The sequence below is a fragment of the Micromonospora sp. NPDC005367 genome, assembly GCF_040606825.1.
Classification (GTDB): Bacteria; Actinomycetota; Actinomycetes; order Mycobacteriales; family Micromonosporaceae; genus Micromonospora.
The window spans coordinates 1-111,979 of the sequence record NZ_JBEXFP010000005.1 but is presented as its reverse complement, the minus strand read 5'-3'; the positions used below and the strand labels follow the sequence as shown (position 1 = coordinate 111,979).

General features: G+C 71.2%; 105 protein-coding genes, 3 tRNA genes and 2 pseudogenes (1 of these 110 cut by a window edge). 40 read left to right on the top strand and 70 right to left on the bottom strand.

The window, feature by feature from the left end; genetic code table 11:
- On the top strand, nucleotides 1–452 hold the 3' portion of the coding sequence (locus ABZS42_RS05785; protein ID WP_355142790.1) for a DUF4192 domain-containing protein. It extends 589 nt beyond the left edge of the window; only the last 452 of its 1,041 coding nucleotides appear in the window; its start codon lies off the left edge, out of view; it ends in the stop codon at nucleotides 450–452.
- 225 nt (nucleotides 453–677) lie between these two features.
- On the top strand, nucleotides 678–1,373 hold the full coding sequence (locus ABZS42_RS05780) for a GAP family protein (protein ID WP_355142789.1): 696 nt from the start codon (nucleotides 678–680) through the stop codon (nucleotides 1,371–1,373).
- A 16-nt stretch (nucleotides 1,374–1,389) separates the two neighbouring features.
- On the opposite strand, the gene fdhD is transcribed toward ABZS42_RS05780, so the two are convergent.
- Entirely contained in the window at nucleotides 1,390–2,244 is an 855-nt protein-coding gene (gene fdhD, locus ABZS42_RS05775) for a formate dehydrogenase accessory sulfurtransferase FdhD (RefSeq protein WP_355142788.1), read from the bottom strand.
- A gap of 51 nt (nucleotides 2,245–2,295) precedes the next feature.
- Here fdhD and ABZS42_RS05770 point away from each other — a divergent pair, with 51 nt between their 5' ends.
- From ABZS42_RS05770 to ABZS42_RS05760, 3 genes are all read left to right on the top strand, one after another.
- The gene (locus tag ABZS42_RS05770; RefSeq protein ID WP_355142787.1) at nucleotides 2,296–2,988 is read left to right on the top strand and encodes an NTP transferase domain-containing protein; all 693 of its coding nucleotides are present in this window, start codon (nucleotides 2,296–2,298) and stop codon (nucleotides 2,986–2,988) included.
- Nucleotides 2,985–3,239: a DUF6457 domain-containing protein gene (locus ABZS42_RS05765; RefSeq protein ID WP_355142786.1), complete on the top strand. Its 255-nt coding sequence runs from the start codon at nucleotides 2,985–2,987 to the stop codon at nucleotides 3,237–3,239. The genes ABZS42_RS05770 and ABZS42_RS05765 overlap by 4 nt, the downstream gene beginning before the upstream one ends.
- A 111-nt stretch (nucleotides 3,240–3,350) precedes the next feature.
- A complete protein-coding gene (locus ABZS42_RS05760; RefSeq protein WP_355142785.1) occupies nucleotides 3,351–4,514 on the top strand; it encodes a hypothetical protein in 1,164 nt (387 codons plus the stop codon).
- Between the two features lie 28 nt (nucleotides 4,515–4,542).
- Here the strand turns inward: ABZS42_RS05760 and ABZS42_RS05755 are convergent, their stop codons facing one another.
- The 3 genes from ABZS42_RS05755 to ABZS42_RS05745 form a co-directional block, all read right to left on the bottom strand.
- Complete coding sequence (locus ABZS42_RS05755; RefSeq protein WP_355142784.1) at nucleotides 4,543–5,499, bottom strand: zinc-binding dehydrogenase; 957 nt, start codon at nucleotides 5,497–5,499, stop codon at nucleotides 4,543–4,545.
- A gap of 173 nt (nucleotides 5,500–5,672) precedes the next feature.
- A complete protein-coding gene (locus tag ABZS42_RS05750) occupies nucleotides 5,673–7,535 on the bottom strand; it encodes a beta-propeller domain-containing protein (protein WP_355142783.1) in 1,863 nt (620 codons plus the stop codon).
- 45 nt (nucleotides 7,536–7,580) lie between these two features.
- A complete protein-coding gene (locus ABZS42_RS05745) occupies nucleotides 7,581–8,039 on the bottom strand; it encodes an Lrp/AsnC family transcriptional regulator (RefSeq protein WP_355142782.1) in 459 nt (152 codons plus the stop codon).
- 59 nt (nucleotides 8,040–8,098) lie between these two features.
- On the opposite strand from ABZS42_RS05745, the gene ddaH reads away from it, so the two are divergent.
- Nucleotides 8,099–8,932: a dimethylargininase gene (gene ddaH / locus ABZS42_RS05740; protein WP_355142781.1), complete on the top strand. Its 834-nt coding sequence runs from the start codon at nucleotides 8,099–8,101 to the stop codon at nucleotides 8,930–8,932.
- Between the two features lie 105 nt (nucleotides 8,933–9,037).
- Here ddaH and ABZS42_RS05735 read toward each other — a convergent pair whose 3' ends face one another.
- Nucleotides 9,038–10,228 carry an ABC transporter substrate-binding protein gene (locus ABZS42_RS05735; RefSeq protein WP_355142780.1) on the bottom strand — a complete coding sequence of 397 codons (1,191 nt, stop codon included), beginning with the start codon at nucleotides 10,226–10,228 and terminating at the stop codon, nucleotides 9,038–9,040.
- A 47-nt stretch (nucleotides 10,229–10,275) separates the two neighbouring features.
- Nucleotides 10,276–11,103, bottom strand: a complete 828-nt coding sequence (locus ABZS42_RS05730; RefSeq protein ID WP_355142779.1) for a prolyl oligopeptidase family serine peptidase — start codon at nucleotides 11,101–11,103, stop codon at nucleotides 10,276–10,278.
- An 83-nt stretch (nucleotides 11,104–11,186) separates the two neighbouring features.
- Between ABZS42_RS05730 and ABZS42_RS05725 the strand changes: the two genes are divergently transcribed.
- Nucleotides 11,187–11,780, top strand: a complete 594-nt coding sequence (locus tag ABZS42_RS05725; protein ID WP_355142778.1) for a bacterial proteasome activator family protein — start codon at nucleotides 11,187–11,189, stop codon at nucleotides 11,778–11,780.
- A 103-nt stretch (nucleotides 11,781–11,883) separates the two neighbouring features.
- Here ABZS42_RS05725 and ABZS42_RS05720 read toward each other — a convergent pair whose 3' ends face one another.
- Both ABZS42_RS05720 and ABZS42_RS05715 read right to left on the bottom strand, forming a co-directional pair.
- A complete protein-coding gene (locus ABZS42_RS05720) occupies nucleotides 11,884–12,696 on the bottom strand; it encodes an HAD family hydrolase (RefSeq protein ID WP_355142777.1) in 813 nt (270 codons plus the stop codon).
- Nucleotides 12,696–13,517 carry an HAD family hydrolase gene (locus ABZS42_RS05715; protein ID WP_355142776.1) on the bottom strand — a complete coding sequence of 274 codons (822 nt, stop codon included), beginning with the start codon at nucleotides 13,515–13,517 and terminating at the stop codon, nucleotides 12,696–12,698. The genes ABZS42_RS05720 and ABZS42_RS05715 overlap by 1 nt, the downstream gene beginning before the upstream one ends.
- A gap of 200 nt (nucleotides 13,518–13,717) precedes the next feature.
- On the opposite strand from ABZS42_RS05715, the gene ABZS42_RS05710 reads away from it, so the two are divergent.
- Nucleotides 13,718–14,236, top strand: a complete 519-nt coding sequence (locus ABZS42_RS05710) for a GNAT family N-acetyltransferase (RefSeq protein ID WP_355142775.1) — start codon at nucleotides 13,718–13,720, stop codon at nucleotides 14,234–14,236.
- A gap of 87 nt (nucleotides 14,237–14,323) precedes the next feature.
- On the opposite strand, the gene ABZS42_RS05705 is transcribed toward ABZS42_RS05710, so the two are convergent.
- Nucleotides 14,324–15,031, bottom strand: coding sequence for a hypothetical protein (locus ABZS42_RS05705; protein WP_355142774.1), 708 nt, complete (start codon nucleotides 15,029–15,031; stop codon nucleotides 14,324–14,326).
- Between the two features lie 128 nt (nucleotides 15,032–15,159).
- On the opposite strand from ABZS42_RS05705, the gene ABZS42_RS05700 reads away from it, so the two are divergent.
- The 3 genes from ABZS42_RS05700 to ABZS42_RS05690 all read left to right on the top strand — a co-directional run bounded on the left by ABZS42_RS05700 (nucleotide 15,160) and on the right by ABZS42_RS05690 (nucleotide 16,911).
- The gene (locus ABZS42_RS05700; protein WP_355142773.1) at nucleotides 15,160–15,591 is read left to right on the top strand and encodes an OsmC family protein; all 432 of its coding nucleotides are present in this window, start codon (nucleotides 15,160–15,162) and stop codon (nucleotides 15,589–15,591) included.
- A gap of 129 nt (nucleotides 15,592–15,720) precedes the next feature.
- Nucleotides 15,721–16,068, top strand: a complete 348-nt coding sequence (locus ABZS42_RS05695; protein WP_355142887.1) for a metallopeptidase family protein — start codon at nucleotides 15,721–15,723, stop codon at nucleotides 16,066–16,068.
- Nucleotides 16,069–16,191: 123 nt separating this feature from the next.
- Nucleotides 16,192–16,911: an AIM24 family protein gene (locus tag ABZS42_RS05690; protein ID WP_355142772.1), complete on the top strand. Its 720-nt coding sequence runs from the start codon at nucleotides 16,192–16,194 to the stop codon at nucleotides 16,909–16,911.
- Nucleotides 16,912–16,977: 66 nt separating this feature from the next.
- Here ABZS42_RS05690 and pheA read toward each other — a convergent pair whose 3' ends face one another.
- The 5 genes from pheA to ABZS42_RS05665 all read right to left on the bottom strand — a co-directional run bounded on the left by pheA (nucleotide 16,978) and on the right by ABZS42_RS05665 (nucleotide 20,551).
- A complete protein-coding gene (gene pheA / locus ABZS42_RS05685; RefSeq protein ID WP_355142771.1) occupies nucleotides 16,978–17,934 on the bottom strand; it encodes a prephenate dehydratase in 957 nt (318 codons plus the stop codon).
- Between the two features lie 10 nt (nucleotides 17,935–17,944).
- Nucleotides 17,945–18,505 (bottom strand): hypothetical protein, encoded by a 561-nt coding sequence (locus ABZS42_RS05680; RefSeq protein WP_355142770.1) that lies wholly within the window; start codon nucleotides 18,503–18,505, stop codon nucleotides 17,945–17,947.
- 222 nt (nucleotides 18,506–18,727) lie between these two features.
- The gene (locus ABZS42_RS05675) at nucleotides 18,728–19,117 is read right to left on the bottom strand and encodes an ACT domain-containing protein (RefSeq protein WP_355142769.1); all 390 of its coding nucleotides are present in this window, start codon (nucleotides 19,115–19,117) and stop codon (nucleotides 18,728–18,730) included.
- 75 nt (nucleotides 19,118–19,192) lie between these two features.
- On the bottom strand, nucleotides 19,193–19,651 hold the full coding sequence (locus tag ABZS42_RS05670; RefSeq protein ID WP_355142768.1) for a hypothetical protein: 459 nt from the start codon (nucleotides 19,649–19,651) through the stop codon (nucleotides 19,193–19,195).
- Nucleotides 19,652–19,813: 162 nt separating this feature from the next.
- Nucleotides 19,814–20,551, bottom strand: coding sequence for a hypothetical protein (locus ABZS42_RS05665; protein ID WP_355142767.1), 738 nt, complete (start codon nucleotides 20,549–20,551; stop codon nucleotides 19,814–19,816).
- Between the two features lie 164 nt (nucleotides 20,552–20,715).
- On the opposite strand from ABZS42_RS05665, the gene ABZS42_RS05660 reads away from it, so the two are divergent.
- Nucleotides 20,716–21,927: an arginine deiminase gene (locus ABZS42_RS05660; protein WP_355142766.1), complete on the top strand. Its 1,212-nt coding sequence runs from the start codon at nucleotides 20,716–20,718 to the stop codon at nucleotides 21,925–21,927.
- 16 nt (nucleotides 21,928–21,943) lie between these two features.
- Here the strand turns inward: ABZS42_RS05660 and ABZS42_RS05655 are convergent, their stop codons facing one another.
- From ABZS42_RS05655 to ABZS42_RS05555, 21 genes and pseudogenes are all read right to left on the bottom strand, one after another.
- On the bottom strand, nucleotides 21,944–22,828 hold the full coding sequence (locus ABZS42_RS05655) for a DUF5926 family protein (protein WP_355142765.1): 885 nt from the start codon (nucleotides 22,826–22,828) through the stop codon (nucleotides 21,944–21,946).
- A 121-nt stretch (nucleotides 22,829–22,949) separates the two neighbouring features.
- On the bottom strand, nucleotides 22,950–23,357 hold the full coding sequence (locus ABZS42_RS05650) for an ATP-binding protein (RefSeq protein WP_355142886.1): 408 nt from the start codon (nucleotides 23,355–23,357) through the stop codon (nucleotides 22,950–22,952).
- Nucleotides 23,358–23,424: 67 nt separating this feature from the next.
- Nucleotides 23,425–24,882, bottom strand: a complete 1,458-nt coding sequence (locus ABZS42_RS05645; RefSeq protein WP_355142764.1) for an ATP-binding protein — start codon at nucleotides 24,880–24,882, stop codon at nucleotides 23,425–23,427.
- A gap of 83 nt (nucleotides 24,883–24,965) precedes the next feature.
- Entirely contained in the window at nucleotides 24,966–25,757 is a 792-nt protein-coding gene (locus ABZS42_RS05640; RefSeq protein WP_355142763.1) for a glycerophosphodiester phosphodiesterase family protein, read from the bottom strand.
- Nucleotides 25,758–25,766: 9 nt separating this feature from the next.
- Nucleotides 25,767–26,102: a rhodanese-like domain-containing protein gene (locus ABZS42_RS05635; protein WP_355142762.1), complete on the bottom strand. Its 336-nt coding sequence runs from the start codon at nucleotides 26,100–26,102 to the stop codon at nucleotides 25,767–25,769.
- A gap of 59 nt (nucleotides 26,103–26,161) precedes the next feature.
- Nucleotides 26,162–27,100: an LCP family protein gene (locus ABZS42_RS05630; protein ID WP_355142761.1), complete on the bottom strand. Its 939-nt coding sequence runs from the start codon at nucleotides 27,098–27,100 to the stop codon at nucleotides 26,162–26,164.
- A 199-nt stretch (nucleotides 27,101–27,299) separates the two neighbouring features.
- Nucleotides 27,300–28,517: an LCP family protein gene (locus tag ABZS42_RS05625; protein WP_355142760.1), complete on the bottom strand. Its 1,218-nt coding sequence runs from the start codon at nucleotides 28,515–28,517 to the stop codon at nucleotides 27,300–27,302.
- 217 nt (nucleotides 28,518–28,734) lie between these two features.
- Nucleotides 28,735–29,985 carry an LCP family protein gene (locus ABZS42_RS05620; protein WP_355142759.1) on the bottom strand — a complete coding sequence of 417 codons (1,251 nt, stop codon included), beginning with the start codon at nucleotides 29,983–29,985 and terminating at the stop codon, nucleotides 28,735–28,737.
- 80 nt (nucleotides 29,986–30,065) lie between these two features.
- Entirely contained in the window at nucleotides 30,066–31,040 is a 975-nt protein-coding gene (locus tag ABZS42_RS05615; RefSeq protein ID WP_355142758.1) for an NAD-dependent epimerase/dehydratase family protein, read from the bottom strand.
- A gap of 159 nt (nucleotides 31,041–31,199) precedes the next feature.
- Nucleotides 31,200–32,873 carry a cation acetate symporter gene (locus tag ABZS42_RS05610; protein ID WP_355142757.1) on the bottom strand — a complete coding sequence of 558 codons (1,674 nt, stop codon included), beginning with the start codon at nucleotides 32,871–32,873 and terminating at the stop codon, nucleotides 31,200–31,202.
- A complete protein-coding gene (locus ABZS42_RS05605; RefSeq protein ID WP_355142756.1) occupies nucleotides 32,851–33,213 on the bottom strand; it encodes a DUF485 domain-containing protein in 363 nt (120 codons plus the stop codon). The genes ABZS42_RS05610 and ABZS42_RS05605 overlap by 23 nt, the downstream gene beginning before the upstream one ends.
- Nucleotides 33,214–33,375: 162 nt before the next feature.
- A pseudogene (locus ABZS42_RS05600) lies at nucleotides 33,376–33,906 on the bottom strand (flavin reductase family protein); the annotation flags it as partial.
- Between the two features lie 63 nt (nucleotides 33,907–33,969).
- Nucleotides 33,970–35,664, bottom strand: coding sequence for an ABC transporter permease (locus tag ABZS42_RS05595; protein ID WP_355142755.1), 1,695 nt, complete (start codon nucleotides 35,662–35,664; stop codon nucleotides 33,970–33,972).
- Nucleotides 35,649–36,413 (bottom strand): ABC transporter ATP-binding protein, encoded by a 765-nt coding sequence (locus tag ABZS42_RS05590; RefSeq protein ID WP_355142754.1) that lies wholly within the window; start codon nucleotides 36,411–36,413, stop codon nucleotides 35,649–35,651. The genes ABZS42_RS05595 and ABZS42_RS05590 overlap by 16 nt, the downstream gene beginning before the upstream one ends.
- A gap of 180 nt (nucleotides 36,414–36,593) precedes the next feature.
- Complete coding sequence (locus ABZS42_RS05585; protein ID WP_355142753.1) at nucleotides 36,594–38,234, bottom strand: cation acetate symporter; 1,641 nt, start codon at nucleotides 38,232–38,234, stop codon at nucleotides 36,594–36,596.
- A gap of 1 nt (nucleotide 38,235) precedes the next feature.
- Nucleotides 38,236–38,634: a hypothetical protein gene (locus ABZS42_RS05580; protein WP_355142752.1), complete on the bottom strand. Its 399-nt coding sequence runs from the start codon at nucleotides 38,632–38,634 to the stop codon at nucleotides 38,236–38,238.
- 327 nt (nucleotides 38,635–38,961) lie between these two features.
- On the bottom strand, nucleotides 38,962–39,624 hold the full coding sequence (locus tag ABZS42_RS05575; RefSeq protein WP_355142751.1) for a DUF5701 family protein: 663 nt from the start codon (nucleotides 39,622–39,624) through the stop codon (nucleotides 38,962–38,964).
- Between the two features lie 246 nt (nucleotides 39,625–39,870).
- Nucleotides 39,871–40,632, bottom strand: coding sequence for a LytTR family DNA-binding domain-containing protein (locus tag ABZS42_RS05570; RefSeq protein WP_076473892.1), 762 nt, complete (start codon nucleotides 40,630–40,632; stop codon nucleotides 39,871–39,873).
- Between the two features lie 35 nt (nucleotides 40,633–40,667).
- On the bottom strand, nucleotides 40,668–41,894 hold the full coding sequence (locus ABZS42_RS05565; protein WP_355142750.1) for a histidine kinase: 1,227 nt from the start codon (nucleotides 41,892–41,894) through the stop codon (nucleotides 40,668–40,670).
- Nucleotides 41,895–42,337: 443 nt separating this feature from the next.
- A complete protein-coding gene (locus ABZS42_RS05560) occupies nucleotides 42,338–43,909 on the bottom strand; it encodes a sugar transferase (RefSeq protein ID WP_355142885.1) in 1,572 nt (523 codons plus the stop codon).
- 265 nt (nucleotides 43,910–44,174) lie between these two features.
- Nucleotides 44,175–45,035 carry a DNA-formamidopyrimidine glycosylase family protein gene (locus ABZS42_RS05555; RefSeq protein ID WP_355142749.1) on the bottom strand — a complete coding sequence of 287 codons (861 nt, stop codon included), beginning with the start codon at nucleotides 45,033–45,035 and terminating at the stop codon, nucleotides 44,175–44,177.
- Nucleotides 45,036–45,169: 134 nt separating this feature from the next.
- Here ABZS42_RS05555 and ABZS42_RS05550 point away from each other — a divergent pair, with 134 nt between their 5' ends.
- Nucleotides 45,170–46,471, top strand: a complete 1,302-nt coding sequence (locus tag ABZS42_RS05550; protein WP_355142748.1) for a glycosyltransferase family 4 protein — start codon at nucleotides 45,170–45,172, stop codon at nucleotides 46,469–46,471.
- A 135-nt stretch (nucleotides 46,472–46,606) separates the two neighbouring features.
- Here the strand turns inward: ABZS42_RS05550 and ABZS42_RS05545 are convergent, their stop codons facing one another.
- The 5 genes from ABZS42_RS05545 to ABZS42_RS05525 form a co-directional block, all read right to left on the bottom strand.
- The gene (locus tag ABZS42_RS05545; RefSeq protein WP_355142747.1) at nucleotides 46,607–47,332 is read right to left on the bottom strand and encodes a CDP-alcohol phosphatidyltransferase family protein; all 726 of its coding nucleotides are present in this window, start codon (nucleotides 47,330–47,332) and stop codon (nucleotides 46,607–46,609) included.
- The gene (locus ABZS42_RS05540) at nucleotides 47,307–48,374 is read right to left on the bottom strand and encodes an iron-containing alcohol dehydrogenase family protein (protein WP_355142746.1); all 1,068 of its coding nucleotides are present in this window, start codon (nucleotides 48,372–48,374) and stop codon (nucleotides 47,307–47,309) included. The genes ABZS42_RS05545 and ABZS42_RS05540 overlap by 26 nt, the downstream gene beginning before the upstream one ends.
- Nucleotides 48,362–49,093, bottom strand: a complete 732-nt coding sequence (locus ABZS42_RS05535) for a phosphocholine cytidylyltransferase family protein (RefSeq protein WP_355142745.1) — start codon at nucleotides 49,091–49,093, stop codon at nucleotides 48,362–48,364. The genes ABZS42_RS05540 and ABZS42_RS05535 overlap by 13 nt, the downstream gene beginning before the upstream one ends.
- Nucleotides 49,094–49,238: 145 nt before the next feature.
- Nucleotides 49,239–50,006 carry a hypothetical protein gene (locus ABZS42_RS05530; RefSeq protein WP_355142744.1) on the bottom strand — a complete coding sequence of 256 codons (768 nt, stop codon included), beginning with the start codon at nucleotides 50,004–50,006 and terminating at the stop codon, nucleotides 49,239–49,241.
- Entirely contained in the window at nucleotides 50,003–50,452 is a 450-nt protein-coding gene (locus ABZS42_RS05525) for an NUDIX domain-containing protein (protein WP_355142743.1), read from the bottom strand. Before ABZS42_RS05525 ends, ABZS42_RS05530 begins: the two co-directional genes overlap by 4 nt.
- Nucleotides 50,453–50,569: 117 nt before the next feature.
- On the opposite strand from ABZS42_RS05525, the gene ABZS42_RS05520 reads away from it, so the two are divergent.
- The 3 genes from ABZS42_RS05520 to corA all read left to right on the top strand — a co-directional run bounded on the left by ABZS42_RS05520 (nucleotide 50,570) and on the right by corA (nucleotide 53,839).
- On the top strand, nucleotides 50,570–50,962 hold the full coding sequence (locus ABZS42_RS05520) for a CBS domain-containing protein (RefSeq protein ID WP_355142742.1): 393 nt from the start codon (nucleotides 50,570–50,572) through the stop codon (nucleotides 50,960–50,962).
- A gap of 183 nt (nucleotides 50,963–51,145) precedes the next feature.
- Complete coding sequence (locus ABZS42_RS05515; RefSeq protein WP_355142741.1) at nucleotides 51,146–52,240, top strand: PLP-dependent aminotransferase family protein; 1,095 nt, start codon at nucleotides 51,146–51,148, stop codon at nucleotides 52,238–52,240.
- Nucleotides 52,241–52,693: 453 nt separating this feature from the next.
- Nucleotides 52,694–53,839, top strand: coding sequence for a magnesium/cobalt transporter CorA (gene corA, locus ABZS42_RS05510; RefSeq protein ID WP_355142740.1), 1,146 nt, complete (start codon nucleotides 52,694–52,696; stop codon nucleotides 53,837–53,839).
- A gap of 215 nt (nucleotides 53,840–54,054) precedes the next feature.
- Here the strand turns inward: corA and ABZS42_RS05505 are convergent, their stop codons facing one another.
- Nucleotides 54,055–54,849: a hypothetical protein gene (locus ABZS42_RS05505; protein WP_355142739.1), complete on the bottom strand. Its 795-nt coding sequence runs from the start codon at nucleotides 54,847–54,849 to the stop codon at nucleotides 54,055–54,057.
- An 84-nt stretch (nucleotides 54,850–54,933) separates the two neighbouring features.
- Between ABZS42_RS05505 and ABZS42_RS05500 the strand changes: the two genes are divergently transcribed.
- Nucleotides 54,934–55,464 (top strand): peptidylprolyl isomerase, encoded by a 531-nt coding sequence (locus tag ABZS42_RS05500; RefSeq protein ID WP_355142738.1) that lies wholly within the window; start codon nucleotides 54,934–54,936, stop codon nucleotides 55,462–55,464.
- Between the two features lie 55 nt (nucleotides 55,465–55,519).
- Nucleotides 55,520–56,434: a rhomboid family intramembrane serine protease gene (locus ABZS42_RS05495; protein ID WP_355142737.1), complete on the top strand. Its 915-nt coding sequence runs from the start codon at nucleotides 55,520–55,522 to the stop codon at nucleotides 56,432–56,434.
- Between the two features lie 52 nt (nucleotides 56,435–56,486).
- Here the strand turns inward: ABZS42_RS05495 and ABZS42_RS05490 are convergent, their stop codons facing one another.
- A complete protein-coding gene (locus ABZS42_RS05490) occupies nucleotides 56,487–56,948 on the bottom strand; it encodes a PH domain-containing protein (protein WP_355142736.1) in 462 nt (153 codons plus the stop codon).
- Between the two features lie 156 nt (nucleotides 56,949–57,104).
- Between ABZS42_RS05490 and ABZS42_RS05485 the strand changes: the two genes are divergently transcribed.
- The 3 genes from ABZS42_RS05485 (at nucleotide 57,105) to ABZS42_RS05475 (ending at nucleotide 60,723) form a co-directional block, all read left to right on the top strand.
- On the top strand, nucleotides 57,105–58,277 hold the full coding sequence (locus ABZS42_RS05485) for an acetyl-CoA C-acyltransferase (RefSeq protein WP_355142735.1): 1,173 nt from the start codon (nucleotides 57,105–57,107) through the stop codon (nucleotides 58,275–58,277).
- Between the two features lie 226 nt (nucleotides 58,278–58,503).
- A complete protein-coding gene (locus ABZS42_RS05480; protein ID WP_355142734.1) occupies nucleotides 58,504–60,060 on the top strand; it encodes a glycoside hydrolase domain-containing protein in 1,557 nt (518 codons plus the stop codon).
- Between the two features lie 150 nt (nucleotides 60,061–60,210).
- On the top strand, nucleotides 60,211–60,723 hold the full coding sequence (locus ABZS42_RS05475; RefSeq protein WP_355142733.1) for a hypothetical protein: 513 nt from the start codon (nucleotides 60,211–60,213) through the stop codon (nucleotides 60,721–60,723).
- 54 nt (nucleotides 60,724–60,777) lie between these two features.
- Here ABZS42_RS05475 and ABZS42_RS05470 read toward each other — a convergent pair whose 3' ends face one another.
- Together ABZS42_RS05470 and ABZS42_RS05465 are read right to left on the bottom strand one after the other, a co-directional pair.
- Nucleotides 60,778–62,373: a ricin-type beta-trefoil lectin domain protein gene (locus ABZS42_RS05470; RefSeq protein ID WP_355142732.1), complete on the bottom strand. Its 1,596-nt coding sequence runs from the start codon at nucleotides 62,371–62,373 to the stop codon at nucleotides 60,778–60,780.
- A 245-nt stretch (nucleotides 62,374–62,618) separates the two neighbouring features.
- A complete protein-coding gene (locus ABZS42_RS05465) occupies nucleotides 62,619–64,808 on the bottom strand; it encodes a hypothetical protein (RefSeq protein WP_355142731.1) in 2,190 nt (729 codons plus the stop codon).
- A gap of 123 nt (nucleotides 64,809–64,931) precedes the next feature.
- On the opposite strand from ABZS42_RS05465, the gene ABZS42_RS05460 reads away from it, so the two are divergent.
- Complete coding sequence (locus tag ABZS42_RS05460; RefSeq protein ID WP_355142730.1) at nucleotides 64,932–65,636, top strand: glycosyltransferase family 2 protein; 705 nt, start codon at nucleotides 64,932–64,934, stop codon at nucleotides 65,634–65,636.
- 110 nt (nucleotides 65,637–65,746) lie between these two features.
- Nucleotides 65,747–66,181 (top strand): annotated as a pseudogene (gene soxR, locus ABZS42_RS05455) (redox-sensitive transcriptional activator SoxR); the annotation flags it as partial.
- Nucleotides 66,182–66,266: 85 nt separating this feature from the next.
- Here the strand turns inward: soxR and ABZS42_RS05450 are convergent.
- Nucleotides 66,267–67,244 carry an NAD(P)H-quinone oxidoreductase gene (locus ABZS42_RS05450; protein ID WP_355142729.1) on the bottom strand — a complete coding sequence of 326 codons (978 nt, stop codon included), beginning with the start codon at nucleotides 67,242–67,244 and terminating at the stop codon, nucleotides 66,267–66,269.
- A gap of 135 nt (nucleotides 67,245–67,379) precedes the next feature.
- Between ABZS42_RS05450 and ABZS42_RS05445 the strand changes: the two genes are divergently transcribed.
- Nucleotides 67,380–67,466 (top strand) — tRNA-Ser (locus ABZS42_RS05445).
- Between the two features lie 28 nt (nucleotides 67,467–67,494).
- Here the strand turns inward: ABZS42_RS05445 and ABZS42_RS05440 are convergent.
- Nucleotides 67,495–67,653, bottom strand: coding sequence for a hypothetical protein (locus tag ABZS42_RS05440; RefSeq protein WP_355142728.1), 159 nt, complete (start codon nucleotides 67,651–67,653; stop codon nucleotides 67,495–67,497).
- 145 nt (nucleotides 67,654–67,798) lie between these two features.
- Here ABZS42_RS05440 and ABZS42_RS05435 point away from each other — a divergent pair, with 145 nt between their 5' ends.
- Nucleotides 67,799–68,335 carry a YbhB/YbcL family Raf kinase inhibitor-like protein gene (locus ABZS42_RS05435; RefSeq protein WP_355142727.1) on the top strand — a complete coding sequence of 179 codons (537 nt, stop codon included), beginning with the start codon at nucleotides 67,799–67,801 and terminating at the stop codon, nucleotides 68,333–68,335.
- Between the two features lie 88 nt (nucleotides 68,336–68,423).
- Here the strand turns inward: ABZS42_RS05435 and ABZS42_RS05430 are convergent, their stop codons facing one another.
- A complete protein-coding gene (locus ABZS42_RS05430; protein ID WP_355142726.1) occupies nucleotides 68,424–69,134 on the bottom strand; it encodes a class I SAM-dependent methyltransferase in 711 nt (236 codons plus the stop codon).
- 210 nt (nucleotides 69,135–69,344) lie between these two features.
- On the opposite strand from ABZS42_RS05430, the gene ABZS42_RS05425 reads away from it, so the two are divergent.
- Nucleotides 69,345–71,168: a hypothetical protein gene (locus tag ABZS42_RS05425; RefSeq protein WP_355142725.1), complete on the top strand. Its 1,824-nt coding sequence runs from the start codon at nucleotides 69,345–69,347 to the stop codon at nucleotides 71,166–71,168.
- 62 nt (nucleotides 71,169–71,230) lie between these two features.
- Here the strand turns inward: ABZS42_RS05425 and ABZS42_RS05420 are convergent, their stop codons facing one another.
- The gene (locus tag ABZS42_RS05420) at nucleotides 71,231–72,013 is read right to left on the bottom strand and encodes a hypothetical protein (protein ID WP_355142884.1); all 783 of its coding nucleotides are present in this window, start codon (nucleotides 72,011–72,013) and stop codon (nucleotides 71,231–71,233) included.
- A 331-nt stretch (nucleotides 72,014–72,344) separates the two neighbouring features.
- Here ABZS42_RS05420 and ABZS42_RS05415 point away from each other — a divergent pair, with 331 nt between their 5' ends.
- A complete protein-coding gene (locus ABZS42_RS05415) occupies nucleotides 72,345–73,868 on the top strand; it encodes a peptide deformylase (RefSeq protein WP_355142724.1) in 1,524 nt (507 codons plus the stop codon).
- A gap of 96 nt (nucleotides 73,869–73,964) precedes the next feature.
- Here ABZS42_RS05415 and ABZS42_RS05410 read toward each other — a convergent pair whose 3' ends face one another.
- Nucleotides 73,965–75,080, bottom strand: coding sequence for a globin domain-containing protein (locus ABZS42_RS05410; RefSeq protein ID WP_355142723.1), 1,116 nt, complete (start codon nucleotides 75,078–75,080; stop codon nucleotides 73,965–73,967).
- 144 nt (nucleotides 75,081–75,224) lie between these two features.
- Here ABZS42_RS05410 and ABZS42_RS05405 point away from each other — a divergent pair, with 144 nt between their 5' ends.
- Nucleotides 75,225–75,995 carry a type II CAAX endopeptidase family protein gene (locus ABZS42_RS05405; protein WP_355142722.1) on the top strand — a complete coding sequence of 257 codons (771 nt, stop codon included), beginning with the start codon at nucleotides 75,225–75,227 and terminating at the stop codon, nucleotides 75,993–75,995.
- A gap of 25 nt (nucleotides 75,996–76,020) precedes the next feature.
- Here ABZS42_RS05405 and ABZS42_RS05400 read toward each other — a convergent pair whose 3' ends face one another.
- The gene (locus ABZS42_RS05400) at nucleotides 76,021–76,635 is read right to left on the bottom strand and encodes a hypothetical protein (protein WP_355142721.1); all 615 of its coding nucleotides are present in this window, start codon (nucleotides 76,633–76,635) and stop codon (nucleotides 76,021–76,023) included.
- Here ABZS42_RS05400 and ABZS42_RS05395 point away from each other — a divergent pair.
- From ABZS42_RS05395 to ABZS42_RS05385, 3 genes are all read left to right on the top strand, one after another.
- A complete protein-coding gene (locus ABZS42_RS05395; RefSeq protein WP_355142720.1) occupies nucleotides 76,628–77,197 on the top strand; it encodes a hypothetical protein in 570 nt (189 codons plus the stop codon). The genes ABZS42_RS05400 and ABZS42_RS05395 overlap by 8 nt on opposite strands.
- Before the next feature lie 553 nt (nucleotides 77,198–77,750).
- Nucleotides 77,751–77,841, top strand: a tRNA-Ser gene (locus tag ABZS42_RS05390).
- 35 nt (nucleotides 77,842–77,876) lie between these two features.
- Nucleotides 77,877–77,949: transfer RNA gene (locus ABZS42_RS05385), tRNA-Arg, on the top strand.
- Between the two features lie 113 nt (nucleotides 77,950–78,062).
- Here ABZS42_RS05385 and ABZS42_RS05380 read toward each other — a convergent pair.
- Nucleotides 78,063–78,482, bottom strand: coding sequence for a site-specific integrase (locus tag ABZS42_RS05380; protein ID WP_355142719.1), 420 nt, complete (start codon nucleotides 78,480–78,482; stop codon nucleotides 78,063–78,065).
- Between the two features lie 553 nt (nucleotides 78,483–79,035).
- Between ABZS42_RS05380 and ABZS42_RS05375 the strand changes: the two genes are divergently transcribed.
- Both ABZS42_RS05375 and ABZS42_RS05370 read left to right on the top strand, forming a co-directional pair.
- Nucleotides 79,036–79,968, top strand: a complete 933-nt coding sequence (locus ABZS42_RS05375; protein ID WP_355142718.1) for a GNAT family N-acetyltransferase — start codon at nucleotides 79,036–79,038, stop codon at nucleotides 79,966–79,968.
- A 577-nt stretch (nucleotides 79,969–80,545) separates the two neighbouring features.
- Complete coding sequence (locus tag ABZS42_RS05370) at nucleotides 80,546–81,013, top strand: nuclear transport factor 2 family protein (RefSeq protein WP_355142717.1); 468 nt, start codon at nucleotides 80,546–80,548, stop codon at nucleotides 81,011–81,013.
- A 119-nt stretch (nucleotides 81,014–81,132) separates the two neighbouring features.
- Here the strand turns inward: ABZS42_RS05370 and ABZS42_RS05365 are convergent, their stop codons facing one another.
- The gene (locus ABZS42_RS05365; RefSeq protein ID WP_355142716.1) at nucleotides 81,133–82,209 is read right to left on the bottom strand and encodes an esterase-like activity of phytase family protein; all 1,077 of its coding nucleotides are present in this window, start codon (nucleotides 82,207–82,209) and stop codon (nucleotides 81,133–81,135) included.
- Between the two features lie 623 nt (nucleotides 82,210–82,832).
- Between ABZS42_RS05365 and ABZS42_RS05360 the strand changes: the two genes are divergently transcribed.
- Entirely contained in the window at nucleotides 82,833–83,459 is a 627-nt protein-coding gene (locus tag ABZS42_RS05360) for a hemerythrin domain-containing protein (protein WP_355142715.1), read from the top strand.
- 107 nt (nucleotides 83,460–83,566) lie between these two features.
- On the opposite strand, the gene ABZS42_RS05355 is transcribed toward ABZS42_RS05360, so the two are convergent.
- The gene (locus tag ABZS42_RS05355; protein WP_355142714.1) at nucleotides 83,567–83,941 is read right to left on the bottom strand and encodes a VOC family protein; all 375 of its coding nucleotides are present in this window, start codon (nucleotides 83,939–83,941) and stop codon (nucleotides 83,567–83,569) included.
- A 159-nt stretch (nucleotides 83,942–84,100) separates the two neighbouring features.
- Complete coding sequence (locus ABZS42_RS05350) at nucleotides 84,101–84,619, bottom strand: pyridoxamine 5'-phosphate oxidase family protein (RefSeq protein ID WP_355142713.1); 519 nt, start codon at nucleotides 84,617–84,619, stop codon at nucleotides 84,101–84,103.
- 126 nt (nucleotides 84,620–84,745) lie between these two features.
- Between ABZS42_RS05350 and ABZS42_RS05345 the strand changes: the two genes are divergently transcribed.
- Entirely contained in the window at nucleotides 84,746–85,678 is a 933-nt protein-coding gene (locus ABZS42_RS05345; protein WP_355142712.1) for a hypothetical protein, read from the top strand.
- A 163-nt stretch (nucleotides 85,679–85,841) separates the two neighbouring features.
- The gene (locus ABZS42_RS05340) at nucleotides 85,842–87,293 is read left to right on the top strand and encodes a neutral zinc metallopeptidase (RefSeq protein ID WP_355142711.1); all 1,452 of its coding nucleotides are present in this window, start codon (nucleotides 85,842–85,844) and stop codon (nucleotides 87,291–87,293) included.
- Between the two features lie 82 nt (nucleotides 87,294–87,375).
- On the opposite strand, the gene ABZS42_RS05335 is transcribed toward ABZS42_RS05340, so the two are convergent.
- From ABZS42_RS05335 to ABZS42_RS05300, 8 genes are all read right to left on the bottom strand, one after another.
- Nucleotides 87,376–88,101, bottom strand: coding sequence for a zf-HC2 domain-containing protein (locus ABZS42_RS05335; protein WP_355142710.1), 726 nt, complete (start codon nucleotides 88,099–88,101; stop codon nucleotides 87,376–87,378).
- Nucleotides 88,098–88,646, bottom strand: a complete 549-nt coding sequence (locus tag ABZS42_RS05330) for a sigma-70 family RNA polymerase sigma factor (RefSeq protein WP_355142709.1) — start codon at nucleotides 88,644–88,646, stop codon at nucleotides 88,098–88,100. The genes ABZS42_RS05335 and ABZS42_RS05330 overlap by 4 nt, the downstream gene beginning before the upstream one ends.
- A gap of 130 nt (nucleotides 88,647–88,776) precedes the next feature.
- Nucleotides 88,777–89,370, bottom strand: coding sequence for a hypothetical protein (locus tag ABZS42_RS05325; RefSeq protein WP_355142708.1), 594 nt, complete (start codon nucleotides 89,368–89,370; stop codon nucleotides 88,777–88,779).
- 43 nt (nucleotides 89,371–89,413) lie between these two features.
- Nucleotides 89,414–90,802, bottom strand: a complete 1,389-nt coding sequence (locus ABZS42_RS05320; protein WP_355142707.1) for a hypothetical protein — start codon at nucleotides 90,800–90,802, stop codon at nucleotides 89,414–89,416.
- Between the two features lie 241 nt (nucleotides 90,803–91,043).
- Nucleotides 91,044–91,592 (bottom strand): type VII secretion system-associated protein, encoded by a 549-nt coding sequence (locus ABZS42_RS05315; RefSeq protein WP_355142706.1) that lies wholly within the window; start codon nucleotides 91,590–91,592, stop codon nucleotides 91,044–91,046.
- 91 nt (nucleotides 91,593–91,683) lie between these two features.
- Nucleotides 91,684–96,402, bottom strand: a complete 4,719-nt coding sequence (locus tag ABZS42_RS05310) for a DUF6531 domain-containing protein (protein ID WP_355142705.1) — start codon at nucleotides 96,400–96,402, stop codon at nucleotides 91,684–91,686.
- 168 nt (nucleotides 96,403–96,570) lie between these two features.
- On the bottom strand, nucleotides 96,571–97,116 hold the full coding sequence (locus tag ABZS42_RS05305) for a type VII secretion system-associated protein (protein WP_355142704.1): 546 nt from the start codon (nucleotides 97,114–97,116) through the stop codon (nucleotides 96,571–96,573).
- A gap of 164 nt (nucleotides 97,117–97,280) precedes the next feature.
- Entirely contained in the window at nucleotides 97,281–99,167 is a 1,887-nt protein-coding gene (locus ABZS42_RS05300) for a putative T7SS-secreted protein (protein ID WP_355142703.1), read from the bottom strand.
- A 278-nt stretch (nucleotides 99,168–99,445) separates the two neighbouring features.
- Between ABZS42_RS05300 and ABZS42_RS05295 the strand changes: the two genes are divergently transcribed.
- Together ABZS42_RS05295 and ABZS42_RS05290 are read left to right on the top strand one after the other, a co-directional pair.
- Nucleotides 99,446–99,748: a hypothetical protein gene (locus ABZS42_RS05295; protein ID WP_355142702.1), complete on the top strand. Its 303-nt coding sequence runs from the start codon at nucleotides 99,446–99,448 to the stop codon at nucleotides 99,746–99,748.
- A 20-nt stretch (nucleotides 99,749–99,768) separates the two neighbouring features.
- On the top strand, nucleotides 99,769–100,428 hold the full coding sequence (locus tag ABZS42_RS05290) for a hypothetical protein (protein WP_355142701.1): 660 nt from the start codon (nucleotides 99,769–99,771) through the stop codon (nucleotides 100,426–100,428).
- A 125-nt stretch (nucleotides 100,429–100,553) separates the two neighbouring features.
- On the opposite strand, the gene ABZS42_RS05285 is transcribed toward ABZS42_RS05290, so the two are convergent.
- Both ABZS42_RS05285 and ABZS42_RS05280 read right to left on the bottom strand, forming a co-directional pair.
- Entirely contained in the window at nucleotides 100,554–104,945 is a 4,392-nt protein-coding gene (locus ABZS42_RS05285; protein WP_355142700.1) for an FtsK/SpoIIIE domain-containing protein, read from the bottom strand.
- A gap of 90 nt (nucleotides 104,946–105,035) precedes the next feature.
- Nucleotides 105,036–105,332: a WXG100 family type VII secretion target gene (locus tag ABZS42_RS05280; RefSeq protein ID WP_132350682.1), complete on the bottom strand. Its 297-nt coding sequence runs from the start codon at nucleotides 105,330–105,332 to the stop codon at nucleotides 105,036–105,038.
- Nucleotides 105,333–105,570: 238 nt separating this feature from the next.
- Between ABZS42_RS05280 and ABZS42_RS05275 the strand changes: the two genes are divergently transcribed.
- On the top strand, nucleotides 105,571–106,272 hold the full coding sequence (locus ABZS42_RS05275; protein WP_355142699.1) for a hypothetical protein: 702 nt from the start codon (nucleotides 105,571–105,573) through the stop codon (nucleotides 106,270–106,272).
- A 17-nt stretch (nucleotides 106,273–106,289) separates the two neighbouring features.
- A complete protein-coding gene (locus tag ABZS42_RS05270; protein WP_355142698.1) occupies nucleotides 106,290–106,742 on the top strand; it encodes a DUF4333 domain-containing protein in 453 nt (150 codons plus the stop codon).
- Between the two features lie 105 nt (nucleotides 106,743–106,847).
- Here the strand turns inward: ABZS42_RS05270 and ABZS42_RS05265 are convergent, their stop codons facing one another.
- The 6 genes from ABZS42_RS05265 to ABZS42_RS05240 form a co-directional block, all read right to left on the bottom strand.
- Nucleotides 106,848–107,879, bottom strand: a complete 1,032-nt coding sequence (locus ABZS42_RS05265; RefSeq protein ID WP_355142697.1) for a DUF1996 domain-containing protein — start codon at nucleotides 107,877–107,879, stop codon at nucleotides 106,848–106,850.
- A gap of 200 nt (nucleotides 107,880–108,079) precedes the next feature.
- A complete protein-coding gene (locus tag ABZS42_RS05260; RefSeq protein WP_355142696.1) occupies nucleotides 108,080–108,472 on the bottom strand; it encodes a hypothetical protein in 393 nt (130 codons plus the stop codon).
- A complete protein-coding gene (locus tag ABZS42_RS05255) occupies nucleotides 108,469–108,936 on the bottom strand; it encodes a hypothetical protein (protein WP_355142695.1) in 468 nt (155 codons plus the stop codon). The genes ABZS42_RS05260 and ABZS42_RS05255 overlap by 4 nt, the downstream gene beginning before the upstream one ends.
- Nucleotides 108,937–109,260: 324 nt before the next feature.
- Entirely contained in the window at nucleotides 109,261–109,443 is a 183-nt protein-coding gene (locus ABZS42_RS05250; protein ID WP_355142694.1) for a hypothetical protein, read from the bottom strand.
- 101 nt (nucleotides 109,444–109,544) lie between these two features.
- A complete protein-coding gene (gene trpS, locus ABZS42_RS05245) occupies nucleotides 109,545–110,603 on the bottom strand; it encodes a tryptophan--tRNA ligase (protein ID WP_355142693.1) in 1,059 nt (352 codons plus the stop codon).
- A 91-nt stretch (nucleotides 110,604–110,694) separates the two neighbouring features.
- The gene (locus tag ABZS42_RS05240) at nucleotides 110,695–110,868 is read right to left on the bottom strand and encodes a hypothetical protein (protein ID WP_355142692.1); all 174 of its coding nucleotides are present in this window, start codon (nucleotides 110,866–110,868) and stop codon (nucleotides 110,695–110,697) included.
- Nucleotides 110,869–111,979: the final 1,111 nt, after the last annotated feature.

Below are 111,979 nucleotides of genomic sequence, written 5' to 3'. Positions count from 1 at the left end.
TGGACGAAGGCCGGGCGGGTACGGCCGGGGTGGCCGCCGTACGGGAGGCGATGCGTCGGCAGCGCCGGGGTGAGCGGCTCAGCGACGACGAGGTGGCCTGGCTCAGCCTGCTCCTCACCCGGATCCAGGTACGCGACCATGCCTGGGAACGCACCGACGGGCGGGATCGGGACATCGCGCTCTGGACCGACGTGCTGCGCCGCGCCGAGCCGGATCTGATCGCCGCTCCGGCGAGCCTGCTGGCCTTCGCCGCCTGGCGGGCGGGCCAGGGAGCCCTGGCGGCGGTTGCCCTGGAACGGGCGCTCGCCGAGCACCCCGACTACTCGCTGGCGCTGCTCCTCGACGATCTGCTCCGCCGGGGCGTACCACCCTCGGAGTTGGACGGCTGGCCGCTGGTCGGGCCACCGGGTGTGGTCCGCAGCCGGAAGCGGCGGCGTCGCCCGGCCCGTTGAGACGCTGTCACCCGCCCGGCCCGTTGAGACGCTGTCACCCGCCCGGAAGAGACACTGTCACCGGCCGGTGGCGACTTCACGGGACGCACCGGCAACGGCAGGAGTTCCCGCGAGCGGGCACGCCGTCCGTCGAACGATGTACCCGACGGTCGTTCCCCGGGCCGACTCGAACGACGCGGGCACGCCCGAGAATCGACGCATGGCCAACTTCCCCTCGGTGCGACCATGAGCGTCGGCCTGCTGTCGGCGCTCGCCGGATTGGCGCTCATCGACAGCACCAGCATCGGCACGCTCTTCATCCCGGTCTGGCTGCTGCTCACCCCGGGTCGGGTCAACGTCCGGCGCATCCTGACGTACCTCGCGACGATCGCCGGTTTCTACCTGTTGGTCGGGCTGCTGCTGGTCTGGGGCGGCACCCGGCTGGCCGAGACGCTGAGCGGTGCGCTGGACCAGCGGCCGGTGCTCTGGGCGCAGCTCGCACTCGGGGTCGGGCTGTTCGCGATCAGCTTCCGCTACGACGGCAAGCGCCGCCGCCGGTCCGGCGGGGTGCTGCGCTGGCGGGACCGGGCCACCTCCAGCGACTCGTCCGCCCGGTGGCTGGTCGGGCTGGCGCTGCTCGCCGCGCTGGCCGAGGTGGCGACCATGCTGCCGTACCTCGGCGCGGTGAGCCTGCTGGCCACGGCTGACGTGAGCGGTCCCGCCCTGGTGGCCGTGCTGGCCGGCTACTGCCTGGTCATGGTGTTGCCCGCGGTGTTGCTGCTCGGCACCCGGATGGCGTTCCCGGCGCGGGTCGAGCCGCTGCTCGCCAAGCTCAACACGTGGATCACCGAGAAGTCGGGCAGCATGTTGGGCTGGGTCCTCGGCATCGCCGGCTTCCTGCTCGCGCGCGACGCCGCCGCCCGGCTCGACCTGATCGGCTGACCACGGTCCCCGAGCGTCAACCCACGGTGACCCGTTGTGGGCCGGCGTAGACGTTCATGGTCCGGCCGCGGAGGAAGCCGACCAGGGTCAGCCCGGCCTCCTCCGCGAGGTCGACCGCGAGGGTGCTGGGCGCGGACACCGCGGCCAGCAGCGGCACGCCCGCCATCCACGCCTTCTGGGTCAGCTCGAAGCTGGCCCGGCCGGAGACGAGCAGCAGGTGGTTGGCGAGCGGCAGCCTTCGTTCGCGTACCGCCCAACCGATCACCTTGTCCACGGCGTTGTGCCGGCCCACGTCCTCGCGGAGGACGACCAGCTTTCCGTCCGGCGTGAACAGGCCCGCGGCGTGCAGCCCGCCGGTCCGCTCGAAGCCACGCTGCGACGCGCGCAGCACGTCCGGCAGGTCGGCCAGCACCGCGGCCGGCACCGTCAGCGGATCGTCGCGGACGGGAAAGAGCGACCTGGTCCGGACCGCCTCGATGCTGGCCTTGCCGCACACGCCGCACGAACTGGTGGTGTAGAAGTTCCGGGCCGGATCCGTCGCCGGTTCCGGCACGCCGGGCGCGAGCACCACATCCACCACGTTGTACGTGTTGGGCGTCTCCGCCCCGGCGCAGAGCTGGGCGGTCTGCACGTCGTCGGTCGACCTGATCAAGCCCTCGGTCAGCAGAAAGCCGATCGCCAGGTCGAGGTCGTCCCCGGGCGTACGCATGGTCACCGCGAGTGGTCGGCGTCGACCCGGCCCGGCCGCGCCCACCCGGATCTCGAGCGGTTCCTCGGCCGCGATGGTGTCCGGTCGCCGGACCGAGGTACGCCCCTCCACCGCGTCGAGGTCGATCCGGATTACGCCACGTCGGTCAGCTGCCCGTCCCACCCCGACATCCTGCACCCAGTGCCGAGGCGTCCGCACGGCTACCGTGGCCGAATGAGTTCTTTCCGACCTACCCCCGCCGCCCATCGGGCCGCGAGCCCGAACGCGGTGGGCGCGCACCGCGCGGTGCAGGTCGAAGAGAGATCCTCGGGACGGTACGCGGCGGTGGTGCTCGCCGGCGGGGAGGCGCGGCGGATGGGCGGCGTCGACAAACCGGCGCTGCCGGTCGCCGGCCGGTCGATGCGGGAGCGCGTGCTGGCCGCGGTCGCCGACGCCGCTCCGCGGATCCTGGTCGGGCCGGCCGACCCGGCGCCGCCGGACGTACGGGTAACCCGCGAACAACCACCCGGTGGTGGTCCGGTCGCGGCCGCGGCGGCCGGTCTCGCCCTGCTCGACGCCGACGCCACCACTGTCGCCCTGCTCGCGGCGGACCTGCCTCTGCTCACCCGGGAGGCGGTCGCCGTCCTGCTGGGCGCGCTCGCCCCTGCGGGCGCCGACGGTGCCTGCTACGTGGACGCCGAGGGGCGGCGGCAGACGCTCTGCGGGGTGTGGCGGGTTTCCGCGCTTCGGGGCGCGCTGGCCCGACTCGCGAGTGGTCGGGGCGGCGGACTCGTCGGCACCCCGGTACGCGCCCTGCTGGACGGACTGACCGTGCGGGAGGTGGGCTGGGCCGGTGCCGGCCCGCCACCGTGGTTCGACTGCGACACTGACCAGGACGTACGCCGGGCGGAGGAGTGGGCTCGATGACGGTGATGGACGACTGGGTCACGGCTGCCTGTGCCGAGTTGGGTCTCGATCCGGCTCAGGTGCCGGTGCCGGCCGTGCTCGGCCTCGCGAAGGACGTGGCCCACCAGGTGCTCCGGCCGGGCGCGCCGGTCTCCGCGTACCTTCTCGGGCTGGCCGTGGGGCGCGGCGCCGACCCGGCCGACGCGGCTGTACGGCTCAGCGCTCTCGCCGCGTCCTGGCCGGTCGAGCTCGGCGCGGACCCCACCTCCTGAGGCTGGACCCCACCCCCTGAGCCGTCTCGCACGGGTTTGTCCGATCACGGTCGGGGCTGACTCGTCCGCGCGTCCCCGTGAGTAGGGTGACCTTGACGGACGGAGGCGATCATGACGGCAGACCACCCCTCGGCGCCGCCCGGTGAACCGCCCGGCGCTGCCTCGGCCCCGCAGCCGGCGGCCATCCCGGCGCACTCATCCGGCGCCACGTCGGGGCAGCCGGAGCACCATGAGTCGGTCCTGCTCGACGAGCCGAGCACCGCGGATCTGCGGGCCAAGGTGACCCAGGCATGGCAGGAGTTCGCCCGGGCGCTCGCCGAACTGCTGCCCGCGCTCCCGGCGGGCACGCACGTCGAGTTGACCATCGACCCGACCGCCTCCGGCACCGGCGACGCGGTCTACTCCATCGGGATCGACGTGGGCGAAGAGGGCCGGCTCTCCGCGCGGGCCGTCGGAAACGCCGCGCTGCCGGACGGCTACCGGCTGGATCGGGCGGCCGTGGCCGACATGATCGCGTTGGGCTGGTCTCCGCCGGGCGTCCTCGAGGGGTCCGCTGGGTACTTCGGCCTGGACGCGACCACGACCCAGCCGGGTCGCGTCGCCGCCCTGCTCTCCCGCACCCTGCGCGACGTCTACGGCGCACCACATCCCGCGTTCCTCGTCTACCTGATTCACGACGCCGAGGGGGAGCCGCTGCCGGAGGTGCCGCTGGGCACCGCCCGGAGCGAGTTCGGTCCGGGGCGCGTCGTCGAGGAGGACCTGGACGAGGCGCTGGTCGAGGCCGTGGCCGCGCAGAACGAGGAGAACGACGTGCTGGCGCTGGAGGAGCGCGTACGGACCGTCGTCTCCACCATGCTCAAGTCCGACTCCGAGCGGTTGCAGGTGGACTCGGACGGGGACATCAACATCCGGGCCGGATCGGCGATGGTCTTCGTCCGGGTTCGGGACAATCCGCCGTTGGTCGACGTCTTCTCCCCGGTGCTCACCGAGGTCGAGCCGACCGAGCGGCTCTACGTCAAGCTCTCCGAGCTGACCAACCGGATGCCGATCGGCCGCCTCTACTGCACCGACGACACGGTGTGGGCGTCCATCCCCGTCTTCGGCCGCAACTTCCAGCCCACCCACCTCATGCTGGCCGTGCAGGTGATGACCGGGCTCGCCGACGAGCTGGACGACCGGTTGCACGGCGAGTTCGGCGGCAAGCGGTTCTTCGGTGACGGCGACAAGGCGCCGCGCCGCGCCGACGGCGAGCACCGGACGGGCATGTACCTCTGAGGACGCGCGGCGGCGACGAGAGCTCGGGTCAGCGGACGTCGAGCAGCGTCTTCCCCACCGTCGCCCGGGAGCCGATCGCCGCGTGCGCATCGGACGCCCGCTCCAGCGGGAACCGCTGGCCGATCACCGGGTGCAACCGGCCGGCCAGCGCCTCCGCCAGCGCCTTCTCGGTGTACGCGCGCAGCCGCGCGGGCGTCACGTCCGGCCGGAGCAGCGTCACGCCCCGGGCGGCGGCGTCCTCGGCCGGCACGGCGGCCCACTCGCCGCCGGCCAGCCCGAAGCTGATCATCCGGCCGTCCGGTTCGAGCAGCCTGAACGCCGCCCGACCGACCTCGCCCCCGACGCCGTCGAACACCACATCCACCCCGCCGGTGGCGGCCCGGATCTGCTCGGTCCAGTTCGGGCGCAGGTAGTCCACCGCCACCTCCGCGCCGAGTTCCGGCAGCAGGGACACCTTGCCTGGGCCGCCGGCCACCCCGACCACCCGCGCGCCCGCTGCGGCGGCGAGTTGCACCAGCAGGCTTCCCACGCCACCGGCGGCCGCCTCGACCAGGACCCGCTCGCCCGGCCGGAGGCCGACCGTGTCGACGAGCATGGTTGCCGTACGACCGTCGGCGAGCAGCGCCACCGCCACGTCGAGCGGCAACCCTTCGGGCACCTCGAACGGCATCGTCGCGTCGACCGCGACCTTCTCGGCGTACCCGCCCGAGCCGCCGGTGCCGCTCACCACCCGCCGGCCGATCAGTGCCGGATCGACGTCCGCGCCCACCGCCGCGATCACGCCGCCCACGCCGTTGCCGGGGATCAACGGTGGGTTGCCGCCGAACTGTCCGGACCAGCCGGCTCGGAACTGGGTCTCCACGAAGGTGATGTTGGCGTGTGCCACGTCGATCAGCACCTGGCCCGGTCCCGGCACGGGATCGGGTGCGCGGCCCGCCGCGAGCAGTTCCGGTCCGCCGAACTCACGCAACCACACTGCCCTCATGAATGCCCCTGTCTGGTCGGCCCCGGCGACCTCAAGTCGACACCTTGAACCGGACTTCAGGTCAAGGCGGGTGAGCTGAAGCGTCCGGCCGCGAGTGTCAGGGCGGCTGCGGTGCCGGGCGGGTGGGGCCCGGAAGCCCCGTTTACCGGGCCCCACCCGCTGGGGAGGGAGATTCAGGTCGAGGGGAGCCAGGCGAGGCTCCGTCCGCTGTCCGGGTCGCTGGCCCGCAGCCCGGCGGGGGAGACGGTCCAGAGCGTGCCGTCGACCAGCAACGACCGGTCGAGCGACTTCCCGTCGGCACCCGGATGGGTCACCTGCCCGATCTCGCCGATCCCGGTGGCGGACACCCGCAGGAGCCGAATGCCCTGGTCGACCGGTAGCGCGACCAGGCCGGTCTCCGGCTGGTACAGGAACGCGTGCGCGTCGAACTCCACGACCGACCGGCCGCCGGGCACGTGGTACTGGTCCAGCCGGACCGGCCGGGCCGGGTCCCGGACGTCGAAGAGCGAGACCTGCAGGCCCTGCGTACGACCGCGTCGGTCGGCCTCCTGCCCGACGCCGAGCAGCCGCCCGTCCGGCAGCGGGTGCAGGTACGCGGAGTACCCGGTGATCTTCAGTTCGCCGGTGACCCGGGGCGCGGCCGGATCGGTGAGGTCCAGTGTGTAGAGCGGATCCGTCTGCCGGAACGTCACCACGTGCGCGGTGCCGCCGAGGAAGCGCACCGAGCGGATGCGCTCGCCACGGCCCAGGCCGGCGACGACGCCGACCTGCTCCAACGTGCCACCCTGCCGGCGCAGCACGTACACGGCCGACTCGGACGTCGGCCGCCCGGGGACGCTGTCGACGGTGGTCGCGACGCGCAGGTCGCCCTGCCACTCCGACAGCGCGTACTGGTTGATGAGCCAGCCGGGGACGTTGCCGCTGGCCAGGTATCGGGGCCGGCCGGGGCCTGTGGTGTCGAACTGGTGGAGCACTGTGCTCGCCCCCGATCGCCCACCCCACCAGGTCGGGCGGGCTCGCTCGTCGGCCCCGCGCCAGCCGGCGAGCCAGAGGTTGTTCGCGGTGCCGTAGAGCGTGGTGGCGTCGGCGGCGACGCTCACCGGGTCACCGTCGCCGAGTTGCTCGGCGGCGAGGTCGAAGCTGAGCACGGTCACCACCGAATTGCCGGTGGTGTCGGCCGGCCGGCTCAGCCGGTCGCACCCGACCCGGCCACCGTGCCGCTGCTGGCCGGCGGTCCACCGGTACGCGGGCAGCCAGGCGTCGATTCCGGCTGCCGCGATCACCGCCCGGTTCGCGGTGATGCGTTCGGCGTCGCCGGCTCTCGGGTCGGGACGGAAGTCGAGTCGGGGAGCGGAGCGGATCGCCACCCGGGCCGTGGCACCGGTCTGTCGGGCGTCGATCAGGGTGCCGTCGATCGAGTAGGAGCCGAGCACGGTGGGGGTCGTGGTGAGGTCCACGAGGGTCAGCCGGCTGGCCCTGCTTCTGGCCTGCTGCTCGGCTGTGCGGAACACCGCCCCGGCCGGACTGCTGAGCACCAGCGCCCGGTCGCCGTGCAGCAGCAGGTTGCGCTCCCAGTGCCGGTCCGGTGTCGAGTTGTCGGCGAGGTCGAGGCGGCCGGTGGTCTGCCGGGTCGCCGGGTCGGTCACCCGGAGCACGCCCCGGCTGACCGTCACGATCCGCCGGCCGTCGGTTTTGACCAGGTCCGGTTCGTCCACCCCGACCTCGTGGACGTTGGTGCTGGAGTGCTCGGGGGTGGGCGCCGCGTCGAGTCGGGCTGCGCCGGCGCTCGCCAGGGTGACCCAGGCGGTGGTGTCACCGGCGGGGAGGCCCCACGGCCCGACGGCGTTGGTGGCGGCGGTTCGTAGCCCGGCCAGCGCCTCGCCGCACGACTCGTACGCCACCAGCCGGGTGTCGGGTCCGGCGGGTGGGGTCGGTTCGTCGGGAACGGTGGGGACGGTGGGCGGCAGCCCACTACCGGCCAGCAGAGCCAGCGTGGCCAGTGCGCCGGCGGCGGCGAGATGGGTTCCCCGTGTCATGGCCGTTCGACGGGCCGTCGCCCCTATTGGTTCCCACCCGGCGGGTCAGCCGGCGGACGGCCCGACGCCGGGCGACTCGACCAGCCGGGACAGCACGATCGTGCTGCGGGTGGAGGTCACGAACGACTCGGCGCGCAGCCTTTCCAGCGCGGCCTCCAGATGAGCGATGTCGGCGGCGCGCAGATGCACCAGTGCGTCGGCCTCACCCGAGACGGTGTACGCGCCGACCACCTCGGGGTGCCGACGGGCCGCCGCGCCGATCTGCGCGGGGGTGGTCCGCCCGGCGCAGAAGAGCTCCACGAACGCCTCGGTGGTCCAGCCCACGGCGGCCGGGTCGACGACCGCGGTGAATCCCCGGATCACCCCGCTGGCACGTAGCCGATCGACCCGTCGCTTCACGGCAGGGGCGGAGAGTGACACCCGGATCCCGATGTCGGCGTACGACGCTCGGGCGTCTGCCACAAGCAGCGCAATGATCCGCTGGTCTACGGCGTCTATCTGCAACGTTCTGCCCCTGGGAAGCAATGGTTGTGGCTGTTACCAAAGTTCTACGATACCTACTCTTGGTGACCGTGAACCACCAGCGAGTGCCGCGAAAGCGGACATACCTCATGTGCTCTCCGGAGCACTTCGCGGTCGAGTACGCGATCAACCCGTGGATGGACGTGACCGCCCCGGTCGACACCGAGCTGACCGTGAAGCAGTGGGACCGGCTGCGGGAAACGCTGGTGCAGCTCGGCCATGAGGTGCACCTGCTGACGCCCGAGCGCGGCCTGCCGGACATGGTCTACGCCGCCAACGGCGCCTTCGTGGTGGACGGCGCCGTCTACGGTGCCCAGTTCAAGCACGAGCAGCGGGCCGCCGAGGCTGCGGCCCACCGGGCCTTCTACGAGTCGCAGGGCTGGCGGTTCATCGCACCGAGCGAAACCAATGAGGGCGAGGGCGACTTCGCGTACGTCCCGGAGGCGCACGGCGGGCTCATCCTCGCCGGGCACGGGTTCCGTACGGAGCTTCCGGCGCACGCCGAGGCGCAGGAGGCGCTCGGCCGCCCGGTGGTCTCGCTTCGCCTGGTCGACCCGCGCTTCTACCACCTGGACGTGGCTCTCGCCGCCATCGACGACGCCAACATCGTCTACTTCCCGGGCGCGTTCTCGGCGGCGAGCCAGAAGGTGCTGGCACAGCTCTTCCCGGACGCGGTGATCGCGGACGACGCCGACGTCATGGCCTTCGGGCTCAACCTGGTCAGTGACGGGCTGAACGTGGTCCTCAACAGCGAGGCTGCCGGGCTCGCCGAGAAGCTGGAGGCCGTCGGCTACCACCCGGTGCCGGTGAAGCTGTCCGAGCTGAAGAAGGGCGGCGGCAGCGTCAAGTGCTGCATCGCCGAGCTGCGGCACTGAGCGGCACGCGCGACGCGCCCGGCTCCGGGAGCGCCGGCCGCCTCGGCGTACGGAACAGGGCCGTTCTCCGCACGGAGATCGGCCCTGTTCTCGGAACGCAGGGGTTCAGCCGAGCGTGGCCAGTTCGCTGATGAGGACGTTCGACAGCACCTGGCCGTCGCGCTGCACCTGGCGCAGGTACCACTTCTGCTGCGGCGTACGCGGCTGGTTGAACTGCCAGATGCCGCGCGGGCTGTCGATCTGCCCGAGCTTGCCGAGGGCCAGGTTGACCTCTTGCGGGTTCGGGTTCGCGCCGGCCAGCTGGATCGCCTGGTGCAGCACCTGGGCGGCGTCGTACGAGGCCATCGCGTAGGTGGTCGGGGAGCTGTTCAGCTTCTTCCGGTACTCGGAGGCGAACACCTGGTTGGCCGTGTTGCTGAGGTCGGCCGAGTAGTTCAGCGCGGTCTGGATGTTGAGCGCGTCGTTCTTCATGCTCTCCAACGCCGTGCCCTCGGTGAGGAAGCCCGGGGCGTACACGGGACCCTTGTAGCCCGCCGCGCGCAGCTGCTTGATGAACTCGACGCCGGCCTCGCCGGTGAAGAAGCAGAGGATGGCGTCCGGATGCTTCTGAAGCGCCTTGTGGATGTCCTGGCTGAACGCGGTCTTCCCGGGGTTGTCCGCGGCGGTGGTCCAGACGACCGGGCCGGCCAGGCGCGGGTCGGAGGAGCCGAACTCCTCCCGGAAGCCGCGCTCGACATCCTCGCCGCCGACGCTGTCCGGCATGATGATCCCCAACCGGGAGCCCGGCTTGAGCCGCTCCTTCAGGTAGCCGCCGAGCGCTCGTCCCGCCTCGTCCAGCACGTACGAGGTCCGCCAGATGTAGACGACGCTCTGCAGGGTGCTCGGTGAGGCGTTCGAGCCGATGAGCGGCACCCGGGCCTTCTCGACGGTGTCCCGGATGCCGAGCATGACGGCGGAGTTGACCACGCCGGTCAGCGCGAGCACACCCTGGCTCAGCAGTTCGTCGACGGCGGCCTTGCCGGACTTGACGTCGTTGCCCTCGTTGGCGGTGATCAGCGTGACGGGGTGCCCGCCGAGCTGCTGTTCGTTCAGGTCGAGGAAGAGCTGGAAGCCGTTGACGATCTCGTCGCCGATCGCCTTGAGGCCGCCGGCCTGAGGGGCGATCAGCCCGATCTTGATCGGGCTGCCGGTGCTGCCCGATGCGTCGTCAGTGTCGTTGCCGCACGCCGCTACGAGACCGGTCGTGCCGAGCGCGGCCAGGAGTTGGAGCGCCCGTCTGCGGTTCATCTGCGACACCGAGTCCTTCCAGCAGGGGTTCGAGGGCGGGTCGCCCCTCCGGCGTTCTACCTGGTCGGCGACGCTGCGTCAATTGGCCGCTGATCTTCGTGCAGGGATCGCAACGCGGCGACCACCACGGGCCAGGCAGCAGATTCTGGGTCGATTAGGCCGTAATGTTCGCAGTCGGGAAGCTCAAAGTGGGTGATATCGCTACCCGCTGTCCGGGTGGCGGCCACGAAGTCGCGGCTCATCGTCACCGGCACCTGTTGATCCATCTCACCATGGACAACTACGGTGCGTGATCGCACGGGTACCAATCTCCGTGGATCGGCGGCTCGATACCGATCCGGGACCTCCCTCGGCCCGCCGCCGAGCAGCTCGGCCACCGCGCCACCGTCCAGGTCGAGCCGGTACGCCTCGGCGAGGTCGGCGACCGGGGCGAGCGCCAGCACGCCCCCGACCGCCTCCGGCGCCCGGGCGGCGACGTAGAGCGCCAGCTGGCCGCCCGCGGAGTGGCCGACGAGGATCGGCGCGGTGGCGCGTACCCGGCCCGGCATCGCGGCGGCGGCCAGCCGGGGCAGCTCCGTCACGCCGGCCAGCACGTCGGAGAGCGTGTTCGGCCAGCCGCCGCCCGGCTGCCCGGTGCGCCGGTATTCGAGCTGCGCCACCGGATGGCCCAGCCCGGCCAGGGCGGCGGCCAGCGGGCCGGTGTGCCTCCGGTCGTACTCGGCCCGCCAGAAGCCGCCGTGCACCACCACGACCAACGGCCGGGCGGACCCGCCGACCGCCGGTTCCCGGAGGTCCGCGATCTGGTCCGGATGGTCCCCGTACGCCACCGTGTGATCGGGATCCGGGGCGGGGCGGCTCAGAACGGCACGGGGGTCGGCAGGCATGGCGCGACGGTAACGCGCCCCGCGAGTGATCCGTGTCGGAGGAGTCGGTCCCGGCGAGCGTGAACCCGGCACGCTGGGCCAAGATGGATCACATGACCGAAGCGAGCACCGCTGGACAGAACGACGAGCCGTCCAACGAGGGCACCGGCCACTCCGGCACGGTGGTGGTGGTCGGCCCGGACGGCCAGCCCGTCGGCACCATGCAGACCGGCGACGGGCAGGGGGAGGACCCCACCCGCCTGGTCGAACAGCCTGCCAAGGTGATGCGGATCGGCAGCATGATCAAGCAGCTGTTGGAGGAGGTGAAGGCCGCCCCGCTCGACGACGCCAGCCGGCACCGGCTGCGGGAGATCCACGAACGGTCGATCGTCGAGCTCAAGGAGGGTCTCGCCCCGGAGCTGCGTGACGAGTTGGAGCGGATCTCACTGCCCTTCACCGAGGAGGGCGCACCGAGCGAGAGCGAGCTCCGGGTCGCACACGCGCAGCTGGTCGGCTGGCTGGAAGGTCTCTTCCACGGCATCCAGGCCGCGCTGGTCGCCCAGCAGGTGGCAGCCCGGGTGCAGCTGGAGCAGATGCGGTCCGGCCGGGCACTGCCGAGCGGTCCCGGCGCGATGGCGCCCGGGATGCCGGGCATGGGTCAGGGCGGCGAGGGGCACAGCACCGGCCAGTACCTCTGAGTCGACGGGCCACCACCGGCGCGGCGACACTGCCGCACGTAGCGGTGCCGGGAGGGCCGAGGCCGGTCCGCGACCCGGGTGGAAGCGGCCCGGCCCGGCCCGCTCAGCCCACGTCGAAGAGCTTCTCCAGGTACGCCGCGACGCCGTCCTCGGAGTTGGCGGCGGCGACCTCGTGCGCGATCCGCAGCACGGCCGGGTGCGCGTTGGCGACCGCCACCGCCCGACCGGCCCAGGTGAGCATCGGTACGTCGTTCGGCATGTCCCCGAACGCCACCACGTCCCGGGCGTCGACGCCGAGCCGGGCGCAGTACCACGCCAGGCCCGCCGCCTTCGTCACACCGGCCGCGGAGATCTCCACCAGCCCCGAGTACGACGAGTGGGTGGCCTCGGCCAGCCCCTGCAGGGCCGCCGCCACCAGCTCGACGAACGCATCCGGATCCTGCTCACCGGCCCGGGCGAGCAGCTTCACCGCCGGGGCCGAAAGCAGTTCCTCGGGAGACTGCACTGCGCGGATCGCGTCGTGGTCGGCGTCCCAGCGCAGCGGGTAGTGCGCCTCGTGTCGCATCTGCCGGCTGTCGGTGACCTCCACGGCGAACGTCACCCCGGGCACCTCGGCGCGCAGCCGCCGGGCCACCTCGGCCAGCAGCTCCGGCGCCAGCGGGTCGGCACGCAGCACCTCGTCGCCGGCCGGGTCGTACACCACCGCGCCGTTCGCGCAGATCGCCGGCAGCGGCTCGGCCAACTGGTCGTACACCAGCTTGAGCCAGCGGATCGGGCGGCCGGTGACCAGCACGACCGGCGTGCCCGAGGCGGCGATCCGGGCCAGCACCGACGCGGTGCGCGGGCTCAGCGTGCGGTCGTCCCGGAGTAGGGTGCCGTCGATGTCGGTGGCGACGAGCCGAGGTGTCTCTCCCATCACCGGGAGAGTAGTCGGTCCAGATAGACGGCCACCCCGTCGTCGTCGTTGCGCAGCGTGACCTCGTCGGCGGCGGCTCGAACCGCCGGGTGGGCGTTGGAGACAGCCACCCGGGCCCAGCCGGCCCACTCGAACATGGGCAGGTCGTTGGGCTGGTCGCCGAAGACCAGGACGTCGCCGGGGTCGACGCCGAGGGTCTGCGCCACCACGGCCAGCCCGGTGGCCTTGTCCGCGCCGGGCGGGCAGATCTCCACGAAATCGAGGCCGGCCTGGGTGAGCGTGGCCACCTCCGCCGGGACGATCCGGCGGGCGACGTCGAGCAGCTCGTCCACCTGGTGATCGGCGGTGCGGGCGAACGCCTTGATCACGTCGGTGGAGAGGCACTCCGCGCGGGTACGCGCCTCGAACCGGTCCGGGTAGGGCCAGCTCGGGTGATAGTCGCCCCAGAGGGGCGCGTCGTGCTCGTCGGACGCCTCGACCATCACGGTCAACGGGCCGACCGCGGCCTCCAGATCGGCCAGGATCCGGGCCAGCACCTCGGCCGGCAGCCGCTCGTCGCGCAGCACCACCGGGCCCGCCGGGTCGCTCTGATCGACCACGCGACCACCGCCGGCCATCACCAGGAAGTCGGCCGCGCGGATGTCGTTGCGGGTCAGTTCGGTCAGCCGCGGGCCGCGGCCGGTCGCGCCGACCACCGGGATCCCGGCGGCGCGCACCCGGTCCAGCACCCCGTGGGTGTACGCGGAGACGGTGTTGTCGCTGCGGACGAGCGTGCCGTCGAGATCGGTGGCGATCAGCTTGGGCAGTCCGGGGCGGGTCATCGTTCCTCCTTCGCCCGCCGCCGCCGCAACCAGCCGTTTCAGTGGTCGATCATCGACCCGGAGTGACGGCGGGCAGCAACCGTACCTCGCGGAACGGGGCGCAACCATGGCTTCCAGGCGAATCGGAAGCCAACCGGTGGCGCACCCCGGGTGGCGACCGCCCGCCTTCGGCGGAATCCGTCCGGACGTACGGTTGGCGGGTGGTACGCGACTGGCCCGCGGCGCAGCTGATCGAGACCGAGCGCCTGGTGCTTGAACCGCTGCGGATCTCACACGCCGCGGAGATGGCCCCGCTCCTGCACGACGAACGGCTGCACGAGTTCATCGGTGGTGAGCCGGCCAGCGAGGAGCAGTTGCGTGCCCGGTACACGCGCCAGGTGGCCGGGCGCTCCCCGGACGGCAGCCAGGGCTGGCTGAACTGGATCGTCCGGCACCGGGCCACCGGCGACGCCGTGGGTACGGTGCAGGCCACCGTCCGGCTGGACGGCGACCGTGAGGTCGCCGAGCTGGCCTGGGTCGTCGCCGCCCCGCGGCAGGGCCGCGGGTACGCCGGCGAGGCGGCCCTCGGCATGGTCGGCTGGCTCGACCGGCAGGGGATCAACGCGCTGATCGCACACGTGCACCCCGACCATCTCGCCTCGGCGCGGATCGCCGAACGTCTCGGTCTGCGCGCCACGGACGTCGTGGTCGACGGCGAGTGGCGATGGGCCAGCCGCTGAGCGACGAGGCGTGGCCCCCCGGCCGCCGGCTCCGCACCTGACGGCCCTGCCCGGGCGGGCGCGGACCCGGCCGAACCCGTCAACTGTTCAGATCTGCGATTCCGGGCGGGCGAACGGGACGGCCGGCTGCACGGTCAGATCGGCCGGCGGAGGCGGTACGTCGTCCGGTTCGTCCCGCGCGGACCGGCGGCGTCGCCGGAACACCGCACCGGCCGGGGCGTCCTCGTCGAGCGGCGCGGCGTTCACCGCCAGCTGCGACGCCGCGCCGAGCAGCGCGCAGGCGACGAAGGCCATGGCGAGGCCGCGGCCGTACTCGATCCGGAAGCCCGCCTCCGGGCTGTAGAAGAGCCGCCGCGTCGAGTCGTCGAGCTCGGCCGCGGTGACGGCCAGCAGGACCAGCAGCGCCCCGGCCAGGACGAGCCCCAGCACCCGGGCGTTCGGTCGGACGGTCGGGGTGCCGCGCAGCGCGAGCGCCACCGTGCAGACCAGGCCGAGCAGGCCCACCAGGTAGCCGACCCCGAAACCGTTGACGTCGGCCACCCCGGCGGGCACTTCGAGGGAACCCTCACGCCCGCCGTCGGGCAGGGTCATCACGACCCACTCGCCGACCAGCGAGGCGACTCCGGCCAGCGCGCCCAGCCCGGCCAGCAGAGGCGGTATCCGGCGGTCCCGCCCCAGCCCGGCGAGCGTGCGTCTGGGCCGCTCCGGCGTGTCGGGCTCGGCCGTGCCCCACTCGATGACGGCCATGTCGTCGGACCGGTCGTCCTTTCGTTGGATGGGAAGCTCCCTGGACATCCGCCATCCTTTCGCCGGTCGCACGACTGGTCGAATCATGGCACAGGGGACGACCGGTGACAGGGATCGCACGCTGGGCGTCGGCGGAGCCCGTCGCAGGGAGATCCGCTTTCCGATAGCGTCGGACCATGCCTATCCGTACCGCTTCCGCACGTTGGCAGGGCAACCTCACCGAGGGGTCCGGCACGGTCCGCACCGGCAAGGGCGGCCTCCAGGGGAACTATTCGTTCAAGTCGCGCTTCGAGGAGGGGGAGGGCACCAACCCCGAGGAGCTGATCGGCGCCGCGCACGCCGGCTGCTTCTCAATGGCCTTCTCGAAGGCGCTCGCCGACGCCGGCTCGACGGCCACCTCGATCGAGACCACGGCCAAGGTGCACCTGGACAAGACCGACGCCGGGTTCAGCGTGACCCGCATCGAGCTGGAGACCGTGGGCGAGGTGCCCGGCATCGACGAGGCCGAGTTCCAGAAGCTGGCCGAGGCCGCCAAGGCGAACTGCCCGATCTCCCGTCTGCTCTCGCCGGGCGCCGAGATCACCCTCACCGCCCGACTCTCCTCCTGACACCCCGTTGACCGCACGTTCACGGAAAGAGTCCCCAGCCGGGGTTCGGCAGGCCACTCTTTCCGTGAACGTGCATGGATCTCGGCAGGCCGGAGGCGGCGAGGCGTCGGGCAGAATGGCAGGGTGCCGGTGGAGATGAGCCGCGAGCGCTTCGAGGAACTGGTCGGCGACGCGCTCGACGAGGTGCCCGAGGAGCTGCTCGGCCTGATGAGCAACGTGGTCATCCTCGTCGAGGACGACCCGCCGCCGGGTGAGGAGGACCTGCTCGGCCTCTACGAGGGACACGCGCTCACCGAGCGCGGCTGGGACTACGGCGGTGTGCTGCCGGACCGCATCTTCATCTACCGCCACCCGATCCTGCGCATCTGCGAGGACGAGGAGGACGTCGTCGACGAGGTGGCGGTCACCGTGGTCCACGAGATCGCCCACCACTTCGGCATCGACGACGAGCGACTGCACTCTCTCGGCTGGGCCTGACCCGGCCGTTCACGCCTCCGCAGCGCGGCCGAGCCGCCGGTCACAGGCACAGCTGCCCGATGGCCCGTCGTTGCGACGGTCACCTACCGTCTTGACAGGCATCGCGACATCAGGAGGCACGTCATGCGCAGCTCGCTGTTCTCTGCCGAGAACCTGGAGCAGGAGTCCGCGCAGCCAGGCATGCGGCTGCAGAACTCCAAGATGTTGAAGATCGAGCTCAACGGGGAGGCGATGGCCCGGGTGGGGTCGATGGTCGCCTACCAGGGGCAGGTGCAGTTCCAGGCGCTCGGCTCCGGCGGGCTGGGCAAGTTCCTCAAGCAGAAGCTCACCGGCGAGGGTGTGCCGCTCATGAAGGTCAGTGGCCAGGGTGACGTCTTCCTGGCCGAGTTGGCCAAGGACGTGCACATCATCGACCTGGAGCCGGGCGACTCGCTCTCCATAAACGGCTCCAGAGTGCTGGCCTTCGACTCCACCCTCCAGTACGACATCCGGATGGTCGGCGGCACCGGGATGGCGGCCTCCGGCCTGTTCAACTGCGTGTTCAGCGGCTACGGCCGGATCGCGATCACCACCGAGGGCACGCCGGTGGTCCTCAACGTCGATCAGCCCACCTACGTCGACCCGCAGGCCGCGGTCTGCTGGTCGGCCAGCCTCCAGACCGGCTACCACCGGGCCGAGCAGCTCGGTCTCGGCACGCTCATCGGGCGGCGTACGGGTGAGGCGTTCACGATGAGCTTCGCCGGGCAGGGCTTCGTCGTGGTGCAGCCCTCCGAGGAGCGCCCCGTGACGGGCAGCGGTGCGCAGGAGCAGCAGGGCGGGCTGCTCGGCGGTCTGCTCAGCTGACCGGCACGACAGTCGACGACTAGCGCGCCGGCTGCGCGAGCGACCGCGGCAGCGTTGCGCGCCGGCTCAGCTCAGCTCGCCGGCGCGCAACCGCGCCAGCCAGGCGGTCGCGTCGGCGTAGTCGGCGTCCGAGAGACCGGGCGGCGGTGGGATCGGCCGATCGCCGCCCGTCTCCGCCCAGCGATGGCGAGGGTACGAGCCGAGGAAGTGCACGGCGGCGCAGACCCGACGCAGGCCCTGCAACGCCTCGCCCAGCCGGACGTCCGCCACGTGCCCGGTGCAGTCGAGGAAGAACAGGTAGCGGCCGAGCGCCTCGCCGGTCGGCCGGGACTCGATGCGGGTCAGGTTGACCCCGCGTACGGCCAGCTCCATCAGCACCGACAGCAGCGCGCCCACCCGGTCGTGTGCGATGTAGACCGCCAGCGACGTGACGTCGTCCCCGGTCGGTGGTGGGGGCGGGCCGGGCCGGGCCACCAGCGCGAAGCGGGTCACCGCGTCCGGATGGTCGGCGATCTTGTCAGCCAGTACGGCCAGCCGGTGGCGACGTGCGCCGATCGGCGCGCAGATGGCCGCGTCGTACTCGCCGGTGGCGGCACCCGCGGCGGCGGCTCCGTTGGAGAGCACGTCGATCACGACCGCGTCGGGCAGGTTGGTGCGCAGCCAGTTCCGGCACTGGGTGGACGCCTGCGGATGGGCCGCCACCGTGCCGATCGCGCCCAGCTCGGTGCCGGAACGTGCGCCGAGCACGAACTCCACCGGCAGGACGACCTCGCGGGTGATCACCAGGGGTTCCCCCTCGGCCAGCTCGTCGAGGGTCACCCCGACGGCCCCGCCGATCGAGTTCTCCAACGGCACCAGCGCCGCGTCGGCCTCCCCGGCCCGTACGTTCTCCAGCGCCTCGCCGACGCTGCGGGCGGGCGTACGGCTGCCCCGCTCGGCGGCGGGGATGGTGCGCAACGCCTGCTCGGCGAAGGTGCCCTCGGGCCCGAGGTAGACGAAACGGGTCGGCGGAGTTCCCGGCATGCCGACCAGCCTACGCACCCGGTACGCCCACCGTGCCGCCGTCGCAGGCCAAGGTCCGAATTCCGGGCGGAGCGATGACGCGTACCTCGGCGTTGCACACGTCCGTGCCGGCGGTCACCAGCTGCGGTGCCTCCGGCCGGCCCCGGGTGACGACCCGGAGCTCCTCGTACCCGGTCACCTTGAGCACCGTGTACTGCCAGTCCGCGGCGCAGAGGGGTCCGGTGGCGACCTGGACCCGGACGCCGTCGGAGAGCACCGCGGCCCGGCCCCGTAGCAGTTGGATGACCCGTTGACCGGTCGGTCCGCTCGGGCACGACGTCGCCACCAGTCCGGCATCGGCGGTCGGCGAAGACAGGCTCGGCACGGTCGTGGGCAGGCCGGTGGCCGGCGGAACCGGTGGGGTGGGGATCGAGGTCGGCGCCGACGCGGTGGCCGGCGCGCTGGGCGAGGTCGACTGACGGAGGTCGGGCGGTACGCCGCACCCGGCCAATACCAGGGCGGTCAGGACGGCCGACACCGCACGTACCCGCCGGTTGGACGCGGTCGAACGGGTGCGGAGGCGGGGAACCACGAGGTGCCCACCCGATCGTCCGGCGGGTGCGGGCGCGCGCGTACCGGCCCGGTCCGGGCGGACGGCAGGCGGGGCCGGTCTGCCGCCCGGCGTCGGGTCGACGAGCGACAGCGCGGTATGGAGGGGCGGGGTGGGCGGCACGGGCCGATCCTGAGGGGCTGCGGGGACGTTACGGCCGGGGTGGCCGAGCCCATCGTAGGAGCATCCGTAGCGATGTTGAAGTCAATCGTGCAGGCGGTGTCCGGCGCGCTCCAGCGCGGCGGTCGCCTCGCCGAGGCGTACCGCCGGCACCAGCACGTAGTCGGTGTCGAAGGTGGAGAATGCCACCGCGCTCACCCGCGCGCCCGCGAGCGGGTCGACCAGATCGGCGAGGGTGCCGCCGACGGCCACGTCATCCGGCGTGCCGACGCGCAGGCAGCGCCAGGCGGTCTCCACCACGGCCTGCGCGGGCGCCCGGTCCATCGGGCAGATCACCGAGATGCCGTCAGCGGTCCAGCTCACCGTCACCACGTCCGTGGCGCCGAGCCCGCTCGACAGCGCCGGAGGCAGGGCGGAGCCGGCGGCCATCTGGCACACGGCGTACTCCCCCGGCAGCAGCGCGATATCGAGCATGAGGGCACCTTACGGCCTCGACCGGCGGCGGGTCCGGCTTTGCCACGTGCGCCGGGCGCCACCCATTGTCGCAGGTCAGACTGGTGAGAAGAAGGTCAGTGAGCCGGCCACCGCATCGTCGGTGAACACCGCGGTGGAGATCGCGTCCACCGTGCAGACGGGGGCCTTCGGTGTCGCCGCCTGTACCCGCAGCAGGCCCCGCGCGAGCCGACCGGAGGAGAGCGCCAGCAGCGGCGGGATCTTGTCGATCTCCTGTTGGGTCAGGGCGTTGCGGTTCGCCGTGAAGTCGAGCAGGCGCAGCCCGCCGGAGAGCAGCGGCAGCCCGATCACGGCGTCCGGCTCGCCGAGGCTGAGCAGTCGGCAGGTGGCGGTGGAGATCGCCACCACGTTCGCGTCGGCGTCGATCAACAAGCACGGCTCGTCGGCGTTGGTGACCGTCGATGACCAGCGGTCGAAGTTGTCGCACTCGGGCTCTGTCGGTGCCTGTGCCGCCGGCACGAACACTTCGGAGAGCGAGAGTTCGACGTGAGCCACCGCGCCTCCTATGTACACCGACGGACTGTCCACGCTAGCCGGTCGGCGACCGCACCGCGGCCACCGGCCGTAGTCGCTGCGGAAGCAGCGCAGGCGACCAGTGGTCGCGGCGCGGACCCGCGGCACCGGTGAAGGCCGGCCCACGAGACGTCGCCGAAGACGTTACCGGCGGTTCGCCGGCTTGTCAGCGGCCGTTCGGCCGTCCTCGTACCACCGGTAGTCGGCCGCCGGGCGGTAGGTGCCGTTCAGCCAGGTGCTCGGGTGCTGCGCCACCCGGGAAAGCTTCTCGGCGGTGACCGGACTGATCCGGTTGCCACCCGCGACGAGCAGCCGATCCAGCTCGCGGTGGGTGGCCATGAGGCAGTCCTTGGGCAGGCCGTAGACGCTGATGACCCCGGAGCCGACGAAGGTCAGCACCGGGGTGACCGGGATCTGCAGGCCCACCGCGTCCGAGAGTGCCTTGCTCGCCCGCCTGGCGTCCCGCCGGGCCTCGGCCACGTACGGCGGGCGCTTGCCGTTGATCTGGACCACATCGCCGGCGACCAGCACCCGGGCCCGGCCGTGGTCGGCGACGGTGACCGCGAAGAGACCGCTCGGGCCGATGGCGAGGAAACCGGCGCGATCGTCCTGCGAACCGTCGAGCAGGATGTCGGCGGCGTCGGTGCGGGGCCACTCGACGACGTGCCAGGCCGGCCCGAGGTGGTCGAGTTGCCCAACGGCACGGGCTCCCGCCGCCTCCAGGCGTCGAGCGCCACGCTCCGCTCGCCGCCGGCGGGCCCACTCGAACGGCTTGGGGCGGACCGGGTCGAGAATCCCCGGCGACTCCGCGCGGGGGTGTGGCACCGTGCCAGGCAGCGCCCGGGTGGTGGGTGCGGCCCGGCGAGCGGGAAAGACAGTCATCGCGACCTCCGGCAAAAGGTCCCTCGAAGTTATGTCCCCACTACCCTACGTTTACGACCCCCCGGCTCGGCAAGGTGGAGCGCCGGAGTGACTGTGGATGAATGCCATATTCATCCGCTCTTCTTTTCCCGGATACCGCCAAACCCTGCCCTACGCTGCCAAGGGTGACCCACTATGTGGACAGCGAGGTCGGACGGCTCGGCACCGTGCTTCTGCACCGTCCCGGCCCGGAACTCGCCCGCCTAACACCCCGCAACAACGACTCGCTCCTGTTCGACGCGATCCCGTGGGTGGGGCGCGCCCAGGAGGAGCACGACGCCTTCGCGGCGGCGCTGCGCGAGCGCGGGGTGGAGGTGCTCTACCTCGCGAACCTGCTCACCGAGACGCTGGCGGTGGCCGATGCCCGGGCCGAACTCACCGAGCAGGTGCTGAGCTCGCCCCGGCTGGGCGACACGCTGCGCGCCCGCGTCGCCGACCACCTGGCGTACCTGGACCCCGCGGCGCTCGCCGACGTGCTGATCGCCGGCCTCGCCCACGAGGAACTACGGATCAGCCCGGAGCGGCCGGGAGGCATCGTCTACACGCTGATGGACCGGCACGATTTCGTGATCGAACCGTTGCCGAACCTGCTCTTCACCCGGGACTCCTCGCTCTGGATCAAGAACCGGGTCGGGGTGACCAGCCTCGCGATGCGGGCGCGTCGCCGGGAGAGCACCCTGACGAACGCCATCTACCGCCACCACCCGCGCTTCGTGGGCACGGAGTTCGTCTACCAACCCGGCCTCGAGCACCTGGAAGGCGGAGACGTGCTGCTGCTGGCGCCGGGGGTGATCGCCGTCGGAGTGGGCGAACGAACCACGCCGGCCGGCGCCGAACGGCTCGGGCGGCAGGTCTTCGCCGCCGGGCTGGCGCACACCATCCTGGTGGTGCCGGTCGCGCAGAAGCGCGCCACCATGCACCTGGACACGGTCTGCACGATGGTCGACGTCGACGCCGTGCTGATGTACCCGAACGTCGCCGACGCGCTGTCCGCGTACACCGTGATCGCCGGCGCGGACGGCGACGACCCGCGGGTGGACGGCCCCGCACCGTTCCTGCGGGCCGCAGCGGACGCCATGGACATCGACCAGCTCCGGGTCATCGACACCGGGCTGGACCCGGTCACCGCCGAGCGCGAACAGTGGGACGACGGCAACAACACCCTCGCCCTGGCACCGAGGCTCTGCGTCGGGTACGAGCGCAACGTGGAGACCAACGCCCAGCTGGAGCGGGCCGGCATCGAGCTGATCCCGATCGCCGGCTCGGAGTTGGGGTCGGGCCGCGGCGGACCCCGCTGCATGTCCTGCCCGATGGTGCGGGAGCCGTTGCGGCGCTGACCGGCCCGCTACCAGGTCAGCGCAGGGTGAGCTGCCGGCCGAGCAGGCCCTGGCGGGCCCGGCGTCCGGCCGCGTCCAGCGCAGTGGTGTCGGCGAGCGCGTCGGCGTACCGCTTGGCGAACTGCGCCACCGGCTCCTCCCACTCCGCGGCGGGCGTCCGCTCGGGCAGGTCCCAGACCGGCACCAGCCGGCCGTGCGCGCGGAACATGCCGGCGAACCTGGTGTCGTCGCCCAGCGGCAGCGTGCCGGCGGCGCCGAGCCGAGCCAGCGCGTCCAGCGCCGCGTCCTCGTCCTCCGGCAGCACCCAGCGCACGTGCGCCTTCTCCGGCACCTGGCACCAGTACGCCGCCTTCGCGGCGCTCAGCCGCACCGTCGGGTAGATGGCCGCGTTGGCCCGCTCCAGGGACGCCTGCACGTTCGGGTCCTCCGTCGCACCCGGGTCCAGCCAGAAATCGAAACCGTCGTGCATGCTGATCTCCAGCGGCCCGTCCACCAGGATGTCCTGCAACCGCGCGCCCGGCCCGGGCAGCGGCGGTACCGACACGGGGGCGCCCGGCTCCGTACGCAGCGCGCAGAGCAGCGCCTCGGCGAGGTCGCGGGAGACGTCGCCGGACTGGATGTGACGCTGTAGCCCGATGAGCACCTGCCCGTCCGGCTTCGTCGTGGCGGGAGCGGCCAGCGGCAGGACGGTGGCCAGGGTCACCTGCCGCTCACCGAACTCCTCGACCAGCTTGGGAGCGAGCCGCAGCGGCGCGGACGCGGCCGGTACCAGCTCGCGCAGTGCGATCCACTCGGGCTCGTCGACGAGCCCCTCGAACGGGCGCGGCACGAAGATGTCGCGCACCTTCTCGCGCTTCGGGGTGGTCTCGGCGGCCCGCTGGCTCTTTCGACGCTTGCTCACGGCGAGACAGCCTAGAGGTCCGGCGGGACCGCTGCGGGGACGACCCGCCCCGGGAGGCGGACGACCGTGGGGCGCGCGGTCACCGGTGGCCGGGACCGGACGGCTGGGCGAAGGCTGCGACTCAGCCGGTGACGAGGAGATCGGCGCCGGTGGGTTCGAACTCGGCCCAGACACACTGCCCGAGGCCGTCCAGCTCGACTCCCCACCGGCTGGCGAGGCCGGAGACGATGTGCAGTCCGCGGCCGTCGGCGGCGTCCGCACTCGCCGCCCGCATCCGGGGCCCCTCGCCGGCTCCGCCGTCGGTGACCCGCAGCTGGATCTGAGGGGCGTCGGCCGGCCCGCGCAGCCGCCAGGCGACCCGCACCACCCCGCCGGGCAGCGGGCGAGCGTGCCGGACCGCGTTACCCACCAACTCGGCCAGCACCGCGACCAGGTCTGCCAGGAGCGCCGGTGGCACCAGACCGGCCAGCTCGTCGGCGAGCCGGTGCCGAGCCAGCCGCGCCCCACTGGCGTGATGGGGAACCACCACGCACCAGGCCCGTTCGCCCTTTCCCGTCGCCACCGTCGCCCCTTCACGCCCCCCGTGCCGTCGCCGGTCACCCGCGCGGCAGCCGCACCTCTGCGACCGTACCGCCACCGGCCCTTGGTCTGAGGGATACCCATCCGTTCTGCTGTTCAACGATCCGGCGGACGAGATAGAGACCGAGCCCGGCCCCCGGATAGCCGCGACGGTCCCCGGACTCGCCCTGCCAGAACCGGTCGAAGGCCCGCTCGACATGTTCCGGCCGGATGCCTATGCCCCGGTCGTTGACCCGGAAGGAGACCATCTGACCGTCCGGCCGGGCGCTGATCTCGATGGGCGAGCCCGGTGCGGAGTACTTGCCGGCGTTGGTGGCCAGCTCGGTCAGCACGGTGGCGAGGCTCGGCCGGTGGCCGAGCGCCTTGGGCAGGTCGGCCGGCAGGTCGAGGGTGATTCGGTGGCGCAGCTCGGCGGGAAGGTCGCCGGCCGCGGCCCGCAGGGCGTCCCCGAGGTCGAACGGGGTGGGCGGCTCGTCGCCGGGCCCCGCCTCGGCGGCGGAGGAGAGCAGCCGGTCGAGCAGCCGTGCCAGCTCGTTCGACCGCTGGCCGATCACCCGGGCGGCCTGGCGTCGGTCGGCGTCGGTCAGCGACTCCCAGTGGTCGGTCAGGGTGTCCGCGTACCCCTTGATCACGGTGACCGGGGTGCGCAGCTCGTGGCTGGTCACCGCCACGAAGAGGTCGCGCTCGTGGTCGCGGCGCTGCTGGTCGGTGATGTCGCGGAACGTGACCACCCGCAGGGCGCCGAGACCCGGCACATCGCCGGAGGTGATCCGTAGCCAGCGACCGTCCGGCAGGCGGTGGTCGAGCACCTGGCCGGACGGGGGGATGGGGAACGGCAGAGGTCGGCTGAGCGCCTGGTCGGCGGCCTGGCCGGTCACCTGAGCCGCCGCCGGGTTCCAGAGCCGTACGCGCCCGTCGCGGTCAACCACGGCGAGCCCGTCGGCGAGGGCCGCGACGACCGGGCCGTCGCCGTGCACCGGCAGACCGGTCTGGTCGCCGTACATGTGGGCGATGCAGGAGGCGAGGTACGCGATCACCGCGTGGTGATCGTCGTCCGGCTCGTCGGAGTCGTCCGCGTAGACGACGTGCAGGCTGCCGACCGTGTGCCCGCCGATCTCCGCCCGGGAGACGACCATCCGGCGCAGGCCCCGGTCGGCGAGTTCGCCGGGGAAGGTACCGGCGAGCTGGTCCGTCCGGACCTGCTGCACCCGGGGGCCGGAGAGCAGGCAGACGGTGGCCGGGTCGTTGGCGGGCAGTGGCCGGCCCACGGTCCATTCGGCGGCGCCCGTCGCGGAGATGACCCGCCCGCCGGTCGGCCCGAACTCGACGAATGCCGTGGCGGCCGCGCCGAGCGCCGGTTGGGCCACCCGCAGGAGCTGGGTGAGGACGGGAAGTCCGGCGTCACCAGAGTTGATCATTTCGATCACGACGGTGTGGCCGGCGATGAGAGCGGCGAAATCGATGCGCTCCGGCATGTCCCGAGTGTGCCCCGTCGGCCTGATTTTGGGCACCCCCGGGCAGATCCCTCGGGTCGGTTCGCGTCCGCCCGTTCGTCCGGTCAGCGGCCGAGACGAGCCAGGGTCTGTGCGGGCCGATCGGTGATGATGCCGTCCACCCCGGCGGTGAGCACGAGGTCGAGGTCCTCGGGCTCGTTCACCGTCCAGACGTACACCTGGTTGCCGGCCGCGCGCAGCGCCGGCAGCAACTGCGGGCGGGCCCGCACCAGCGCGATGCCCGGCCCGGCGACGCGGGTGCCGAACGGCAGGCGGCCGAGCCGCAGCCAGCGCGGCAGCACCTCGAGCAGGAGCACGGTGGGCAGGGCGGGGGCGAGGTCCCGGATCCGGCGTACGGCCAGCGGCGCGAACGACATCACGGTGACCTGGACCGGGTCGTCCGGCTTCGGCTCGGTCAGCCCGTAGCGGCGCAGCAGCGCGACCAGTCGCCGTTCCACGTCGCGGCCGTAGCGGGACGGGTGCTTCGTCTCGATCAGCAGCCGGACCGGCCGACCGGCGGCCAGCACCGCGTCGAGCAGCCGCTCCAGGGTGAGCAGCCGGGTGTGCGTGTCGTCCGGCTCGTCCCCCTCGCCCGGTACGCACCCGGGGTGCCAGGAACCGAAGTCGAGCTCCTCCAACTGGGCGAGGGTGCGGGCGCTGACCAGACCATGGCCGTTGCTGGTGCGATCCAACCGCCGGTCGTGTACGCAGACCAGGTGCCCGTCGCGGGTCAGCCGTACGTCGCACTCCAGCCCGTCGGCACCCTCGGCCAGCGCGCGCAGGTAGGCCGCGAGGGTGTGTTCGGGCAGGTCGTACGAGGCACCGCGGTGCGCGAAGACCAGAGGTTGGTCGCCCATCCCGGCCGCCTAGAGCACCCGGCCGGGCTGCCCGTCCTCGCCGATCACCGGGCGCCCGGCGTCGGCCCACTCGCCCATGCCGCCGGCCACGTTGCGCACCTGGTCCCAGCCGTTGCGCGCGAGGTACGCGACGACCTGGGCGGAGCGTCCGCCGGAGCGGCAGATGACGGCCACGTCCCGGTCGTCGGGCACCTCGGACAGCCGGGCCGGCAGCTCCATCATCGGCAGGTGGTGGGCGCCGGGCGCGTGGCCGGCGGCCCACTCGTCGTCCTCGCGGACGTCGAGCAGGTAGGTGTCGTCGGTGATCTCGCCGACGGTCATCGTGGGTACCTGGGATCCGAACACGGCTACCAAGCCTAGATCCTCGTCGAGGGAGATTGGCGGGGTCCGGGTCGTCGGCGCGGTCACAGCCGGACCACCCAGCGCGGATTGGCCCGGGTCCAGTCCGGCATGCGGGTGCCGCGTACGGCGTCGAACAGGCCGTTGCCTTTGTTCTCCAGCACCACGTACGACACCTCGTTGATGATCTCCGAGTGCGACGGCACCTGTACGCCCCGCAGCGCGTCCGGGGGTAGCCCGCGGAGGGCGAGGAGCAGGTCCTCCAGGGCCACCCCGTTGGTGTCCACGGTGAGTGAGCTGCCGACGGCACGGATCACCTGGTCGAGCTTGATCGGGTTGCTGCGCAGCCGGGTCTCGCCGGCCCGGTCCAGCATCGCCCGGAGCAGCTGCTGCTGGTGGCGCTGCCGGTCGTAGTCGCCGGCCGGCAGGTCGTAGCGCTGCCGGACGTAGTCCAGTGCCTCAGCACCGTTCATCTGGCGACAGCCGGGACTGAACACCCGGTTCGTGTGGATCGAGCGGACCTCGCGTTCCACGCACATCCGCACGCCGCCGAGCAGGTCCACCACCTGCCGGATGCCGGCGAAGTCGACCAGGGCGGCGCCGTCGAAGCGGACCCCGGTCAGCCGGGTCAGCGTGGCCGACAGGAGTTGGGCGCCCGCTTCCCCGCCGCGACCGTGCTCGAACGCGGCGTTGATCTTGTCGTCGCCCCCGGCGTAGCCGTTGCCCGCGGGTATCGCGACGAGCAGGTCGCGGGGGATGGAGACCAGGTACGCCTCCCGCAGCCCGGTCGGCACGTGCACGATGAGGATGGTGTCGGCGCGCTGCTCGGTGGTGTTGTCCCCCGGCCGACGGTCGGTGCCGATCAGCAGGTAGTTCAGTGGGCCGTCGAGGTCGGGGCGTTCGTTGCGGGCGCTGGCGTCGAGCAGATGCTCCTTGAGTACGGTGCGGTCGTACCGGTCGGTGAGCTGGTGGAGTCCGAACATGGTGAGCCCGGCCAGCACCACGAGGGTCAGACCGATCCCCAGCAGGACGCGGGGCCAGCGGGCGCGGCGTGTCCGGGCGGCCGCGCCGCCCGCCTCGGTCCGCTCGCCGTCGTCCCGGCCCGAACTGGACGTGGCCCCTCCCCGTTGCCGACGTGAGTCCTGCTCACGATCAGGCTACGGGTGGGGCCACGCCAATTGGTCCGTTTTGCCGATTCCGCCGTCACTTCCGGTTCGAGATGACCTCGGGGTGGTAGAAGACGTACTGGGCGAGCCGGTCCTCCTTGACCGCCTTGAACATCTCCAGCGAGTCCTCGCTCAGCACCTCCCGGCCATTGCTGTTGCCGTTGAAGGTGCCGGCGTTCGTCTTGAGCATGATCAGCTCGTTTCCGGTCACGCCGCGCATGGTCAAGGCGAGTTCCTCGATCTTGGCGCCGCCGGTGTCCAGCACGAGCGCCTTGCCGGCCGCCTTGACGATCTGCTGGAGCTTGAGCGGGTTGGTCAGCATGCCCTTGTCGGTGGCCTTGCGGGCCATCGCCTTGATCAGCTGCTGCTGGTTGGCCTGCCGGTCGTAGTCGCCGTTCGTGAGGGTCTTGCGCTGCCGGGCGTAGTCCAGTGCCGCCCAGCCCTCCATCTCCCGGCAGCCCTTCTTGTGCACCACCGGCTTCATCGGCTTACCGGTCTTCTTGGCGTCCGCGTTCCACATCGGCTTGCCGTCCACGTACGACATGTGGATCGACTGGACCTCCTGCTTGACACAGATCCGCACCGTGCCGAGCGTGTCGATCACGTTCTTGAAGCCGCCGAAGTTGATGATCGCGCCGCCGTCGAAGCTCACCCCGGTGAGCTCCTTGATGGTCTTCGCCATCCACTGGGCGCCGCCCTCCCAGCCGCCGCCGTTGCGGGCGCCGATCTGGAAGGCCGCGTTGATTTTCTCGGTGCCGCCGTTCCAGTCGGCCTTCTTCAACGCGGGGATGTGCGCCTCGGTGTCCCGCGGGATGGAGATCAGGTAGGCCTGGTCGTGCGTGGCGGGGATGTGCAGGACGATGATCGAGTCCGACCGGACGTTGTCCGCATCCCACCGCTCCCGCGCGTCCACGCCGAGCAGCAGCATGTCGATCGGGCCGTCCAGGCTCGCACCGCCCTCGGCGTCGGTTTTGCCGGCGTCGCCGAGCAGGTTGCGTTGCGCGATCCCGCCAGTCGCCTGGCTGATCAGTGCCTTGCTGCCGACGATCGCGGCGCCGCTGGTCAGCATCAGCACCGCGCCGAACACGACGGTGAGTCGGGCCCAGAGTGGGTCCTTTCGCCGGGTGCGCTTCTTCCTGGGCGCGATCGGGTCGGCGCCGCGGGTACGGGCCTGGGAGGGGATGGCCGCGGAACCGCCGGCGGACGGACGAGAGCGATCCAGCGACGGGGGGCGACGGCTGGTTTGAACCGGCATGCGTGCTCCAGCTCGCGTTGTCGGGGGGCGGGACCACTGTACGGATACTTTGCGGTCATGGCGAGTTCGCCAAGGCGCAAATTCCGCAACACCCGGCGGGACGTCAGGCGTACTGACTGATCAGCCAGATCGATCGCGACCGATCAGCGACTGACTTTCGGCAACTGGAAACCTTCTCATCGACGCCGGGCCGTCAACCCCCTGGGCGAACGGCTGATCAGCCGCCGTCGCTCTTCTTCTCCTGGTTGGCCTTCACCCAGTCGGCCATCGTGTCGGCCGAGATGGCCCGGTACATCGCGAGCGCCTTCTCCCGGTCGGAAACCACCACCGATTCTCCGTCGATCATGTCGCTGCCGGAGTTCGGGCTGGTCACGAAGGTCAGGTTCTCACCTCGCAGGTTGCGGAACTGCAATCCCATGTCGACCAACGAGAAGCCCTGGTCGACGGTGACGGCGTCGGTCACCGACTGGAGGAAGGCGTTCAGCTTCCGCGGGCTGCTCAACGTGCCGCTGCTCGCCGCCTTGTCCATCAGGGCGCGCAGGAACTCCTGCTGGTGCCGCATCCGGGCGAAGTCCCCGTCCGGGAATTGCTTGCGCTGCCGGATCCAGTCCAGCGCCTCGGTGCCGTCCATGTGGTTCATGCCCTTGGTGAACGTCCGGTACGGCTTGTGGATCGAGGTGACGGTGCGCTCGACGTTCAGGTCGACCCCGCCGAGCGCGTCGGTGACCTGCTTGAAGCCGGCGAAGTCGATCGCCATGACGTGATCGATCCGGACATCGGTGAAGCACTCGACGGTGCGTACCGCGAGCGGCAGACCGCCGAACGCGAAGGCCGCGTTGATCTTCGCTCGCCGTCCGGAGCCGCAGTCGGCGCCGGCGCTCTCCGGAACCGGCACGTACAGGTCACGCGGAATGGAGACCAGGTAGGCCTCCTGGTGATCGGCCGGGATGTGCATCACGATGATCGTGTCGGCCCGCCACTTGCCGGCCTGGTCGACCGGCGCGTCCGGGTCCCGCGAGTCACTGCCGACCAGCAGGATGTTGAGCGCACCCTCCACCGTCTTGGCCGGCCGTCCCTCGGTGATCTCCGAGAACGGGTCCGTCCGGGCCAGATCGTTGTCGAGATTGCGTACGTAGAGCCAGGCGCCGACGCCGCCGATCAACGCGAGCACCAGGACGGCGATGCCGACCACGAGCGCGATCCGCCCCCACCGCGGCCGCGGCCCACGCCGGCCCGGTCGACCGCCCCCGGGGCCGGGAGGACCCCCCGGCCCGCCCGGGCCGCCGGGCCCGCCACCCTGCGGCACCTCGTCGTACGACGACCGGTACCCGTCGGACGCCCGGACCCGCCCGGTGGTCCCACGAGCAGTACCGGGGACCGGTGCGCGCCCGGAGCCGGGCGCCGGTGCGCGCCCGGAGCTGCGGTGCAGGTGGGGGCGCGGGCCGGCGGCGGACGAGATGGCTGACATGTAAGTCAGGGTACGTACGATCGGCCAGCGCCGCCCTCAGGCGACACTCAGGTTCCGTCCGGCGAGCTGCCTGCTCAGGCTCAGGACAGGCGGCTGCGGAAGTGCTCGATCGTGCGCCGCAGGCCGTCCTCGGGTGTCACGGTCGGCTCGTAACCGAGCAGCGTCCGGGCGAGGGTCAGGTCGGGCCGGCGCATCTCCGGGTCGTCTGCGCTGCGCGTGATGTAGGTCACCTCGGAGCTGCTGCCGCTGAGCGAAATGATGGTCTCGGCGAGCTGGCGCATGCTCATCTCGTGCTCGGTCCCGCAGTTGATCGGGCCGGTTTCGGTGGAGTCGAGCAGCAGCAGGATGCCCCGGACGAGGTCCTCCACGTAGCAGATCGACCGGGTCTGGTCGCCGGTCCCGTGCACTGTGATCGGCTCACCGCGCAGGGCCTGGGAGATGAAGGTGGGGATGGCCCGGCCGTCGTCCGGCCGCATCCGCGGACCGTACGTGTTGAAGATCCGTACGATCGCGGTGTCCAGCCCCCGGCTGCGGTGGTACGCCATGGTCGCCGCTTCCGAGAAGCGCTTGGCCTCGTCGTAGACGCTGCGCAGACCGATCGGGTTGACGTTGCCCCAGTACGACTCGCGCTGCGGGTGCTCCTTCGGGTCCCCGTACGCCTCGGAGGTGGAGGCCATCAGGAACCGGGCGCCGTCGGTGACCGCTCGATCGAGCAGGTGCAGGGTTGCCACCGAGCCGACCCGGAGGATCTCCACCGGCAGCTTCTCGAAGTCGGTCGGGCTGGCGGGGGAAGCCATGTGCAGGATCGCGTCGAACCGCTCGGCCAGGGCCGGATGCGCCGGCAGCCCGTCGGAGATGTCCGCCTCGACCATCGTGAACGCCGGCGTGTCCAGCAGGTGGGCGACGTTCTCCTTCGACCCGGTGACGAAGTTGTCCAGTGCGACCACCGTGCAACCGCGTGCTATCAGGGCGTCCACCAGGTGCGACGGCACGAAGCCGGCACCGCCGGTGACGAGGATTCGGTGACCGGAGCCGAAGCGGGGTGCGACCTTCATGGCCGTCAGCTTACTTAGCGTCGCCGGTTCTTCAGCCCCCGGCAGGTGAGTCGCGACGACCCGATGGCCGCCCGGCAGCCGGCACCGTCCGCTCCCGTGCGTGATCAGGCAGCGAGAAGGGCACCCCCCGTTGCGGTGGGTGCCCTTCTCGGTGGTCGGTCAGTGCGCGCCGGCGCCGGTCAGGGACCGCACCTCCAGTTCCGCGTACTTCTCCTCGTCACGCTCCTTGGAGACGAGTGTGCCGATCCACCCGCAGAGGAACCCGATCGGGATGGAGATGAGACCCGGGTTGGAGAGCGGGAACCACTGCCAGTCGTGGTCGGGGAACATCGCGGTCGGTGCTCCGGAGACCACCGGTGAGAAGAACACCAGCACCACCGCGGCGAGCAGGCCGCCGTAGATGGCCCAGACCGCGCCCGAGGTGTTGAACCGCTTCCAGAACAGGCTGTAGAGGATCGCCGGCAGGTTGCCGGAGGCGGCCACCGCGAAGGCGAGCGCCACCAGGAACGCCACGTTCAGGTTCTGCGCGAAGATGGAGAGCGCGATCGAGACCGCACCGATCACCAGCGCGGAGATCCGGGCGACGTTCACCTCCTGCCGCTCCGACGCCTGCCCGTTCTTGACCACGTTGGCGTAGAAGTCGTGCGCGAGGCTCGACGAGGAGGCCAGGGTCAGCCCGGCCACCACGGCGAGGATGGTGGCGAACGCTACCGCGGCGATGATCGCGAGCAGGGTGGCCCCGCCCAGTTCGCCGCCGAGGAAGTCCACTCCGAGCACCTGGGCGAGCTGTGGTGCCGCCGTGTTGCCGGCCCGGTCCTGCGCGGTGATCGCCTCGCCACCGACCAGGGCCGCCGCGCCGAAGCCGAGGGCCAGGGTGAGCAGGTAGAAGGTGCCGATGATGCCGATCGCCCAGAGCACGCTCTTGCGGGCGGCCTTCGCGGTCGGCACGGTATAGAAGCGAATCAGGATGTGCGGCAGGCCGGCGGTGCCGAGCACCAGGGCGATGCCGAGCGAGAGCAGGTCCATCTTGTTGTAGAAGGTCTGCGTCGCGTTGCCGGCGACCTCGACGCCGTAGCGCAGGCCGGGTTCCAGGAATGCGCTGCCCTTGCCCGAGGAGGACGCGGCGTCACCGAGCAGCGACGACAGGTTGAACTTGTACTTGGCGAGCACCAGCAGCGTCATGACCACTGCGCCGGTCATGAGCAGGAACGCCTTGACGATCTGTACGTAGGTGGTGCCCTTCATGCCACCCACCGTGACGTAGATGATCATCAAGGCGCCGACCATGATGATGGTGGCGATCTTGGCGGCGTCCGCGTCCATGCCGAGGAACGTGGTGCCCGGCTTGATGCCGAGCAGCAACGCGACCAGCGCGCCGGCGCCCACCATCTGCGCCAGCAGATAGAAGATCGACACAGTGATGGTGGAGACCGCGGCGGCGGTACGCACCGGACGCTGGCGCATCCGGAAGGCCAGCACGTCGGCCATCGTGTACCGGCCGGAGTTGCGCAGCAGTTCCGCGACGAGCAGCAGCGCCACCAGCCAGGCGACCAGGAACCCGATCGAGTAGAGGAAACCGTCGTACCCGTAGAGGGCGATGAGGCCGGCGATGCCGAGGAACGAGGCGGCCGACATGTAGTCGCCGCCGATCGCCATGCCGTTCTGGAAGCCGGAGAAGGAACGGCCGCCGGCGTAGAAGTCGGTGGCGGTCTTGGTCTGCCGGCTGGCCCAGATCGTGATCGCCAGGGTCACCGCTACGAAGATCAGGAAGAGCGTGATGGTCAGGTTGCGGGCGGTGGTGCCGCCCGCCTCAGCCGCGAATGCCGGACTCATGGGTCACCTCCCCGATCTCGTCGCGGATCCGGTCGGCGACCGGATCGATCTTCCGATCGGCGTGCCGGGAGTAGAGCCAGGCGATCAGGAACGTGGACACGAACTGGAGCAGGCCGAAGACCAGCGCGACGTTGATGTTGCCGATCAGCTTCGTGCCCATGAAGCCCCGCGCGTACGCGGAGAGGATCACGTAGAGCGCGTACCACAGGAAGAACGCGACGGTCATCGGAAAGACGAAGCCGCGCAGGGCGCGACGCAGGCCGGCGAACTCGTCCGACCGTTGTACGGCGAGATACCGGTCGGGCGCGGACGCGGCCGGCGTGGGTGTGTCCGTGGACATTTTGTGGATCACCACCTTCACAGGCGTCGGGGGTTTCGCGCACGTTAGAAAGCGCGCTCCCCGGCGGGGAAGGCCGAGATCGCCGTCGGTCGGCGGCTGCGCCGAACGGCGGGATGGCTGCGCCGAGTGACTCAGGTCACCCCGCTGAGCGGTCGGTGGTCATCAGGTCAGCTCTCGGTAGCGGCCCCGGTAGTGCAGCAGCGGCGCCGCCTCCTCGACCATCTCCACCGCCTCGATGGTCGCCTCGACCAGCAGCGCCCAGCCGTACTCCCGGGCGCTGTCGAGCCGGCAGCCGGCCCACCCGCCGGCGTCCGTCGGTACCGGACCGTACGGCGTCTCGGTCCAGGCGCCGACGGCGAACAGCCCGCCCGGGGACGGGAACAGACCGGCGAAGCGGTCGGCGAGTTGCCGGTGCACCGGGCCCAGCGGCGCCACCGCGAACCGCCCGGCCGACTCGGCCGCCGCCCAGAAGTCCGACTCGGCATCGATCAGTCCGAGCAGCCGGTCCGGCTCCCCCTCGGCGACCAGGGTGGACGACACGGTCAGCCCAGCCGGCCCGGGTGCCGTCCAGAGCGTGACCGGCGCGGCGAGACGACCCCGTAGCCGGCGCGCGGGCGAGCGTTGACCGGCCGGCACAGCGAACGGATCGGTGTGGTGGATCTCCGCTCCGGGCTCATGATTCACGTGAAACATTGTGCCCGTTGTGCCGGATCAGGTGCCGCTGTACGGGTCGAGCGTCACCGCCGAGACCCGGCGTCAGCGGCGAGGGGTGACCGCCGCCAGCAACTCCGCTTGGCGGCGGTCCAGGACGTCCCCGGCCAGGTAGGCGCCGAGCAGCGCGGCACCCAGTCCGTACGCCGCGCCGACCGGCAGAGCGAGCCAGTGCCAGACGTCGCCGAGCAGTGCGGCCGCCACCACCATCGGCACGGCGGCCACCGCCGTGGCCAACATGGCGAGCATGGTGAGGAAGCTCTTGGCCACTCCGGCGCCGCTGTTCAACGCGAACGGGTTGCTCGTCTCGGGCAGGGCGTACGCGCCGAGCACCGAGACGAAGCTGTTCACGGCCAGCCCCGCACCGTAGCTGGCGAAGAGCCCGCCCGCGGTCAGCCCGATCCACCCCGGCCGGTCGAGCACCACCGCGATCACGATCGAGACCACCGCCAGCATCGGCATCACGTAGATCGAGAACGCGGTCATCCGGGCCCGCAGCTCCTGCTGGCCGCGTACGCCGGCCACCACGTGCGCGGCGTACGCGCTGCCGTCGAAACCGAACTGGTTGGCCAGGGTGACCGCGGCGACCACACCCACGAAAAGCATGGAGAGGCTGACCAGCCCGGCCGACGGCTCGGCGCTGCCCTGGCCGAAACCCTGCTCGCTGCTCATGGTGAACCCGGCTCCGCCGAGGTTGACCAGCACCGGGACGAAGATGCCGACCACCGCGATGGTGATCAGGTTGGCCCGCCGGCGGGCGTCCCGCCACCAGTAGCGGGCCTCCCGGGCCACCAGCGCGCCGAACTGGTCACGCCGGGCCCACCCGGCGGCACGTGGGAAGAGCTGGCTGACCGCGCCGCCGGTCGGGTTGCTCTTCGCCCGGGCGCCTCCGGAGCTCGCCGCGCCCACCATCGCCGACTCCAGCGACCGGGACCACCAGCCGACCAGCGCCAGCAACGCGAGCGCGGTGATCAGCAGTTTGATCGGCGCGGCCCAGGCTCGACCCTCGGCCACGTCGATGCCGGCCGTCCAGGGTGCCCCGAACGGAGTCCACCCGACCACCTCCGACACCCCGGTGAGGCTGTCCCAGTCGGTCTCCTGCAACGCCGAGATGCCGACCAGCTGCAACGGGCCGAGCAGTGCGGCGGCGACGGCGAGCAGCACGGCGGCCAGATCGCGGACCCGGCGCGAGCGCAGCATGGACGCGAACGCGCTGGTGACCGCCCGGGCGGCGGCCACGCAGAGCAGCACCCCGGCGAGTACCCCGACCACCTGCACGAGGGCCGCCGACCAGCCGCCGAGCGCGCCGGCGGTGGCCACCAGCCCGAAGAGCGCCAGCAGCGTCGCGACCGCCGGCACGCTCACGAGGGCGGCCGCGAACAGCCCGGTGACCAGCGTCCGGCGCGGCAACGGCAGCAGTGCGAAGCGGGCCGGGTCGAGCGTCTCGTCCACGCCGAAGAAGACCAGCGGCAGCAGCAGCCAGCCGAGCACCAGCAGGCCGCCGCCGAACGCGGCGACCATCGGCGCAAACCGACCGTCGTCGGCGAACCCGGGCGTGGCGAACAGGACGAAGCCGGTGCCGGCGAGCCAGAGCCCGAACAGCGCGCCGACCACGAAGAGAGCGATCCGCCAGCCCTGACCGCGGAAGTTGTTGCCCATCACGCGCAGCTTGAGCCGGACGAAGTGCCGGGCCGACACCCGGCGGGCCGGGACCGCCGGCGCGGTCAGTTCGACAGCCACGCCAGCTCCTCACCGGTCGCCGTCCGGCCGCCGACGACCTCGACGAAGACGTCCTCGAGCGAGCGCTTCCCGCGTACCTCCTCGATCGTGCCGACCCGCTTGATCGCGCCCTCGGCCAGGATCGCCACGTGCGAGCAGAGCCGCTCCACGACCTCCATCACGTGGCTGGAGAAGATCACCGTCCCGCCGCTGGCGACGTACCGCGCCAGGATGTCCCGGATCAGCGCGGCCGAGACCGGGTCGACCGCCTCGAACGGCTCGTCCAGCACCAGCAGGCGGGGCCCGTGCAGCAGCGCGCAGGCCAGGCCGATCTTCTTCTTCATGCCGGCCGAGTAGTCCACCACCAGCGTGCGGCCCGCGTCGGTGAGCGCCAGCACGTCGAGCAGCTCGGCCGTCCGCTGGTCGACCACCGCCGGGTCCATGCCGCGCAGCAGACCGTGGTACGCCAGCAGCTCCGCGCCGCTGAGCCGGTCGAAGAGGCGTACGCCGTCGGGCATCACGCCGAGCAGCTGCTTCGCGCGGACCGGGTCGACCCAGACGTCCTGCCCGAGCACCCGGGCCTGGCCCGCGTCCGGCCGGAGCAGCCCGACGGCCATGGAGAGCGTGGTGGTCTTGCCGGCGCCGTTCGGCCCGAGCAGGCCGTAGAAGGAGCCGGCCGGTACGTCCAGGTCGACGCCGGCCACCGCCACCTTGCCGTCGAACCGCTTGGCCAGGCCACGAAGGGACAGCGCCGGGTGCTCATCGGTCATGCAGCAGAACCTATCCCTCCGACGCGACCCGGTAGTCCCGCCCGGGGATGACCTTCCGTCATTCCGAGGGCGTACAGGTCCCGGTTCCGGCGCGCTCCGACCCGGCCGTCTGACGTTCTCCCGTCATCGCGGATGCCGGTAGCGCCCCTCCTCGACGGGCGTGGTCGAGGAGGGGCCTCATCAGAGGCGCAGGGTGTCCGGGGCGTGCAGGCGGAGCATGGTCGCGCCGACGTCGGTGGGTACGCGCCGCCGGGTGGCCGCCGAGACCAGCACCGTCACGGTGAACGCCAGCGGCACCGTCCATGCCGCCGGCTGCGCAACGAGCGTCGCCGGCCAACCGGACAACGGTGGGCCGACCACTGTCACCAGCACGGCCGCGATCGCCGCGCCGCCGCCGACGAGCACCCCGGCGGCGGCACCGAGGTCGGTCAGCCCCCGCCACCAGATGCCGAGCACCAGCAGCGGACAGAAGCTGGACGCGGCGACGGCGAAGGCGAGCCCGACCACCTGCGAGACGTCCAGCCCGGAGACGTTCAACGCGAGGATCGCGGGCACGGTGCCGGCGATCACGGTGGCCAGCCGGAAGCCGCGTACCGAGCCGCGTCCGAGCACATCCGTCGAGATCACCCCGGCCACGCTGGTGAGCAGGCCGGACGAGGTGGAGAGGAAGGCGGCGAACGCGCCGGCCGCCACGAGGGCGGCGAGCAGCCGGCCGGTCGCTCCGTCGCCGAGGGCCGCCTCCGGCAGGAGCACCACCACCGCGTCGGTCTGCCCCGTGACCAGCAACTGCGGGGTGTAGATGCGGCCGAGCACCCCGTAGATGGTGGGCAGCAGGTAGAACAGGCCCACCAGCGCCAGCACGACCAGCGTGGTACGGCGGGCCGCCGCCCCGTCCGGATTGGTGTAAAAGCGCACCAGCACGTGCGGCAGTCCCATGGTGCCGAGGAACGTGGCCAGGATCAGGGAGTACGTGGCGAACAGGCCCCGGTCGTCGGCGCCGGCCGTGCTCGGAAGCAGCCAGTCGGTGCCGTCGATGGTCACGCCGGCCACCTGCGGCACCGGATCGCCGGCGTGGAAGGAGATGGTCTCGCCGGGCCGTACCGCCCGGATCTCGCCGTCGGGGAACGTGAGGTTCGCGGGATGCTCGACCACGACGCTGGTCTCGGCCCGGAACAACGGCCCGTCCGGCGGTGCGACGGCCGGCCGGGCGTCGGCCTGCCACTGGAGGGCCAGGAAGATCGCCGGTACGGCGAGCGCGGTCAGCTTGAGCCAGTACTGGAACGCCTGGACGAAGGTGATCGCGCGCATGCCACCCAGCGCGACGTTCGCGGTGACCACGACGGCCACCAGCACGGCACCGACCGGGTACGCGGAGCCGGTGACCGTGGCGAGGGTGAGGCCGGCGCCCTGGAGCTGCGGCACCAGGTAGAGCCAGCCGATGAAGATCACGAAGGCGGTGGCGAGGATGCGCAGCCGGCGGGAGCCCAGCCGCAGCTCGCAGAAATCGGGCAGGGTGAACGCACCGGAGCGGCGCAGCGGGGCGGCCACGAAGAGCAGCAGGGCCAGGTAGCCGGCGGCGAAGCCGACCGGATACCAGAGCACGTCCACGCCGTACTTGAGGATCAGTCCGGCGACGCCGAGGAAGGACGCCGCCGACAGGTACTCCCCGCCGATCGCGGCCGCGTTCCACGTCGGACTGATCGCCCGGGAGGCGACGAGGAAGTCGGAGGTGGTCCGGGCCAGCCGCAGCCCGTAGAAGCCGATGCCGACGGTGAGCAGGGTGACCGCGACGATCGCCGGTACGACGAGGCCGTTGCCCACCTCAGCGCTCCGGCCGCTGGACCAGGTCGGTGAAGTCCTGCTCATTGCGTTCGGCCAGTCGCACGTACGCCCAGCCCACTCCGATCAGGAACGGGAAGCTCACCACCCCGAGCAGCAGCCAGGGCAGCTTCACCCCGAGCACGGTGACCCGGCTGACCGAGGGCGCGATGGCGAACAGCCAGGGCAGGCCACCGAGCCCGATCATCACCACCAGGGAGAGCCGCAGCGCCAGGGCGAGCTGGGCCCGCACCAGCCCCCGGACGAGCGCCTCACCGACCCGGGTCTGCTCGGCCAGTTCGGCACGGGTCCGGTCGCCCCGGTCCTCGCGGCCGGAGACGTTGGCCAGCACGATCCGCGTCCGCGGTCGGGGGACCGACCGGCCGCCGGTCGCGGACTGCACCGGGGCTTCCGGCCTCCCTTCGGCACCGGGTGTCGACGCGCGATCGTCGATGGCGGACACCCCGGCAGTCTCGTTGGTTCGATGGGATTGTCAAGAGCGCCGAGGTCGATCGGGCAGCGGGCCCAGGGTGGGAAGCGGGCGTGCGGACCCGTGGGAAGCGTTGTGCACAACCTGTGGATTACGGGTCACTCCTGTGGATAACCCGGTGGAGAACGGGGCCGGCGTGCCCTGCCACCCGGCGCCGGACGGCGGCCACGACGACCGCTTCCGCTCGTCGCCGGTGCCGCCGTCGGCGGGCCACGATCCGACGTGCAGGGTGTGCGGGGGTCAGGACAGGCCGACGCGGTCCGGTCGTGCGGAGGCGGAGCCGAGCCAGGTGTGCGGGTTGCCGTACCAGCACCAGCCGAGCTTCGGCGCGCCCTGGCTGATCCAGAGCGCCGGGACCCGCTTGTCCCCGCAACGCGACCCGACCAGCGAGAAGCACTTGTTCTTCGCCAGTGCGGCGGGGTGCAGCGTGACGAAGGCGATCCCCTCGTCGATGGTGAGCGGCAACCGGCCCTGGCCGGTGATGCGCTCCATCGCCGACGAGGGGGCCAGGTTCAGCGTCTCCTCCCCGCGGTCCACGTCGAAGAGTAGGTACGCCGGCCCGGCCGGCACCTCCAGCTCCTTGATCGGGTCGAAGCGGGCCAGGTCGTCGTCGGCGTAGTGCCGGTCGAGGAAGCCGGGCTTGCGCTTGCCGGCCAGCGTGGTGAGCGGCAGGCGTTCCTCCACTGGGATCAGGTCGCGGGTGACCACCAGCAGGAACGGCACCCGTGCCGCGGTGGGGGTCGGCAGGCCGGCCGCGCCGGTGACGGCGGCCGCTCGCAGCGGGGCGACGAGGTCCCGGAAGTCGTCCTCGGTCGTTCCGGCCAGCTTGGGGTAGCCGAGTTCCACCAGGCGCTGCACCTGGCGGTCGAACTCGGCGGTGGCGTCGTACAGGGCGTCGGGCACGGCGTCCTCCTCGATGTCGTACGGCCTGTCGTACAGCGTACGACAGGCCGTCTTCATTCCCGGCCGCCCGAGGGAACACGCGCTTGATCGACTCGACTTCCGCGCATGTCGCGGTGGCGGGGTGTCGCGGTGTCGCGGTGTCGCGAGCAAGCGGACCCCCGACTTCGACGAAGCCGGGTCGATCACCTCAACCGCTCGACCCGAGCAGGCGGATGCTCCGCCGGGGCGGGCAGGTCGGCACCGCGGTCAGCGGTTCCAGTCCTGCTTCGCCGCGCGAACCAGCTTGTCCTTCAGCTCCCGGGTGTGCCGGCGGCTGACCGGCAGCTCCGTGCCGTCGATGACCACCACGTAGCCGGAGTTCACCAACCGCAACTCGGCGATCAGCTTCAACTGCACCAGGTACGACCGGTGGATCCGCACGAACCCCGCGTCCGCCCAACGTTCCGCGAGGGTGGCCAGCGAGACCCGGACCAGGTGCGAGCCGTCCGCCGTGTGCAGCCGGGCGTAGTCCCCCTGCGCCTCCACCCAGCGCACCGCCGACCTCGGCAGCATCCGGGTCGTACCGGCCAGCTCGATCGGGATGGTCGGATCCTCCTCGGCCCGGGCCAGCGCCGCAGGGTGCGACGGCACCACCCGCGAACCGATCACCCGGCGCAGCGACTCGGCCAACCGGTCGGCGCGCACCGGCTTGCGCACGTAGTCGGTGGCGCCCAGGTCGAACGCGTCGACCGCGCCGTCGTCGTACGCGGTGACGAAGACGATCGCCGGCGGCCGGGCGAACCGGCGCAGCACCCGGGCCAGCTCCATCCCGTCCAGCCCGGGCATCCTGATGTCCAGGAAAACCACGTCCACGTCGCCGTCGCGGAGCAGCCGAAGCGCCTCCGTAGCGTCGCCGGCGGTGTGCAGCCGCGCCACCCGCGGGTCGGCCCGCAGGTGATACGCCAGCTCGTCGAGCGCCGGGGGCTCGTCGTCCACCGCCAGCACCCGGAGGAACCCCGATGGGTTCACCGCGCCGACCCGGCCGGTCTGCTCGCTCCGCTCGCTCACGAGCCCGCCCGTACCCCGGGATGGAACTTCGGAATCCGCATGCTCACCCGCGTGCCCGCGCCGAGCCCGGTCTCGACGACCAGCCCGAAGCCGTCCCCGAAGACCGAGCGGAGCCGCTCGTCCACGTTCGAGAGCCCGACGTGCTGGCCGGAATCCTCCCCCGGATCACCGGTGCTGCGGGCCAGCTCGGCGATGCCGGTGGTCAGCGTGGCCGGATCCATTCCCACCCCGTCGTCCTCCACCGTGATGTGGCACTCGGCACCGGCGTCCCGGGCCTCGATGCTCACCATGCCCGTGCCGGGCTTGCGGGACAACCCGTGCCGGACCGCGTTCTCGACCAACGGTTGCAGACAGAGGAACGGCAGGGTCACCGGCAGCACCTCGGGGGCGATCTGCAGACGCACCTGGAGCCGATCGCCGAACCGGGCCCGCTCGATGATCAGATAGCGGTCGATCGAGCGCAGCTCCTCGGCCAGCGTGGTGAACTCACCGTGCGCCCGGAACGAGTACCGGGTGAACTCGGCGAACTCCAGGATCAGCTCGCGCGCCCGCTCCGGGTCGGTGCGGACGAACGAGCCGATCGCGGTCAACGCGTTGTAGATGAAGTGCGGGCTGATCTGGGCCCGCAGCGCGCGGATCTCGGCCCGGGCCAGCCGCTCCCGGGACGAGTCCAGCTCGGCCAGGGCGAGCTGGTTGCCGGCCCAGTGCGCGGTCTCGAGGGTCGCCTGCACCAGGCCGGGTGCCGGCGGCCCGTCGGCGATCGCCAGCAGGGCGCCGACGGCCTCGCCGTCCGCAGCCGTCAGCGGAGCGACCACCACGCCCCGTACCGGGCAGTCCACCCGGTCGCACTGCAACTCCGACTCGCCCAGGACCGTGGACCGGGCCGACGCCACGGCCCGCCGCGCGGCGCCCAGCAGCTGCTCGCCGTGGTGGGCACCCCGCCCGTCGAGCGCGAGCAGCTGGTCCCGGTCGGTGAGCGCCAACCCGGGCGCACCCACCAGGGCCCGAAGATGGCGTACGGATTTCGCCGCGCCTGCCGCACTCAACCCCGCGCGCAGCGGCTCAGCGGCCAGCCCGGCGGTGTGCAGCACCTCGTAGGTGGCCCGCTGGGTGGCGGTGGCGATGCCCCGGCGCGCACGCAGCCGGCCCACCGCGAACAGGGCCGCGGCGAGCGCGCTGACCAGAAAGACGACGGCGAAGACGGCCGAGAGGTTGCCACCCACGCCCAGATCCTGTCGGCTCCGGGCCTTGTCCGCCAGACCGTCTTCTACTACTCGGATCGGAGCCGCCGGGTCGGCTCCCCATGGTCATCGCCCGGCCCCCAGCTCACGACCACATCGACATGCATGAATCATGCCGAAGGGGTGAGGTGGACGCTGGCTCCGCTCTGCGGCGCACGCCGGTGGCGGGCTGCGGCAGGTGCCACGGCGCGCCTCGAACTGGCACCGAGACCCCCGAACCCCGTCGGCGGCCCCAGCGTGCGGCGGCTGGACGACCACCGCCGCCGGCGGCAGCCATGATCGGCCCGGCCACCGCGGCCACGGAACTCCGGCCTGTGGGCCGTGTCCTGTCGATCAGGTAGAGCCGACGCGGAATCCAGGTGGCCCCCCGGCAAGGCGGAGGCTCGTCGGGAGGACGACGACTCAGCGAAAGAGCAGCCGGCGTTTCAGTACGCGCCCTTGCGGGCGAGCACGACGCCGACGGTGCGCCAGAGGATGCTCAGGTCGTACGCGAGCGACCAGTTGTCGACGTAGTAGAGGTCGAGCCGGACTGCCTCGTCCCAGGACAGGTCGGAGCGGCCGGAGACCTGCCAGAGGCCGGTCATGCCGGGCCGTACCAGCAGACGACGGCGGACGTCGCCCAGGAAGTCGCCGTCGTCGGCCGGTAGCGGACGCGGCCCGACCAGCGACATCTCGCCCATGAGCACGTTGATCAGCTGCGGCAGCTCGTCCAGCGACGAGGCACGCAGGAAGCGGCCCACCGGGAAGACCCGGGGATCCTCCTTCATCTTGAACAGCATGCCGTCGGTCTCGTTCTGGTCGACCAGGCTGGCCAGCCGCTCCTCCGCGTCGACGTACATGGTCCGGAACTTCCACACCCGGAAGGTGCGCCCCTCGTGGCCCACCCGAGGCTGCCGGAAGAAGACCGGACCGGGGTCGGAGATCTTGATCGCCACGGCGATGGCCACGAAGGCCGGGATCAGCAGCAACAGCCCGAGCCCGGCGGCCACCCGGTCCATCAGGTTCTTGGCCAGCAGCGCCGGCCCGGACAGGGTCGGTTCCTCGACGTGCAGCAGCGGCAGGCCCTCGATCGGACGGATGTGCACCCGGGGACCGGCGATGTCGGTGAGCTGCGGCGCGACGACCAGGTCGACGCCGGAGCCCTCCAGCTGCCAGGCGAGGCGGCGCAGCTCGCCCGGCTCGGCGCTGGCCGAGCCGCACACGGCGATGGTGTCCCCGCCGACCTCCCGTACCAGGGCGAGCACGTCGCGACCCGTGTAGACCGGGACCGGAGTCTCGAGACCGCGGGCTGCCGCGTACCCGTCCGTGAGGTGAATGGCGACCGGCACCAGGCCGGCCGCCAGGTTGCGGGTGACCGCCCGGTGCACCTCCAGGCACTCCGGCAGGGTGCCGACCAGGATCATCCGGTGGCTGCCCTGGCCGATGTTGCGCCGGATGACGTGCAGCACGAACCGGGCGAGGATGCGCCCGAGCAGGATCAGCAGCAGGGCGCCGAGCAGAGCGGTGCCGACGGTCCAACGGGACAGGTCGGTCTTGGTGGCGAAGACGAGGAAGGAGACCGTGGCGGCGACGGCGACGCCGGCCCGGATCACCCGCTTGAACTCCTCCGGCCCGAGACCGAGGTAGCGCCGGTCGTAGGCGCGGTGGCCCCAGAGGATCACCACCCAGCCCAGCGGTAGCAGCACGAACGCCACAGTGAAGAACCAGGTCGGGTCCTCCTGCGCGTTGTAGAAGCCCGACCTGGCCTGGTCGAAGGTGTGAATCGCGGTGAAGCTGGCGAACGCGGCGGCCGCGAAGTCGAGCAGCAGAAGGATCGCGGTGTAAGGGCGGTGCCAGCGGGAAACGCGCCGGCGGGCCCGGGCCCACGCCGACCGGGGTACGCCGTTGTGCGACGGCGGCGTCGGCGGCTGGATCTCGAAGCTGTCGACGTGCCGCACGAGTTCGCTCCGGCCTGTGTTGGTTACCGGGCGCTGGAGGCTTGCCGTCACCTCACCCATGTCCTCCCGCATGACGCGGGCCGCTCACTCATCGTGAGGACCCGGGTCGCCCACCGTTCCAGTCTCCCACGACCGGCCGGGCCGGGCGCCGGACCCGAAGGACAGCGCGCCCCGCTGGTGCGGGCGGGATCTGGCCGGCTCCACGCATATCAGAAGCCGGGGACCGGGCCACTATACCGATGCATGGTGCGGTTGGTGGAACTCCCGAGCAGGACCTTCCGCGTTCTCCGGACGATTCCACTCCGTAGCTCCCGGGTGTCGTTACTCACCGTACGATCCGGGACAGCCGTCGGTCAGCGAGCGGCTTGCCGCCGGTCTGACACGTCGGGCAGTACTGGAGGCTCGAATCGGAGAAGGAGACCTCCCGGATGGTGTCGCCGCAAACCGGGCAGGGCAGCCCGGTACGCGCATGCACCTTCAACCCGGAGCGCTTCTCGCCCTTCAGCTCTGCCGCCCGCTGCCCCAGCGAGCGGCCGACCGCGTCGCCGAGCACCTGCCGGGTGGCCGCGTGCAGGGCGGCGAGCTGGTCGTCGGTCAGCCGGTCGGTGAGCGCATACGGCGAGAGCTTCGCGGCGTGCAGGATCTCGTCGGAGTACGCGTTGCCCACTCCGGCCAGCACCGCCTGGTCGGTCAGCACGAGCTTCACCCGACCTCGGCGGCTGCGCAGCCGCTCGGTGAACGTGGGCAGGTCGGCGGTGAGCGGGTCCGGACCGAGCTTGGCCACCCCGGGCACGGCCGCCGGATCGGTGACCAGATACGCGGCGAGCTTCTTCTGGGTGCCGGCCTCGGTCAGGTCGAAGCCGGAGCCGTCGTCGAGGCGTACCCGCAGCGCGATCGGGCCCTTGCCGGGGCGCAGCGGGGCGGCGCTGGGGAACGCCTCCCGGTAGTGCAGCCACCCCGCCCGCGCCAGGTGGACCACCAGGTGCAGGTCGCCGTCGAAGACCACGTCCAGGAACTTGCCGTGCCGGCGCGCGTCCACCACAGCACGACCGGTCGCAGCGGTGGGCGCCGGATCGTACGTCTTGAGGGCGCTGATCGCGGCGACCTCCAGCCGGTCGACCCGTCGCCCCACGGCGCGCTGACGCAGGTAACCCGCGAGCGCCTCAACCTCCGGTAGCTCGGGCATCAGACAACGGTAGCCTTCTTTTCCGTGAGCGCGAGGAACGAGCTTGCGAGTCCCGCAGTCGGGAACAATGGTGGCCCCGTGAGCGCGAGGAACGAGCTCGCGAGTCCGGCAATCGCGAACAAAGGGCGAGCTCAGTGAAGATTGTGGTGGCGCACAACCGGTACCGGCAGGGTCAGCCGTCCGGGGAGAACATCATCGTCGACGCGGAGATCGCCCAGCTCACCGCGGCCGGCGTGGAGGTGCTGCCGTTCATCCGGAGCTCCGACGAGATCCCGTCGATGTCGAAGGCGGCGAAGGCGCTGCTGCCGATCTCGCCGATCTACGCGCCGCAGGCCCAGCAGGAACTGGGCCGGTTGCTCACCGAGCATCGGCCGGACGTGCTGCACCTGCACAACCCGTACCCGCTGCTCTCGCCCTGGGTCGTCCGTACCGCCCACAAGCACGGCGTGCCGGTGGTGCAGACCGTGCACAACTACCGGCAGGTCTGCTCCTCCGGGCTGTACTTCCGAGACGGGATGATCTGCCAGGACTGCCGGGGCCGGGCGTTGGGTGTGCCGGCCATCGTGCACCGCTGCTACCGGGGCTCCCGCGCGCAGAGCGCCCTGATGGCCACCACGCTGGCGGTGCACCGGCCCACCTGGCGGTCGGTGGACCGGTTCGTCGCGCTGACCTCGGCGGTCGCCGCGCACCTGCGCGACTACGGCATCCCGGCGGAGCGGATCGTGATCAAGCCGAACGGGATCCCGGACCCGGGGCTGCCCGCCCCGCTCGGCGACGGTTTCCTCTTCCTCGGCCGGCTCTCCCCCGAGAAGGGGTTGGACCTGCTGCTGGACGCTTGGCGCCGGCACCCGGACGGCGCGCTCGGCCCGCTGCGGATCGCCGGTGACGGCGAGCTGCGCCCGCTGGTCGAGGCGGCGGCCGCCGAGCGCTCGGACGTGACGTTCCTGGGCCCGTTGGACCGGGACGGGGTCCGGGCCGTGCTCGAGGCGAGCGCGGTGGTGCTCGCCACCTCCACGTGGCACGACGTACTGCCCACCGTGATCATCGAGGCTTTGGCGAGTGGCCGGCCGGTGCTCGGCACCGCGCTGGGCGGCATCCCGTACCTGGTCGGGGCGGACACCGCGCGCGTACCGGCGGGGACCGGCTCGGCCGAGGAGGCGTCGGCCGCGACCGGTTCGGCCAGTTCCGTACCGCTCGCGGGTCCGGTTTCCGGGACGTCCGCGCTGCCGGCGGGCATCGTCACCGGCGAGGCCGGTTGGGTGGTGCCGCCCGAGGCGGCCGCGCTGGCGGCGGCCCTCCCGCTGGCCCGGACGGGTGCCGCCGCGCTGTCGTCGGCCGCGCGCTCGCGCTACGAGCGCACCTTCCACCCGGACGTGGTGACCAGCCAGCTCATCGACATCTACGCCGGCCTGTCCCGCACCCCGAGCCGGGGCTGACCCGCCCCTCCCCGGTTCCGGGGAGGGGCCGCACCCGCAAGATCGCGCTCGATCCTGGAAAGAGGGCGATCGGTGGCCGTCGGACGCCACTACTTCCGAGATCGAGCACGATCAAGTGGGGAGCGGCGGGAACGGTCAGCGGTAGGAGGCGCGGGCGGAGAAGGCGATGCTGGCGAGCAGGAAGCCGCCGTTGACCACGGTGAACGCCACCATCACCCAGAACGTCAGGGCGGGGGCGAGGAGCAGCACCAGCGCGGCCACGAAGATCACCGCGCCGTAGTCGCGGACGAGCTTCACGAGGCGTACGGGCAGTGAGGTCGAGGTGACCATGCTCGCCGCGTTCGGGCCGGCCTGCATCACCGAGGTGACCAGGTTGACCATCCAGGTGCCGGCGAACGTCGCGACCAGCCAGGTCGGGGTCGACGGGTGCTGCGCCACGGCGGTCGCGGAGAGCGCCGCGACCAGGGCGATCTGGGCCGCCACGTCGGCGAGCACGTCGACCCGGGCACCCGCCGAGTTGCCCGTCCTGGTGACCCGCGCGAGCTGGCCGTCCGCGCAGTCCAGGGCGTACGCCACCTGCCAGCCGACCAGCGCGAGCAGCCCCACCACCCAGGCCGGAACCTCGCCGGCGGCCACCCGGCCGGCGAGTGCGACCACGGTGACCGAGGTGGCCAGCCCCAGCACCAGGTTCGTGACGGTCAGCGCCGTCGGACGCAGACCCAGCCGGTGCGCGGCGACCGCGAAGCTGGCGCCCAGCCACTGGCTGATCGATTCACTGAACAGGCCGCCGCCCCGGTTTGTCCGGTGGAAATCGGCGACGGTGGGACGAAACGGCTCAGCCAAGGCGGTCGTGGATTGCACCGGCGTAGTCTGCCAGCCGCGTCCGGACGTCGGAAGGTGACAGCGCCAGATGTTCGAGGATGGTGTACCGGTCCGGCCGGGTACGCGGCGCGAAGATCACCGCGTCGACGAACTGCTCGTCGGTCAGCCCCACGTCCGCGGGGATGACCGGCAGCTTGTGCCGGGACAGGCAGGACGCCATCTGGTCGAAGCGGTACGTGTCCCCCCGCAACCAGGTGCAGAAGAGGGCACCGAGCCCGGCCAGCTCGCCGTGTGAGGCGGTCCCCGGGAAGAGCGCGTCCACCGCGTGCATGATCTCGTGACAGCCGCCGCTGCACGGGCGGCTGGTGCCCTCGATCGCCATCGCCAGGCCGCTGGAGATCAGCGCCTCGGCGAGGACGGTGACGAAGGCGTCGTCACCCATGCCGCCCGGATGGTTGATCAACGCTTCGGCGCCGGCCCGGGCTAGTGAGGCGGCCAGGCCGTCGACCGGCTCACCGCGCACCACCCGCGCCAACTCCCAGTCGGCGAGGGCACTGATGTTGCTGACCACGTCGCCGATTCCGGCGCGGTTGTGCCGCTCCGGACCGCTATCCACGAAGTCCAGGTCGACGATGACCGCGATCGGGATGTGCACCCCGTAGGAGCCCTTGAGCCCATCGGTGATGAGGCTCGCCACCGGGGAGGCGATCCCGTCGTTGGCGAGGCTGGTGGCGACCGAGACCATCGGCAGACCCCGCCGGGTCGCCGAGTACTTGGCCACGTCGATGGTCTTGCCGCCGCCGATGCCGACCACCGCGTCGTACGACCGGGCGCGGAGCTTGCCCTCCAGGTCGTCGGCCGCCTGCAGGGTGCCGCCCGCCACCGTGAACACGTCGGCCGACCCGAGCGTGGGCCGGATCAGCTCGGCGATCCGCTCGCCCTGACCGGGGCCGACCACGACCGCCACGTCGCCGCCGGCGGAGATCCGCCCGTCGGCCAGGATCGTGGCCAGGTCAGCCACCGCCCCCCGTCGTACGTCGATGTGGAGCGGAGTCAGTACCGACCGGGCTAGTAGTGGCACGCGATCTCCCGGGCGCGGGCCAGGTCGGCGTGGTTGTCGACCTCGACCCAGGAGACGTCCCCGATCGGCGCCGCCCGGACCTCGCCGCCCCGGTCGGCGAACTCCTGGTAGCCGTCCTCGTAGTAGAGGTTCGGATCGCGCCGCCAGGTCGTCTCCAGCGCGTCGGCGAGGGCGTCGGCCACCTGCGGCTCGATGAGCGTCGCGCCGATGTACTCCCCGTACGCCTCGCCCGGGTCCATCAGCTTGGTGATCCGGGTGAGCTGACCGGCAGCGTCGAAGGTGGTCTTCATCTCCTCCTCGGCCAGCGGCTTGAGCGTGTCCACGGCGAGCAGGATGCCCGGGCCGCGCTCGGCGAGCAGGGTCTTCTCCACGCTCACCGGGTGCACGGTGTCACCGTTGACCAGCAGTACGCCCTGGCTGAAGTACTCGCGGGCCAGCCAGAGCGAGTAGGCGTTGTTCCACTCCTCGGCCTTGTCGTTGTGCACGAGAGTGAGGTTCACGCCGTACCGCTTCTCGAGGTCGGCCTGCCGCTCCCGGACCGCGTCGGCCGCGTAGCCGACCACGATCACGATGTCGGTGAGCCCCACCTCGGCGAGGTTGGCCAGTGCGATGTCGAGGATGGTGACCTCGCCGTCGACCGGCACTAGCGCCTTGGGCAGTGTGTCGGTGTACGGGCGCAGCCGACGCCCCGCCCCGGCCGCGAGCACCATTCCGATCATGCCGGCTTCCCCCCTCGTACGACTCCGGTCACCGCTGGAGGATAGCGCCGGGCTCGGCACCGCCTCCCGTCAACCGGGCTTCACCCGATGTTCACAGCCCGATGTTCAGAGACTGTCGCTCGCCCCGGGGTTTCCCGACGATCTCTCAGCCGGGAAGCGCGGCCAGGTCGGCGAGCACGTTCAACCGCTCGTCGGCGGTCAGCGCCTCGTACGGGCCGGCGGCCCGGCGGTCGGTCTCCTGCTCGATCGCCAGCCGCTCGGGTCCGGCCGGTAGGGCGGTCACGCTGAGCGCGGTGTGCCCCGCGACGGCCCAGGCGGCGGCGTGCGCGTCGGCCCGGTGGTGGCGGAGCGTACCGAGCCGGTTGAGCAGCAGCACGCCGGGCGGGGTGCCGTCCGGCTCGTACGGCGGGGCGATCGCGGCGAACGCGGCGCCCGCCGAGTCGGGCTGCTCGGCGGCGAGCACCAGCGCGTACGCCAGCAGCCGGCCGAGCGCCTCGACCAGCCGGACCACCCGTTCCTCGTGTCCGGCCCACAGTTCGGCGGTCACCTCGGCGTGCAGCCGCCAGAGTTCGGCGAGGAAGGCCAGCCCGCGTTCCGTGGCGGCCAGCCCACCGTCCGGGCGACGGTGCAGCATCCCGTACGCGACCTGCTTGTCCAACGCCCGTCGGCACTCGGCGGCGTCCCGGTACCGGGTGACCGCGGCGAACCCGGGCTCGTCGACCGTGCCGCCGGGCTCACCCAACCGGGTGCGGAACTCCACCAGGAAGCCGGTCGCCGCCGGGCCGCCGTATCGCCGGCTCAGCTCGGTACCGCGTTCCCGGCCGGTCCTCATGCCGGCCAGGAAGGTCCGGTCGACCGCGGGGGCGACCAGCCCGGCGTACCGGTGCGGCGCCAGCTCGACGGCGTGGCTCACCGACCCATGGCACGCAGGGCCGCGAAGGCTTCCTCCGCGATCCGGCGGATCAGGCCGTCGTTGACGTCCCGGTGTTCGTCCAACAGGGCCACGTCCTCCTCGGCGAGCCACCGGAACTCGGTGTGCTTGCCGACCTCCAGCCGTGGTCGGGCGAGGTCTCCCTCGACCCGGACCAGCCAGTCGTACTCGATCCGTGCCAGGCCGTCGTCGCCGACGTAGCGGTACTCACCGACCGGGCCGAGCAGGTGCGAGACGGTCCAGCCCGTCTCCTCGGTCACCTCGCGGCGCAGCGCCGCCTCGACATCCTCGCCGGACTCCAGGTGGCCGCCGACCACGTCCCAGCAGTTGGGAAACAGGCGTCGGTGCGGGGATCGGCGCTGGAAGAAAAGCCGGTTGTCGTCGTCGACGATGAGGGCGCCGGCGCAGCGCAGAGGCTCGGTGGACACGCCCCGACAGTAGCGAGCCGATCGGCATGTCGGCGACGCCGAGGTCTTGTTCCGGAGACATCGACCGCCCACCATGTCCGTACCGCAAGGCCACCGTTCCCACAGGGGTGATGTGTGATGCAGGTACGGGAAGCGATGTCGAGCCAGGTCCTGGTGATCGGTCCGGAGCACACGCTCCGACAGGCGGCCCAGATGATGTCGGCCCGCGGGGTCGGTTCGGCGGTGGTGCTCGACCCGGAGTCCGAGGGCATCGGGATCATGACCGAACGCGATGTGCTCAACGCCATCGGCGCCGGCCTCGACTGCGACGTCGAGCGCACCGGCGCCCACCTGACCTGGGACGTGGTCTACGCGGTGCCGGACTGGACGCTGGCGGAAGCGGCAGTGGCCATGGCCCGGGGCGGGTTCCGGCACCTGGTGGTGCTCGACGGCCGCGAGGTGGCCGGGGTGATCTCGGTGCGGGACATCATGCGGGTCTGGGCGGCCGGCCGGATGGTGTCGACGGGCTGACCGTGCGGCGGATCGATGCGGGCGGAACGCCGGATTCGTCAGGCGCAGCACGACCCGCTCGCCCTTCCGGCCCGACTTGCCGCCCCGCCCGTCCGGCCCACGTCACCCGACCCGGTGGCTCAGGATGCGGACATCGCCGTGCCGTCGCCGTACCCGAGGTGGCCGCCCGTACGCTCAACAGCCATGACCGCCGAGCAGCTGATCTCCTTCGCGCGCGGAGCTCCCTCGCTGGACATCGTCGATGTCGAGGGGCTCAAGGCCGCCGCCGTCCGCGCTTTCGACGCCGACCCCGCGGGGGTCACGGCGTACGGCACCTCCGCCGGTTACCCGCCCCTGCGCAGGTGGATCGCCGAGAAGCACGGGGTGGCGCCGGAGCAGGTGCTGATCACCAACGGCTCGTTGCAGGCCGACGCGTTCCTCTTCAACCACCTGGTCCGCCCCGGTGACGCGGTGGTGGTCGAGCGGCCCACGTACGACCGGACGCTGCTCAACCTGAAGCAGATGGGCGGCGAACTGCACGGTGTCACCATCCAGCCGGACGGCCTGGACACGGCCGAGCTGCGCAAGCTGCTGGAGTCCGGGGTGCGCCCCCGGTTGGCGCACGTCATCCCGAACTACCAGAACCCGGCGGGCGTGACGCTCTCCCTGGAGAAGCGACGTGAGCTGCTGGACCTGGCGGCCGAGTACGGGTTCACGATCTTCGAGGACGACCCGTACGCGGACATCCGGTTCCGGGGCGAGGCGCTGCCGTCGATGCTCTCCCTGGACACCCGCAACGTGGTGGTGCACGCCTCGAGCTTCACCAAGACGGTCTGCCCCGGCGTTCGGGTCGGGTACCTGGTCGGCGCCACGGATCTGATCGCGGACATCGCGAAGAAGGCGACCAGTCTCTACATCTCGCCCGGCATGGTCTCCGAGGCGATCGTGCACCAGTTCTGCGTCTCCGGTGACATCGACCGTTCCATCGAGACCGTGCGGGTGTCGCTGGGCGAGCGGGCCCGGGTACTCGCCGAGTCGCTGCGCCGCCACCTTCCGGAGGCCCGGTTCGTGGAGCCGGACGGCGGTTACTTCCTCTGGGTGGAGCTTCCCGAGGACGTGCTGGCCGAACGGGTCGCCCCGGCTGCCGCCGAGCGTGGCGTGGCGGTGGTCAAGGGCAGTGACTTCGTCATCGACGGCGGGCGGCACGCGCTGCGGTTGGCGTACTCGGCGGTCACCGCCGACAAGATCGATGAGGGTGTACGTCGGCTGGCCGAAGCGGTGAAATCGGTGCGCGGGTGAGCTTCTGTCGGATTTCCGACAGAAGGCTGATGCCAGCCGTCTCAGGGCTCCCGCCCGGACGGTCGGCGGCCCACAATGCTGCGAGCGTCATTCACGACGGGTAGCGATCGGTCGCCCCCGAGCCCGGCATTCGACCGGGCCGGCGCCGGGGGCGCGCGACCGGCTCCCACGCGTGACAAGTGACGCGACCAGCAGAACCCTCGCCCCCATAGGGCGCCGGGTGGGCCGTGTCGTCCCCTCACCCCCCTGATGCGACCCGGCCCGCCCGGCGCCACCCCCGGACGCCTTCGTCACAGGCAGTGATGGTCCGGTTCGGCGTACCCTGCAATCCGGCTCCGCGTGACTGCGGGAAACCCTGCGGCGGCTGCCCCGCGGTTCCCGCCAGTTCCCGGATGCCGTGCGGGTGCGGAGCCGGTGCGACGAGCGCGGCTCACCGTGGGGAGGGGGTGCGCGATGGCAGGTCAAGACCAGCGGGGCCGGACGACGCCGCAGAACGGCGGCCGGTTGCCGGTGCCGCGAAGCTGGGCGGCTCCCGTACGGGCGGTGACCCGCATCCTCAGCGCCGATGGTGCCCATCGTTCCCCGGAGCCCGCCGAGTCGATGCACGACGCGATCGTCGACTGCGCGCTCTACGTCGACGGGGCGCGGCAACCGGGTGACTGGAACTACGCCGACGCCCTGGCCGCCGCCCGGCGCGAGCAGGGCTTCGTCTGGCTCGGGCTGCACCAGCCGGAGCTGGCGCAGATGAGCACCATCGCGGCCACCTACGGGCTGCACGAACTCGCCGTCGAGGACGCGGTGAAGGCCGCCCAGCGCCCGAAGCTGGAGCAGTTCGGCGACGTCAGCTTCCTGGTGCTGCGTACCGCCCGCTACTGCGAGCACGCTGAGCTGACCGAGCAGTCAGAGGTCGTGGAGACCGGGCAGGTGATGCTCTTCATCGGCCCGAACTTCGTGGTCAGTGTCCGGCATGGGGACGCCGGCCGGCTCTCCCCGATCCGCGCCGATCTGGAGAGCAAGCGGGAGCTGCTGCTGCACGGACCGTGGGCGGTCGCGTACGCGGTCACCGACCGGGTGGTTGACCTGTACCTGGAGGTCGCCGACCAGATCGAGGACGACCTCGACATCCTGGAAACCGAGGTCTTCGACCGGAACGGCGCCGGAAGGATCCAGCGGATCTACCAGATGAAACGGGAGCTGGTGGAGTTCAAACGGGCGGTGGTGCCGCTGCAGCGCCCGCTGCTGACGCTGACCTCGCAGGTGAATCGCGAGGTGCCCAAGGAGATCCGGCGCTACTTCCGGGACGTGCAGGATCACCTCAGCCGCACCGTTGAGCAGGTGAACTCGTACGACGACCTGTTGAACTCGATCCTTCAGGCGCGCCTCGCCCAGGTCACCGTCGAGCAGAACAACGACATGCGCAAGATCGCCGCCTGGGCGGCGATAGCCGCGGTCTGGACGGCCATCGCCGGCATCTACGGCATGAACTTCAAGTACATGCCGGAGCTGGACTGGGAGTACGGCTACCCGGTCATCTGGGCGTTGATGCTGACCTGCTCGTGGACGCTGTACCGCTGGTTCCGCCGCAACGGCTGGCTCTGAGGCACGCCTTCCGCCGCAACGGCTGGCTCTGCGGAACGCGCCTTCGCGCCGCAACGGCCACTGGCTCTGCGGCACGCGCCGAAGGCCGGACGCGTGACCCACGGCACGTCGTGGCGGTGCCGCCGGTCGTACCGCGGCACGGCCCCGAACGCGCGGAAGCGCCGGCGCTGCGGGATCATCCCGCCGGCCCGGCGCTGTCCGCGGTGAACGGCTGGTCAGCGGCGCCCGTTGGTGCGCGCGGCGCCCTTGCTCGTGGCCTTGCTGACGTCGTCGGCCGGGCGGCCGGACACGTCGGTCGCGCCCTCGGCCACCGAGGGGACCTTGCCGGTCGGCTGGATCTTCGACCCGGTGCTCGCCGGGATGGTGCTGGCGCTGTCCCCGCCCGCCACCGCCGAACTGCCGGCGCCCGTCGGGCCACCAGCCATACCGGACGTCCGGGGCGTGGACGCGTCGGCCATCTTCGCGCCGCCCGGCGTCGACCGGGTCTGTACCTCGAGGGTGTCCACCTCGTCCCGCATCGGCTCCAGGGTGCGGGTGGGGTCGTACTCGGCCCACTCCTGCTGCTCCCGGCGGCGCCGCACGGCCATCAACCCGGCGACCCCGGCGATCGCGCCCGCGGCCAGCAGGCCGGTCATCATCCGGCCGCCACGGCGCGGCTGCTTCTTCTTCCCACTGATCCGCATGTTCCTCGACTTCGCCTTCCTGGTCATCGAGCCCGCTTGCGTGGCGCCGTCGCGAGCGGCCGCGGCGAGCGGGGCGAGCGAGGTGAGCGCCGTGTCCCAACCGGTCGCGGCCCGGTCGCGCAGCAGCGCCGCCGTCGGTCCGACCTGGTCGCGGGCCGCCTGCACCTGCGGACCGACGGTCGCGCCGGCGCCCCTCGCGGCGTGCGTGGCTGCCTGCACCAGGTGGCTGATGCCCTGGTTCAATTCGGCCTTCGCCAGCTGCCCCTGGGACTTGCGTCGTCCCATTCCAAACACGGTCCCACCTCCTGGGAGTTGTTCCTTCGTCATCCTCCACCTTCGGATGCCTCCGTGATGCCAGATCGGGCACATGGGAGGATCCGCATGGAACTGACCAACGAGTGAGGAGTACCCGTGGCCGAGTCCATCTACGCCACCTTGCACACCAACGCCGGCCCGATCCGGCTGGAGCTCTTCCCGAACCACGCGCCGAAGACCGTCAAGAACTTCGTCGAGCTGGCCGAGGGGACGCGCGAGTACGTCGACCCCCGCACCGGCCAGCCGGGCAAGGGGCCGTACTACGACGGCACCATCTCGCACCGCGTCATCTCCGGCTTCATGATCCAGATGGGTGACCCGACCGGTACCGGTCGCGGTGGCCCGGGCTACAAGTTCGCCGACGAGTTCCACCCGGAACTGCGCTTCGACCGGCCGTACCTGCTCGCGATGGCGAACGCCGGGCCGGGCACCAACGGCTCGCAGTTCTTCATCACCGTCGGCCCGACGCCGCACCTGAACAACCGGCACACCATCTTCGGGCAGGTGGCGGACGAGCAGTCGGCGAAGGTCGTCGACTCGATCGCCAACACCCCGACCGGCCCGAGCGACCGTCCCGTCCAGGACGTCGTCATCGAGCGGGTCGAGATCGAGCGCACCGCCGCCTGAGGCGGGCGCGAGGTACCTTTGCTCGCATGACTGAGCGCTCCGGAGGGTGGGCACGGTGAGCGAATCGCCACCGACCACCCCGGTCTGCTACCGGCATCCCGGCCGGGAGACCTATGTCCGCTGCACCCGCTGCGATCGGCCGATCTGCCCCGACTGCATGCGCGAGGCGTCGGTCGGCCACCAGTGCCCGGAGTGCATCAGTGAAGGGCGTCGCAGCGTCCGGCCGGCGCGTACCGCCTTCGGCGGCGGTACCGCCGGCCGGCACGGCTACGTCACCAAGGCGTTGATCGCGGCCAACGTGTTGTTCATGCTGCTCTCCATCGCCTCCGACCGGGGCGGCGACGCGGCGGCGGGCGGCTCCGGCTTCGCCGGGCTGCTCGGCGGCAACACGCCGCTCACCGACTGGGGTGCGGTGCTGGGGCTGGCGATCTTCCCCGACGGCACCGTCGGAGGCATCGCCGACGGTGAGTGGTACCGGCTGATCACCGCGATGTTCCTGCACTACGGCCTGCTCCACCTCCTGCTGAACATGTGGGCGCTCTGGGTGCTGGGCCGGTCGCTGGAGGCCAACCTCGGTCCGCTGCGCTTCCTGGCGCTCTATCTGATCGCCGGAGTCGGCGGGAACGTTGCCGCGTACCTGTTCAGCGCCCAGAACTCGGCCACCGCCGGCGCGTCGACGGCGGTCTTCGGGTTGTTCGCGGCGATCTTCGTGATCATGCGCCGGCTCGGCCGGGACACTTCGGCGATCCTGCCCGTCCTCGTCATCAACCTGGTCTTCACCTTCGCCGTGCCGGGCATCTCCAAGGCCGGGCACGTCGGCGGCCTGATCACCGGTGCCTTGATGGGGCTGGTGCTGGCGTACGCCCCGCGCGGCCGTCGCACGCTCTTCCAGGTGGCCGGTGGCGCGATCATCGTGTTGGCGCTGATCGGCCTGGTCATGATCCGTAGCGCCCAGCTCCTGGCCGGCTGAACGGCGGCCCGCCGCCGGGTCCTCGGCCGCGCACGGCCGGTGCGACCGCGGGTCAGGCGCCGGCGGCCGTACGCGCCGTGTGCAGCACCCGGGCCACGTCGCCGGGGGAGTCACCGAGGTCGTACCGGCCGAGCAGGTGCAGCGTCGCCCCGGCGTCGATCTCCAGGGTCTCGGTGGTCAGCCCCAGCCGGGGGCGCCGGTCCACGCTGATCGCCTCGACTGTCGCCCACGGCAGATGCCGGCGGCGCGCGAAACCGTGGACGACGGTGAGTCCCGCGGCGTCGACCGCGAGCCGGACCGGTGCCACGAAGTCGCGCACGGCCCACCCGGCCAGCGCGGCCGCCACCAGCGCCGCCAGTGCCAGGCGTACCGGATCGCCGTCGGCGAAGAGCAGACCGATCGACATGAGCAGGACCGCGCCGGCGAGTTTCGCGGCCGGCAGGCTCGCGGGCACCCGCCACTGTCGCACCGGGAACGTCTCCTCCACCCGTCCAGCATGCCAGCATGCCAGCATGCCCGGGCCGTGGCATCGTCTGCCGTCACGCTCGGCACGACCGGGTGCCCGGGCGTTCGCCTCGCTCGGCGTATCGAGATCAGGCGACCCCGGCACGGGACGTCGGGGTGGTGGAGGACGTAAGATCGGTGCAGCTCAAGTTACCGGGGAGTAGTCATGAGTGACGCGGTTATCGTCGGCGCGGTACGGACCCCCGTCGGGAGGCGCAAGGGCAGCCTCGCGGACGTACACCCGGTGGACCTGTCGGCCCATGTGTTGCGCGCCCTGGCCGAGCGCACCGGCGTGGACCCGGTGCTGGTCGACGAGGTCTTCTGGGGCTGCGTGTCGCAGGTGGGCGAGCAGTCCTGGAACATCGCCCGCAACGGTGTCCTGGCCGCCGGTTGGCCCGAGAGCGTCCCCGGCACCACGCTGGACCGCCAGTGCGGCTCCAGCCAGCAGGCCCTGCACTTCGCCGCGGCAACCGTGCTCTCCGGGCAGGCCGAGCTGGTCGTGGCCGGCGGCGTCGAGTCGATGACCCGGGTGCCGATGGGCTCCAGCGTGGCCGGCGGGATGCCGTTCAGTGCCGCGATCCACGAGCGTTACCGCGGCGTGGAGGGGTTCGCCGAGGACTCTCCACTTCCGTTCAACCAGGGCGTCGGCGCCGAGTTGATCGCGCAGCGGTGGCGCTTCTCCCGGACCCAGCTCGACGAGTTCGCGCTCGCCAGCCACGAGAAGGCGGCGGCCGCGCAGGACGCGGGCGCGTTCGACCCCGAACTCGCGCCGGTGGCGCTCGGCGACGGCGGCAAACTCGCCGCGGACGAGGGCATCCGGCGCGACACCTCGCTGGAGAAGCTGGCCGAGCTGGCCACCCCCTTCCGAGTCGACGGTGTGGTCACCGCCGGGTCCGCCTCCCAGATCTCCGACGGCGCGGCCGCCCTCGCGGTCACCACCAGCGAGTGGGCCAGCCGGCACGGGCTTCGTCCGCTGGCCCGGATCCACACCGCGGTGGGCGCTGCCGACGACCCGGTCACCATGCTCACCGCGCCGATTCCGGCCACCGCGAAGGCACTGCGCCGCGCGGGGCTGGGCATCGAGGAGATCGGGGTGTACGAGGTGAACGAGGCGTTCGCCCCGGTGCCGCTGGCCTGGCTGGCCGAGACCGAGGCCGACCCGGAGCGGCTCAACCCGCGCGGCGGCGCGATCGCTCTCGGGCACCCGCTCGGCGCCTCCGGTGCCCGGATCATGACCACCATGCTCCAGCACATGCGGGACAACGGGATCCGGTACGGGTTGCAGACGATGTGCGAGGGCGGCGGCATGGCCAACGCCACCATCGTCGAGCTGCTCTGATCGTCGACTACGCCGACCGGTGACCGGCCATCCTTCGGCCGGTTCCGGTGTTTTGCTCCAAAGGGACGTTTCGCCTCCGATCTCGACAACCGACGTCGACTCTGGTCAGAATCAGCGGGCCGTGGCGAGCGGGTCACCCGTCGCGTTCGCCGTGACCGCCCCCACCAGGGACACAGATCGGGGAAACGTGAACTCGACAGTCTGGCCGCACGGGCTGCGTCATGCCGTGCGCACGGTTCTGGCCGGTGCCGTCGCCTCGGTACTCGGGGCCGGCCTCGCATTGACAGCCACATCCGGCCCGGCGTTCGCCGCAGCGGGTCCTCAGCCCGGCAGCTACACCGGTCTCGGCTTCGACGCCTGCACCGCGCCGACGAGCGCCCAGATGCGGGCCTGGCAGGCATCGCCCTACCGGGCGATCGTCATCTACTTCGGCGGCGTCAACCGTGGCTGCGCCCAGCCCGCCCTCACCGCCGAGTGGGTGGCGGAGCAGACCGCGGCGGGTTGGCACCTCGTGCCGATGTACGTCGGTCTCCAGGCCCCGTGCCAGGGCGGTAGCGAGGACCTGATCGATCCGGCCCAGGCGGCGGCGCAGGGCCGTGCGCAGGCCGACGACGCCGTGGCCCAGGCGGTGAACCTCGGACTGCCGAGGGAGAGCGTGCTCGTCTACGACATGGAGGACTACGACGGCGGGGACGCGGCCTGCACCCAGGCGGTCCTCACCTTCATGAGCGCGTGGACGGCCCGGCTGCACGACACGGGTTACCTCTCCGGCTTCTACAGCAGCATGGCCCGGGGCGTAGCCGACCAGGTCGCCGCCTATGACACGCCGGGCTACGTGCGGCCGGACTACCTCGACTTCGCCCGTTGGGACGGCGTCGCCACGGTCACCGACCCGGGCATCCCCGCCGGTCAGTGGTGGCCGAAGCGGCGGATGAAGCAGCACGTGGGCCCGCACAACGAGACCTGGGGCGGCGTCACGATCAACATCGACCGCGACTACCTGGACGTCGCCCCGTTGCCGGCGACCCCGTTCGGTGACTTCACCGGCAACGGCTGGTCGGACGTCGGCTACCGGGAGCCTGCCACCGGACGCCTGCACGTCTACGGCGGCAACGGCACGACGTTGAGCGGCCGGGTGACCCTCGGCGCCGGCTGGAACAGCATGGACACGATCATTCGGGCCGGGAACTTCGACCGTGCCGGTGGAGAGGACGTCATCGCCCGCGAGCCGGCCACCGGCTACCTCTGGTACTACCCGGGCAGTGGCTCCGGGATCAGCGGCCGGTACCGACTTGGTGCCGGCTGGAACGGCTTCCGGGAGATCACCTCGATCGGGGACTTCAACCGCGACGGTTTCCAGGACGTGGTGGCGGTGGAGACCTCGACCGGTTCGCTCTACCTCTACACGGGTCAGGGCGGCGGCAACTTCACCAGCCGGATCCGGCTCGGCGGCGGCTGGAACACGGTGGACGAGCTCAACGGCGGTGGCGACTTCAACGGCGACGGCTACGTCGACCTGGTCGCCCGGGAGAAGAGCACCGGGAACCTTCTCCTCTACCTGGGTGCCACCGGCGGGTTCAGCAGTCGCACCCAGATCGGATCGGGCTGGAGCGGGCTGCGGGATCTGACCCAGGTCGGCGACTTCGATCGGGACGGGCGACCCGACATCATCGCCGTGCAGAAGTCGACCGGAGACCTCTACCAGTACCGCTGGCTCGGCGCCGGCTTCGCCACCGCCATCCGGGTCGGCACCGGCTTCGGCTCCATGACGCCGATCATCTGATTGCATCGGCCGGGTCCGCCTCGTTCGGGCGGGCCCGGCCGGATCCACGCAGGGCCGGAAGTCGGACACCCGGTGCGACGGCGACGCGTGGAACTTGCACAACTTCGACGTGACCCATGTCACTGCCGCAGGCTTGTCGTTGGGCAGGTCATGGACGTCTTCTCCCGAACGTTCCTTCCGGCCGCCGCCGAGGCCGGCCTGGCGGTGCAGACCGTCAGCCGGCACATGCCCGTCTTCCGCCGCTGCGTCGGCTCGGGCGATGCCACGATCCTGGTGACCCGTTGCAGCCGTCCCGAGAGGCCGGCCGGCGGCGAGTACCTCCTCCTGCTCACGCACCGGCGACTCGTGGTCACCCAGCAGACCCGGGTGCTGCACCGGCTCCGCCTGCACCTCAACACCGAACTGCGCGAGCTGAGCAACGTGACGTGGAGCCCCGACTCGCGGACGCACTCGATCGAGCTGGCCGCTACCGCGATCGACGGCATCCGCGAGCGCTTCCTGATCCGCAACCACGATCCGAAGCAGATGTGGCAGCTCGACACCCTGCTCAACCACGCCTTCCGTACCCGTCTCCGGCCCGTCCAGGAGCGGATCGTCGCCACCATCGGCGAAGCGCTGGTCAACTCGCGGCCCGCCACCCTCCGCCCGGCCGTCGCCCGCTGACTGCCCGGTCCGGCGCCTCGTGCCCGACGACGGGGTTGGGCCTGCCGTCACCGGTCAGTAGACACGCGAGCCGATGAAGTCATCGTGACCGTAGCCGACCGGATCGGCGAAGGTCCGGGACTCGAACGACCATCGCTGCCGGCTGCTCGTCGAGCAGTTGGCGAGCCGCAGCCGGGGGGTGCCCAGTAGCGGGTTGTCGAACGCCAGGCAGAGGTTGGCGTTGCCGGCCGGCTTGATCTGGTTGCCGACGAGGACGAACTTCTGATTCGCGCCACCGTGGCAGTCGTAGATGTTCACCGCGGTACCGGCGGTCAGCGACCCGTTGGCCACGTCGAGGCACCGGTCGTGGGAGAGCTCGGAGTGCAGTGACTCACGGGTGGCGTCGTACCAGAAGCCCTGGTTGCGCCCACCGTGGCAGGCGTACGACTGCTGCGTCGTGCCGTTGCGTGAGTCGTATCCCTTGCCGTCCACGCAGGTGCCGGTGGCCGCGTTGCGGAGCTGCTTGAACTCGAGCAGCCCGGGGCGGAGCACGCCGGTTCCGGTGCTGGCGGGGTCGACGCAGGTGGCCTGCTGCTGGCCGGAGTTCCAGAACTGCGTGATGCACTGGGCGAACATGCCGTGACCCCGGTAGTTCGGGTGGAACGACTGACGGGCCGCGTTCTCGTTCCAGATACCCAGCTCGATGTAGAGGCCACGAACCGAGGTGTTGTCGGTGCAGACCTCGTGGCCGTGGAAGAGCCGGCTCGCGTCCAGGTAGCGGGTGCCGGTGTTCGCGGCGGCTGCCCGCAGCGCCGACTCGAACATCGGCACCGCCTTGTTCCGGGCGAACGCCGCGTCGGCGAGGTACAGCAGGCAGCCGCCCGCGTACCAGCCGGGGAAGTCCGGGTTGTCCTCCACGTCGGGGCCGGCCGGGCTGGGGTACGACATGAGAACGAGCTCGTAGTCGCCGGCCAGGTATCCGGCCTCGGTCATGGTGTTCCGGATGTCGGTGAGCGCGTCCTCGACCGCCTGCCGGCTGCCGTCGGTGCGTACCGTCCACTCGTCGGTGTAGGTGGGGTGGCACGGGCCCTGGAAGAAGACCCGGCTGATGGCGCAGTCGGTGGCGACCGGACCGAACTGGATGGTGCCGTCACCGTTGGCGCCGACCGCCACCCAGATCAGGCGTACGTGCGTGTTGCGCGCCTCGATCGCCAGGTGGTCACCCTGGTTCAGCTCGTTGTGCTGGGTCGGCCCGCCGCTGATCAGGTTCCACGGGGTCGCACCTGAGCAGGCGATGTTGTACTTCTCGTCGGCCGGAATGCCGGTGCGAAAGATCGCCTGGTCGTACGAGCGGTCGCACCAGTTGCCGGGTTCGTGTGTGCCGGGCACGTAGTTGCCCACGCCCTCGCCGGAGATCTCGCTGTCGCCCATGGTGATCAGCGAGGTGCGGCGTTGCTCGATCGGGCGGATCGCCGGGCTGCCGTAGAGGGCGGTCGCCTCGGCGGCGCGGATGGCCTCGAGGTCGGCCGGGAGTGACTGGATGGTCGGTCGGTCGGCTGCGCCTGCGGCGGTCGCCGGCGCCGCGAGCATCGGCAGGGCGAGAGCGGCGGCGGCGGCGGCCAGGACCCGCCGCCGCTTGGTCCGTTCGCGCCTGGCGGAGGTGACAGGCATCGACGCACTCCTTTCCACTCAATCGCCGTACGTCGATTGAGTTACCAGAAAGTAACGTGCATGGATGGTCATGTGAATGCGTCTCGTGATCCTTGCGCGGAGTGGCGAACCGCATCGTTCCGGGCTATTCGGCCCCCCGGGTCGGCGCTCGCCCGCCGCCGGTGTCGCGCGGCACGTGGCCCGAGCGAACCCCGGCGCGCGGCCCGAGCGAATTCGGTGAGCCGGTCAGCGACCCGGTGAGCTGGTCAGCGACCCGGTGACAACGCGTACCCGACATAGGCGCGGTACTCGACCTGCCAGTCCGGCGGGACGAGGCGCACGCACGCCGCGCGGGGGCCGGTGCAGACGATGGCGTCCACCGAGGACGGCTCAGCCGGTGTCCGGTCGGGCAGTACCGACTGGAGCGCGACCAGCTCGGGCGGCCGGCCGTCGGCGTCGCGCAGCAGCAGCCACCACGGGTACTCCCAGTTGTCGTTCTGCTCCACCAGGCCGATCCGGCGGGCGCCGCTGTCGCGTACCGCTTCGGCCGCCCAGCGGAACTCGTCGGTCCACTGGGGGCGGCGCAGGAACCGGGTGTCCCACTCGCCGGTGGTGAAGACCGAACCCGAGCCCACCAGCCGGCGCGGGAAGCCGTACGACACGGCCAGCACTCCGGCCAGCGCGGAGGTGGCCAGCACGGTCACCGCCGCCAGGACGGCGATCGACCTGCGTCCGGGCGCACCCGCCGATCCGACCCGCCTGCGGAACACCGCGTCCAGCCAGACACCGGCCAGCGGTACGGCCATCACCAGCGCGTACAGCAGCAGCCGGTTGCCCCACGGCTGCCACTTGATCATGGCGACGTGCAGCACCACGGTGGCCGCCACCACCGCCGCGTACCCCCGCAGCGACCCGGCGCGCTCCGGGCTGATCCGTCCCGGCCGTGCCAGCGCGAACACCGCCCCCAGCAACGCCAGCGCCCCGGCGAGCGGGAACGCCACCCGGTCCTCGTCCGGATACCAGGACGGCTCAGGGAAGTTCTCCCTTCCGAACGTGATCTCCCGGTCCTGCGGGTCGACGCCGACCGCCTCGGCACCGTTGATGATCGCCGCGGCGGTGGCCGAGCGCACCGGCGCGAGCGGGGTGTCGAACGCGGTGTGCGCGATCCGCAGCCCGTTGACCAGGATCGCGAGGGGATCGTGCCGTTCCATCGGAATCGACTCGCGCAGCCGGGGCGGCCCGAGCGGGTGTCCGAACTCCACGGTGACCCGGGCCAGGAACGGGCCCACCACCGTGGCCGCGACCAGCAGGATCAGCGCCGAGGCACCGACCGTCCGGGCGACCCCGACGGGCCTCGCGGGTGGGTGCGCGGCGTCAACCACCCCGCTGCGCGCGGCCTCCGGGCGCCGGGTCAGCCGGAGCTGCGCCAGCCCCCAGAGCACCAGCAGCGGACCCACCCCGATCAGCCCGCTCGTCTTCGTCACCGCGGTCAGGCCGGTGGCGGCGCCGAGCCCGAGCAGCGTGCCCAGTCCGGTACGCCGGTGCAGCCCGTCCAACGCCAGGGTCGCCGCGCAGGCGACCCAGGCGGCGACCACCAGATCGGTCTGGGTGCTGGTCGCCTGCAGCACCACCATCGGCGTGGTGGCCAGGATGAAAGCCGTGAGCAGCTGGGCGCGCCGGCCGCCGCCGAGTTGCGCGGCGATCCGGGCGGCCGCGAGCAGGCAGAGCACTCCGGCCCCCCACTGCACCAGGTTGTACAGCCCGTCACCGCCGGTGAGCAGGCGCAGGTGCAGCAGCAGGTACTCCGCGCCGGGTGGAATGGTCACCTGCCGGTGGATCGCGGTCGGCCAAAACTCGAGGCCCCCCTGGAGGACCCAACGCTCCACCTTGGGCAGGTGGTACGTCTGCGAGTCGAAGTTGTTCGGCTCGGCGAGCAGCGCGACGACCAGTTCGATCAGGAGCAGCCCGGCCACTCCGCCGGCGAGGAGCCGCTCGCCCCGGCTCGCCGTACGCCAGTGCCGGCCGAGCCGGGCCCGCCGGCCCAGGCGGTCCGGGCCGATGGAGGGGCCGGTGGTCGCCGGATGTGAGTCGGATGGGGACGGAACTTCGACGGTGTCGGTCGTCGGTGCGGTGGCGGCGCCGACCAGGGCCTGCTGTGGCGCGGCGGTTCGCATCGCCGCGTCCCGGGCGGCGTCGCGCCGGTGGCGCCAGCCCGCCGCCGACGCGGCGACGGCGAGGAACAGTAGCCAGGCGACGGCGAATGCGGCCGGCGTGAGCGCCTGCAGCGCGCCGAGCACCTCGACCGTGAGCACCGCGAAGGCTCCGGTCACCAGCGCCGCTCGGACCACTGCGAGCCGTAGCGGTGCCGTCACGACATCACGCGGTCTGGTGGCGCGGACGAGCAGGAGCATCGCGGCGACAGGCACCACCGCGAGCAGGGAGCCAGCTGCCGACATGGCGGGAAGTAAACACCATCCAGATAGCCGCGCCACGCCGGACGCCCTATGGTAGGGACCACCATCGCGCTGACCAGCCAGGCTACGCTAGGCGCGACAGCCGTCCCCACCATGGAGATTTCCGTGAAGCTCTCGATCCTCATGCCGGTCTACAACGAGGAAGATCGCATCGCGGATGCCCTCAAGCAGGCGCTCGCGGTCGACTACCCGTGCGAGATCGAGCTGGTCGTGGTGGACGACGGTAGTCGTGACGGCACCGCCGAGGTCCTCGACCGCGCCGACGACCAGCGAGTCCGGGTCATCACCCACCAGCGCAACGCCGGAAAGGGCGCGGCCATCAAGACGGCCGTCGACAACGCCGAGGGTGAATACATGGTCATCCTCGACGCCGACCTGGAGTACGACCCGCAGGACATCCCCAAGCTGCTCGACCCGGTGCTCGACGGACGGGCCACCGTGGTCTACGGCAACCGCACCTTCGGTAGCCACAGCGCCTACAGCTTCTGGTACGTGATAGGCAACAAGGGCGTCACCATGGCGGCCAACCTGCTCTTCAACTCCTACATCGGCGACCTGGAGACCTGCTTCAAGCTGATGCCGGTGTCGCTCTACCGGTCCCTCGACGTCCGCTCCCGCGGCTTCGGCATGGAGGCCGAGGTGACCGGGAAGCTGTTGCGCCGCCGGATCCGCCCCTACGAGGTGCCGATCAGCTACCGGGCTCGGGGGCGTGAAGAGGGCAAGAAGATCACTTGGAAGGACGGCGTCGAGGCCATCTGGATCCTCGGCCGCGAGCGCACCCGCCGCCGTCCCTCCGCGTCGATCCGCTGATTTGATCAGCGCCGCGACCTGACCGCCCGCGAGGGCGGATCGTGGTGGCGGTGGTCATCGCCGCGCCGGTAGCCTGCAAGTTGAATTGAACTTCAACTCAAGGCGACCGGATGAACGAATCCCTGACCATCGGCCAGCTCTCCGCACGCAGCGGCGTGGCACCGTCCGCGCTGCGCTTCTACGAGCGGCTCGGTCTGATCCGTGCCGAGCGGACCGGCGGCAACCAGCGCCGCTACGCCCGATCCGAGCTGCGTCGGGTGGCGTTCATCCGGATCTCCCAGCAGGTCGGCATCTCACTCGACGAGATCCGCGCAGCCCTCGACTCGCTGCCCGCCTCGCGTACGCCGACCGCCTCGGACTGGGCCCGGCTCTCCAGCGTCTGGCGGGAGCGGCTGAACGAGCGGATCCGGCTCATGACCAAGCTCCGCGACGACCTGGACAGCTGCATCGGCTGCGGCTGCCTGTCGTTGCAGCGTTGCGCCCTCTACAACCCGGGCGACAGCCTGGCCGGCGAGGGGCCGGGCGCCCGACTGGTGCTACCCCGTACCGAGAACGAACCGGAGGCTCTGCTCCGCACCGAGGCCGAGCCCGAGGCTCTTGCCCGCAGCCAGGCGGAGCCGGAGGTCGACGTCAGGACGTCGTGAGCAACACCTTGCCGAAGTGGTCGCTGCTCTCGACCAGCCGGTGCGCGTCGGCGGCAGCAGCCATCGGCATCCGCCGCTCCACGATCGGCCGGACCTGGCCCGCCTCGACCAGCGGCCACACCTCGTCGCGGACGCCCCAGACGATCGTTGCCTTCTCCGCCAGCGGCCGCGCCCGCAGGGTGGTCGCCGTGATCGTGGCCCGCTTGGTCATCAGCGCGCCGAGATCCAGCTCGGCCTTGCGCCCGCCCTGCAGACCGATCACCGCCAGCCGACCACCGGTGGCGAGCGCAGCGACGTTCCGAGCCAGGTAGCCCGCACCCACGATGTCGAGGATCACGTCCGCGCCCCGGCCGTCGGTGAGTCGACGTACCTCCTCGACGAAGTCCTGCTCGGAGTAGTCGATCGTGTGCGCGGCGCCCAGCTCCCGCAGCCGGTCGTGCTTCGCGGCCCGAGCGGTCGTCAGCACGGTGGCGTCGAGGGCCACGCCGAGCTGGACCGCGAAGGTGCCGATGCCGCTGCCGCCACCGTGCACGAGCAGGGTCTCGCCGGAGCGCAGCCCCGCCAGCTGCACCACGTTCGACCAGACCGTGCAGGCCACCTCCGGCAGTGCCGCGGCGTCGACCAGGTCGACGCCGACCGGCGCCGGCAGCAACTGCCCGGCGGGCACGGCCACACGCTCGGCGTACCCGCCGCCGGCCAGCAGCGCGCAGACCTCCTGGCCGACCCGCCAGTCAGCCACGTCGGAGCCGATCGCGCTGATCACGCCGGAACACTCCAGCCCGAGGTACGCGGGCGCACCCGGCGGCGGCGGATAGTGCCCCTGCCGTTGCAGCAGGTCCGCGCGGTTGACCGCGCTGGCCCGCACGTCCACGACCACCTCGCGGGGGCCGGGCTCGGGATCGGGCACCTCCGCCCAGACCAGTGCTTCGGGTCCGCCGGGCTCCGGAACGGTGATCGCGTGCATGGGTCAGTCTTACCCGATCCGGGCCGCCGTCCACGCGGCGGGCGGCAAGTACCTGCCGACGTCGCCGCCCTCACTCGTCCCGGATGGCCGACATGGCACACTAGGCACGGCCGCGCGCCTCTCGGGCGCGGCCCGGGAGGGTTCGCCTAGTGGCCGATGGCGCTGGTCTTGAAAACCGGTAAGGGGGCAACCTCTTCGTGGGTTCGAATCCCACACCCTCCGCCTCTCCGAGCGGCATCGCCCCGGCCCGTCACTCCTGCGCGTCCGGCTCCCGGGGCTGCTCACGGATCTTCTCCTCGGCCAGTCGCTCGACGGCGCGGCGGCGCTCCTCGGCGATCGCCCGCTCGTCCGGGCGGTGCCGGAAGGCGGTCACGACCGCTGCGAAGAAGTCACGCCACATGCTGGTCAAGAATTTCTCCTGGAACGGTTGCCTGGAACCAACGGTAATGAGACGAACGGCGCATCCGCACCTGCCGCTTCCGGTCGATTGCTCCGGCGCGGCAGGGTAAGAAGATCACAGGACGTTCGCGCGCACATCGGAAGGACGCGTCTCGATGACCTTGGAACGACCGATCGCCCCGGACCCGTACGAACTGCTGCCGACCGTGCCGTCGTTTACGCTCACCAGCGACGACGTGCAGAACGGCGAGCCGATGGACGTACGGCACGTGCACCCGAGCATGGGCGGTGAGAGCCTCTCCCCACAGCTCACCTGGTCGGACTTCCCGGCCGGCACCAAGAGCTTCACGGTCACCTGCTTCGACCCGGACGCCCCGACCGGCAGCGGATTCTGGCACTGGGTGCTGGTCAACGTGCCGGCCGGCGTCACCCAGCTGCCGCGGGGCGCGGGTGGCGCGGGTGCCGATCTCGGCGGGGCCTTCCCGGTCCGCAACGACTACGGCGAGCATGGCTACGGCGGCGCCGCCCCGCCGAGCGGGGACCGGCCGCACCGGTACGTCTTCGCGGTGCACGCCCTGGACGTCGAGCGCCTGGACCTGACCCCGGACGCCACCCCGGCGTACGTCGGCTTCAATCTGGCGTTCCACACCCTGGCTCGGGCGGTCATCCGCCCGACTTACCAGAGCAAGTGAGTTGAGTCCGCTCTCCCCGTGATCCCCTGCGATGGCCGGCCTCGCGACGCCGGGGCGGCCGTCGTGGGATCACGGGGAGTGTGCGTGATCAGGCCGGGACGCGGGCCACGGCGAAGACGGACTGCCCGAACGGAGGGCGGGCGACCTGCTCGACGGCCTTCGTCGCCGGAAGTACGAGCGTGTCGTAGATCTTGACCATCGGGCCCTCCTTCGGCATGAGCCGGAAGACCTTCGTCGCCATGAAGTAACCGAGCAGGCCGAGCGCGTTGGCGTAGTGGATCTTCTCCACGGTCAGTCCGGCCTCGGTCATCGCCGCCGCGAGCGTCTTCTTCGTGTACCGGCGGACGTGCCCGGTGGCGATGTCCGCCGGGCTCATGGCGAACTGGAAGGCCGGCACGATGATGACTACCGCGCCGCCCGGCCGGACCAGCTCGCGCATGCTGCTCAGCGCGAGCACGTGGTCCTCGATGTGTTCGAGCACGTTGTACGAGACCGCCGCGCTGTAGTCCCCGCGCTCGGAGTGCGGCAGCAGCATCTCGCGGACGTCGATGTTCGGCTGGTCGGTCAGCCGCTCCTTCAGCCGGACCAGGCGGTCCGGGTCCGCCTCGGTGGCGGTGAACCGGGGTGCGTGCTCGGCCCACTCCAGTGCGTAGTCGCCCAGCCCGCTGCCGATCTCGATCGGATTGTCACCCAGGTACGGCACGGCCAGCTCGACGAACCAGCGGCGGTGGTTGACCGCGGTCGCGAGACCTTCCAGCACCTCGGACTGGACGCGCTGATCACCAGTGATTTCTGCCATGCGTCGATTCCTCACGGTATGAACTCGACCCGCGCCTGGACCGACAGAGTGAATCATCCGCGCGGATGGCAGAAGAATCGGGGGAACCTGATAGCCGAAATGCGGTCGGGGGTGGCGCGTGATCGGCGGTCGGCGAACCCGGCACATGGTACGGCAGTACCCCGAAACGTGTCACGTGCACGTCTTAGGCTGACTACGCTCCGAATTGTTATGACTACTCCTGACCCGGGCGAACCCAAAGGCGGCTCCGTGGCCGATGAGGCGGAGGGCGTCGACCGGAGGGAGCGCTCGGCGCGGGGGCGCCGGATCGACCTCCTCGCCGTGCTGAGCTTCGTGGCGCTGGGCTTCTGGGTGACCGCGCGGCTCTGGCTCGACCCGCGCAACGGCGTTCGGGACAACCGGTCGGATCAGGCGCAGTTCGAGTGGATGATGGCGCACGGTGCGCGAGTGGTCACGCAATTCGCGTACCCGTTCCATTCGGATCGGATGAATGTGCCGGACGGCGTCAATTTGGCGGCGAACACGTCCGTATTATCCGTTTCATTGCCGCTTACGCCGATCACCCTACTGTTCGGGCCCCGCACCTCGTTCCTGCTCTTTCTCACCTTCGGAATGATCGCGACCGGGGTCGCCTGGTATTTCCTTTTCTCCCGCGTGCTGGTCGGCTCCCGCGGCCCGGCCTGGCTGGGTGCGGCGTTCTGCGCGTTCGCCCCGGCCATGGTGTCCCACGCGAACTCGCATCCGAACATCGTGTCCCAGTTCGTGGTTCCCCTGATCATCTGGCGCACGCTGCGGCTCGTCGAATCGGATCGCTGGCTACGCAACGGCGTACTGCTCGCACTGGTGATCATCTGGCAGGCGTTCCTCAACCTCGAGATACTGCTGATGACCGCGATCGGGCTGGGCGTAGTGCTGGTGGTGTTCGCCATCGGCCGCCCGGACCTGCGGCAACGTGCTCGCCCCTTCCTCGCCGGTCTCGGGGTCGCCGCCGCCGTAGCCGTGCTGGCGCTCGCGTACCCGCTCTACGTGCAGTTCTTCGGGCCGGGGTCGTACACGGGGCTGTCCCAGCTGATCCGGGGCTACTCCAGCGACCTCGCGTCGTTCGTGGCGTACTCCCGCGAGTCGTTGGCAGGCAACGCCCGCACCGCGGAGGGGCTGGCGAAGAACCCGACCGAGGAGAACAGCTTCTTCGGCTGGGCGCTGGTGGTGCTGGTGATCGCCCTGATCTGGTGGCTGAGACGTAACCTTCTGGTGCTCGCCCTGGCCGTGCTCGGCCTGCTATTCGCGGTGCTCTCACTCGGCCGGGAGGTGGTCTTCGACGGCCGGGAGACGGGTGTGCCGAGTCTCTGGGCTCCTCTCGAGGACCTGCCGATCCTGCACTCGGTGGTGCCGACCAGGTGGGCGCTGGCCCTCACCCCGATCATCGGACTGCTGCTCGCGCTCGGTGCCGAATGCGCCCGGAAGCTCGCCGTACGACATTCGAGCGCGCGACCCTGGATCCGCTACTGGACGGCGACCGTGCTCGCCATGGCCCTGGTGCCGATCCTGCCCACCCCCCTGCCGGCGACCCACCTCAACCCGATCCCGGGATTCGTCACGTCCGGTGCCTGGCGCCCGTACGTGGCGGGCGGTCGAAGCGTGGTCACGCTGCCGCTGCCGGACACCAACTACGCCGAGCCGTTGCGCTGGTCGGCCGTCACCCGGCTGGAGATGCCGCTGGCCCGGGGCTACTTCCTCGGGCCGGACGACCGGCCGCACGCCCAGGAGCGGGGAGCGGCTCTCTTCACCGCCCCACCCCGCCCCACCAGCAGTTTCTTCACCGTGATCCGGCAGACCGGGGCGGTGCCGCCGATCACCCCGCAGAGCCGGGTGAACGCGGTCGACGACCTGCGGTACTGGCGGGCCGGGGTGGTGATCCTCGGACCGCACCGGCAGGCGGAGGCGCTGCGCCGCGGGATGACCGAGCTGACCGGGATCCGGCCGGTTTTCACGCGCGGTGTCTGGCTCTGGGACATCCGTCCGCTGACCGACTGAACGCTCCGCCCACGGATGCCGTCGGGTGTCCGTCCAACGCTTCGCCGGACGGGACCGCCCGGTCAGGCCTGACTGACGCAGCAGCCCCGGCAGATCTTCGGCTGCGGCAGGGTGAAGGCCAGGCAGCAGGTGCGTCGCTGCACGGTCGGCTCGCCGCCCGGGCCGGGCACCAGTTCGACCAGATCCTGGAGGCCGAGGGCGTCGAGCAGGGTGGTGATCGTGTCCGCCGACGAGCCGGGCAGCACGTCCGCGGCCCGCAGGAGCCCGTTCGAGATGCCGGAGGCAACCGAGCCGAGGAGCGTGCGGGTGCCGATCCGCACCTGTGTCTGGATCGCCTCGATCATCGGCAGCAGGTGGGCGTCCAGCAGCGAGGTGCGCAGCGCGTCGAGCAACTCGGCCTCGTCGGCCACGATTCGCACCCCGGGACCGCCGGTGAGGGCCAGTGGGTCACCGGGCAGCACCGCCACGGTGGTCGAGTGGCGCAGCCCGAAGGTGAGCAGAGGGCGGCGGTCCTCGAAGTGGACCAGCACGTCGGACGGGTTGAGCAGCGGCACCCGTCGGGCCGAGGCCCAGCCGAGCGCCACCGGCAGGGCACTCCAGTAGCTGTACGACTTCCAGGCCAATGCGGCGCAGGCGTGCGGAGTGCCGCCCCACTGCTCGGCAGCGGCGTGCAGGAGATCCGGCAGCCGGGTGCCGTCGATCAGGGCGGTGGCCGGAATCCAGCCGATCTCATCGGTGACCGTCAGGCCGGGCGCGAGGCTCGGGACGTCGTCGGTGCCGAACATGGCGCGCAGAGCCGCCGTGACCGGAGCCAGCGGGGCGGCCGCGAGGGCGCGGCTCGGCATCACCGCTGTCACTCGATCATCCCCCGTACCCCCGTGAAGTCCGTTGAGCTAAGGCTAGCCTAACCACAGATCCCCGCTCCCGGGAAGGTCGGACGCCGGCGGATGCCGAGGCATGGGTCACCTTCCGGGCGTTCTGTCTCCGAGGCGGCAACGTCACGTGCCAGCCGTTGATACCCCTGCGGGTACCGGAGAAACGCACCGTCTGTCCGGCCGGGCGCCAGAGGATCGACGATCGTCGGTGAATTGTCAAGCAGACTGTCGGCAAGGTGGCAGTTCCGTGTTTGTTCGGCCACGGAACGTGAAACTGATACTCCCGGCCACGAGGAAGCCGATGACCACCTCACCCCTCGATCGCGCTGTCGACTCCTTTGCCGCCGAACTCGCCCGCCAACGGACCGGGCGGGGGCTGTCCAAGAAACAGTTGGCCGTCCTGATGGGCTTCGACCCGTCGTACGTCAGCCACGTCGAGGGCCGGCGACACCGCCCGACCGAGGATTTCGCCCGCCGGGCAGAAGCCGTCCTGGAGGCCGGCGGCGCGATCTGGCAGCGCTTCCGTGAGTACGACGACGCGCGGCAGGCCCGCAACGGGCAGGCCTACCGGGAGCTACCCCTGCCCGGGCAGTGGCTTCCCCCCGGCACCGGCCTGATCGTCGAACGCGAAACCGCCACCCTCAGCCACACCGACGGGGGCTACCGGTGCGTGATCCGGCGGCAGCTCTACAACGCCGGCACCGAACCCGTCACCCGGTACCTGGTACGGGTGGCGGTCGACCGTTACCCGAACGACCCGGGCCGTTCGAACCGGCACCACCGGGAACACCCGCTCACCTTCGCGGAGCTTCAACTTCGTGCGTACCGGGACGACGGCGGCGAGCGGGAGCCGATGCACTGGCGAGCCAAGCACGACCGGGACGCGTTCAAGGAGGTCTGGCTCCTCTTCGACAACGGCGATCGGCGTTTCCCGCTCTACCCGGGCGACCGGGCCACCATCGAGTACACCTACCGGGTCGGCGCCGAGAAGTGGGGACCCTGGTTCCAGCGGGCCGTCCGGCTACCCACCCGGCACCTCGCCGTACGCCTGGATCTGCCGGCGGCCCTCGACCCGCAGGTCTGGGGCGCGGAGACCTCACTGTCGGCGGAGGAAGGCCCGCTGCGCACCCCGGTGCAGCGGCACGACGAAGGCGATCGAGCGATCTTCGAGTGGGAGACCGAGGACCCGCCGTTGAACGCCCGCTACCGGATGCAATGGCGGTTCCGGGCCCGGCCGGACCCGGAGCACGAAACCCCGCCGAACGGCCGGATCCGCCCGAGCGACCGGATGCGTGCGCTGGGAGTGGTGCAGCGCGGTGACGACCTGCTGCGACAGGCCGCCAGCCCGTTCGACCTGCCCGTCGAGGAAGCGGCCGCAAGGGGTCTGGTCGACCGGCTCAGCGCCACCCTCGTACGCCTCGACGAACTGCATCCGTTCAGCAAGGGTGTCGGGATCGCCGCGCCGCAACTCGGCGTCGTCCGGGCGGTGGCCGTGGTCCGGCCCCCGGACCGGAACGCCGAACCGGTCGTGCTGCTCAACCCGCGGGTGGTCGACGTCTCACCCGACACGGACGAACAGTACGAGGGCTGCCTCTCCTTCTTCGACCACCGAGGTCTCGTACCCCGGCCGCTGCGGCTCGACGTGGAGCACGCCCAGTGGGACGGCAGCCGGATCATCACCTCGTTCGAGTTCGGGATGGCGCGGCTCGTCGCACACGAGATCGATCACCTGGAGGGGCGGCTCTACCTCGACCGGATGACGCCCGGTGTGCCGCTGGTCCCGGTGGAGGAATACCGCGAGAGTGGCCGGCCGTGGCGGTACTGACTTCCGCATCCGGGTGTCCAGCCCGGTGGGGGGCGGGGGCCGGGGTGCGTGCCCCAGGGGGCAGGGGCACGCACCCCGGATGGGGGGAGGAAAGCCTCAGATATCGCCGAAGGTGTCGTACCGGATGCGTGGCGGCGGCACGTCATCGGCCGCGAGCACCCGCAGCGTCGAGCGGACCATGGGAGCCGAGCCGGAGACGTAGCAGTCGTGCGTCGTCCACGGGCCGTACCGGCCGAGCACATCCGCGATGTCTCCCAGCTCGCCGTCGAACTCCGGGTCGTCGCTGCACGCAGGGGTGACCGAGAGCCATGGGTGCGCGGCGACCAGTTCGCGGAGCCCGGACAGCCCGTACAGGTCGGACTCCTGGCGGGCACCGTAGAAGACGTGCACCCAGCGGGTGCGGTTGTAGGTGACCAGTTCCTCCACCAGCGCCTTGATCGGCGCGAGCCCGACCCCACCGGCCACGCACAGGATGTCCCGCTCCGAGGCCCGGTCCAGGGTCATCGAGCCCATCGGCGCGGCGAGCCGGAGCAACTCGCCCGGCTTGACCCGGCGAACCAGCGCCCCGGACACCCAACCGGCATCGGCGGACCGGACGTGGAACTCCAGCACGTTCTCGTCGTTCGGGGCGTTCGCCACCGAGTACGTGCGCCACACCCTCGGGTGGTAGCGCGGCACCTCCAGGCTCAGATACTGGCCGGCCTTCCACGGCAGCGGGTGCTGGAGCGCGCGTACGGTCAGCACCGCCGTGTCGGTGCCGTACCGCTCGTGGGTCAGCACCTCCGCATGCCAGAACGGCGGGTTCTCGTCGGTCGCCGCCCCGGCCAGCATCTTCTCCGAGATCGCCGCGTACGCGTCCCGCCACGCCTGGTCGTACTCGAGGTTCCAGCCGTCGCCCGCGGTGCTGCGCAGCGCGTCCATGAGGGCGACACCCATCGTCGCGTAGTTCTCCGCCTCGACGTGGTACTTGCGGTGGTCGCGGCCGAGCGCGCGGAGGAACTCGTCGAAGCTCTCCGGATCGCCGACGGTGTGGATCGCCGTGATGACCGCTTCGAGCAGCCGGTCACCCTGCCCCCGCATCTGCACCGGGAAGAGCTGCCGCAGCTCAGGGTCGAGCAGGAACAGTCGGGCGTAGAAGTGCTCGCTGAGCCGCTCCCGGTGCTCCTCGACCAGGGTCCAGCTCTCCTTGAGCAACCGCTCGAAGTTCTCCATGCCGGCTCGCTCCCTCTCCTGACGGCGAATGGGGCGAACACAGAATCTCCACCGAGCGTGTTGACCGGTCGCACAGAATGTGCGATCAGCTCACAAGGGCTCCTCGGGCGGCCGCCACACGCCCGCATCGGGCAGAGTGGTGCGGTGACCATTGAGCTCACCCGCCCGGTGTCGCGCCGGATGCTGGGGACCGAGACGCTGCTGGTCCTCGGACTCTCTCTCGGTCAGTCCGCCGTCTACGCGGTCGTCTCGATCATCGCGAAACTGACCGCACACGGGGGCCTCTCCAAGCAGACCGCCGCGCTGAACACCTCCGCGTCCACCCGCCCGTATCTCGACCTGGCGTACCAGCTGCTCGGGATCGTGTTCGCGCTGCTGCCCGTACTGCTCGCCGTACACCTGCTGAGCCGGGACCCGGGCGATCCGGCGCGGACCCTCGGCCTGGACGCCCGACGGCCCGGTTCGGACCTGATCCGCGGCGCCGGCCTGGCCGCGCTGATCGGTCTGCCGGGCCTGGCGCTGTTCTGGGCGGCGGCGCAGCTCGGCATCAACGCCACCCTCGTGCCGGCCGCACTGCCCGACGTCTGGTGGGCCGTGCCGGTGCTCGTCCTCGCCGCCGCGCAGAACGCCGTGCTGGAAGAGGTGATCGTGGTCGGCTACCTGGTCACCCGGCTGCGGCAACTCCAGTGGCGGATCGGCGCGGTCATCGCGGCCAGCGCGCTGCTGCGCGGCAGCTACCACCTCTACCAAGGCTTCGGAGCGTTCCTCGGCAACGCCGTGATGGGCGTGGTGTTCAGCCTCTTCTACCTGCGCACCCGACGGGTGATGCCGCTGATCGTGGCGCACACCATCCTCGACGTGGCCGCCTTCGTGGGCTACGCGCTGCTGCCCAAGTCGTGGTTCGACTGGCTCTGATCCGCCACCCAGCGGTGCCCCCTGGTCAGCCCGTCGGTGACCGGTAGCTCGTGATCGCGCGGGCGGCCAGGCGTTCCGCCGCCGCCGCGTCGCCGGCCGCCGCCGCGAGCACCGCCGCGCCCGGAAGCAGCCGGGACGCCAGCCGCAGCGCCAGCCACCCGGCAGCCTGGGCGGCGAGCGGCGCCGCCAGCCGCCACGCCGCCTCCAGCACGCGCGGCCACGGCGCGTCTCCCGGTCCGTCCAACGCCCGCGCCGCGTCCAAAGCGGTACGCGCGCTCTCCGCATCCGGGTGCACCTGGGTCAGCACCAGCAACTCGACCGCCCGATCCGGATGGCCCGGGTCGCGGCCGTAAGCGGCGGCGAGGTGCAGCACCAGGTTGGCCTGGGTCCAGAGCACCGAGGTGAGCTCGGCCAGCGGGGCGAGGGCTCCGGCGAGCGCCGAGGTGGCCCCGCCCGCGCCGGCCAGCCGGACGAACCGCCGGGTGGCGAGCCGGGCCAACCCATCCGACGACGCCTCCGGGTACGTCGAACGCAGCTGCTCGGCCCAGTCCCGTGCGCTCGGGCCGAGCGCCTCCACTGCGGCCAGGGCCAGCAACTCCGGCGCGAAGCCGGGGTGGTCGAGCAGTCGAGCGATGGTCATCCGGAGACCGGACGACCCGGCAGCCGGAGCCGGTACGCCGAAAAGCGGGTCTCGCGAAGCTGTGGCCGGCTGCTGTGTCTCCGGTTCGGTGGCCACGACCTGCGCGGGTACCGGGGCTGACTTCTTCGGCGCGCCCCTGCGCGAGGCGGGCACCTTCCCGGCGGCGGCCTTCTTCGCCCGGGTGCTCCCTGCCTTCGCCGGGGTGCTCTCCGCTGGGGTGCTCTTCGTGGCGGTCGCTGCCTTCGCCGGGGTGCTCTCCGCTGGGGTGCTCTTCGTGGCGGTCGCTGCCTTCGCCGGGGTGCGCTTCGCGGCAGCCCTCTTCGCCGGAGTGCGCTTACCTGCGATCGCCGTCTTCGCCGGGGTGCTTCCTTTGGCGGTCGTCTTCCCGGTCTCGGGTGTCCCCACCGGCCCCTCGTCGCGCCCGGTGGGGGCCGCCGGCGGGTCTGCGGGCCCGGTCCGCTGGGGAGCAGACTTCCGGGCCGGCGTCCGTTTCGTCCCGGCGGCCGCCTTCCGGGGCTTCGGTGCCCTGACCGCCGGCCCCTGCCGGTCGCCTCCCGCCTGATCTGCCGCCGTCGCAGTCGTGTCGGGCGTCGCGGTCGTGTGCGGTGTCGCGGCCGGGTCCGGCGTCGCGGTCGTGTGCGGCGTCGCCTGAGACGCGGGCGTCGCCGCCGGCTGGTCCGCTGCTGCCGTCGCCGGCTCGGCCGGCGCGGTAGTGGCCGGGGTGGGCCTGCCGCCGGCCGTGGGTCGGGAGCGCAGGGGCGGCAACGGGCCGTCGGGCTCGGGCGGCTGGAACAGCACGGCCGGGGCGACCTTCCCCTGGCGTGATCTTGCGGGCGGCGGCGGTGCGGATGCCGGCTCGGCGGCTGCCGGCGGGTCGCCGGGCGGCGTGAAAGTCGCCTTGGTGGACCGCCGCCGGGCCCCGTCAGCAGGCTCGCGGCGGGTCGGCTCGCTCGGGGGCTGCTCCTGCATATCGATGGAGCCTAGCCGTGTTCACGCCGGCGCACAGCGTGGAAGTACGCCGAGGCGGACACCGGATCGGGTTTCCCGAGGATGCCGCTTTGCCCCCGGCGGGTGCTGCCCTGTATCCTCGGGCGCGGTGGCTTGCGGGTCACCAAGGAGACTTCGCCTAGTCTGGTCTATGGCGCCGCACTGCTAATGCGGTTGGGGTTTTAAAGCCCCTCCCGGGTTCGAATCCCGGAGTCTCCGCGCGAAAGTCGGTCGTGTAGGCTGGCTGAGCACGAGCGCCCGTAGCTCAATGGATAGAGCATCTGACTACGGATCAGAAGGTTAGGGGTTCGAGTCCCTTCGGGCGCACAGAGCGAGAGAAGGCCCCCGACCAGCCAGAACGGCAGGGTCGGGGGTTCTTTCGTATCCGCCGAGGTCAGCGCCTGGACCCTCGTGGGAGCCACGCTGGGAGCCACGGGGCCTCACTGCCCGAACAGCGCGCGGGACATGGCCTCCGCAGCCAGCCGGCGATCGCCCTCCATCAAATGCCCGTACACGTCCTTCGTGATCGCAATTGACGTGTGTCCGAGCACTTCTGAAACGACGTGCAGCGGGGTGCCCTGAGCCAGCATCAGAGAGGCGCCGGAATGGCGGAGCTCGTGGGGGTGCCAGTGTCCGAGCCCGGCACGCTTGCACAGCGCCGAGAGTCGATGGGTGAAGTTATCCGGATCCAGCGGCGTGCCGACCTCGCTCGGAAAGACGAGGCCGTGATCCTGCCATGCCTCGCCGGCTGCCAGCCGTTCCTCAGCCTGCCGAGCACGATGCCGGCGCAGCAGCTCCACCAGCTGGGGCGTGAGGTACAGGGTTCGCCGAGAGCGCCGCGTCTTGAGTTCGCTGACCACCAGGCAGGTTCACCGATAGCCACCGGCCGAGGAAGTCCCCCACCGAAAGCCGGTCATCCGGCGCGGGTAGGCCGGCGTCGAGCTGGTCGCGCAACTGCCGAAGCTTCTTGGCGACCTCCTCGCGGGTCTGCCCCGATACCTTCTTGCGGACGCGTTTGCCGTCTGGGCCGTAGCCCAAGGAGACCGCACCCGCCAGCGATCGCCATCCTTGTAGATGGAGTCCTCGCCCTGGCCGCGACGTGGCCGAGCCCGCTTCTCGCCACCCTGACGCGTCACGCCGCCTGCTCCGGACGCAGCAGAAGCCGACCGACAGAGGGCGATGCGTCGAGCGAGCCGCCAGCCTTCGTGGTCATTCCATGTCTCCCTTCTCGCTCGGCTGATGAGCCGGAGCGCCGGACGGTCGTTCGTTGCTGGCGACTGCCCGACGAGGAGATCCGCTTGAGTCGGCAGGGACTTGAGCCGCAGGCACCAGAGTCTTGCTGTAGCGGAGCGAGAGGAGCCCCCTCGACCCGTGCGAATCATGGTGCTGAGCTTCGCGACGTAGCCTCTGCACGTGATCTCCTACCGCGCTACCGCCCCCGCAGACCTCGACCGCGTGACCCCGTGGATCGTGACCGAGCCCGTTGGGTGGATCCCCGCCGACCGTTACCTGGCCGAACTGGCCGAGGACATGTACCGGCCGGAATGGACATGGATCGCCGAGCACGACGGCCAGGTCGTGGGACGGGCATTGTGGTGGGGGCCGAAGGGCAGCCCGCATCCGGTCGCGCTCGACTGCCTCGACGTGGATCCTGCCGTGGGTGACCGTGCCGCCGTCGCCGCCGAGCTAATCAGGGCCGCGCTGGCCGGGTTTCCGGAGCCGGTGCAGTACAGGATCAAGGTCACCGGTGACTGGCGCGACGATCCGGCCACCTCGGCGGCCGTGGAGTGGCGGCGGGCGGCGGCGCATGCGGCGGGCCTCACCCGGGAGGTGGAGCGGCTGCAGTTCGAGTGGGCACCCGCCGACGGGATGCCCCCCGTGGCCGGCATGCTGCGGTTCACCGAGGCCTCCGACGAGGAGTTCCTCACGGTGTTCAGGAGAATCGCCGAGGGCAGCCTGGACGCCCAGACCCGTGCGAACCTGGCCGCCAAGGGCGTGGACGCGACCGCGCGCGAAGAGATGGACTTCTATCTCAGGGCGCCGGGCAAGCGGGAGTGGTGGCGGATCGCCTACACGCGCGAGGGTGAGGTGGCGGGCATGGCGATTCCCTCCGCGACCTCGTACAACGTGAACGTCGGCTATCTCGGGGTGGTGCCGGAGTTCCGCGGACGCGGCTACGTGGACGAGGTGCTCGCCGAGATTACCCGCCTTCACGCGACCAACGGGGAGTCGCGCATCACCGCCACCACCGACATGGGTAACGCGCCTATGGCGGCCGCTTTCGGTCGCGCCGGATACCGCAACACGGGGATCCGGATCAACCTTTCCAACGACGTCCAGCCCTGAACGAGGAAAAGGCCGGCGCCGACATTGGAACGCACGAGCTCGGACCGCCTCGCCGAAGCTGCGGATTGGAGGGCAGGCCGGGCCATCCACGGGCCGCAAGGTGGTGTCCGGCCAGGTGCAGCGCCTGACGTACGGTCTGGTCGGCGAAGCCACGAGGTTCGCTGAGTTGGAGCTGGTCGTAGGGATCGATCACTGCGGTACGGAAACCCGCTGTCCAGATCATGTCCGTTCCATCTGTCCGGGCCCGTCACGCGGCGGTCGGGAGGTCCTTCGCGGGCACCCCTCGGCCAACGGCTGGGCCCCACGGAACCTTGGCTCTCTGCCTCGATGCAGCGGAACAGCTGAGCCGCCCTCCGCTCGTGGCATTTGTCCAAAATATTGACTGTCCAAAACCTGGACCGCCAACATCCGTGACGACCCTCACTCGGCACCAGGGGACCGGCGAGCGTTGACGATGGCGTTGCCGGCGCCATATCGGGCTCGAATGGGCGATGAACCTGCCCGTGAGGGCTCGCGTTTCGTTCCGCCCCGTCCCGGGAATGCCGCTGCCCGCCCGGGAGCCGGAAGGGGCAAGACCATGAGCGAAGCGCGCCCACCGTTTCCGCCGTTCGACCTTGACAGTGCGCTGGCCAAGGTGCAGGCGGCTGAGGATGCCTGGAACAGCCGCGACCCGCACCGGGTCAGCCTCGCCTACACGGAGGACTCCGTCTGGCGTAACCGGGAGCAGTTCATCACGGGCCGCCCGGCGATCGTCGAGTTCCTCACCGCCAAGTGGGAACGCGAGCTCGACTACGTGCTGCGTAAGAGCCTGTGGTGCTTCCGGGACAACATGATCGCCGTCCGTTTCCAGTACGAGTCGCACAACCAGGACGGCCAGTGGTTCCGCAGCTACGGCAACGAGCTGTGGGAGTTCGACGACAACGGGCTGATGCGTCGTCGTGAGGCCAGCATCAACGATGTGCCGATCAATGCGGCCGACCGCCGCTTCTTCGGGCCGCGGCCCGAAGACGAGCGGGGCGCGGGTCACGACATCCCGCTGCAATGACCACGGGGTGCCCGGCCGCGGCCGCCGATGATTGACTCGTTGAAGTCGGGGTGTCCGGGTCCGCCGGACCCCCGATTCGCCTGATCTCCGAGTCGATCATCGGCGGCGCACGGCGAGTGTCAGGGCAGCCGCGCCTGCAGGGTCAGCACCCGGGTGACCTGGATCGGGTTGAAGTTGTCGTCGCTGATCAGGTGGATCTCGGCCTTCCCGTTGCCGTGCCTGCGATCGACCGTGAGGGCCTCGTAGTTGTCGAGCAGCGGGTTGATCTGCGGCTCAGGGCTGGTGGCCCCTAGCGTCGGGCAGTTGATCAGGTCCGCGACCAGCCGCTTGCCGATCACGTCCCGGCCGCCGGCGACGGAGAGGTTCGGGATCGAGGTGACGTCGCTGGCCCGGTCCGCGCCGGTCACCGCGTACAGCCGGACCGTGTTGCCGACGTTGGCGGTGAAGGCTGCCTCGAGCACCACGAACCGGCCGTCGCCGTACGGCGCGATCTCCGCGATCCGAAGCCCCTGGTCGACCTTGTACCCGATCTGCCGGTCCAGCTGGTAGCCGTGGTGCCGATCGGCCCGGTAGACGAGGATCCGCCGCCAGGCCGCCTCACCCGTCGGTGAGACGTCACCGCTGAGGGTGTCCTCCATGGCGGCGTAGACGTACTGGCCGTCGGGGGAGATGCCGAGCCCCTCGAGGGTGCCGTTGTCGGTGGCTTCCCCTGCGGGGGAGACCCGGAAACGTGCCGGCACCGGCAGTTCGCCGCGCTCCACGCCGTCGCGTCCGAAGATCCGGATCGAGGGCTCGGACTCGGAGCTGACGAGGAACCGGCCGTCAGGCAGGACGGCGAGCCCCTCGGCGTCGAAGTTCGTGCCGTCGTACGGGGTGCCGTCCGCCTTGGTCAGCAGGGTCGAACCGGTGACGCGTGGGTTGCCGGGATCCCGGAAGAACCACAGCTGGGCGGGGAGCGTGCCGCTGCGGTCCACCACCGAGACGTAACCGTGACTGCGCTCGTCGTAGGTGATGGCGGATAGTCCACCGACCTGCACGCCCTTGACGGTGACCTTGTCCAGGGCGTCGCTGAACCCGACCGCTCTGGTTCCGGGAGCGCAGTTCGGCGCCGGCTTGCCGGAGGTGGTCTCCGGAGCGGCCTGTGCCGCCGGTGCGGCGACGGACGCGCCGAGCAGTGCGGCAATCGTGGCCCCCACGAGGGAACCAGGGCCGTACGCGCGTCGCCTGACGGATCGAATCATGCGGAGAACTCCATTCGTTGGATGCTCGGGTGACGCTTCGTAGCCACCACACTCCACCGTCCGTTTCGGATGGAGCCGCTACGGGGAGTGATCAAGACTGGGCGTCGGGTCAGGCCGGTGTGAGTGGTGCGTCCATCCTCTTAGGACGTACGGCATCCGAGCAGCAACTAAAAGCTAACGACCTTCGCAGAACTGGGCAACGTGACGGGCGCTATACGGCGGCTCTCGTCGACGGGGTTCGTCGAGTCGTTGCGCTAATCCCACTCCTCGCCGACAGGTGGACGTGACGGGCGTGTACGAGGTGGTGGAGCAGATCCTCTCGGTCGAGCGGGCCGAGGCAGATCAGTGGGCGCTGACCAGGCTATTTGCTCGGGTGCTGAACCGGAACTGCCCGCGGACGCGTACCGATGCGGTGAACTCCGGGGCGCGACGAACGAGCGAGCGTATTTCGACAGATGTATTTTTCCTGAGCGTGGCCTGGGCGCCTGATGGTGCGGATTCATTCCCCCGTGTAGTTCAGGACACACCCGCGATACTTTATTCAGTATATGGCGCTATAGCGAACTACTCTGGTCCGTATGACGACGGCACAGGACCCCCGCTCCGTGATCGAGACTCGGCTCACCCACGGGACGCATCGCCAGGCGACGACGCTGCTGGCCGAGGCCGCTACGCGCCCCAACGCTGACAGCGCTCAGCTCACCGAGCTCCGCGACTTCCTGGTGGCGACGCTGCGTCACCACCACGAGAGCGAGGACAACGATCTCTGGCCGCTGATCGAGTCCGTCGCGCCCGGGACCTCCGCGCCCCTCAGCGCGCTGACCGACGAGCACCAGGCCCTGGACGACGCCCTCGACGCGTTGGAGGCCGCGCCGGTTCCGGCGGACGGCGACCGGCGGGAGCTGGCTACCGCTGCGGCCACCGTCCGGGACATCCTGCACACGCACCTCTCGCACGAGGAGCCGCTGCTCTTCCCCGCGCTGGAGGCGCACGTATCGCCAGAGGCGTGGGAGGGCTTCGCGCTCAAGGTGATCGCCACCACGCCGCCGGCCGGCGCGAGCCTGCTCGTCGGCTTCTTCGACGAGGTCGGCACCCCGGAAGAGGTCGCCCTGATCCTCTCCGGGCTCCCGGCGCCCGCACAGGAGCTCGTTCCCGCTATGCGTGCGCACTCGGCCGCGGTGATCGCGTCCCTGCGTAAGGCCTGATCCGGTACGTCGAACGCCGGACGACGGCGACCGGGCGCGTCGCCGCCGCCTCGGCGGCGACGAACGCGCCCAGTCGCCGTCCGTAGCGCCGCGCCGGAAGGTCGAGCTCAGACGTACAGGCAGAACGGATGGCCGGCGGGATCGAGGTGGACCCGTACGTCGTCCTGAGGTTGGAAGTCCGCCACGATGGCGCCCGTGGCGACCGCATGGGCCGAGGCGGCCTCGAGGTCCTCGACCGCGATGTCGAGGTGCGCCATCATCCGCGGGTCTCCGGTACCGGCCGGCCAGACCGGTCGGACGTACGCCGGTTCGCTCTGAAAAGCCAGGCCGGCCCCGCCGTCGGGGGCTCGAAGCGTCACCCAGTCGGGCTCGTCCTCGTGTCTCGACCAGCCGAGCAGACGTTCGTAGAACGCGGCGAGTTCCCGGGCATCGGGTGCGTCCAGCACCGTGGTCGTGAGGACCAGCCGAGGTCGATCCGTCATACAGGCTGTCGTACCCGGTCGGGACCCCGCCTACTCGTCGCCCCTAACCCGCCGGCGTCGGGCCCGCCGTGCCGGCGTTGAGGCTGCGGCGTCGGGCCCGCCGTGCCGGCGTTGAGGCCGCGGTGTCGGGCCCGCCGTGCGGGAGGCCACCCGCGATCCTCAGCTCGGGTCGCGCCGCCAGAACTGGCGTGGCGCGTACCCGTCCCGGCGCAACCAGTGTTCCGTGTAGACGATGCGCTCCACCTCGACCACCACGAGCGGGTCGACGGGCGGTTCGTCGAGGGCCCGGGACCGCTCGACGTGGTCGGACTGCCAGCGAACGGCTGGCCAGTAGTGCGCTCGTTCGGGGTCGTCCGGCGCGAACACCCGGGCCCGGCCGAAGACCTGCGCCCCTCGGCTGCTGGCCTGACCGACCAGGGGCGCGAAGACGCCGATCGAGACCCGTGGGTCCGCCGCGATGTTCCGCATCTTCGGCGACGCGGCGGCGGCGGTGAACATCAGCGCGAAGTCGAGGTGGAAGTAGCGCACGGGTGTCGCCAGCGGTCCACCCGGCCCCGACGTGGCGATGACACACATGTTCTGCGACGACAACAGGTTGAGGATGCGCTCCTCGAGGCGATGCCGGTCGAGTCGTTTCGTGGGAGCTGGGCCGGCCAGCCAGGGGTTGGTCACAGGCATGGCTGATCTTGTCATGTGGAGCGGCGGCGACCGGAACTGGGCTGAACCGTTTCGGGGCCGGCTCCGTGTGGATGCCGAACGGCCTCCGGACGCACTGGGGCCGGCTAGACCTGGAGATTCCACATGATGCGCAAGCACCTGGTACCCCTAGTTGCCGTGATGGCGGCCGGTCTCGCGGCGCTGACCGCGTGCAGCTCGACCCCGGAGGCACCGGCCCCGGCCCAGGCCTCCACGCCGGCCAGCAACCAGGCCGCGGCCCCCGCCGACGGCGCGGGCGCCGGCGACCTCTCGCTGCTTCCCGGCACCGCGAAGTCCAACAACTCCGCCCCCGGCATGGGCGACTGGGCCGTGCCGAACGGTGGCGTCGCGACCGGTGAGGCCCTGCAGAACGCGCAGAAGTGGGTCCAGCTGACCGCGAGCAAGGCCGGCGACCTCGACCCGGTGGTGGTCAACGGCGCGGGGCTCACCCTCTACCGCTTCGACAACGACAGCAACAACCCGCCCACCTCGAACTGCAACGGGGACTGCGCGGCGACCTGGCCGCCGGTGACGGTCACCCAGGGCGGGAAGATCTTCATCGCGGGCATCAAGAAGTCGGCGGTCGGTACGGTCCGGCGCGCCGACGGCACCCGGCAGGTCACGATCAACGGCTGGCCGGTGTACCGGTTCGCCAAGGACACCAAGCGCGGTGACACCCTCGGCCAGGGCGTTGGCGGCACCTGGTTCGGTGTGACCCCGACCGGTGGCAAGGCCGGCGTCTCCGACGGTGGACAGATCACTCCGGACAACGGCGACGCGACCGCTCCGCCGGCCACCAGCGCCGTCTTCTTCGACGACGCCAACTTCAGCGACAACGGCGCCTCTCAGGGTGTCGCCGGCAAGAACGAGTGCCAGAACCTGGCCCGTCCGGGCGTCGCCTCCTCCGTCGCGGTCCCCGGCTCGCTGAAGATCTGGACGGGCCCGAACTGCACCGGCAAGTCGCAGGTCATCAACGGTGACGTCAGCAACCTGGCCACCATCGGCTTCGACGACGCCGTCGCCTCGGTCCGCTTCAGCTGACCTACCTGCCCTCACCCAGCGGGTGTGCCGGTCCGGCTCTTCGCCGGGCCGGCACACCCGTTTCTGTCTCCGCGCCGCGCCGGTGGCGCCCGACGTGCACCCGGCCGGTCTCCCCCGAACTGCGGCACCGTGACGGTGCCGCGACGCAAGAAGGTGCTGGAAGATGACGTTTCGCAACAGGCGGGCGGTGAGCGGTAGGCGGACCTTCGCCCTCGGCGGGGTGGCCCTCGCGGTGGCGGCGCTGCTCGCCGGTTGTACCCGGACCGTGGCCGGGACCGGCGGCGCCGAACGCTGGAGCGCCACCAAGGTCGCCGGGCTGGAGATCACCACCGGCGAGAGCGGGCCTCGCGCCGGGGCGCCCGACACGCACCTGGTCGCCGACGGTAGCGACGGCGGCGAGTTGGACCGGCTCGCCCGCAACGCCGTCGACGATGTACAGAAGTACTGGGCGGCGGAGCTGCCCGCCGTCTTCGACCGCCGGTTCGACCCCGTCACCCGGCTCATCTCGTACGACTCGACGGGGCCGGGCGGCACCGTCTGCGACACGAGCACTGCCGGCGCGGTGAACGCGTTCTACTGCTCACGCGAGGACTCGGTCGCCTGGGATCGGGGGCAACTGCTTCCCACGCTCGACGACTCGTTCGGGCCGATGGCTGTGGTGGCAGTCCTCGCACACGAGTTGGGGCACGCCGTGCAGTTCCGGCTCGGCTCAGTCGACGCGCGGACCAGCTCCATCGTCAAGGAGCAGCAGGCCGACTGCTACGCGGGAAACTTCTTCCGGTGGGTGGCCGAGGGAAACGCTCCGCACTTCCAGCTGTCCACCGGTCCCGGCCTCAACCAGATCCTCGCCACCCTGTTCTTCATCCGCGACGGCGCCGGCACGGGATTCGACGCCGAAGGGGCGCACGGCAACGCGTTCGACCGGGTCTCGGCATTCCAGTTCGGCTTCGGCGACGGTCCCGGCCGGTGCGCCCGGATCGACGAGGCCGAGGTGCGGCGGCGGATCACCCAGCCGGCCAGCGGGCAGGCGTCACCGACCGGTTCGGTGGCCGGCAACCTGCCGGTGGACCAGGGCTCGCTGCTCGCCCTTCAGGAGACGCTGCGCGCCGCCTTCGGCCGCCCGGGAGGCAGGTGGCCGGCGATCAGTCAGTCCGTTTCCTCATGTCCCGAGGTGACCGTTACCACGCCCGCCTCCTACTGCCCGGCCACCGACACCGTCGGGCTCGACGTGGCCGAGCTGGCTCGCATCGGAACCGACCCCGAGCAGGGTGCGGGTGGGATGGGAGACTTCGCCGCCTTCGCCGAGGTCGCCTCCCGGCATGCGCTCGCGCGGCAGCAGGTGGAGGGCTTTCCACTCACCGGGCTGGCCACGGCGCAACGCACGGCGTGCCTGACCGGTGTCTGGGCGGCGACGATCGTGGTGGGCCGGGGAGCGGTCCTCCAGCTCTCCCCCGGGGACCTGGACGAGGCGGTGGCCGAGATGCTCGCCCCGCGGAGCTTGATCGCCGCGGACGTCAACGGCGGCGGCATTCCGTCCGGGTTCGCCCGGGTCGAGGCGTTCCGTGACGGCTTCTCCGCCGGGGGGATCGCGCCGTGTTTGGAGAAGTACCGGTAGGGCCCTGCTCCGCGGGCACGCCGGGTGAACCGTACGGGCCCGCCCTCGACCGACGACTCGGCCGGAGGGCGGGCCTTTCCGACTAGAGCTGCACGCTGGCGTACTGCCTACCGTCGGTGGTCTCCACCCGAACGCTGTCGACCTGGTCCGGGTCGATCAGGGCGCTGCCGTCGAGCGTGGTGCCGTCGGCCGCCCCCTTCTCGGACACCAGCCAACTGCCGGCCAGCACGCTGCTGCCGTCCTTGCCGAGGACGAGCAGATGGCAGCGCGCCCCCTGGGGGACCCCGGAGACCGCGGCGTTGACCCGCACCCATCCCGCTGCCGGGGTCACGGCGACGGTGATCCGGGCACCGGTGGTCGGGTCGGACGCGCTGGCGTACCGGGTGTTCGGGTCGGCAGCGGTAACCGAGGTGGACGGCCCCGGCTGTGCCTCGATGTTCGGGGTGTCGACGGTGGTGCGGCCGAGCACGACGCCGCCGGAGACGGCCGCGGCGATGACGACCGCCGCGGCGGTGCTCATCAGCAGGCCACGGCGCTGGCGCCCCCCGGCCGATTCCCTCCGGACCTGCCGCAGGGTGCGCTGCAACATCAGGTCCCCGCCCTCGGGCGGGCCGTCGAGCAGCATCGCGTCCGGCACCGCTTGCAGCGCCATCGTCCATCCCTGGAGCGACTCGACCTCGGTCCGGCACTCCGCGCAGCCCGCCAGGTGTTCCTCTACCTGCCGGACCTGCTCCTCGTCGAGCGCGCCCATCAGATAGCCGCCGATGTCCACGTGGTCACTGGCCGGCATCGAGCTGTCGGATTTCATGAGGCAGACCGTTCCACCCCGGTTGGGCGGCCGGCGACATCGCGCAGCGCCCGGAGTGCGTAGTAGGAGCGTGACTTGACCGTGCCCGGCGGAATACCCAGCGCCTTCGCGGCCTCCGCGACTGTACTCCCGAGTAGGTATACCTGTTCAAGTACCTCGCGGTGCTCGCGCGAGAGGTGGTTGAGGGCGTCCATCACGACCATCGACGTGACCACCTGGTCGGCATGGTCACGCTCGATCGCGACGTCCGTCGGGCTCTCCGCGACCTCGGTCGGCCGCGCCTTACGGGCCCGCACCGTGTCAGTGACGATGTTGCGTACCACGGTCAGCAGCCACCCCCGTACGGAACCCTTGCCGTTGACGAGGCTGTCCGGGTGCCGCCACGCTCGTACCAGCGCCTCCTGGACCACGTCCTCCGCGGCTGCGCGGTCCCGGGTCAACTGAGTCGCGTACGCGAGCATCGCGCGCCCGTGCTCCTCGTATAGGGATCGGACCAAGGCCTCGTCTGCTACTGCCTGCCGACGAACGGGCCTCAACCCCGCCATACGTACCACCCTCTGTTGGCCCCACGACGCCGGTTTTCACCGGTGCCCACAGGTCACCAGGATGCCTGCCGCGTCCTCGTTTACTGGAGATCGCGGACGAATGTGTATTTCTGCTCACGTTGTTGCGCCGTCAACTACCTTGGCCGCCCGGCGCGGCGGCCTTGGCGCCGTCCGGGGCCACCACGAACCAGAGCCCGTCGGTGCCCTGCCCGGAGATCTGGCCCGGCACCTTGTCCTCCGCGAAGCGGTAGACCGGCCAGCCGCCCACCGTCACCTGCTGGCTGCCGTCGCTACGGGCCATCGCGCCGAGTTCGGCGGGGTCGAGGTTCTCGAATTTGATCTTCTCGTTGGCCAGCACCGGCAGCCACTCCAGAAGGCAGCCTTCTGTGCAGTTCGATCGGGATGGCGACGAGCTGTCCCGGTCGAACCGGTAGAGGGTGAAACCCTGCCCGTCGAGCACGACCGGACCGAGTTCCGGGTTCTCTCCGAGCTGCACCGACGCCGGCCAGTAACCGCCGTCGGGGCTACGCTGCCCCAGGCCGTTCTGCGGACTGCCGGCCGCCGGCTGCTGCGCCGCGCCGGTTTCCGCCTGCTGTACGCCGCCTCCCGCGTCCGGCTGGGGCTGCGCGACCGGGTTGGTCACCGTGGTGGTGCACCCGGTCGCGACCAGCGTCACGGCCAATACCAGGGAGCCGAGCAGCGTACGGGGTATCAGTGCCTTCATCACCACACCAATCGATCGACGGATTCGGACGGGAGCGGGCCGGTCAGCCGCGAAGGCCCGGGACGAGCCGGCCGCGCGGTGTGGGACGGTCGAGCTGGAGCCCGAGCACACCGACGTCGAGCGACCCGTCCGGACCGACTTCGAACCGCCAGGCGGCATTCGGTGCGTCGCCGACGACCAGTACCGCCGCCGTGCCGGCGGAGACGGCCGCCAGCACTCCGACGCGCTCCAGCTCGGCCGGCGGGATCGGGGCGGTCACCACCACCAGGTGGTCACGCAGCACCCCGGTCTGCTGAGCTGCGTCCAGGCCGTCATCGGACGGCGGCAGGACCGTCTGTAGATCGAGGGTGACCCGGACCCGCTCCGGAACCGGCAACGGGGGAGGTGGCGGACCGACCACGTTGATCGCCACGGACGCTGCGGCGGGATGACGGCTGATCTCGTCGATGAATGCCCCGGCGATGCGCATGCCGGCGTCCCGGTCCCCGGTGAGCGCGACGATGCCCGGCGCGCGTCCCAGGTTGACGACGGCCAGTTCGCCTCCGACCGTCCCGACGGTGGCGAGCAGCGGCAGCTCCGTACTGTCGTCGGGGTTCCGGTCGAGCTGCCAGCTCGGCGCCTCCCAGATCGCACCCTGCTGCCGCGCCTGCCACGGAGAGGGAGCCTCCGGCAGCGCCGGCGCCAGTCGCAGTGACACCCGGTCCGGACCGATCAGTGCCGCGTACACCTGGGCCTGCGTGGCCTCCGCGGCGAGCTGCCGCAACGCGCGGTCCAGGACCGCCCGCGAGCCCGGCGCCGCTGCCGGTTGCGTGGGCCCGGCGGTGCGGCGACGCCGAATCAGCAGGAATGGCACCAGTACGGCGGCGGCCAGCACCAGCAACGTGCCCACGCCGAGCAACGCCGCGGTGATCGGCCGGAGACCGAGGATCCGGGTCTCGCTCTCCTCGGCAGGTGGCGCCGGTTGCGCCGCACCCGGTGCGGTCGGCTGCGGCCGATCGGCCCTCGGCGGGTCCGGCTGCTGGCCGGCGGGTTGCTGCCCGCTCGGCGGGGCAGCCGTCGGCGGGGCGCCGATCCGGATTTCACCGGAGGTCGCGCCCTCGGGCAGGACGAAGACCCAGCCGGCGCGGATCGTCTGCGCCGGTTCCGTCAGCGCGAGACCGTCCGGCTGCGTCCGCCCCTTGTTGAGCTCGAAGAGTTCCGGCCAGCGCTTGCTGTCCCCGAGCACCCGGTCGGCCACCCCCGGCAGAGTCAGGTCACTCTCCGTGCCGGGTTGTCCCGGTACCACCCAGTACGGCACGGCCGGTTCCACGGCACTCGCCGTACCCGCGGTAAGCGGCAGCACCAGGAACACCAGCGCGGCCGCGACGGCGAGCAACCCACCTCGCGCCGCCCTGGGCGACCGGCGTGACGCGCCGCGGAGCAGCCTACGCATGAAGTACCTCACTCACAGCGTTGTCGTGACATGGACGGGCGGGCCGGCGACCGGGGCCTCGGCACGACCCGAACACGTAACCGGGCCCGATCAGGTTCAGTGCCGACCTTGGATCGGCGGCCCGTTCCCCGGGCCGGCTCGATTCGACGGCATCTTGGACGGCAAGACGTCTGGCCGCTGTCGATGTCGTTCAGCCCGGTCCGTCTCCTGGTCGTCGCGCCGTGGGTGCGGCGGCAGGCGGTCAGGTCAGGTCGGACGCGAGAAGCCGCAGCTCCAGCGTGCTGCCCGGGTTGAGCACCAGGTAGCGGTCACCCATGGATGCGGCGAGGTCCCGGAGCGGCAGCCGCTCCCAGTACTGCCAGTCCGCCGGGTCGGGCAGGTACCGGTCCGAGGTGAACGCGTGCACCACCGGCCGGTCCAGACCTGCGTCCAGCTCGGCGATGCCGACCCCGGGCACATGGGGTACGAGCACCGACACCTCGCGCAACGCGTTGCGAACCTCCTCGTCCCCGCCCATGCCGGTGGCCGCCAACTGCAGGGCGCTCTCCGCCTCGTTCGCCGGGACGGGGAACCCGAGCGCGACCGGTGTGGGCCGGTAGTTCGGGTTCCGCTGGAACTCGTCGAGGATCTCGCCTCGCTCGTCCACCCGGAACGCACCGATCACCGCCCAGCCGGGCACCTCCGGGGCACCCTCGAACGCCGGGTCGACGGCGTAGATCCAGCTGTCCGGTGCCCGCCGGGCCCGGTCACGCATCTCCGAGGTCACCGTCGGGATTTGCGCTGTCGTCATCGCAGTCTCCAGCTCCTCTCGTGCTCACTCATCGCAGGATCCCGAAGCTGGTGCGTGGCGTCCCGGCGGTGATCCGTCGAAAGACCGGCGTTCACCGCCGCCTGCCGTAGTTGGGGTTGTGCTCGACCGTCTGGACGGTGCCGAGCTTCGGGTCGTTCGGGAATTCGAGGGACACCGTAGGAATCGTCTGGCCGGGCCGGTACGGATCCGGCATCGTCCCGCTCTTCGTGTTGTAGTAACCCTCGACGTGGATGGCCTTGATGATTCGGTCCGGCGGAATGTCCCCAACCACGGACCACTCATCCTGGTACCGCACGCGGTCGAGCAACGGTGGCAGATTCTGGGACGGCGCGTGGACAGCCGGAAGATCATTGTCGACCACATAGAGGTAGCCGTCGTGATGATCGTATGTCGTGCCGTCCGCCGCGGTGCCCTTCTTGAAGCCCGGACGGTCCGGAAGTGGCGTCGGGCGCACGAAGGAGAGCGCGGCGTCCTGGCTGCCGGTGGTCGAGACGAAGCCGCTGCCCTTGCCGTTGTGCATGTGCTTGAACAGGTCGAAGTGCGGCTGCACGTAGCTGCCCTCCGGCGTGCCCGCAACCTCCTGCGTGTACCGCGATTTCAGCCCGTCCTGGAAAACGACGTCCGGTGGCGCGCTGGAACCGTGCAGCAGGGCGGTCGGTCGCGGCGGGTTCGGTTGAATCGGCCGCACGAGGTGAATCGGATTGCTCAGGTCGTAGAGTTCGGCGTCCGGGTCCGACAGATCGTCCGGCCGTTGGTCGGGACGCGGGCGGTTTCCGCCCGAAGAACCGGCGGTGTCGGGCAGGTTCCGAGCGTCGGTGCCCCCACCCGGAGAACCCGGGGTCTTGCTCGACGAGCCGGCGGTGCAGGCCAGACCGAGCGGATCGGCCGCCGCGTACGGGTTGGGTACGTAGCCCGCCGGGTCCGGCGCCGGCGCGAGGCCCAGCGGGTCCTGGCTGACGTACCGGCCGCTGATCGGGTCGTAGTAGCGGTAGACGTTGTAGTGCAGACCGGTCTCCGGATCGAGGTACTGCCCCGGGAACCGCAGCGGGATCACGCCCGACACGTCGCCACCGGGGACCGCGCCCCACAGGCTGGCGTCGTTGCGCCACGCCAGCTCGCCGTCGGCGTCGACGAGGTCGGTGGGCGTGCCGACCAGGTCGGTGACGATCGCGTAGAAACGCTCGCCGACCTCGTCCCGCTCGTCCCGGACCGTCTGAGCCACCGGGCGCTGCTCGTCCGGGTGGTACTCCCAGGTGGTCACCCGGGTGCGGCCGTGCTCGTCGGTGTGTGCCTGCTCGACCAGCAGCGATCCGTCCCAGACGAAGTCGACCTGCTCGACCGGGGCCGTGTCGTCGCCGGCGAACCGTTGCTTGGCGATCCGCCGGCCCAGCGGGTCGTAGCGGTAACGCCAGCGGTCGCCGTCCGGCGTCCGCACCCCGACCAGCCGGTCGTGGGCGTCCCACTCGAAGTGCCACGTGCGGTCCCCGCCGGCCGGGTCGGTGAGCGTCCGGCTGGCCATCCGGCCCTGGGCGTCGTACCGGTAGCGGACCCCGCCCGCCTCGGTGACCAGGCTGCCGTCGTAGCGCAGCTCCCCGGCGTACGGCAGGCCGGACACCCGGGCCGACGTCAGGTTCCCGGTCGCGTCGTACCGGTAGTCCTCGACCCGGCCCGCGCCTCGGACGGCGAGCACCCGGCCCGCCTCGTCAAGGGTGAAGTCGACCCGGCCCGTCACGTCCTCGTCGATGCCGGCGAGCAGGCCGTCGGCCCGGTAGTCGAACCGGCGCTGCCGCAGGCCGGGTAGCACCTGTGCGGCGAGCTGCCGGTCGGTGCCGAACGTCTGCTCGAGCACCACCCGGCCGTCGAGGCTGCGCCGCAGCTCCCGGCCCTGCCCGTCGTGCCGGAAGCCGAGCGTGTGCCCCGCGGTGACCAACGAATCGAGGTTGCCGAACGGGTCGTACGCCCAGACGCTCTCCGACCCGTTGGGGGTACGGCGGTGCCGAGCGCCGGTGCGGTCGTCGTAGCGGAAGGAGAGGGTACGGCCGTTCGTGGTGTGCGCCACCACGCGCCCGGCCTCGTCGCGTTCGATCACCAGCTCGGCGTCGGCGTTATCGGCCGCCACCAGCCGACCGACCGCGTCGTATCGGTACCGGGTTGTGCCGGACACGGTTCGGCGCTCGACCACGTTGCCCAGCAGGTCGTGGTCGTACTCGGTGGCCTCGCCCAGCCCGTTCGTCGACCGGATCAGCTGACCGGCCGCGTCGTAGTCGTACCGCCGCATCCGGCCGTTGAAGTCGACCTCCTCGACCAGCCGGCCCGCCGGGTCGTAGGTGTAGCGCCACCCCAGGCCGCGGGGATCGGTGACCCGGGTCAGCCGCAGCTCGGCGTCGTACTCGTAGCCGGTCCGGGCGCCGGCGGCGTCCACGGTGGCCAGCACCAGGTCGAACGGGCCGTACTCGGTGCGGGTCACATGGCCCGCGGCGTCGGTCCGCTCGACCGGGTTGCCCTCGTCGTCGTAGCGCACCCGTTCGAGCCGGCCGCGTGCGTCGACCCGGTGGACCCGCCTTCCCGCGAGCGCGGCGTCCCGGACCGGGTCGTCCGCGCGCAGCCGGTCGTAGTCGAACGGCTCGGCAACACCGACCTGGCCGCCGGCCGCGTCCGGCGCGGTGGGATAGCTGCGCGTCACCGTCAGGTCCTGGTCCCGCACCGAGATCGTCGTGGCTGTGGCGTCACGTTCGCCGCTGACCTGCGCCTCGGTGCCGTCCGCGCGGATGACTGTACGCAGCCGGCCGTCGGCGTCGTACTCGTAACGGGTGGTCCGGCCCAGCGGGTCGATCCGCGCCAGCAACTGGTTGTACCGGCCCCACTCGTACCGGGTCGTGTTGCCCAGCGGGTCGGTCTCGCTCGCCACGTGCCGCAGGTCGTCCAGCCGGTAGACGGTCTTGTTGCCGAGCGAGTCGGTGTACGTCGTGGTCCGCTGTTCGAAGTCGTAGGCCAGGGTGCCGTTGAGGAACCCGTCCGCGCCCTCGGTACGCACACAGCGCCCGGCGGCGTCGTACGTGTACCGGTACTCGACCCCATTGCGGTCGCGCCAACCCGTCACCCGGCCGGCGTGGTCGTACCCGAACCGCATCGGCTGACCGGAGCCGTTGTCGACCTCCATGAGCCGGCCCTGCTCGTCGTAGCGGTACCCGGTGATCAGCGTGGTGGGCCGCCCACCCGGATCCGTCCGGTGCAGGGCGGTGATCCGGTTGCCCGAGGTGGTGACGGCGATCCACTGCCCGTCCGCGTGCCGCAGCGCGACCGGCGCGCGCTGCGCGTCCCGTGCGACCTCCAGCCGGTTGCCGTTCCGGTCGGCGAGGAGCGCGAGCCGGCCGACGGCCCCGGAGATCAGGAAGAAGGTGCTCCGGCCGGCCAGCGGGTCGGTCACGACGGCTGTGCCGTCCCCGTGCACGGTCAGCGGCCAGCGCGGCCCTTCCTCGGGGAGGACCGCTTCACCGGCCGGTGCCGGCGGGTAGACCAGGATCGTGCCGTCCGGGGCGAAGTAGCACACCCCGAGCGCGTCGAACTCGAGGCGCTGGTCGAGGGTCGAGGCCCAGCTCGGTCCGAACCAGCCGCCTGCCCGGTACGACGAGAGGTGGGTCCGCTCCAGCACCAGTGGGAACGGATCGGGCATCTCCAGGTCGATCTGGGAGAGCACCATCTCCCCGGTGGCGACGTCGATCGGGTCCGTGACGCACTTGCGTACGTCGATCGACAGCGAAGTGTCCCCCGGAACGGGTGGGCGGTTGGCGCCTGCGCCCTTGCCGGGCAGTCCACCCCCGATCGTCTTGCCCCCGCCACCGTCCAGGCCTCGCGTGGCTCCCTTGATGCCGTCTCCGGCCAGGCCGAGGGCCTTGCCGCCCTTGCCGGCGAACTTCAGGACCAGCGCGCCGGCCCGGCCGCCCGGGATGAGGCCGAGGGCCATACCGCCGGCGGCCAGACCGATCTCGGCCGGGTCACCGCCGAGCACGGCCGACGCGAGGTCGATCGCGCCGGAGAGCAGGCCGATCGCCTCGCCGAGCGGCGGGAAGATGAACGACGCGATCACCGAGATCACGTCCAGGACGGTGGTGATCCACTGGATCACCGTGCTGCGCAGGAAGTCGATGAACGCCCGGAACGCCTCGGCGATCTTCTCCCAGAGCGACCGCTGCGGGGCATCCTTCGCCAACTGCCGGAGCGTCTCGGCGGCCGAACGGGCGGCCTGGTCGCGCAGGGCGGTCGCCTGGCCGATCAGCGCCTTCGCCTGGTCCAGCGCCTGCCGAGCCTCGTCGGCGCGGTTCCGGGCGGCCGTGGCGTCGTCGGCTGCCTTGTCCTTCGCCGCCTGGGCGGCCTCCGGGTCGCCACCCAGTGTGGTGATCACCGCCTGCGCAGCGGACACGGCCGCCTGCGCGGCGCCCTGGTCGCCGGACGCCTCCCGGGCCTGCTCCAGCGCCTGCACCGACATCTTCTGCGCCTCTTCGAGTGACGGAAGGTAACGCAGGTACGCGTCGGCCGCCGCCGCATACGAGTTCGCCATTCCGTCCAGCCGCCCGGGCAGCTTGCCGATCAGGTCGCGGAAGGCCTCCATCGCCTTGCCCTGGCCGACGTCGATCTGGCTGCCGGAGGCGAGCAGGTCGTGTGCCTCCTGGGTGGATCTGGCCAACTCCTGGTAGGCCCGGGTGATCTCCTCGAAGGACTCCGGATCACCGGGCACCGGGTCGGAGTCGAGCTGCAACACCGACCACTCGGCGTCACCCGGACGCGTCATGACCAACCTCCCCCATCTCACGCTCGGCATCCCGCCGCCCGTTCCTATTGGTGAGCCGGACGGGCGGGTGTCGGCCGATCCGAACACGTACTCAGGACCGAATGGGTTCACGCGGGCTCGGATCGGTGGCGGGCTCCGAGCCCGCTCCCGCGGCTGGACCCGCCGAGGTCAATCGGTTCCGGTGACGGCCTCGCGCAACGCGCCGGCGAACAGCCGCATCGAGGCGGGACCGCCCGGATTGAGCAGCACGTCGACGCCGTCGGGTAGCAGTTCCACCAATTCGGCGCTACTGACCTGCCGCCAACCTGCTGCTTCCACCCGGAGCCGGTCCGCCGTACCCGTGGCGACCAACACGCACGGCGCTCCGTCAGGGGCGGGTGCCACGATGACGTCGTCCTCGTCGTCGACCGCGACCTCGGTCAGACTGTCGCGCATCGCGAGCAGCACCAGGTTCGGTTCGGCGCGCCCTGCCACGACCAGCTTCGCCGCCGCGTCGACCGGTCCGGTCGGAGCGTCCGGCCCGCTGGGCAGGTAGAGCGGGTTGGGCTCGAACGGGCCTACCGTTCCGTCGTCGTTGACGAGCCAGCCACCGACGATCGACTCCACCGGCGGTACCGCCCTGGACTGGTCGTCGGTCTCCGTTGGCGGTGACCAGTCACTGTCCAGCAGCAGCATCCACTTACGGTCGGAGCCGCTGTCGTCCTGTTCGCTCACTTGTCCACTCCTTGCCGGGATCCAATTCGACGAACTTGCCCGCGTACTCGACCTCGGCCTGCCGATGTGTGGCCGGGAGCTGTGGGCGGGGGCTCCGGTGCCGCTCGTTCGCCGCCCAGCGTCGGTCTGCCGGTCTGCCGGTCGCCGGCCGTGCTTTGCACCGCCTACCTGCTGAAGTCGGGCAGCGGGTCGCCGAAGTCCAAGGGGGGAAGCTGCGGCGGAGTGCTGGCCGGAGGAGGAGACGGGTGGCCGGCTCCGGGCGAGATCAGCGGGCGGAACTCGCCCTTGTTGGAGACGGCGATGGTGGCGAAGTCCCCGCCGGGAACGGCGACGTCGCCGCGGAAATCCTTCGGCCGGGTGGTCCACACCGTGTCGGTCGCCGCGTAGATCTGGCGGTCGTTGCCGAGGTCCTGCATCACCTTGCTGAACTCCGGCGCGGCCTTGCCGTCCGTCGCCCCGAACTTGCAGGCGATCATGGTGATCGAACTGTCCGGGTTGGCGCCGGCCGCATCCTTGAACACCGTGTTGTGATGCATGATCTTGGCGAAATCACCACCCGACACGTTGACGATCTTGCCGTTCGTCAACTGCAGCCCGACGTCCTTGGCGCTGCTGTGCGCCATGACGAACATCGGGTCGCTCGCCTCGCCGGCCCAGGGGGCGCGACGGAGCTGGTCGAACTCGAAGTCCGGCCGCGGCTGGCCGAGCTTCCCACCCATCGCCTCCGTCGGCCGCTCGCCAGGCACGCTCTTGAAGACCGCCCGCCCGTCCGGGGCCAGATCCGGTCCCCTATACCGGCCGGTGGAGATGTTGGTGTCAACGCTCGCCCACTCGGCGCGACTCTTGGTGTCTTTGGCGCTCAACGGGAAACTGACGCCGATCTGCTTGCCGTCACCGTTGAACACCGGCTCGGCCCGGACGTCGTCGATGTTGAAGCGTGTCTTCATGCCCCAACGGTTCTTGCCGATGATGGTGTTCTCGTTCGCCGGGGGACGGGACTTGAACCGCGCCGCCAGATCGCCCAGGTTCTTCCCGCCGGCCGTGAACACGCCCTTGATCGTCTTGCCGGGGCCGTAGCTCGTCGCGCCCGTGTCCAGGCTCTTGGTGGTGGGTGGGTTGGTGAGTTGTTTGGTGCCGGTCTTGATGCCGTCCTTGATCGTGCCCTTGAGGGCGAACTTCATGATCTTGCCGACGAGGCGGCCGCCGGGCACGAGTCCGAGTGCCAGTCCGCCTGCGGCGAGTCCGATCTCGGCCGGGTTTCCGCTGAGGATGGCCGCGCCGAGTTCGATCGCTCCGGACAGGAACCCGATCGCTTCGCCGAGGGGCGGGAAGATGAAGAACGCGATGGTGGACAGCACGTCGAGGATGGTGGTGATCCATTCGATGACGGTGCTGCGGAGGAACTCGATGAACGCGCGGAACGCTTCGGCGATCTTCTCCCAGAGGGATCGCTGGGGGGCGTCCTTGGCCAGTTGCCGCAACGTTTCGGCGGCGGTGCGGGCAGCCTGATCACGCAGCGCGGTCGCTTGGCCAAGCAGGGACTTGGCTTGGTCGAGGGCTTGGCGGGCATCGTCGTTGCGGCGTTGGGCGGTGGCGAGGTCGTCGTCGGCCTTGTCCTTGGCTTCCTTGGCGGCGTCAGTGTCGCCGGTGAGGGCGGTGAGCGCGGCCTGCGCCGAGGAGAATGCGGCTTGTGCTGCGCCCTGGTCGCCGGAGGCCTGCCGGGCCTGCTCCAAGGCGCGCAGCGACATGGTCTGTGCCTCTTCGAGGGAGGGCAGGTAGCGCAGGTAGGCGTCGGCGGCGGTGGCGTAGGAATGGGCCATCCGGTCGAGTCGGGGCGGCAGTTTGCCGATCAGGTCCTTGAAGGCTTCCATGGCCTTGCCCTGGCCGACGTCGATCTGCCCACCCGAGGCGAGCAGGTCGTGCGCCTCCTGGGTGGTCCGGGCCAACTCCTGGTAGGCCCGGGTGATCTCCTCAAAGGACTCCGGATCACCCGGCACCGGATCCGAGTCGAGCTCCAACACCGACCACTCGGCAGCTCCTGGACGCGCCATTACCAACCTCCCCATCGCATCCGATGGACATCCCGCATCCGACCGGGTGTCGGGAGCCGGCTCGAACACGTACCGGAGACGAGATCGGTTCAGGCGGTCTGAACCGCTACGGCCAGCCGTCCGTGTACCGCGCAGAGCCGTTCAGGGGCTCCCGGAGGAAGAGCGGAGATGAGCGAGCGGATGGTCAGGCTCGGTGTGCTGCTGCCTCGTCACGGCAGGAAACGGAGCGGAGGTGCCGCCATGAGCGGGCGAAGCGGACGAGGCACGGGAGCCTCGGAATGAGCGTGATCGACGTACCCGGTGTGGAGCTGGAGCGGGTGCACGACCTGTTGCAGCGAACCAAGGATCTGATGGACAGCGCACCGATCAAGTCCATGGGACACGTGGTCGACACGCTCGGGCAGCGAGAGCTGGAGAAGGCCGCCCACGAGTTCGAGAAGAAGTGGGGCGACGGCCGGCACGTCGTCGCGAAGGACCTCGAAGGCGTACGCGACGCCGCGAAGGCGGTGGCTGACGCGTTCCGCGAAACGGACGAGCAGACGGTCAACGCATTGAAGGACTCGGACGAGGCGACGAGTTGACCAGCGAGGGAGCCAGCACAATGACCGCCGTGACAGCCATCTCCCCGACCCCGACCGGCTTCCTGCTGCGCACGCCGGAGGACTGGGTCGACTTCTCGGTCGCCGACGAGGCGAGTGAGAACCGGATGGCGAACGAGGTGTGGACGCGGGCCCACGACGGCGGGTTCACCGACGAGCAGGCGGGCCAGTACGCCGAGCAGCTGCGTCGCTCGGTGCGGCAGGCCCGCACCGCGGGAGCGGTGCACGCCGCCGGCACCTTCCAGGTCTACGAGGACGGTCCGCTCACCGCGACGGTGCTGGTCTCGGTGGTCACCCCACCGGCGACCGGCGACATCCTCGGCGCGCTGACCGCGGTCGGGCAGCCGGCCCGAGCCGACGGAACCTGGCGTCGGGTGAGCACGGCACAGATTCCCGCGATCGGCACGGTCGGCCGAGTGCACGGCATCCAGAACGTGACCCAGGACGGGGTGAGCTTCCGCTGTGCCGTGATGCACACCGTCGTACCGCTGCCGGGCTCGGCGAACGTCCTGCTGGTCACCGGTTCGAGCCCGAACCTCGCGGAGGCGGAGGAGCTCTTCGAACTCTTCGCCACGATCACCGCGACGTTGAACTTCACCTGGGAGGAGGACGGCCCCGCGCTCACGCCGCCGGCGGCCTCCTCCGGTGAAGCCGGCAGCTAGGGGGTAGCTGCCGGCTTCGCGTCGGGGGGACACCGGGGGCGGTGTCCCCCCGACCTTTATCCACCTACGCGGACGCCGGCAGGTCCGCCCGTCGAAGGCGTGACCTGCCGGCGTCCGCGTGACCGTTACGCCGGCTCGCCGACCGGGGGTTCCGCGTCCACCGGCAGTGACCGCAGCGCTGCCGGTTCGGTCCGGGGCACCTGCACCAGGTGCACTTTGCCGTCGCCGAAGTGGGCGAGCACGCGGCCCGGGCGTCCGCCGCCGAGCTGGCCGCGGGAGAGCTTGACGCCGATCAGTTCCCCGTCACCGAGGCCCTGCGGGCTGAGCAGTCCACCTTGCCGGTTGCGCCGGGCGTCGACGTGCCAGCCGCCGAAGCCGCCGGAGAGTCCGTCGATGGAACCCGCCATGATCAGCCCCAGGCCCTTCTCGGCTCCGGTCCGCGCGATCTCGCCGAGGTCGCTGCCGGCGTCGCACTTGAGCAGCTGCTCAGCGTCGTCGAGGACGACCACGGCCGGTCCGGTCCGCCCGTCCAGCGCCGCCGCGAGTCCCGCGGAGGTGAAGTTCTCGCTGGTCACGAGATCGAGCACCCCGGGCAGGCCGACCAGTTCCCGCAGTGGCGACCGGCGGGGTGCCGCGATCACCACGGGCGTCCCCTTCGCCAGCAGGCCGGCGACCATCGTGAGCAGCGTCGTGCTCCGGCCTGAACGCGGCGGCCCGGCCAGGACGAAGGTGGGGATGTTCTCCAGGTCCGGACCGATCGCCGTGAGCTCGTCGCCGCCCACACCGACCATCGTCCAGAGCGGGCTGGCCGGCCGCGTCAGCGTCCAGGCCTCCGCCAGGGTCAGCTCGTCCGGCAGTACGTCGATCCGGAACGGGCGGGCGGTGTCGGCGAGATCGGCGTCCCGCAGCCGGGCCGCCTCGGCGATTTCGGCGAGCGCCCGCGCCTGCCCCTGACCGGAGCTGTCCTCAGCGAGCAGAGCGATCTGCGCCTCCGCGCTGTCGGCCGCCCGGATCGCCCGGCCCGCCTCGATCTCGTCGGGCAGCTGCCGATAGTTGATGCCGACCATGCTGTAGTCGCTGCGCTCGGTCAGCCGGAGCACCAACTTGTCGTCGGTGGTCGACGAGATCCGGGTGGAGAACATGCTCCGGTCACCGGCCAGCACCACGTGGATCCCGGCCCCGGCGCCCTCCCGCAGCAGCGTGAGGAGAGCCGCCATGATGTTGCCGTTGTCGTAGTCGGCGAAGGTCTTGTCGAAGACCTCGAACCGGTCGAGCAGCAGCAGGATGTGGGGCGGGCGATCTGCCTCGGCCACCCCGGCGCGGTACTCCACCAGGCTCGCAGAGCCGGTGGAGGCGAGCAACTGCTGCCGCCGTCCCAGCTCGGCGACCAGCCGGACGAACAACCGGCCGAGCCGTTCGGCTTCCGTACGCTGCACCACCGCACCGCAGTGCGGCAGGTCGTTGAGGGCGAGCAGGGCACCGTTGCCGCAATCTACGCCGTAGAGGTGGACGTCGGCCGCCGAGTGCGTACGGGCCACCGTTCCGGCGATCGTCCGCAACGTCTGCGACCGGCCGCTGCGCGACGAACCGATCACGTGCAGGTGCCCCAGCGTCCCCAGGTCCAGTTCCAGCGGCACCTGATCCTGCTGTGCCGGCAGGTCCACCAGGCCGTACGCCACCGAAGGCAGGTGGTAGCCGCTGCCGCGGGCAGCGGGAAGCGCGTCCACGGTCAAGGTGTCCGGCAACGCCGCAAGCCACGGACTGTGCTGCGGCGGGATGGCCAGCTGCACGCTCGCGCCCCGGATCGCCTCCACCAGCACGGCGAGGTCGGTCAGCTCCGCGGACGGCTCGGTGTTGCCGCCGCCGGGACGGGTCGGCGCTGACTTGCCGAGGTCGGGCCAGGAGAGCGGCGCCAGCCACGGCGCCTGCCGGGTACTCGTGCGAGCCCCCGGACGGAACCCGCCTACCCGTCCGGCCTGGAACGGCACCAGCGACGACTGCGCGAGACGTACGAAGGCCCGGCCGGGCGTCGACTTGGAGATCGAGGCCGCGTCCGGGGCGTTGAGCACGTCCTGGCTCTCGCTGCTGTCGGTGACCCGCAGCGCGATCCGCAGGTTGGTGTTCGCCCGGATCTCGGGCGACACGACGCCGCCCGGACGCTGCGTGGCCAGCACCAGGTGGATGCCGAGCGACCGGCCCCGCTGGGCGATGTTGACCAGACCGGCCACGAAGTCCGGCAGGTCGCGGATCATCGAGGCGAACTCGTCGATCACGATCAGCAGTCGCGGCATCGGGATCCGGGTCGGCTCGCGGCGCAGCAGGTCGACGTAGTCGTCGATGTCCTTCGCCCCCGCCTCGGCGAGGATGTGTTCCCGTCGCTTCAGTTCCGCGGTGAGCGAGGTCAGCGCCCGGCTCACCAGATGGGTGTCGAGGTCGGTGACCATGCCGACGGTGTGCGGCAGCAGGACGCAGTCCTTGAACGCGCTACCGCCCTTGTAGTCCACCAGCACGAAGGTCATGGCGTCGGGCCGGTTGGCGACGGCAAGCGAGGCGACCAGCGTCTGCAACAACTCGGACTTGCCGGAGCCGGTGGTGCCGGCCACCAGGGCGTGTGGCCCGTCCCGCTTGAGGTCCAGGGCGAACGGACCGTCCAGCGAGATGCCGAGGACGGCCTCGGTGGTGCGCCCCCCGGTGGTCCACCGGGCCGCCACCGCGTCCGCCTCCGGCGGCTCCATGCCCAGTACGTCGAGCAGCCGGCTCGCGTCCGGCAGGGCCCCGCCGTCGTCCGATCCGCCGGTGTCGCGCAGCGGGGCGAGCGCACGGGCGACCGTACGCAGCCAGTCCCGGGAGATCAGGTCCGGGTGGACACCCGGGACCGGGGCGGCGAGCGTCCGGGTCACCAGCAGCGTCCCGTCGGGCTGCTCCGCGACGACCGCCTGGCACTCCTCCGGCAGGAGCTTCTCCTCCGCGTCGATGCAGATCGCGTGTACGCCGACCGCCGGTCCCTCCCGCAGGATCTGTGTCACGCCAGGCAGGGAACGCAGCCGGCGCGCCCCGTCCAGCACCACGAGGACGTCGCGGAACCCGCCGTCGGCGCGTTCGCCGGCACGGGCCGAGATGAGGGCGACCAGCTCGGCCACCCGCCGCGCCACGGTCTGCGTGTCGGCGCCGACGGTGGCGAGAGTGTCCTGGCCGTCGCGCGGTGCCGCGTGCGGCAGCCAACCGGCCCACGACCAGCCCTCCTCGTCGCCGGCCCCGGAGAGCAGATAGATCTGCAGGTCCTCGGGGCTGTGCAGGGTGGCCGCCTGCGCCACCATCCAGCGGGCCGTGGTGCGGGCGACCGGGCCGCCGGCGACGCCGACCACGCCGTGCTGGCGCACCGGCACGGTCGCCGGCACGTCGAGCGCACTCCACCGGATCTCCCGGCGGTGCTCGTCCTGGCTCGGATCCCGGAGCACCACCTCGGACGGGAGGTCGGCGCTGCCGACCCGCAGCTCCAGGAAGTCGGGGTCGGTGCGGCGCCGTTCCCAGAGTCGCCGCTGCGGTCCCACCGCGATCAGCCGTACCGCCGCCGGGTCGGGGAAGTTGTCCCGCCGGGCCAGCCGCTCGGCTGTCAGAGCCTCCTGTGCCTCGGTGGTGATCCGCGTCTTCTTCGCCTCGTACTCGGCGACCCGGGTGCGGTAGGTGACCTTTCCCTGCCGGCGGGCACCGACCTGGCTGGCGATCAGAGCGATCGGCGACAGCACGGCGAAGAGCAGGGTCAGCGGATTTCGCGTGACCAGGTAGGCGGCCCCGGACACCACCAGCGGAGCCAGCACGGTGATCAACGCGATCGGTCGCCGGTCGGGTGGTGACGGCGGCCCCGGCAGGGAGAACTGGGTGACCCGGGCCGCGGGCAGCAGCCGCGGCGGCCGGTTGTAGTCCAGACCGGTGCGGTCCTCGGAGATCTGAAGCGCGGCCTCCGCGCGGACCGGCCGGCGCAGCTCCAGCATGGAGGAACCCACGGCGAGCTGCCCGCCGGGGGCCCACACCTGCTCGCCGTCGACTTCCACGCGGTCGAGCAGCAGTCCGGTCTGCGCCGGTCGCAGCCGGCACTCACCGTCCGGGGTGACCCGGATCCACGCCATCACGGCGGCGAGGGATGAGTCGCTGAGGCGGACCCGGCTGGTGCTCGCGGCGCCGATCGAGTGCTCGCCGATGTCGAGCTGGTGCACGCTGCCGGCGTCGGTTCCGCTGACCACCCGTACCTCCAGCAGGCCGGGCGGTTGCGTGGGCGCCTCGGGTGCGGGGCGGTCCAGGCCGAGCACGGTGCCCTGACGCAGGGGCGCCTCGGCGAGAGTGAGCCGCGGGTCCAACGGCGCTCCGGCGACGAAGACGGTCGGGGGCGTGTCACCGGCCACCGGGCGACGTGCGGCCAGCGCCTCGGCGAGCTCACCGACGGTGTTCTCGGGGCTGGCGTCGACCTGGTAATCGGTGACGGCGGTGGACGGGTCCGCAACGGTGAGCAACAGACGCACGTGGTTCTCCTGGTCGGATGGTCCGTCAGAACAAAGCGTCGGGGCCGCGTGGTGATCTGCTCACCACGCGGCCCCGACGCCGTCCGGTCGTCAGCGGCTGAGGCTGTTCGCCGTCTGCGTGTCGGTGTCCGAGAACGCGTCGCTGACCTGCGTGAGGTACTGGCTGATGCCCTCCATGCCGTGCAGGGTCTGGTCCACGCTGCCCTTGTACTCCTCGAAGTACGGGCCGAACTGCTGCTGCGCACCCGGGGTGTTGTAGCCGCCCTGGATCAGAGTGTCGATCTTGCTCTTGGCCTGGGTCATCCCGTCGAGCAGCGTCTGCATGTTCTGCTTCAGCCAGCTCGCCGACTCCTGGATGTCCTCGCTGACGATGTGGTAGGTAGCCACGGTCCCGCTCCCTCGTGTCTTCGGGTCTCTTCGGCTCCATGAGGCGGTCTCTCGTGGACCGCCTTCCGCCGTTGCCGCCACCCACACGCACGGCGCACCGAAACGGTTCAGCGAAAAGCTCGGCTTCGTGACGCGAGCCTCTCTCCGCGACCCCGGTGAACCACTTCGCCGATCGCGTCGTGTGGGTGCCGGACCGCGCGTACGGGCACGGTTCTCCCCGACACGAGGTAGAGCACAGATGTTGTTGCGCAGCCGGATCGCGCGCACCGCGATCGCACTGACCAGCCTGGCGGCCCTGGCCGCGTGTGGTGACAAGGAGGCCGGCACCGCGGCGTCGCCTACCACTCCCGCGATCGACCAGCCGAGCCCGACCGTCTCGGCCGTCGCGACTCCGGAGCGGAACCCCGAGGTGATCGAGGCTCCGACGCCGCTGCCGACACCCACTGTGGCGAAGACCCAGCGTCGGGTGCAGATCTACAGCGGGCCGGCCAACGGCCCGCTCTCGCCCGCGCCGGACAAGGGACGGGGCAGCAACATCGTGCAGTTGAACGGGACCGCGTCGGCCGACATCGGCACGTACGCCGCCGACGGGAAGGGCATGACCCTCTACCGGTTCGACAAGGACACGGCCAAGCCGTCGAAGTCCAACTGCAACGGCGACTGCGCGAAGACCTGGCCTCCGCTTCTGATCAAGTCGCCCGGCCAGATCTACCCGAGCGGGATCAACCCGAAGCTGGTCGGCTACGTCGAGCGCGCCGACGGAACCTGCCAGGTGACCATCGCCGGCTGGCCGGTCTACCTCTTCAGCGGGGACACCAAGCCGGGCGAGATCAAGGGGCAGGGCGTCGGTGGCACCTGGTTCGCGGTCACCCCGACCGGGGGCAGGACCAAGCCGTTGCCAGAGGTGATCGGCATGCCCGCCACGGCCGCCACCCGCTGAGACCGGAGGAGACGACGATGACCAACCCGTACGGGGGCTTCGGAACCAACGGCAACGGAGCATCCCCACCCGCGCCCCGCTGGGCGCCCGCACCACCGTCGCAGTGGGGGCCGGACTCGACGGGCGCGGGCGTACCCGCCGAACGCCCGCGGCGCGTCTCCCCGAAGCTCGTGGTGGGGGTCGCCGGCCCGGTCGTGGTCCTGGTCGTGCTGGTGACCGTGCTCGGCCTGGTCTGGCCCGGCTTCCTCAACCGGAAGGTCTTCGACACGGCCGCGCTGCAGCAGGGGGTGCTGACCGTGCTGCGCGACGACTACCAGCTCGACGCGAACAACGTGGCGTGCCCAACGGGCCAGTCCGTCACTGTGGACAGCCGCTTCTCCTGCTCGGCCGAGATCGCCGGCGTCCCGAAGACGATCACCGTGACGGTGAAGTCGTCCGACGGGCGGTTCGAGGTCGGTCGCCCGCAATGAGGGCACACCGGCAGGTACGCCGGATCGAGCTGCCCCGGATGCCGGGATGTTGGCGGCCGGGCCGCAGGGAGGTGGGCCCGGAGCGGCCCACCGCCCTGGCGGTACTCAGCTCTCCCGGCAGGTCTGCCCGCTGTTGAGACAGCTGACGACTTTCGTCATCAGTGGATCGGGCATCAGGTTGACGAAGAACGCATGGTCGGTCAGTGGGCTGTTGCGCTGCCCGTCGAAGGCGTCGATCTGGAACCGGACTCCCGGCGGCAGATCGTACGAGAGGGTCAGCCGTAGCCGCGGCACCGGGAAGGTGTTGCGGGGGCAGTTGCCCTCCCGGGTGGGGAACGTCAGGTGTATGCGGTGGTTCTGACTGTCCGTCCGCCGGCCGTCCCAGCAGCTCGGGAAGTCGTAGATTCGTAGTACCCGGTCGCCGGGTGGGCAGGCGGGATAAGCCGTGGTACGCCGTCCCGGCATGCTGGAACAGGTCCACGTCGCCGCCGCGTGCGCGCCGCCGTTGGTGACGGCCACGGCGTCCCCGACCGTTCCGGCGAGCTGCTGCGGCATCGCCACCACGTTTCCTCGCGGGTTCCCGGAGTAGGTGAGCGTCACCTCGACCGGCACCTGGATCTCACCGTCGTGGCCCTCGTGGCCCGTCGCATCGCCGGTCCCACCGGGGGTGACGCTCGGGTCGGTCCCGGCCGGCTCGACGGTGCGCAGCACCGGCCAGAAATAGGTCGACCGATCACCGTTGTGGCAGGTGGTCGGCGCGGCCGCGAGGCTGCGCAGGGTCGAGTCGACCGCGGTGGAGACGTTGCCTACGTAGTCGTGCACGTGATGCGCCTGACCCGGGAAGCCCGGTGCCGTCACGATGTTGGCCGTGTTGCGGTGGCCGTTCTCGTTGCGGCCGCAGTCCCATGTGTAGGTGCCGGTGGCCGCCCCGGGCGCGGTCGCGGGAGCGCTCGGGCGGGACGGCACGGCCCTGATGTCGACGAAGTCGGGGCCGAGGAGGTTGGCCACGGGCGTCCGTTCGGTGGCACCGTCGGCTTCGACCTGCTGCGCCACGCCGAAGCCGAGCGCGACGAGCACCAGCTCCAACGCCACCATCACGGCAGCGGTCCGCCGCCGCGCCATCGTGGTCTCGCCCATGGCCCGAAGGCTATGCGGCACGCTGATACACCCGCTCCGGTCGCCACACCCTGTCGAGACTAGGACCGCCGGTACCCGCCGTTCTGCCGACCGTCGTGGATGTGATCTGGCCCTACGCTTCGGCGTTGTGCTGTACGCCCGACCGGTCGGACGTGGACCGCGGCAGCAGCTCGCCGGCGGTCGCCGCCGGGTACGCCGGTTCAAAGATCGGGTGGTTCGGATGATTCCGCCACCGTCGCCCGGATCCGACGAAGCGTGGCGTCCGGGGCCATCACCGCCGCCCGCCACTTCTCGAGCGTCCGCCGCAGCGACCGGACAGCCGCCTCCAACTGGTGCACTCTGCTGCGCATCGTGGCCAGTTCCTCGCGGGACGCGAGCGCCTCGCGTTCGAGCTCGCACACCCGCGCCCGTAGTGGCTGCACCAGAGTGAGTGCGGCGTCGGTGAGGGTGTCCGCGGCGTCGGCCTTGAACTTGCCCCGCTGGATGACCACCGCGGCTATGGCGGCGAGTCCTCCGGCGCTGCCCAGCACGCCGAGCGCGGAGAGCACGGTCTGTAGCCAATGCGGGGCGGCCGGTGATGGCGCGCTACTCATGCCGCCTCTCCATTCGCAAGTTCGGTGCGGATCTCCGGGTCGGTGTCGGTCGTGCGGCTGGCCGCTGCCAGGAGGCGGAGGTCGAGAACGATCTGACCGGCGCGCCAGAAGGATCCGACGGAAACGGCGACGATGAACGAGATCGCGGCGGTCCCTGACCGGCCCGAGACCGCTGCGAGGGCCGCCGCGTACATGGCGGTGATCGTGCCCAGCAACACCACCGCTGCCAGTTCGATGCCGAGGCCCGTCGCGAGCCGACCGGGCCAGATGATCCCGGAGAGCCCGATCACCCCTCCGACGATCAGACCGGCCTCCCAGAGGACCTGGATCGGAGTGTCCATCGCCAGCGTGACCGAGGGTGGTCGAACGTCCAGCACGATCAGGAGCAGGCCGCAGGGCGGGGCGGCCAGCAGGACGGCGACCTCGAACGGCTGCCGCCGGGAGCGGATGCGGTTGTGCGGCACGAGTACTCCTCGGGCGACTCTGCCGCGTCCATCCGGCGGGTGCACTGGGCCGGTACGACGAATGGGCTGGTGGTGCCCTCGCGGCTACGCGACCCGGGCGGAGGCCCGACTGAACGGGCGGCATCAAGTGGGGGTACGACGCGGCGCCGTTGACGGGCCGATAGTCAAGTCGTATCACCGTCCGAAGCCCTCGTCCACTCCGCACCGAGTCGCATTTCCGCAGCTCAGGCGCAGGATGGGTGGGACGTTTCGGTCGAGTCGAGATGCCGACCGCCCCCCGGACGCCGTGCTGGTGTCCAGGGGCGGTCGGGCGGAGCATCGGTCTCAGATGATGATTTTGTAGATGTTCCGTCCGGAGCCGGCCTTGACCCGTGATGCGAAGGAACTGTTCCCGAGCCCGGCGTACGACCAGAGCGCTCCGTCGGCGTCGCGGGCCACGAGGTCGTTACGGCGGTCCTCGTCGAGGTCACCGACGGCGGTGAATTCACGGCGGCGCCGCCGGCTCATCGAGCAGGGTCGACGGCCGGCAGCGCCGTTGCGTGGCATGCCCTGCGTGGCCTCGCCGGTGCCCGCCCGGCCGGGACGGCCCGCGTGGCACCGGCCGCGGGTCAGCCGTTGGTGGCCAAGGCCCGTCCAGCCCGCTCGGCCCGGCGGCGCATCCGGGTGTACGCGCTGGTCAGACCCATCGCCCGGCGTACCTCGCTCACCGTCTGGCGCACCTCGCGGCGGGTCCGTTCGGTGCCCTCGAAGATCAGCTGGTCGACCAGGCCGCGGTCGTCCTCGATCCGAGCCCGACGCTCCCGGATCGGGTCGAGGAAGTGGTTCAACGCGTCGGCCAGCCTCTCCTTGACCTCGACGTCACCCACCCGCCCGGCGCGGTAGCGCTCCTTCAGCTCCGTCACCTGCGCCAGGTCCGGGTTGAACACGTCGTGGTAAGCGAAGACCGGGTTTCCCTCGACCGTCCCGGGGACGTCGGCGCGTACCCGATTCGGGTCGGTGTACATGCCCATCACCTTGCGCCGTACTGCGGCCGCGTCGTCGGAGAGCAGGATCGTGTTGCCCCGGCTCTTGCTCATCTTGGCTGCCCCGTCCGTCCCGACGAGGGAGGGCGTGTCCGCCTGGATCAGCTCCGGGACCGGGAACACGGTCCCGTAGAGCCCGTTGAACCGCCGAGCGATCTCCCGGGTCACCTCCACGTGGGCGGCGTTGTCCTTGCCGACCGGTACGACCTGCCCCTTCACACAGAGGATGTCGGCGGCCTGGAGCACCGGATAGCCGAGCAACCCGTACGGCATCTCCTCCTTGCCCGAGTCGCGGGCCATGTCCTTGAGTGACGGCACCCGCTGCAGCCGGGGCACGGTGACCAGGTTCTGCAGCAGCGTGTTCAGGTCGCCGACCTCGGGGATCGCGGACTGGAGGTAGAACGTCGCCCGGGCCGGGTCGACGCCTGCGGCGAGGACGTCGGTGACCATCTCGCGGGCGTTGTCAGCCACCTGCTGGATGTCCTCGCGAGTGTTCTTCGTGGTGAGCATGTGCAGGTCGGCGACGATGAAGAAGCTGTCGTACCGCTGGTGCAGCCGTACGCGGTTCGCGATGCTGCCGACGTAGTGGCCGAGGTGCAGCCGCCCGGTCGGGCGGTCCCCGGTGAGCATCCGTGGAGCGGACATGGTGGTACGCCTTTCCTGCCTGGGGAGAGCGGGTTGATACGCGGGCGCGCCGGTCACGGCGAGGTACGCCGGACCGGTCAGCGGGATCGGGTCAGTGCGCCGTCCGCCATCGCGCGCCGTCGCGGAACCGCAGTCCGCCGGCACGAAGGACATCGAGGGTCTGCTCGCGGCCGTCGCCGCGCTCGGCTGGGCAGCTGGGTACGCCGAGCGGGAGGTCGTCGGTGCGGGTGACGACCTCCGGCGTGCGGACACTCGGCCGGGGCATGAGCTCACCGTACCCCGGATTGATCCGGCACTATCCGGTGTGCCCGTGACGACCTGCGTTGGCGGAGACCGGCCCATCGAAGATCCTGTGCGCCGGGAGGCCGCTGGCATACTGGAGTGCCATGGTGCTTTCGCGTAGCTGGTCCCTCTTCCTGACAGGGGTCGGTGTCTGGACGTGGGTGATCTGGCCGAGGTTCGCCATGGCGATCTGGGACGACCCCAGGGCATGGTCCAGCGGTACGTCCGCACAGGGGTCGCCAACCGCCTTTCTCTGGGTGCACGCGCTTCTGATCGCGGGGTCGCTGGCCATCGGCACCGCTGTGGGCGTACTCGGTATCCGCGCTTGGCTCGCAGCGCGTCGGCGTACCTCCTGACGCGGGACCTGCCGTCGAGCCGCCCGCAGGGTGCGGGTCGTGGGGTGGCCGGCGCCGCCCAGGCGTTGCTCCGGTGCGCCGTTCACCCGTTGGTTACCTGGTCCTGGCCGGACCTGCGGCGGACGGCACCTTGCTGAGCAGCGGAGATAGTCCGACGAAGATCATGTGACGCGGACCGCTGCCCCCCGATTTGACGATCAACCCCGCGTTCACGTAACTTTCTCTCTGCCAGCGCGGAACGGGGCAAACGGGACGAAAGCCCCGGGGCCCGGCACCGGGATGGCACCGGGATCGGAGCGGTCGCAGACCACTTCGAGATCGGTTCGGGCGGTGCCCCGGATTCGTCGCGAGGCGGATTTGGTGAGGCGGAACCGACCGGGTAAGGTTGACGACCGGTAGGGCACCGGGCGAGCTAGCGGGAGACCGCAGCGGCCGGCCTGCCGAATCCGACGATCAAGCTCAGCGGCTTGCTGCTGCGCGTGTTCGCCGGGACCAACCCGCACGAAGCACGACAGACCGGCACAGATCGGTTTGACACGGCGGAGACGGTGAGGTAACGTAGTAAAAGTGCCCGGCGCGGGAGCGGCGGGACACCGGACGAAATGCCCCGGATGATGGGCCCTTTTTTGGGGGTTGGTCGGATGGTGTGTGGTTGTTCTTTGAGAACTCAACAGGGTGCTTGATAAGCCAGTGCCAAATTGATTTATTACCCCGGACTGGCTGGTCTTTATGGCTGGC

What these genes read in the sequence shown, in the direction of transcription:
- ABZS42_RS05610 (WP_355142757.1), bottom strand. Translation starts at nt 32,873, where the DNA reads ATGAGTCCGGCATTCGCGGCTGAGGCGGGCGGCACCACCGCCCGCAAC.
- ABZS42_RS05560 (WP_355142885.1), bottom strand. Translation starts at nt 43,909, where the DNA reads ATGGGTGAGGTGACGGCAAGCCTCCAGCGCCCGGTAACCAACACAGGC.
- ABZS42_RS05640 (WP_355142763.1), bottom strand. Translation starts at nt 25,757, where the DNA reads ATGGGCGACCAACCTCTGGTCTTCGCGCACCGCGGTGCCTCGTACGAC.
- ABZS42_RS05270 (WP_355142698.1), top strand. Translation starts at nt 106,290, where the DNA reads ATGACCAACCCGTACGGGGGCTTCGGAACCAACGGCAACGGAGCATCC.
- ABZS42_RS05315 (WP_355142706.1), bottom strand. Translation starts at nt 91,592, where the DNA reads ATGACGACAGCGCAAATCCCGACGGTGACCTCGGAGATGCGTGACCGG.
- ABZS42_RS05310 (WP_355142705.1), bottom strand. Translation starts at nt 96,402, where the DNA reads ATGACGCGTCCGGGTGACGCCGAGTGGTCGGTGTTGCAGCTCGACTCC.
- ABZS42_RS05340 (WP_355142711.1), top strand. Translation starts at nt 85,842, where the DNA reads ATGACGTTTCGCAACAGGCGGGCGGTGAGCGGTAGGCGGACCTTCGCC.
- ABZS42_RS05395 (WP_355142720.1), top strand. Translation starts at nt 76,628, where the DNA reads ATGGTCATCCGGAGACCGGACGACCCGGCAGCCGGAGCCGGTACGCCG.
- ABZS42_RS05675 (WP_355142769.1), bottom strand. Translation starts at nt 19,117, where the DNA reads ATGCTCGATATCGCGCTGCTGCCGGGGGAGTACGCCGTGTGCCAGATG.
- ABZS42_RS05295 (WP_355142702.1), top strand. Translation starts at nt 99,446, where the DNA reads ATGAGCGTGATCGACGTACCCGGTGTGGAGCTGGAGCGGGTGCACGAC.
- ABZS42_RS05350 (WP_355142713.1), bottom strand. Translation starts at nt 84,619, where the DNA reads ATGCCTGTGACCAACCCCTGGCTGGCCGGCCCAGCTCCCACGAAACGA.
- ABZS42_RS05275 (WP_355142699.1), top strand. Translation starts at nt 105,571, where the DNA reads ATGTTGTTGCGCAGCCGGATCGCGCGCACCGCGATCGCACTGACCAGC.
- trpS (WP_355142693.1), bottom strand. Translation starts at nt 110,603, where the DNA reads ATGTCCGCTCCACGGATGCTCACCGGGGACCGCCCGACCGGGCGGCTG.
- ABZS42_RS05325 (WP_355142708.1), bottom strand. Translation starts at nt 89,370, where the DNA reads ATGAAGGCACTGATACCCCGTACGCTGCTCGGCTCCCTGGTATTGGCC.
- ABZS42_RS05335 (WP_355142710.1), bottom strand. Translation starts at nt 88,101, where the DNA reads ATGAAATCCGACAGCTCGATGCCGGCCAGTGACCACGTGGACATCGGC.
- pheA (WP_355142771.1), bottom strand. Translation starts at nt 17,934, where the DNA reads ATGCCGGGAACTCCGCCGACCCGTTTCGTCTACCTCGGGCCCGAGGGC.
- ABZS42_RS05450 (WP_355142729.1), bottom strand. Translation starts at nt 67,244, where the DNA reads ATGCACGCGATCACCGTTCCGGAGCCCGGCGGACCCGAAGCACTGGTC.
- ABZS42_RS05590 (WP_355142754.1), bottom strand. Translation starts at nt 36,413, where the DNA reads ATGACCGATGAGCACCCGGCGCTGTCCCTTCGTGGCCTGGCCAAGCGG.
- ABZS42_RS05320 (WP_355142707.1), bottom strand. Translation starts at nt 90,802, where the DNA reads ATGCGTAGGCTGCTCCGCGGCGCGTCACGCCGGTCGCCCAGGGCGGCG.
- ABZS42_RS05720 (WP_355142777.1), bottom strand. Translation starts at nt 12,696, where the DNA reads ATGGGAGAGACACCTCGGCTCGTCGCCACCGACATCGACGGCACCCTA.
- ABZS42_RS05290 (WP_355142701.1), top strand. Translation starts at nt 99,769, where the DNA reads ATGACCGCCGTGACAGCCATCTCCCCGACCCCGACCGGCTTCCTGCTG.
- ABZS42_RS05435 (WP_355142727.1), top strand. Translation starts at nt 67,799, where the DNA reads ATGACCTTGGAACGACCGATCGCCCCGGACCCGTACGAACTGCTGCCG.
- ABZS42_RS05645 (WP_355142764.1), bottom strand. Translation starts at nt 24,882, where the DNA reads ATGCCGGAGCGCATCGATTTCGCCGCTCTCATCGCCGGCCACACCGTC.
- ABZS42_RS05520 (WP_355142742.1), top strand. Translation starts at nt 50,570, where the DNA reads ATGCAGGTACGGGAAGCGATGTCGAGCCAGGTCCTGGTGATCGGTCCG.
- ABZS42_RS05750 (WP_355142783.1), bottom strand. Translation starts at nt 7,535, where the DNA reads ATGACACGGGGAACCCATCTCGCCGCCGCCGGCGCACTGGCCACGCTG.
- ABZS42_RS05705 (WP_355142774.1), bottom strand. Translation starts at nt 15,031, where the DNA reads ATGTCCAGGGAGCTTCCCATCCAACGAAAGGACGACCGGTCCGACGAC.
- ABZS42_RS05470 (WP_355142732.1), bottom strand. Translation starts at nt 62,373, where the DNA reads ATGCCTGTCACCTCCGCCAGGCGCGAACGGACCAAGCGGCGGCGGGTC.
- ABZS42_RS05415 (WP_355142724.1), top strand. Translation starts at nt 72,345, where the DNA reads ATGACCACCTCACCCCTCGATCGCGCTGTCGACTCCTTTGCCGCCGAA.
- ABZS42_RS05755 (WP_355142784.1), bottom strand. Translation starts at nt 5,499, where the DNA reads ATGAGGGCAGTGTGGTTGCGTGAGTTCGGCGGACCGGAACTGCTCGCG.
- ABZS42_RS05410 (WP_355142723.1), bottom strand. Translation starts at nt 75,080, where the DNA reads ATGGAGAACTTCGAGCGGTTGCTCAAGGAGAGCTGGACCCTGGTCGAG.
- ABZS42_RS05760 (WP_355142785.1), top strand. Translation starts at nt 3,351, where the DNA reads ATGACGGCAGACCACCCCTCGGCGCCGCCCGGTGAACCGCCCGGCGCT.
- ABZS42_RS05515 (WP_355142741.1), top strand. Translation starts at nt 51,146, where the DNA reads ATGACCGCCGAGCAGCTGATCTCCTTCGCGCGCGGAGCTCCCTCGCTG.
- ABZS42_RS05240 (WP_355142692.1), bottom strand. Translation starts at nt 110,868, where the DNA reads ATGCCCCGGCCGAGTGTCCGCACGCCGGAGGTCGTCACCCGCACCGAC.
- ABZS42_RS05420 (WP_355142884.1), bottom strand. Translation starts at nt 72,013, where the DNA reads ATGCCGAGCCGCGCCCTCGCGGCCGCCCCGCTGGCTCCGGTCACGGCG.
- ABZS42_RS05360 (WP_355142715.1), top strand. Translation starts at nt 82,833, where the DNA reads ATGACGACGGCACAGGACCCCCGCTCCGTGATCGAGACTCGGCTCACC.
- ABZS42_RS05665 (WP_355142767.1), bottom strand. Translation starts at nt 20,551, where the DNA reads ATGACTGTCTTTCCCGCTCGCCGGGCCGCACCCACCACCCGGGCGCTG.
- ABZS42_RS05485 (WP_355142735.1), top strand. Translation starts at nt 57,105, where the DNA reads ATGAGTGACGCGGTTATCGTCGGCGCGGTACGGACCCCCGTCGGGAGG.
- ABZS42_RS05505 (WP_355142739.1), bottom strand. Translation starts at nt 54,849, where the DNA reads ATGACGAAGGAACAACTCCCAGGAGGTGGGACCGTGTTTGGAATGGGA.
- ABZS42_RS05605 (WP_355142756.1), bottom strand. Translation starts at nt 33,213, where the DNA reads ATGTCCACGGACACACCCACGCCGGCCGCGTCCGCGCCCGACCGGTAT.
- corA (WP_355142740.1), top strand. Translation starts at nt 52,694, where the DNA reads ATGGCAGGTCAAGACCAGCGGGGCCGGACGACGCCGCAGAACGGCGGC.
- ABZS42_RS05345 (WP_355142712.1), top strand. Translation starts at nt 84,746, where the DNA reads ATGCGCAAGCACCTGGTACCCCTAGTTGCCGTGATGGCGGCCGGTCTC.
- ABZS42_RS05770 (WP_355142787.1), top strand. Translation starts at nt 2,296, where the DNA reads ATGAGTTCTTTCCGACCTACCCCCGCCGCCCATCGGGCCGCGAGCCCG.
- ABZS42_RS05780 (WP_355142789.1), top strand. Translation starts at nt 678, where the DNA reads ATGAGCGTCGGCCTGCTGTCGGCGCTCGCCGGATTGGCGCTCATCGAC.
- ABZS42_RS05620 (WP_355142759.1), bottom strand. Translation starts at nt 29,985, where the DNA reads ATGTCAGCCATCTCGTCCGCCGCCGGCCCGCGCCCCCACCTGCACCGC.
- ABZS42_RS05355 (WP_355142714.1), bottom strand. Translation starts at nt 83,941, where the DNA reads ATGACGGATCGACCTCGGCTGGTCCTCACGACCACGGTGCTGGACGCA.
- ABZS42_RS05725 (WP_355142778.1), top strand. Translation starts at nt 11,187, where the DNA reads ATGGATCACATGACCGAAGCGAGCACCGCTGGACAGAACGACGAGCCG.
- ABZS42_RS05430 (WP_355142726.1), bottom strand. Translation starts at nt 69,134, where the DNA reads ATGGCAGAAATCACTGGTGATCAGCGCGTCCAGTCCGAGGTGCTGGAA.
- ABZS42_RS05465 (WP_355142731.1), bottom strand. Translation starts at nt 64,808, where the DNA reads ATGTCGGCAGCTGGCTCCCTGCTCGCGGTGGTGCCTGTCGCCGCGATG.
- ABZS42_RS05615 (WP_355142758.1), bottom strand. Translation starts at nt 31,040, where the DNA reads ATGAAGGTCGCACCCCGCTTCGGCTCCGGTCACCGAATCCTCGTCACC.
- ABZS42_RS05765 (WP_355142786.1), top strand. Translation starts at nt 2,985, where the DNA reads ATGACGGTGATGGACGACTGGGTCACGGCTGCCTGTGCCGAGTTGGGT.
- ABZS42_RS05370 (WP_355142717.1), top strand. Translation starts at nt 80,546, where the DNA reads ATGAGCGAAGCGCGCCCACCGTTTCCGCCGTTCGACCTTGACAGTGCG.
- ABZS42_RS05535 (WP_355142745.1), bottom strand. Translation starts at nt 49,093, where the DNA reads ATGATCGGAATGGTGCTCGCGGCCGGGGCGGGGCGTCGGCTGCGCCCG.
- ABZS42_RS05265 (WP_355142697.1), bottom strand. Translation starts at nt 107,879, where the DNA reads ATGGGCGAGACCACGATGGCGCGGCGGCGGACCGCTGCCGTGATGGTG.
- ABZS42_RS05250 (WP_355142694.1), bottom strand. Translation starts at nt 109,443, where the DNA reads ATGAGCCGGCGGCGCCGCCGTGAATTCACCGCCGTCGGTGACCTCGAC.
- ABZS42_RS05700 (WP_355142773.1), top strand. Translation starts at nt 15,160, where the DNA reads ATGCCTATCCGTACCGCTTCCGCACGTTGGCAGGGCAACCTCACCGAG.
- ABZS42_RS05425 (WP_355142725.1), top strand. Translation starts at nt 69,345, where the DNA reads ATGACTACTCCTGACCCGGGCGAACCCAAAGGCGGCTCCGTGGCCGAT.
- ABZS42_RS05715 (WP_355142776.1), bottom strand. Translation starts at nt 13,517, where the DNA reads ATGACCCGCCCCGGACTGCCCAAGCTGATCGCCACCGATCTCGACGGC.
- ABZS42_RS05330 (WP_355142709.1), bottom strand. Translation starts at nt 88,646, where the DNA reads ATGGCGGGGTTGAGGCCCGTTCGTCGGCAGGCAGTAGCAGACGAGGCC.
- ABZS42_RS05400 (WP_355142721.1), bottom strand. Translation starts at nt 76,635, where the DNA reads ATGACCATCGCTCGACTGCTCGACCACCCCGGCTTCGCGCCGGAGTTG.
- ABZS42_RS05490 (WP_355142736.1), bottom strand. Translation starts at nt 56,948, where the DNA reads ATGCTGGCATGCTGGCATGCTGGACGGGTGGAGGAGACGTTCCCGGTG.
- ABZS42_RS05625 (WP_355142760.1), bottom strand. Translation starts at nt 28,517, where the DNA reads ATGCCGGTTCAAACCAGCCGTCGCCCCCCGTCGCTGGATCGCTCTCGT.
- ABZS42_RS05555 (WP_355142749.1), bottom strand. Translation starts at nt 45,035, where the DNA reads ATGCCCGAGCTACCGGAGGTTGAGGCGCTCGCGGGTTACCTGCGTCAG.
- ABZS42_RS05300 (WP_355142703.1), bottom strand. Translation starts at nt 99,167, where the DNA reads ATGGCGCGTCCAGGAGCTGCCGAGTGGTCGGTGTTGGAGCTCGACTCG.
- ABZS42_RS05475 (WP_355142733.1), top strand. Translation starts at nt 60,211, where the DNA reads ATGGACGTCTTCTCCCGAACGTTCCTTCCGGCCGCCGCCGAGGCCGGC.
- ABZS42_RS05730 (WP_355142779.1), bottom strand. Translation starts at nt 11,103, where the DNA reads ATGCCTGCCGACCCCCGTGCCGTTCTGAGCCGCCCCGCCCCGGATCCC.
- ABZS42_RS05260 (WP_355142696.1), bottom strand. Translation starts at nt 108,472, where the DNA reads ATGAGTAGCGCGCCATCACCGGCCGCCCCGCATTGGCTACAGACCGTG.
- ABZS42_RS05690 (WP_355142772.1), top strand. Translation starts at nt 16,192, where the DNA reads ATGCGCAGCTCGCTGTTCTCTGCCGAGAACCTGGAGCAGGAGTCCGCG.